The following is a 112,937-nucleotide window of genomic DNA, read 5'->3' on the forward strand; positions in this document are numbered from 1 at the left end:
CCACGCCAACGATGGCTACGCGAACCGAACCCATTCCGGTTGCTCCCTGTGTAATCGTCACGCGGGTCCCCGGCGCGTGCCGGGTCCGCCGTTTTCCTGTTGGTTGTCCTGCTCGGCATCGGCGGACGGAGCGGCCGGGGGCTGCTTGTCACGCCCTGCCCGCTCGGTCTCGATCAGCTCGTTCAGCCAGCGGACCTCTCGCTCCACCGACTCCATGCCGTGCCGCTGCAGCTCGAGCGTGTAGTCGTCGAGCCGCTCACGGGTACGCGCGAGGGACGCGCGCATCTTCTCCAGGCGCTCCTCGAGGCGGCTGCGCCGCCCCTCGAGGACACGCATCCGTACGTCCCTGGACGTCTGGCCGAAGAAGGCGAAACGAGCCGCGAAGTGCTCGTCCTCCCACGCGTCAGGGCCGGAGTGGGCGAGGAGCTCCTCGAAGTGCTCCTTGCCGGCCGCCGTCAACCGGTACACGATCTTGGCCCGTCGGCCGGCCAGCGGCGCGGCGAGCGGATCGGGGTCAGGGCCGGTCTCCTCGACCAGATAGCCCTGGGTGACCAGTGTCTTGAGGCAGGGGTAGAGGCTGCCGTAGCTGAACGCGCGGAACACACCGAGCGAGGTGTTGAGCCGCTTGCGCAGCTCGTAACCGTGCATCGGGGATTCGCGCAGCAGGCCCAGGACGGCGAACTCGAGGATGCCGGAGCGTTTGCTCATGCCCTCGTGTCCCTCCCGTCCGTGCCTTCGTCGCCTCTTATCTCGCCGTGATGTATCGACTCGATACATCGAGACGATAGAACGAGTTCCCCGGTACGGCAAGGCGGCTCACGGTGACCGGCGTCACATCACGAAATCCGTCCACCGTCAACCGCCCGGAATGTGATGAACATCTGGCTAGAACCTCTTTTGACCGTGCGTACTCTGTTCGCCATGCAGAGCACCGGGAACCGTGTGACGCCAGTGAGCGTCCTTGTCCCTGGTGCAGTGCGGTCATCGCACGCCGGGGGGACCGGAAATCAACTGCCGCTTTCAGGCGATTCCGCCTGTCCTAGGAGTAGCTGTTCATGAGCGAGCACCGTCGCAAGCCGCCGCAGTCGCCCGGCGACGGCCGGGCCGCCGCCCGGCGCGGCGCGCAGCAGCCGCCCCCGCCGCCAGGCGGCCGGCGGGCCGCTGGGCCGCCCACGCCGCAGCCGTACGGCACGCACGGAACCGGTTCGGGGCAGGGCCACGGCCCGCGCCAGGGCATGGGACAACCCCCCCGTCAGGGTGCGGGTGCTGGCGCGGGGGGCCGCGCGGGTACGGGGGGCCGGTCCCGCGGGGCCGAGCCGCCGTACCAGGGGCGGGCAGCCGCGCGCCGTGCCGCCCAGGCCACGCAGAAGGGCGGCCGCCGCCGTGGCGCCACGGACGCGCAGGGCGGCCGCGGTGGGGGCCAGCCCCCGAAGAAGCGCATCATCGATTACCCCCGTTGGGGGAAGGACGGATGGCGCCGCTGGATGCCGTCCTGGAAGCTCGCCTCCGGGCTGTGCCTGTTCTTCTTCGGCAGCCTGGTCGCGGTCGCGGGCGTGGGCTACGCGATGGTGGGCATCCCCAACGAGAACGACGCCGCCAAGTCGCAGAACAACGTCTTCTACTGGGCCAACGGCAGCCGCATGGTGGCGACCGGCACCGGTGCCAACCGGCAGAACGTGACGCTCTCCGACATCCCCAAGGCCATGCAGAACGCGGTGATCTCCGCGGAGAACAAGAGCTTCTACGAAGACTCCGGCGTGGACCCCATGGGCGTCGGCCGGGCCCTGTTCAACATGGCGAAGGGCGGTGACGCGCAGGGCGGTTCGACGATCACCCAGCAGTACGTCAAGAACACCTACCTGAGCCAGGACCAGACGGTCAGCCGCAAGTTCAAGGAGCTCTTCATCTCCATAAAGGTGGGGACGAAGCTCGAGAAGCCCGACATCCTGCAGGGCTACCTGAACACCTCGTACTACGGGCGGAGCGCCTACGGCATCCAGGCGGCCGCGCAGACCTACTACGGCGTCGACGCCGACAAGCTCACCCCGAGCCAGTGCGCCTTCCTCGCCGCGCTGCTCAAGGGTCCGACGTACTACGACCCGGCCGGTGCCACGAACATCGACAGCACCGCGACGGCGAAGGCGAACCGGGTCCGCTCCGAGGAACGCTGGAAGTGGATCCTCGGCGAGATGTACAAGGACGGCAAGCTCAACAAGGATGAGTACACCGAGGCCGTCAGCAAGTACCCGATGCCGCAGGGCCTCAAGGCGACCGCCGGCATGAGCGGTCAGATCAGCTACCTGGTCGACATCGCCAAGAGCTACGTGCTGAGTCACTCGGACATCAGCCAGAGCCAGCTGGACAAGGGCGGTTACGAGATCCACACGACCTTCGACCAGAAGAAGGTCGAGTCGCTCAAGAAGGCCGTCGACAAGGTCCGCAAGGACAACATCAACCCGAAGAAGCGCGACGCCGACAAGTACGTCCAGTTCGGCGCGGCGTCCGTGGTACCGGGTGACGGCAAGATCGTCGCCATCTACGGCGGCGAGGGCTACGAGCACGGCCAGTTCAACAACAACGCCAACACCACGGGTGTCCCCGTCGGCTCCACCTGGAAGCCGTTCGTCCTGGCCGCGGCGATGCAGTACGGCACCAACCAGACCAACGGCGTCGGGCTGTCGCCGCAGAGCAAGTACAACGGCAACGACCTGCTCAAGATCAAGGACCATGAAGGCAACTGGGTCCTGAAGAAGGACGGCAGCGTCTTCAAGCAGAAGAACGAGAGCGGGTACCCCTGGGGCTACATCACGCTGCGCAAGGCGATGGAGCAGTCCATCAACACCCCCTTCGTGCAGCTCGGCGAGGACGTCGGACTGCCCAAGGTGGCCGAGATGGCGAAGAACGCGGGTGTGCTGGATTCGAGCTTCGAGTCCCTGAACGCCTCGTTCTCGATCGGTACGTCCAAGCCGTCCGCCATCCGCATGGCCGACGCCTACGCGACGTTCGCCTCGTCGGGCACGCAGGCCGAGCCCTACTCCGTCACCAAGGTGGTCGCGGGCGGCAAGGTCCTGCCGGGCTTCGGCAAGCCGAAGATCAAGCGGGACGCGATCGACAGCAACGTCGCCAACAACGTCACCGACGTGCTGCAGAACGTGGTCAAGAACGGCACCGGTCAGAAGGCCCTGGCGGTCGGCCGCACGGTGGCGGGCAAGACGGGTACCACGGACAGCGAGAAGGGAACCAGGTCCGCCTGGTTCGTCGGGTACACCAAGCAGCTGTCGACCTCGGTGGTCCTGTTCCGGGAGAACCCCAAGAAGCCCGGTCTGATCGGCATGGCGGGCACCGCGGGGAAGGACTCCGCGCACGGTGGTGAGATGCCGGCGGAGGTCTGGGCGAAGTACATGAGCGAGGCGCTCTCGGGGAAGGACGAAGGCTTCCCGGACCCCGGGAAGGTCGGCGAGGTCAAGGACCAGGCCGGCGCCCCGTCGGCGAGCCCCTCGGTCTCGGCCAGCCCGACCGAGTCGGCGACCACGAACCCGACCCCGACCGCCACGCGGCCGCAGGGCAAGCCGACCCCGACGGACACCAGTGACTGCAAGCCCTGGCAGTGGCAGTGCCAGGACGCCGGTGGGACCACCGACGGTGGCACCACAGACGGCGGGTCGAGCGGCTCACCGACACCGACCGTGTCCTCCAGCAGTACGAGAGGCAATGGAGGCAACGGCAACGGTGGGCTACTCGGAGGCAGTGGCGGTTAACCGCCCCGGGTCCCGTCGAGAGTGAACCCGCGGCCGCGGAGGGCAGCACGCCCTCCGCGGCCGCGGGCGTTCCCGCCGGGTGGAGGGCTGCGTGGGGATCCGACGCTCCGCGCGTGGCGATGTAGGGCAGGATGTGGCCCATGACGATCGTGCGCGAAGACCCCCACCACGAGGCCTCGGAGGCCGAGGCGGTCGTGCCCCCGACCCGCGAGGACCCGGTCGCCGTGGCCGGGAGCGAGGTCATCGGCGGCCCGCTCGGCCGCTTCGCGGCCGTGGGGCGGCGGGGGTGGTGGAACCCCCTGCGCGTGGTCGTGCTGGTCGCGATCGGGATGTTCGCGCTGGGCATGGTGCAGAAGCTGCCGTGCTACGACAGCGGCTGGTTCTACGGGGCGAACGCCCAGTACAGCCACGCCTGCTACTCCGACATCCCGCACCTGTACTACGGCCGGGGCTTCGCCGACGACCTCGTCCCGTACTTCGACCGCATCCCGGACACGGTCTCCGGCGGCATGGGTTACCTGGAGTACCCGGTCCTGACGGGGCTGTTCATGGAGGTCGCCTCCTGGCTCACCCCGCACGGCGGCACGATCCAGCACCGGGAGCAGATCTACTGGCTGGTCAACGCCGGGATGCTGCTGGTCTGCACCGCCGTCATCGCGGTCTGCGTCGCCCGGACCAACCGGCGCCGCCCGTGGGACGCGCTGTTGGTCGCGCTGGCGCCCGCGTTCGCGCTGACCGCGACCATCAACTGGGACCTCTTCGCGGTCGCCCTCGCGGCGGCCGGGATGATGCTGTGGTCGCGCAACCGGCCGCTGGCCGCGGGCATCCTGATCGGGCTGGCGACGGCCGCCAAGCTCTACCCGGTGCTGCTGCTGGGGCCGTTGTTCCTGTTGTGCCTGCGGGCCGGGAAGCTGAAGGCCTGGAGCGCGGCGGTGGGCGGTGCCGCGGTGGCCTGGTTCGTGGTGAACCTTCCCGTGATGCTGCTCGCCCGGGACGGCTGGGCGAAGTTCTACACCTTCAGCCAGGAGCGGGGCGTCGACTACGGCTCGGTCTGGCTGATCATCTCCCAGCAGACCGGCAAGTCCATCGACGGCGCGAACTCCTACGCCATCGCGCTCATGCTGCTGTTCTGCGCCGGCATGGCGGGGCTGACCCTCTTCGCCCCGCGGCGCCCGCGCTTCGCGCAGCTGGCCTTCCTCGTCGTGGCCGCCTTCATCCTGACCAACAAGGTGTACTCGCCGCAGTACGTGCTGTGGCTGGTGCCCCTCGCGGCGCTCGCCCGGCCGCGCTGGCGGGACTTCCTGATCTGGCAGGCGGCCGAGGTCATGTACTTCCTCGGGATCTGGTCGTACCTGGCGTACACGACGGGCGGCAACAGCAAGGGCCTGCCCCAGGACGGCTACCACCTGGCCATCGCGGCGCACCTGATCGGGACGCTGTACCTGTGCGTGGTCGTCGTCCGCGACATCGTCTTCCCCGAGCGCGACGCGGTCCGCCAGGACGGCTCGGACGACCCCTCGGGGGGCGTGCTGGACGGGGCGGAGGACGCGTTCGTGCTGGGGCGGTCCCCGCACCAGCCCCGGCACGCGGCGCCGCTGCAGGGCGGGCCCGAGGACGGTCACGGCTACGGCGAGGCGCGCCCGGTGCAGTGGGGCGTGGACCCGGCGCCGCCGGCCCCGCCCCACTGAGCGGAGGGGACGCCCGGGGCGTTCAGCGGTCGACGACGCGGTCGAACGTGGTCGTCGTGTGCCGCAGGTGCGCCACCAGCTCGTCCCCGACCGCCGGGGGCGCCACGTCGCCCGGCAGGAAGAGGATCGACACCTGCATGTGCGGGGGCTCGGCGAACCAGCGCTGCTTGCCGGCCCACACGAAGGGCGACAGGTTGCGGTTGATGGTGGCCAGACCGGCCCTTGCGACGCCCTTGGCGCGCGGCATGACGCCGTGCATGGCCTTGGGGGCCTCCAGGCCCACCCCGTGCGACGTACCGCCCGCCACGACGACCAGGTGGCCGTCCTCGGAGGCCTTGTTCTGGCGGTAGCCGAAGCGCTCGCCCTTGGCGATGCGGGTGACGTCCAGGACGGCGCCCCGGTACTCGGTGGCCTCGTGGTCGCCGAGCCACAGCCGGGTGCCGATCCGGGCGCGGAAGCGGGTCTGCGGGAACTGGTTGCGCAGCTGGGTCAGCTCGCCGGCCTTCAGGTGGCTGACGAACATGGTGTGCAGCGGCAGCCGCGCCGCGCGCAGCCGTTCCATCCAACGGAAGACCTCCTCCACCGCGTCGGAGCCGTCGGTGCGGTCCAGCGGCAGGTGGATGGCGAAGCCCTCCAGGCGGACGTCGTCTATGGCCGAGTGCAGCTTGACCAGGTCGTCCTCGCTGACGCCGTGGCGCCGCATGCTGCTCATGACCTCGATGACCACCCGGGCGCCGACCAGGCCGCGCACGCCCTCCACGGAGGACACGGAGCGGATGGCGCGGTCCGGCAGGGGCACCGGCTCCTCGCCCAGCCGGTACGGGGTCAGCACCAGCAGGTCGCCCCCGAACCAGTCCTTGATCCGGGCGGCCTCGTACGTCGTGCCTACGGCGAGGACGTCCGAGCCGAGCCGGATCGCCTCCTCGGCCAGGCGCTCGTGCCCGAAGCCGTACCCGTTGCCCTTGCAGACGGGGACCAGCCCGGGGAACTGCTCCGCCACGGACTGCTGGTGCGCACGCCAGCGCGCGGTGTCGACGTACAGGGTGAGCGCCATGGCCGGAACGAGGACCTTTCTGCGGTGTCTGCGGTCGGTCGGGCAGGTGGGTCAGCGGCGGGACATGTAGATGTCGAGCGCCTTGTGCAGGAGCTTGTTGAGCGGGAAGTCCCACTCGCCCAAGTATTCGGCAGCCTGCCCGCCGGTGCCCACCTTGAACTGGATGAGACCGAAGAGGTGGTCGCTCTCGTCGAGCGAGTCGCTGATGCCGCGCAGGTCGTACACGCTCGCGCCGAGCGCGTAGGCATCCCGCAGCATCCGCCACTGCATGGCGTTGCTCGGCCGGACCTCGCGCTTGTGGTTGGCCGAGGCCCCGTACGAGTACCAGACGTGCCGGCCGACGACGAGCATCGTCGCGGCGGCGACCGCCTCGCCCTCGTGCTGGGCGAAGTACAGCCGCATGCGGTTGGGGTCCTCGGAGTTGAGGACCTGCCACATGCGCTGGAAGTAGGACAGGGGCCGCGGGCGGAAGTGGTCGCGCTCGGCGGTCACCTCGTACAGCTGCTGCCACACGGGGAGGTCGTCGTAGCTGCCCTGGACGACCTCGACGCCGGCCTTCTCGGCCTTCTTGATGTTGCGCCGCCACAGCTGGTTGAAGCCCTTCTGGACGTCGTCCAGGCTGCGGTTCTCCAGCGGGACCTGGAAGACGTAGCGGGGCTGCACGTCGCCGAAGCCGGCGCCGCCGTCCTCGCCCTGCTGCCAGCCCATGCGGCGCAGCCGGTCGGCCACCTCGAAGGCGCGGGGCTCGATGAAGGTGGCCTCGACGTCGCGCAGGCGCTTGACGTCCGGGTCGGCGATGCCGGACTTGATGGCGGCCGCGTCCCAGCGGCGGATGACGACCGGCGGGCCCATCTTCACGGAGAACGCGCCCTGCTGCTTCAGGTGCGCCAGCATCGGGCGCAGCCACTCCTCCAGGTTGGGCGCGTACCAGTTGATCACCGGGCCCTCGGGGAGGTACGCGAGGTAGCGCTTCACCTTGGGCAGTTGCCGGTAGAGCACCAGGCCGGCGCCGACCAGCTCACCGGTCTTGTTGTCGAACCAGCCGAGGTTCTCCGAGCGCCACTCCGTCTTGACGTCCGCCCAGGCGGGAACCTGGCAGTGGCTTGCCGAGGGCAGGCTCTGGATGTACGCCAGGTGCTGTTCCCGACTGATGGTCCTCAGGGTCAAGCTCATGCGGGGCGCTCCCCATCGCTGCGGCTACGGCATTGCTGACTGCACTACTGCGCCGAAGCCTACTGCGAACGGCGAACGCCCCCGCGAGGGCTGTGGACAACTCGGTCCGCGGCTTCGCCCGGCGGGGGCCGGGAACGGAGGGCTAGGACACCACCCCGCCGAAGAGGCCGCCGTGGGCCATGCCGATGTAGAAGCCGACCGCGGCCAGCCCCATGCCGATGATGAAGAAGAAGCGCTCGGCCGTGGTCGCGGAGCGGTACTGCCCGACGGCGCCCACGAGGATGCCGACCAGGCCGGCCCAGGAGCTGAGCAGGTGGAGCCCGCTCCAGAACGCCGCGATGGAGGAGATCAGGCCGAGCACGACGGTCGCGACGGCCAGGGTGTTCTCCACCGGGTGGGGTCGGCCGTCCGAGTTGAGGGTGCTGAGGATCCGCTGGTAGAGACGGCTGCCGGTGGTGGGTCGCACTGCCTGTGCCATAGGGCACCTCCGTGATGGAGAGGTGGCGCATCGTAGCGCCGGACACACCCGATGTGTACAGATTGCGGGCTTCCGGGGCCGGATTTCAACCGGAAGCCACGAGGCGGGTAGTGTGTACCGTCTGCACCGGTGTCTGTGCAGGTCCACACGACGGTCCCGAAGGGCCTTCGGGGAGTGATCCCCGGAACGCCGCGGGCGTTGTCGGTGGGCCGCGATACCGTTGCGACGCGATGCAAACCCTCCTGCCACGGAAACGCCGTGGCCGCTGAGTCCAAAGGAGGTGGGTTCCACATGCGTCACTACGAGGTGATGGTGATCCTCGACCCCGATCTCGAGGAGCGTGCTGTCTCCCCGCTGATCGAGAACTTCCTCGGCGTCGTCCGCAATGGCGGCGGCAAGGTCGAGAAGGTCGACACCTGGGGCCGTCGTCGTCTTTCGTACGAGATCAAGAAGAAGCCCGAGGGCATCTACTCGGTCATCGACCTCAACGCCACTCCTGAGGTCGTCAAGGAGCTCGACCGTCAGATGAACCTGAACGAGTCGGTCCTCCGGACCAAGGTCCTCCGTCCCGAGACCCACTGAGCCTGACGGCTCAGGCAGTCGGGAAACCGAGAAGCCAAGCAAAGCCGAGAGGTCACTCACCATGGCAGGCGAGACCGTCATCACGGTCGTCGGCAATCTCGTCGACGACCCCGAGCTGCGCTTCACCCCGTCCGGTGCGGCGGTCGCGAAGTTCCGTGTCGCGTCCACTCCCCGCACCTTCGACCGGCAGACCAACGAGTGGAAGGACGGCGAGAGCCTCTTCCTCACGTGCTCGGTCTGGCGGCAGGCGGCGGAGAACGTGGCCGAGTCGCTCCAGAAGGGCATGCGCGTCATCGTGCAGGGCCGTCTGAAGCAGCGCTCGTACGACGACCGCGAGGGCGTCAAGCGGACGGTCTACGAGCTGGACGTCGACGAGGTCGGCGCCAGCCTGCGCAGCGCGACCGCCAAGATCACCCGGGCCAGCGGCGGCGGCGGTGCCTCGCGCGGCGGCCAGGGCGGTTACGGCGGCGGCGGTGGCGGCCAGGGCGGCGGCTGGGGCGGTGGCCCCGGTGGCGGCCAGGGCGGTGCGCCCGACGCCGATCCGTGGGCGACCGGCGCTCCGGCCGGTGGTGGCCAGGGCGGCGGTGGCGGCGGCTGGGGCGGTGGCTCCGGCGGCGGCGGCGGTTTCTCGGACGAGCCGCCCTTCTAAGGGCGGCGGCGTACCAAACTTCTTGATCACACTGGAGAGAGACAATGGCGAAGCCGCCTGCTCGCAAGCCTAAGAAGAAGGTTTGCGTGTTCTGCAAGGACAAGATCACCTACGTCGACTACAAGGACACGAACCTGCTGCGGAAGTTCATCTCCGACCGCGGCAAGATCCGTGCCCGCCGGGTCACCGGCAACTGCACCCAGCACCAGCGCGACGTCGCCACGGCCGTGAAGAACAGCCGTGAGATGGCGCTGCTGCCCTACACCTCGACCGCTCGCTAAGGAAGGGTGACCGAGCAATGGCGAAGATCATCCTCACCAACGAGGTCAGTGGCCTCGGTGCCGCCGGCGATGTCGTCGAGGTCAAGAGCGGCTACGCCCGCAACTACCTGATCCCGCGCGGCTTCGCGATCGCGTGGACCAAGGGTGGCGAGAAGGACGTCGAGCAGATCCGCCGCGCGCGCCGGATCCGTGAGATCGCGACCGTCGAGCAGGCCAACTCCTTCAAGGCGCAGCTCGAGGGCGTCAAGGTCAAGCTGTCGACCCGCGCGGGCGACGCCGGCCGGCTGTTCGGTTCGGTGACCCCGGCCGACATCGCCGCCGCCGTCAAGGCCGCGGGCGGTCCGGACGTGGACAAGCGCCGGATCGAGATCGGTTCCCCGATCAAGACGCTGGGCTCGCACAAGGTGTCGGTGCGTCTGCACCCCGAGGTCGAGGCCGCTCTCGACGTCGAGGTCGTCGCTTCCTGACACTCGCGCACCGCGTGAACGCCGGGCCCGGAACCGCGAGGTTCCGGGCCCGGCGTCGTTCACGTACGGGAGCCGTGCGGAAGGCGTGCGGGATGACCTGCGGGTCAGGCGCGTACGGCGCCGGTGACGGCCCACTTCCCCGAGCGGGCGCGCCAGTGGAGGCCGGCCAGCCGGGTGAGCATCATCAGCCCCATCGCCCACCACAGGGCGGTGAGTCCCCCGCCCAGGGCCGGTACGGCCAGCGCCACCGGGGCGAAGACGGCGAGGGTGACGACCGTCGCCCAGGCCAGGTAGGTGCCGTCGCCGGCGCCGATGAGGACCCCGTCCAGCACGAAGACCACGCCGCAGACCGGCTGGGAGAGCGCCGCCACCAGCAGGACGGTCGTCAACTGGGAGCGCACGGCCGGGTCCGGGGTGAACAGCGGGGCGATCAGCGGCCGGGAGACGGCCAGGAGCAGGCCGATCACCATGCCGGAGGCGATGCCCCACTGCACCATGCGGCGGCACGCGGCCCGGGCCCCGGCCACGTCGTCGGCGCCGAGGTAGCGGCCGATGATGGCCTGACCCGCGATGGCGATGGAGTCCAGGGCGAAGGCCGCCAGCGACCAGAGGGTGGTGGTGATCTGGTGGGCGGCGACGGAGGCGTCCCCGAGCCGGGCCGCGACCACGGTGGCGAGCAGCAGGACGGCCCGCAGGCTCAGGGTGCGGATCAGCAGGGGCGTCCCGGCCTGGGCGCAGGCGCGGATGCCGGCGAGGTCGGGCCGGAGCGAGGCGCCGTGCCGGCGGGCGCCGCGGACCACGACGGCGAGGTAGACGGCCGCCATCGCGTTCTGGGCGATGACGGTGCCCCAGGCGGAGCCGGCGATGCCGAGGCCGGCGCCGTACACCAGCACCACGTTGAGCACGGCGTTCACGGCGAAGCCGCCGACGGCGACGTAGAGCGGGGTACGGGTGTCCTGCAGCCCGCGCAGCACACCGGTGGCCGCGAGGACGACGAGCATCGCGGGGATGCCGAGGGCGCTGATCCGCAGGTAGGTGACGGCGTAGGGCGCCGCGGTCCCCGAGGCGCCGAACAGGTCGGCGAGGGCGGGTGCCGCGGGGACGGCGACGGCGACCGCGGCGGCGCTGATGAGGAGGGCGAGCCAGATGCCGTCCATGCCCTGGCGGATCGCCGCGGGCAGGTCGCCCGCGCCGACCCGGCGGGCGACGGCGGCGGTGGTGGCGTAGGCGAGGAAGACGAAGACGCCGACGAGGGTGGTCAGCAGGGCGCCCGCGACACCGAGCCCGGCGAGCTGCGACGTGCCGAGGTGGCCCACGATCGCGCTGTCGGCCATGAGGAAGAGCGGTTCGGCGACCAGCGCGCCGAAGGCGGGCAGCGCGAGGCCTATGATCTCGCGGTCGTGGCGGCGTACGGCCTGCTGGGGGGAGTGTTCGGCGACCTGGGGCACCCGGCAAGGGTAATCATCCACATGTAAGGGACGCAAGGCAATGCAGCCTCTTACTTGTGGCTGCACAGGGTGATCTCCTCCGTGCCGTTTGTCGTGATCTTGGGCCGAGCGGGCAAGTTTTTCTTGTCCACAGTGGGTGGATGAAGAAAGCGCAGGTCAACCACGTGATCATTGCGTGATTGTGTGCTTGTCCACCGCACTGTCCCCCGCCCTGTACACAGCTGGAGCGGGCTTCTCCACAGGTAGGGGCGGTTCTTCAACAGGTCATCCCCAGCCCCTGTGGATAACCGTCTTGGCTGTGGGCCCCGCGGACCCCTACCGTGGGGCGTCGCCCGACGTGCCACAGGTGTGTCCGGGCGGCTGATTGTCAGAGCCGTGGCGTAGGAAATGGAACACGACGCAGCGGTCCGCGCCGGAGGGGAGGAGGTGGCAGGGGGGTGAGCCAGCCCGAACCCGCGGACGACCATTGGGGGAGCGAGCCGCCGTTCCCGCCGGACGGTCCCGGTGACCGCCTGCCCGTCTCCCGCTTCCGCCGGAGGGACGAGCGGGACCGCGACCGCGACCGTGACGACGACCGCGGAGCGGCCGGCTTCGAACGCGTACCCCCGCAGGACCTGGACGCCGAGATGTCGGTGCTCGGCGGCATGCTGCTGTCCAAGGACGCCATCGCCGACGTCGTCGAGGTGCTGAAGGGCGCCGACTTCTACCGGCCCGCCCACGAGACCATCTACGCCGCGATCCTCGACCTCTACGCCCGCGGTGAGCCCGCCGACCCCATCACCGTCGCCGCCGAGCTGACCAAGCGCGGTGAGCTCGTGCGCGTGGGCGGGGCCCCCTACCTGCACAGCCTCGTCAACGCGGTGCCCACCGCCGCCAACGCCGAGTACTACGCGGAGATCGTGCACGAGCGCGCGGTCCTGCGCCGGCTCGTCGAGGCGGGCACGCGCATCACGCAGATGGGGTACGCCGCCGACGGCGACGTCGACGAGATCGTCAACTCCGCGCAGGCCGAGATCTACGCCGTCACCGAGCAGCGCACCAGCGAGGACTACCTCCCGCTCTCCGAGATCATGGAGGGCGCCCTCGACGAGATCGAGGCCATCGGCTCGCGCAGCGGCCAGATGTCCGGGGTGCCCACCGGCTTCGCCGACCTGGACTCCCTCACCAACGGCCTGCACCCGGGCCAGATGATCGTCATCGCCGCCCGTCCCGCGATGGGCAAGTCCACGCTCGCGCTGGACTTCGCCCGCGCCTGCTCGGTCACCAACGGCATGCCCAGCGTCTTCTTCTCCCTCGAAATGGGCCGCAACGAGATCGCGATGCGCCTGCTGTCCGCCGAGGCCCGGGTCGCCCTGCACCACATGCGCTCCGGCAACATGACCGACGACGACTGGACGCGGCTGGCCCGCCGGATGCCGGACGTCTCCGCGGCGCCTCTCTACATCGACGACTCGCCGAACCTGTCGATGATGGAGATCCGGGCCAAGTGCCGTCGGCTCAAGCAGCGCAACGACCTCCGTCTGGTCGTCATCGACTACCTCCAGCTGATGCAGGCGGGCGGTTCGCGCCGGCCCGAGAGCCGTCAGCAGGAGGTCTCCGACATGTCCCGCAACCTCAAGCTCTTGGCGAAGGAGCTCGAGGTGCCGGTCATCGCGCTCTCCCAGCTGAACCGTGGCCCCGAACAGCGCACGGACAAGAAGCCCATGGTCAGCGACCTGCGTGAATCGGGCTCCATCGAGCAGGATGCGGACATGGTGATCCTGCTGCACCGCGAGGACGCCTACGAGAAGGAGTCCCCGCGCGCGGGCGAGGCCGACCTGATCGTCGCCAAGCACCGCAACGGCCCCACGGCCACCATCACCGTGGCCTTCCAGGGCCACTACTCGCGCTTCGTGGACATGGCCCAGACCTGAGCCGTCCGCGGGCGGGATCCGCCGTGCGACCTCCGCGCGGCAGGACGGCGGCTCAGCCCAGGGCCACCATCAGCGGTGCGTGGCGGCGGTGTTCGTCGCCGGGCAGATCACGGTCACCGAGCACCATGAGGGTGTTGGGGAAGACGGGGGCCACGCCGTGCTCCGCGGCCCAGCCGTCGAGACCGCCGGGGGTGCCGGTGCGCAGATCGAGGCGGACGGGTGTGCCCGCGTCGCGGGTGATCGCGCCGATCAGCCCCTTGGCCCCGGCCGCGCTCCCGGCGACGACGGGACCCACGACCAGGGTGTCCGCGTTCAGCCAGGCCGAGGCGTAACCGGTCAGGACACCGTCCTCCTCGGCGACCAGGACGCGTTCGGCGAACCGCGGCAGGTCGCGCAGGAGGGGTGAGCGGTCCGCGCCGAACACCTCGGCGTCGAGGGCGAGCAGGGCCGGCAGGTCGGCATCGGTGAAGGGCCGCGGCTGCGCGGCGGCGGGACCGCCGGTCCCGGCGGGCACCCGCGGGGCGAAGCGGCCGCGGTGGGTGACGACGGTGCCGACCGCCCGGAAGCCGAGCTTCTCGTAGAGGGGGCGGCCGCGGTCGGTGGCGTGCAGGGTGACGGTGTCGTCGCCCGCCTCGGCCAGGACGTGGGTCATGATCCGCCGCCCGAGGCCCTGCCCCTCGTACCGGGCCGCGACCAGGACCATGCTGACCGCCGCCAGGCCGCCCGCGTAGCGCGTCAGGACGGTGGTGGCGGCCAGGCCGTCGCCGTCGGGGGCGTCGATGCCGTAACCGGTGCCGTGGGTGAGCAGGAAGCGCCACTTGTGCTCCTCGGCGCCCCAGTCGCGGCTGACGGCCAGCGCGCTGCAGGCGGGGAGGTCGGCGGGGGTGAGGCGGCGCACGGGGGCCGTGGGGGATGTCATGCGGGCAGCGTGCCGTGGCGGCGGCGGGCGGCACCCATAGTTTTCCCCTATGGGCATCGGCCGGAGCCTGGCTATCCTCCGGGAGTGACGCTGACCTTGCCCGGCCTGCGGGCGTTCGTGGCGGTGGCGCGTACGGGCTCGTTCTCGGCGGCCGCGCGGCAACTCGACGTACGGCAGCCCACGGTGAGCGAGTCGGTGCGCCGGCTGGAGGCCGCCGCGGGGCGGCCGTTGCTGGTGCGGAACCGCGAGCGGGCCGAACTGACCGACCTGGGACGACGGATCCTGGCCCACGCGGTGGCGGCGGTCGACGCCGCGGACGAACTCGAGGGGCTGCTGGACGGGGCGTCCCGGCCGTTCACCGTGGGCTTCCTGGGGGAGGCGGCGGCCGGCCGCACCCGGGAGCTGCTGGACCTGGTCCAGGCCCGCGCCCCGGGCGACGTGCGGCTGCGGCGCTACGACTTCGACGACCCCTCCTGCGGGCTGCTGGCCGGACACTCCGACCTGGCCATCGTGTGGCCCCCGTTGGACGCCCCGGGACTGGGGATGGTGACCGTCTCCAGCGACCGGCGCTGCGTGGCGCTGCCCGCGACGGACCCGCTGGCCCGCAGGACCGAGGTCGCGCCCGCCGAACTGGGCGGCAGGACCTGGGTGGTGCCGCGGACCGGGGACGCGGCCTACGCCGGCTTCCGCCACCCGTCGGCCGTGGGCGTCGCCCACGTGGCCGGGACGGTGCCGTCGGGGTCGCTGGAGGAGACGCTCGAACTCGTGGCGGCGGGGCGGGGTTGCGCACTGGCGAGCACGGCGACCGACGAGCACTACGCGCGGTCGAACGTGGTGATCGTGCCGCTGGCCGGGGACGTGCGCTGCACGGTCGCGCTGGCCTGGCGGGCGGCGGACCGCAGGCCCGCGGTCCGCGGGGCGGCGGAGGACGCCGCCCGGTTGTTCGGAGGGACGCCGCCGGGAACCGGCCGGGCGGCGGGTGACGAGGGAGGGACCGCATGGGACGGCTGCACATCTTCGACATGGACGGGACGCTGATGCACGGCTCCTCGGCGAGCATGGAACTCGCCCGGGAGCTGGGGCTGGTGGCGGAGTTCCGCGAGCTGGAGCACGCGCTCGGGCGGGGTCTGCTGGACCCGCCGGGCTACGCGGAGCGGGCGTACGAGCTGTGGCGGGCGCTCACCCGGGCGCAGGTGGCGGCGGCGTTCGAGGGCGCCCCGTGGCTGGCCGGGATACGGGAGGTGTGGGCGGACATCGCCGCCCGCGGGGAGCACTGCGCGGTGGTGTCGCTCTCCCCGGACTTCTTCGTGCGCCGGCTGCTGGAGTGGGGGGTGCACGCGGTCCGGGCGTCGGCCTTCCCGGAGGTCCCGTTCGGCCCGGCGGCGGGCCTGGACGTGGCGGGGATCCTGCTGCCGGAGACGAAGGTGACGGCGGCGGACGAGCTGTGCGCCCGGTACGGGGTCAGCCGCGCGGAGTGCGTGGCGTACGGGGACTCGCTGTCGGACACGGCGCTCTTCGCGGCGGTGCCGGTGTCGGTCGCGGTCAACGGGGACCACCACGTGAGCGGGCTGGCCAGCCATGCGTACACGGGGCGCGATTTGCGTGAAGCGTATGCGCTGGTCGTGGGCTGAATACGTGACGGTGGAACTGTGGTGATCGTCACGGGAATTGAGTGACGGTTGTGAAAGCAGTGACTCGGGGTAGGGTCGTCAGGGTTCCGCGGCAGCGGGGCTTCACATTCGGCCGAGCTTAACGGGATCGGTAACCGCGTTTCCCGTACTTCCGGCTATTTGTCCGGACGGCGTGAAGTCCTGGCAGGCTTTCCGCGCAGGATGTGTGGCCGATGTACGGACACCGACCGGGAGAAGCTCGAGGCGAAGCTGACCATGGACGCTCTGACCACGAACGCGGCCGAACCGGGAAAGGGAGCCGGGGCTGGGTCCTCCGGATGGTTCACGCCGCACACACCCCCTGACGGGCCGAGACCCCACCACGAGGGCGGGAACGGCGGCGAGCCGAGCCGCCCGGTACGGCCCATCAGGCCGGTGGGCACGGGAGCCGGGCGGAGCACCGGCCCCGGCCCGGCGCTGCCGCGGCCCGGCCCCCCGCAGGACGCGCCGGGGCCGCGGCACCATCCGGAGCCGCCGGACCGGCAGCCCCCGCCCCGGGCGGAGGCCCGGCCTCGGTCGCGGCAGCCGAGCGCGGACGCACTGCTCATCCGGCGGACGATGGAGGAGGTCGCGCCCGTAGCCGACAAGACGACGTCGTATTTCTATGCACTTTTGTTCATACGGCATCCGGAGTTGCGCGAACTCTTTCCGGCCGCGATGGACGCGCAGCGCGACCGATTGTTGAAAGCGCTCCTCACCGCCGCGGAACACATAGACGACGCCGAGATACTCACCGAATACCTGTCCCACCTGGGCCGCGGCCACCGGAAATACGGCACCCGGCCCGAGCACTATCCGGCCGTGGGGGAATGCCTGATCGGGGCGCTGACCCGGTACGCCTCGGCGGTCTGGAACGACGAGGTCGAGGCGGCCTGGGTGCGTGCCTACACGGCGATCTCGCAGATCATGATCGACGCGGCGGCGGCCGACGAGAAGCACGCGCCGCCCTGGTGGCAGGCGGAGATCGTCAGCCACGAACCGCGCACCTCCGACATCGCGGTCCTCAGCGTCCGCCCCGACCAGCCCTACCCCTTCCTCGCGGGCCAGTACACGACGCTGGAGACGCCCTGGTGGCCGCGGGTCTGGCGGCACTACTCCTTCGCCAGCGCCCCCCGCCCGGACGGCCTGCTGGTCTTCCACGTGAAGGCCGTGCCGGCCGGCTGGGTCAGCGGGGCGCTGGTCCACCGGGCCCGACCCGGCGACGTGCTGCGGCTCGGTCCTCCGGGCGGCTCCATGGTCGTGGACCACAGCACCGACAACGGACTGCTCTGCCTGGGCGGCGGCACCGGCATCGCCCCCATCAAGGCCCTGGTCGAGGACGTCGCCGAGCACGGCCGCCGCCGTGCCATGGACGTCTTCTACGGCGCCCGCAGCGACCACGACCTGTACGACCTGGACACCTTGGTGGGGCTCGCCCGGCGCCACCCCTGGCTCTCGGTGCGCCCCGTGGTCTCCCACGGCCGCGGCGAAGTGGGGCTGCACGGCCCGCTCCCCGAGATCGTGCGGCAGTACGGCCCCTGGCCCGAGTACGACGCGTACCTCAGCGGGCCGCCCGGGATGATCCGCAGCGGCGTCGACACCCTCGTGCGCAGCGGCATGCCCTCCCAGCGCATCCGGCACGACCTGATCGAGGAACTGGTCGCGGCCGGCGACTGAATCCGCTCCGCCCACGCCCCCCGGGGCCCCCACCACCCCCCCCACGAGGAGAAACGTTGCCGCAGGAACGTCCCGGAAGTGCGGGAGAGCACCGCGTCCAGGAGGAGATGGGCACGGCCGACCGCGCGGACCGCTTCTACACCGAACAGGTGCTGGACCACCTCAACCCGCTGATGCGGGAGTTCACCGAGCGGCAGGAGATGTTCTTCCTGTCCACGGCGGACGCCCGGGGGGAGTGCGACAGCACCTTCAGGGCCGGCCCGCCCGGCTTCCTGACCGTGCTGGACGAGCGGACCCTGGTCTACCCCGAGTACCGGGGGAACGGCGTGATGGCCTCGCTGGGCAACCTGCGCGAGAACCCGCACGTGGGCATCCTGATGCTCGACTTCACCCGGGACCGGATCGGACTGCACGTCAACGGCCGCGCGCGGGTGGTCCCGGACGGCGCGATGCGCGCCCTGCACCCCTGGCTCCCGGTGGACGCGGTGCCCGGCCGCAGGCCTCAGCTGTGGGTACGGGTGAGCGTCGTGGAGGCGTACGTCCACTGCTCGAAGCACATCCCGCGGATGGCGAAGGTGCCCCTGCAGGGCGGCCGGACCTGGGACACCGACGACGTGCGGCGCAAGGGCGGCGACTACTTCCGGGCGGCCGCCGACGCCGCGCACTCCCGCACCGAGCGGCCCGGCGGCGCGGGCCCGGGTTGGTTCGGCGTCTGAGGCCGCCCCGGTCGGCCCGGGGCCGGCCGGGCCGCCCCGAGGTCAGCCGAGGTCGGCCGAGAGCAGTCCCAGCACGCCTTCGATGTTGCCGTCTAGGTAGTGCCGCAGGGTCAGCGGAACGATCTCCACGGAGGCGAGCCCGACCCGGCTGAAGGGCACGCGGACCACGTCGTACGTCCCCGAGGGCTCGTCCACCTCGGGGCCGTGCCGCCGCGAGGGGTCCATGGAGGCCAGCCGGCACACGAAGAAGTGCTGCACCTTCACGCCGTGCGAGCCGTCCTCGCCGATGTGCTCGACGGTGTCGACGAAGGCCGGAACGACGTCGGTGACCTTGGCGCCGAGCTCCTCGTCCAGCTCTCTGTGGAGCGCCTCGACGATGGTGGCGTCCTCGGCCTCGACCCCGCCGCCGGGGGTGACCCAGTACGGGTGGAGCCCGGGCTTGGTGCGCTTGATGAGCACGAGGGAGTCGCCGTCGAGCAGGATGGCACGGGCGGTGCGCTTGACCACCGGCCGGGTGGCCGGGGCGGTCGGTGCACCGCCCCTGGCAGGTGCTTCGATGTCCGGGGGCATGCCTGAGATCTGCCGCGGCGCGGGAGGCGGCAAACGCTTCCGGGACGGCGAATCGGAACGCCGCGTTCTCGCGGAGGTCACCCGCCGTACGCCGGGCGCGCGGTCACCAGGCCGCGGAGGAGCGCATCAGCTGCTCGTGCACCCGCGCGATGTGCGGCAGCGCGAGCGTCCCGGCGCGCACCGAGACGAAGTACGTGCGCAGGGGTGGCACCGGCGGCTCCAGGAGCGCCTTGGCGGCGCCCGCCGTGATGGCCTCACAGCACAGGTAGCGCGGCAGGACGGCCATGCCGACCCCGGCGACCACGCACTCCAGGACCGCCCTCAGGTCGGGCACGACCACGGCGGGGACGATGGCAGGGGTGGTGTCGAAGACCGCCGACCAGTAGTGGTCGATCAACGGCATGCCCTCGTCGTAGGAGATCACGGGGATGTCGTCGAGGACCTGTGCCCCGTGGGTGCGCACCGCGAGCGGGCCGCCGATCCGCTCCTGCCAGACGGGCGCGGCCACGAGTATCTGCTCCTCGTCCCACAGGGCGCTGGCGGTCAGCAGCCGGTCGCGCGGCCGGAGGGTGCCTATGGACAGGTCGTGGTGGCCCGCGGCGAGGCCGGCCAGGGCCTCGTCCTCGCCGGCCAGCGCGATCCGCAACTGCAGGCCCTCGGCGACCAGCGGGGCGAGGGCGGGGAGGGCGCGCAGGGAGGTGAAGGTGGGCGGCCCGGCGAGGTGCAGGGTGCGGTTGCCCGACTCCTCGTCGAGGTCCGCCTCGGTTATCTCCAGGAGGGCGTCGAGGTGCGGGGCCACCCGGTGGGCCAGGTCGTCCCCGACGGGGGTCGGGGCGACGCCGCGCGGCAGGCGCAGGAACAGGGGGCGGCCCACCTGCCGCTCCAGGCTGCGGATCTGGCTGGTGACGGCGGGCTGCGACAGTCCCAGCAGCTGGGCGGCCCTGGTGAAGGAGCCGGCCCGGTGCACGGTGACGAACGTGCGCAGCAGAGCCAGATCCATGGAACCGCTCCCTCCCGGCCACCGGTACGACCCCAACATATAAATATATCGATAGGTCTGTATCGCAACTGTGATTGGACACTGACGCAGAGTCAACTAGCCTTGTTCGAGCGGATCTCCGCGCGTAAAGCCAGGGTGGTCCGAGCCACGAGGGGGGAGGCTCGGGCCACCCATTCTGCGTAGGTCCCTCTACGTAGATATATCTGTTTGAGATGAACGGGCGGGGTCAGCGCGCGGCGGCGTCCAGGGCCTGCGTCACGTCCCGCAGGATGTCGGCCGCGTCCTCCACCCCGACCGAGAAGCGGACGAAGCCCTCGGGGACCGCGTCGCCGCCCCAGCGCGCCCTGCGTTCTGCGGTGCTGGTCACGCTCCCGAAGCTGGTGGCCTCGGTCGTCAGCAGCAGCTCGGACAGGAAGCGCTCGGCGTGCTCCTTGTCGGGCAGCGTGAAGGACACGACGCTGCCGAACCGGGTCATCTGCGCGGTCGCGACGGCGTGCGCCGGGTCGTCCAGCAGACCCGGGTGACGGACGTCGGTCACCTCGGGGCGCCGGCGCAGCGCGGCGGCGAGCTCCAGGGCGTTGGCGGCCTGCTTGTCCACCCGCAGCGCGAGCGTGGACAGCGAACGGTGGGCCAGCCAGGCCTCCATGGGACCGGGGATCGCGCCGACCGTCTTGCGCCACATCCGCACCCCGGCGGCGAGTTCGGGCCGACGGGTGGTCACGTAGCCCAGCAGCAGGTCGCCGTGGCCCGACAGCGCCTTGGTGCCGCTCGCCACCGAGAAGTCCGCGCCCAGGTCGAGCGGACGCTGGCCGAGCGGGGTGGCGAGGGTGTTGTCGACCGCCACGAGCGCGCCCGCGGCGTGCGCGGCGTCGGCCAGCCTGCGGATGTCGCACACGTCGAGGCCCGGGTTGGACGGCGTCTCGATCCACAGCAGCCGGGCGCCCTCCAGCACCTTCAGCTGGGCGTCGCCTGCGGTGGGCGCCAGGCGCACCGAGACCCCGTAGTCCTCCAGGCGGCCCTGGAGGGTGCGGGTCGCCTGGTAGCAGTCGGAGGGCAGCACCACGGTGTCGCCGGAACGCACCTGCGAGAACAGCACGGAGGAGATGGCGCCCATGCCCGAGGCGAAGGCCAGCGTCTGCGCGGGGACGTCCGGGGACTCCAGGGCGGAGATCGCCTCCTCCAGCCGGGTCCAGGTGGGGTTCTCGTCACGGCCGTAGGTGTACGGGCCGGTGACGTCGCCCGGCAGGTGGAAGTGCGCGGCGAACACCGGGCCGGGCAGGGCCGGCTCGTGCGGCCGGGCCGGCGGGCGGCCCGCGTGCACGCTGCGGGTGCTGTCCCCGGGTCTGCTCTCGTACTCCGTCATCGCCCTCTCCTCGCTCTCCCCGTCTTCGCGAACGTACAGGCGGAAGATACCGGTGTACGGGCCAACGAACACGGCCGTCCGCTAGGCGGACGCGAGGGCCTCACGGGCGGCCCGGCCCGCGGCGGCCCCGTAGCCCGCCCCGAACAGGACGGCGTGCACCAGCAAGGGGTGCAACTGGTGCAGCGGCACCCGTTCCCGGCGGCCGGGCACCGGCCGGACCTCCTCGTACGCGGCGAGCACCCGCTCCAGGTGCGGGCAGCCGAACAGCTCCAGCATCGCCAGGTCGGCCTCGGGGTGCCCGCCCTGCGCCGCCGGGTCGACGACGCGGGCGCGGCCGTCGGCGGCGTACAGGACGTTGCCGGACCACAGGTCGCCGTGGATCACCGCGGGCGGTTGCGGGGGGCCGCCGATCCGCGGCAGCAGCTCGCAGACCCGCTCGACCGCGCGGACGTCGGCCGGTGTCACGGCCCCGTCGTCGGCGGCCTGCCGCAGGAAGGGCAGCAGCCGCCGGCCGGCGTGGAAGGAGGGCCAGTCCCCGGGGGAGCCGGGCGCCTGCCCGGAGCCGGACGACGGCAGGGGGAGCGAACCGATGTAGGCGGGGTGCGCCGTCCCGTACCCCGGGGCGGGGACCCGGTGGAGGGCGGCGAGTTCACGGCCCAGGCGCTCGGCGGCGGCCGGGGTGGCGGGGCCGGGCTCGACCCACTCCAGGACGAGCGTGCGGTCGTCGGCGGCGAGCACCTCCGGTACGGCGACCGTGCCGGTCCCGCCCAGCAGCCGCAGGCCCGCGGCCTCGGCGGCGAAGAAGCCCGGCGGCGCGTCCGCGAGGGACTTGGCGAAGACCGTGCCGCCCGAGCGGCGCCGCAGCCGTACCGCCCGGCAGATGGAGCCGCCGCCCACCGGGCCGAGCTCGGTCACCGGCTCGCCCAGCAGGGCGGCGACCCGGTCCGCGGGTCCGGCCGGACGGGTCACGGCGTGGGCGCGGGCTCGCCGAGGGCGTCGCGTACGGCCTCCAGCAGGCCGTCGGCGGCGGCCTCGCACATCTCCAGGCACTCCTCGAAGCCGCCGATGTCCCCGTAGTAGGGGTCGGGCACGTCCAGGCCACGGCCGTCCGCCCCGGCGTCCGCGCCGGGGTCGTAGGAGCGCAGCAGCCGCACCTTGGCGGCGTCCTCCGCGGTCGGCGCCAGCCGGCGCAGGTCCCGCAGGTGGCCGGAGTCGAGGGCGATCACCAGGTCGAGCCCGGCGAACCACTCGGGCTGGAACTGGCGCGCGATGTGCTCGTGCCCGTACCCGGCCGCGCGGAGCACGGCCACGGTGCGGTGGTCGGCGCCGTCGCCCTCGTGCCAGGAGCCGGTCCCCGCGCTGTCCGCGACGACCAGGGCGCCGAGTCCGGCCTCCTCGACACGGGCGCGGAAGACGGACTCGGCCATCGGCGAACGGCAGATGTTGCCGGTGCACACGAAGCACACCCGCAGCGGGGTGCGGGAGGACGGAGCGCTCATGGGCTCCATGATGCAGCCCCGGGGTCAGTCCTCGTCCGGCAGGACCATGTTCAGGGCCCAGGAGACGATGCTGATGATCAGACCGCCGAGGAACGCCGCCCAGAAGCCCTCGACGCGGAAGTCCAGGTCGAGCTCGCCGGAGATCCAGGAGGTGAGCAGCAGCATCAGGGCGTTGACGATCAGCGTGAACAACCCGAGGGTGAGCACGAGCAGGGGCAGCGAGAGCAGTTTCACCAGCGGCTTCACCAGCCAGTTCACCACGCCGAAGACCAGGGCGACGAGGATGAGGGTGAGGGCCTTGTGCGCGGTGTCGTCACCGGTGAGCGTGATGTTGCCCACGAGCCAGATGGCCACCAGCAGGGCCCCGGCGTTCGCGAGCGTCTTGACGACGAAGTTCATCATGGCTGAGATCGTCGCAGAAGTGATCCCACAGGCACAGGGGCGAGAGGGAGCGGGTACGTGAAGGTGTTCCGGCTGGACGACCTGGAGGCCGAGCGGGCCGCCAACGAGGGCGCGTACCTCGGCTTCCTGCGCGAGCGGAACATGTCCGCCGGGCTCTACGCCCTGCGGGCCGGGGAGCTCGACCCGCAGAAACCGCACGCGCAGGACGAGATCTACCTGGTCGTGAGCGGCCGGGCGCTGATCACCGTGGGGGAGGAGACGACGCACGTCGCGCGCGGCAGCGTGGTCTACGTCCCGGCCGGGACGCCGCACCGCTTCCACCACGTCACCGAGGACCTGAACGTCATGGTGGTCTTCTCGCCCCCCGAGGCGTGAGGGCCTTCGCCCCCGGGTTCCCGTAGGGGGAGGGTCAGGGACGGATGGGGACCGCGAGGCCTCCGCAGGGGGCCGCCGCGGCCCTAGCCTGGGAGCGGAAGGACGACAAGGAGGAGGAAACGGTGAAGCTCTTCGAGGGCCTGCCCTGGTGGGTCAAGTGGGTCGCGGTGCCGGTGATCGCGATCGTGGTCTTCGGCGGCATGATCGCCAGCGCGATCGGGTTCCTGTTCTGGCTGCTGTTCAAGGTGCTGGTCTTCGTGGCACTGGTCGGCGGTCTGGTGTACGTGGTCAAGAAGTTCACCTCGTCCTCGTCCGACTCCCGCGACAAGTGGTGACCCCGTGGGGCCCGGTCACCGGGCCCCACGGGAGGTGCGCCGCTCAGTCCTGGAGCCGCACGCGCTCCGGGCCCCGCGGCGCCGCACCGTTCGGTGAGGCGTCGCCGCCGGCGCCGGTCACGCCGTTCATCTGGGCGAGCAGCTGACGGGCCAGGCCCAGGCCCGTACCACCCATGGTCAGCGCCTTGGCGAACATCTCCGACATCCCGTCGGCGCCGTTCAGCAGCACCATGTGGTCCACGTTGCCGAAGGCCTCGGCGCCCGCCCGGACGATCTCCGGCCAGTTCTCGGCCAGCTGCTGGGCGACGACCGCCTCCTGGTTCTCCGCCAGGGCCGCGGCCCGCGCCTTGATCGACTCGGCCTCGGCCAGGCCCTTGGCCTTCGCGGCCTCGGCCTCCGCCAGACCCCGTGCCTGGGTCGCGGCGGCCTCGGCCTCACCTGTGGCCCGGGTGGCCGCTGCGGCCGCCTCACCGCCGATCCTGGTCTGCTCCGCCTGGGCCGCCGCGGCCGTCTTGACGCGGTTCGCCTCGGCGATGGCGGCCAGTTCCGTCTCGCGGGCCTTCGCCTCGGCCGCCGAGATGCGCGCGTCGCGCTCGGCCTCGGCCAGCGTCCGCTTCTCGTACGCGGAGGCGTCCGCCGGCTTGCGGACGTCCGCCTGCAGCTGCTGTTCGCGCCGCTGCGCCTCCAGTTCGGCGACCCGGGTCTCCTGGACGACGACCTCCTGCCGGGCCGCCGCCTCCGCGAGCGGGCCCGCCTGCCGGGAGGACGCGGTGGCCTTGTCCCGCTCGGCCATGTAACCGGCCTGCAGGATCTGGCTGTCCCGGGTCGCCTCCGCCATGCGGGCCGCGGCCTGCTGCTCGGCCTCGGTGGCCAGCCGGTCCGCCTCCGCCTGCGCGATGCGCGCGTCACGCTGGACGGCCGCGGCGTGCGGAGCGGCCAGGTTGTTGATGTAACCGGTCGGGTCGACGATCTCGTGGATCTGCAGCGAGTCGATGATCAGACCGAGCTTCTCCATCTCCGAGCCCGAGGCGGCCCGGGTCTCGGCGGTGAGCCGCTCCCGGTCCCGGATCATCTGCTCCACCGTCAGCCCGCCCACGATGGAGCGCAGATGACCGGCGAAGACGTTGTGCACCCGCTCGGGCATGAACTTCTGCTGGTCCAGGAAGCGTCGTGCCGCGTTGGCGATGGAGACCATGTCGTCGCCGACCTTGAAGATGACCACGCCGTGCACCTTCAGCGGGATGCCCTGCTGGGTGACGCAGTCCACGTTCAGCTCGGCCTCGTTGAGGTCGAGCGAGAGCCTGCGCACCGCCTGCACGCCGGGCAGGACCAGGGTCCCCCGCCCCGTGACGATGCGGAACCCCATGCCCTCCCCCACACCGTCCGTACGGTGCTTGGAACCCGAGATGACCAGTGCCTCGTTGGGCTCGGCGACCCGCCACATGAGCCGGAACAGGCCGATCAGGATGATGACCGCGACGAGCGCCCCGCCCGCCGCAACGCCGATGAGCATCGGCATACGCCCCCTTACGAATGGCCCCGATCGGGGCCGCGTACGGGAGTGTGCGCCTGTGGGTGACGGTCCGGTAGGTCCTGGCGGATCCTTGTCGCTTTCTTGACGCGGAGCGGAGCGATCCGCTCAGCCGTACGCGGGCGCCACGTACACGGTGCGCGGCGGCAGGTGCTCCACCACCACCACGACCGTGCCCTTCTCGATGCGCTCCCCGGCGGTCGCCGGGTACGCCAGGAACGCCTCCGCACCGCCCCGCACGTGCACGATCACCTCGCCGACCAGCCCCGGCCCGACCGTCCCGGTCACCCGGCCCTGCAGTCCGACCACGTCCCCCGCCCCTCCAAGCTCACTTGGCGCGGCGCCGGTGCCCGCGACCGGTGCCCGTGGGAACAGTGTCGCCGCTGCCGCGGTCCGCCGACACCACCAGCGCGGCCAGTGCCGTCGTCAACGGCACCGCCACCACCAGGCCGATGCTGCCCACCAGGGTGCGCACGATCTCCTCGGCGACCAGCTCGCTGCCCGCCACCGCCAGCACCCCGCGCTCCGCGATGGAGAAGAGCAGCAGCAGCGGCAGCGCCGCACCCGCGTACGCAAGCACCAGGGTGTTGACGACCGAGGCGATGTGGTCGCGGCCGATGCGCATCGCCGCCGAGTACAACTGCCGCGGGCCGGCGGACGGGTTCGCCTCCCGCAGCTCCCACACGGCCGAGGTCTGGGTGACCGTCACGTCGTCCAGGACGCCCAGCGAACCGATGATGATGCCGGCCAGCAGCAGACCGCGGATCTCGATGTCCGGGTAGAGGGAGTGGATCAGCCCCGTCTCGTCCGAGGTGTTGCCGCTGAGCAGCGCCCAGTCGATGAAGACCGAGCCCAGGACGCCGATCAGCAGCAGCGAGCACAAGGTGCCCAGGACCGCCACCGAGGTACGGGCGTTCAGGCCGTGGCACATGTAGAGCGCGATCAGCATGATGGCGCTGCCGCCGACCACCGCCACCAGGAGCGGATTGCTGCCGTGCAGGATCGCCGGGAGGATGAACAGCGTCAGCACGGCGAAGCTGATGACCAGCGCGGCCAGCGCCAGGATCCCGCGCAGCCGCCCGACCACGACCACCACCGCGGCGAAGATCCCGGCCAGCAGCCACAGGGGGAACGCCCGGTCGAGGTCGGTCACCGAGTACTGCAGTTCGCGCGGCGCCTGGGGTGCGTACGCCAGCAGCACCTTCTGGTCCTTCGTGTAGTGCCGGGTCTGGGTCGGCTGCACGATCTCGGTGAAGGTGCGGCCCGCGTCCTTGCCCGAGGTGACCTCGATGGTCGCCCGCTGGCAGATCGCCGGGCCGGACGGCGCCGCCGAGGGCCCGGGGGAGGGAGCGGCGCCGGCGCCCGGTTCGGCGTTGACCTCCGAGCACTTGACGTCCTCGACCTTCACCACCCGTCCGGACTGCGTCTGCTGGTCGAAGCCGACGCCGGTGCGGTCGTGCTCCGGCACACCGCCCGGCCACAGCACCACCAGGCCGGCCACCACGGCCGCGACGAAGGGGACGAGGACGGCGGCGATGACCTTGCGCAGGTGCCGGGAGACCGGCGGCACCGGGCCGTGACCGTGTCCGTGACCATGGCCGTGCGCGTGCGGGTGAGTGGAGTCCACCGCCCGATCATCGCAACACCCCCTGGTGTGCGTCAGTGAGGACCCGCTAGCGTTGAGGCACCTTTGCGAACGCGGGAGCTCGGAGCACCGGGCTGAGAGGGCGCTGACCGGCCGAGGGGCCACCAGCTGCGCCGACCGCTGAACCTGTTACCGGGTAATGCCGGCGTAGGGAGTGGGTCTCATGACCATGCAGAATGCACGCGCGCGCGAAATCGGCTGGCACAAGGGGTACGTGACCGGGTCCCGCCCGGACATCGCGGTCCCCGTCCGCCGGGTGCACCTCACCAACGGCCGGGACGTGACGCTGTACGACACCTCCGGCCCGTACACCGACCCGAACGTCACCACCGACGTCCGCCGCGGCCTCCCGCCGCTGCGGGAGAACTGGATCGTCGCCCGCGGCGACACCGAGGAGTACCCCGGCCGCCCCGTCCGCCCCGAGGACGACGGCCTCAAGCACACCTCACCGCGTGGCGGCCTGCGCAACCTGGACGCCGTCTTCCCCGGCCGTCCTCGCCTCCCCCGGCGCGGCCGGCCGGGACAGCCGGCGACCCAGCTGGCGTACGCGCGGCGGGGCGAGGTCACCCCGGAGATGGAGTACGTCGCGCTCCGCGAGGGCGTCTCCCCCGAGGTCGTCCGCGAGGAGATCACGGCGGGACGCGCCGTCCTGCCGGCGAACGTCAACCACCCGGAGATCGAGCCGATGGTCATCGGCAAGCGGTTCCTGGTGAAGGTCAACGCCAACATCGGCAACTCTGCCGTCACCTCCTCCATCGAGGAGGAGGTGGACAAGATGACCTGGGCCACCCGCTGGGGCGCCGACACGGTCATGGACCTCTCCACCGGCCGCAACATCCACACCACACGCGAGTGGGTGCTGCGCAACTCCCCCGTCCCCATCGGCACGGTCCCCCTCTACCAGGCCCTGGAGAAGGTCGACGGCAAGGCCGAGGAACTGACCTGGGAGATCTACAAGGACACCGTCATCGAGCAGGCTGAGCAGGGCGTCGACTACATGACCGTCCACGCCGGCGTGCTGCTGCGGTACGTCCCGCTGACCGCGCGCCGCAAGACGGGCATCGTCTCCCGCGGCGGGTCGATCATGGCGGCCTGGTGCCTGGCGCACCACCGGGAGAGCTTCCTCTACGAGAACTTCGAGGAGCTCTGCGAGATCCTCGCCGCCTACGACGTCACCTACTCCCTGGGCGACGGCCTGCGTCCCGGCTCCATCGCGGACGCCAACGACGAGGCCCAGTTCGCGGAGCTGCGCACGCTCGGCGAACTCAACAGCGTCGCCAAGCGGCACGGCGTGCAGACGATGATCGAGGGGCCGGGGCACGTCCCCATGCACAAGATCAAGGAGAACATCGACCTCCAGCAGGAGATCTGCGAGGAGGCGCCGTTCTACACCCTCGGCCCGCTCACCACCGACATCGCGCCCGCCTACGACCACATCACCTCCGGCATCGGCGCCGCGATGATCGCCTGGTGGGGCACGGCCATGCTCTGCTACGTCACCCCCAAGGAGCACCTGGGTCTGCCCGACCGCGACGACGTCAAGACCGGCGTCATCACCTACAAGATCGCCGCCCACGCCGCCGACCTCGCCAAGGGCCACCCCGGCGCCCAGGAGTGGGACGACGCCCTGTCCGACGCCCGCTTCGAGTTCCGCTGGGAGGACCAGTTCAACCTGGCCCTCGACCCGGACACGGCGCGGGCCTTCCACGACGAGACGCTGCCGGCGGAGCCGGCCAAGACCGCGCACTTCTGCTCCATGTGCGGGCCGAAGTTCTGCTCGATGAAGATCTCCCAGGACATCCGCCGCCAACACGGCAGTACGCCCGAGGAGATCGAGGCCGGCATGGCGGAGAAGTCCCGCGAGTTCGCCGCCTCGGGCAACCGCGTCTACCTCCCGGTCGCCGACTGACCCGGTATCCGCCGGCAGCCCGTCCGCACGGGCTGCCGGCGGTGCGGTCCCGCGTCGTCGTCGAAGTCGAAGTCCCGTCAGTCCGGGGTGTGGTCCGGGCCGCCGAAGTCGGGGCTGGAGAAGTCGGGGCTGGTGAAGTCGGGGCTCGTGAAGCGGTCCCCGGGTTCGGGGGACGACTCGGGGCCGGGGCTGGAGAAGTCGGGGCGGGAGTAGCCGAGGCGTGGCATCCGGGAGGTGCCGCCGCCGGGGCTCGCGGTGGGGGCGGTCGGGGCGGCGCCGGCGGCCTTGGCGAGGGCGTCGTCGAGGAAGGGCTGCAGCCCCCGCTCCACCAGGGCCCGGCGCCACAGCTCGCGGGCGAGCGCGACGTCACGTGACTCGTCGTCGGGAGGGTCGTGGAGGGCGGTCGAGCCGTTGCGCAGCGCGGTGAGCAGCAGTCCGACCATGCCGATGACGACGCCGCAGGCGGCGACGGCCGCGAAGAGCCAGCCGGCCTGCCGCAGCGGCTGGGCGATCGCCGGTTCGGGGTGCCCGAAGCGCAGGGCGTACCCGAGCACGAGGAAGATGACGGCGGCCGTGCCCGCCAGGATCGGCGTGAGCACGGCGACGACGGCGAACAGCCCTGCCCCCGAGCCGTCGGCGGCGACCGGGGCCGCCGCGGCCGCGTAGCCGATGCCCGGCACGGCCGCGGTGCGTGCCTCGCGGCGTTGCTCCGCGAGGGCCTCGCGGACCTTGACGAACTGCTCGTACTCGGGCGCGGCGCAGGCGGAGATGGGCCCGGCCGCGTTGAGCGCCAGGGTGCGCAACTGCTCGGCGTTGAGGCGGCTGCGCGGGTCGGCGAGGGCGGCCCGCGTGCCCTCCGAGTGCAGAGCCGTGTCGAGGGCGCGCTCGAACTCCGGGCGGTCCTCGGTCAGCAGGTGTGGAGCGCTGTTCATGTGCATCCCCCGATGCTCCGTCTCCGGTGCCGCCCGGAGTTCACGAAGGACTGAGGTCCGGTCCGGCTGGGCGGAAGCGGAGGAGAAGCTGCCTACGGATATCCCGATGGTAGAGCGCGGAGGTGACGCGGTGACAGAGTGTTTCCGGAAAATGGGGGTTTCGGGGACTACAACGGCAGCTGTGCGACCAGGAGTTTGCCGTCCATGGTCACTCCGCCGTCCATGGCCACCGCCAGGTCGTCCGCGTACACGTGCGGTCCCTCGATGACGGCGGACCGGTCCGGCTGCTCGGCGCCGAGCTCCCCGCCGGGCTCGCCGAGCAGGTACGGGATGGGGCTGTGGCCGTGCACGACGCGGTGGCCGCCGTAGGTGTCGAGCAGTTCGCGGGCGGCCTCCGGTCCCGACTCGCCGCGGAAGGCGAAGCGCCGGGTGAACTTGCGGAACAGCTCCCAGCACTCGTCGGCGTCGCCGCGCTGCAGGATGCCGGTGACGGCGTCGTTCATGGCGTCGATGGTGCCGCCGTACTCCAGGTACGCGGTGGTGTCGGAGTGCAGCAGCAGGTGGCCGTCGGTGAGGGCGGCCGCGTCCAGCCGGGACATCCAGGCGACGTGGTGGTCCTGCAGCCGCTCCATGTCGGTGGTCTGGCCGCCGTTGAGGCGCCAGGCGGCGAGGAAGGAGGCGGTGCCGGCGGCGGAGTTCACCGGGGTGTCGCCGAAGCGGTGGGCACCGAGCAGCAGCAGTTCGTGGTTGCCCATGAGGGCCCTGGTGTAGCCGCCGGCCGCGGCGGCCTCCGCGGACAGCTGCATGACGAGCTCGATCACGCCGATGCCGTCGGGGCCGCGGTCGGTGAAGTCGCCGAGGAACCACAGGCGGGCGTTGCCGGCCGCCCAGTGGCCCTCGGAGTCGATCAGCCCGGTCGCGTACAGGGCCTCGCGCAGCCGGTCCAGGTAGCCGTGGACGTCGCCGACGACGTAGAGCGGGCCCAGCGCCTGGGGGTCGGTCGCGGTGACCACCGGGAGGTCGTGCTGCGTGGGCGTGTACTCCGGCGGCATCATCCGCTCGTCGATCATGGTCGGTTCGTGCCCGGCCGGGTAGCCGGGTGGGGCCCCGACGGCATCGGCGGGGTGCGCCGACGGCGTCATGGGCGCACCGTGCGCCACCACCTCCGCGGGGTCCTGAGACCAGCCGTACGAGGTACCGGGCATGGGTCCCTGACCTGCCCCCTGAGTCATCGACCCCTCCACCGTCGCGCCACCATCCGCCCATCATAGGAATGACGATGTCGTGGCGTGACACACCTGCTGATAGCGATTTCATCCGGTGCGGACAAATCCGCACGGGGTGGACCGTTCTCGCCCCGGAGGCACCGGTTCCTATCCCCCCGCGGGCCCGCGGGGCGGGCTGACGGTGGTGCGCGGCGAGCGCCGCTGGGAGGAGGTGCGGACGATCAGGTCGGTCGGCATGACCTGCTGCACCGGGCGGCCCGCGTCAACCCCCTCGATGGCGTCGATGAGCAACTGGACGACCGCGGTGCCGATCCGGCCCGGTTTGAGGGAGAGCGTGGTGATCGGGGGCTCGGTCGTCGCGTAGACCATGCTCTCGCTGCAGCAGACCAGCAGGAGGTCGTCGGGCACGCGCAGCCCGTAGCGGCGGGCGGCGGCGAGCAGGTCGGTGCCGTTGGGGTCGAAGAGGCCGTAGACCGCGTCGGGGCGGTCGGGGCGGGCGAGCAGGCGGTCGGCGGCGACGGCGCCGGCGCACGGGTCGTGGGCGGGGTAGGCCTCGACGACGGGTTCCTGGCCGATCCGCTCGCACCAGTTGAGGTAGGCGGTGGTGGACAGGCGGGTGTAGGTGTCGGTGCTGGTCCCGGTGAGCAGGCCGATCCTGCGGGCCCCGGCCTCGGCGAGGTGCTCCAGGATGCCGAGCACGGCGGCCTCGTGGTCGTTGTCGACCCAGGCCTGGACGGGCAGGCTGCCGGCCGGGCGGCCGTCGCTGACCACGGGGATGCCCTGCCGCACCAGCTCGGTGACCATCGGGTCGTGGTCGGAGGGGTCGATCACCACCGTGCCGTCCAGCGCGACGTTGCTCCACACGTCGTGCCGGGAGGAGGCGGGCAGGATGACAAGGGCGTAGCCGCGGGCGAGCGCGGCGGAGGTGGCGGCCCGGGCCATCTCGGCGAAGTAGGCGAACTCCGTGAAGGTGAAGGGTTCTTCGCCGTACGTCGTCACGGTCAGGCCGATCAGCCCCGACCTCCCGGTGCGCAGCGTGCGGGCGGCGGCGGAGGGGCGGTACCCCAGCCGGTCGGCGACCTCACGGACGTGACGGCGGGTGGCGTCGGGCAGTCGGCCCTTGCCGTTGAGCGCGTCGGAGACAGTGGTGATCGAGACGCCGGCCGCGGCGGCCACGTCCCTGATGCCGGCCCGCTCCAGCCGGCGTCCGGCGGGTCGGCTCGCCTGGTGGTTCCCTGCTGCTGTCATGGCGTGGTGATAGTAGGGGTCGGGTGGTCCTTTCGCGGGGTGCCGGAGAAGGCGTTGACAGAGACGTTTCCCCGCACACGCTGCCGGGCGTGGCCGGGAAAGCGCAGGTGGCGGCGGGTGGCTACCACGTGTCACGGGCCCGTCACGGGGTCCCGTCCGCCCCGCCCCCCGCGGTGTGGACGTGCATCAACTCACCCCTTCGAGGGATGCGCGCCACCGCGCGCGCCACCGGCGCGCAGTGCGTCGCACCGCCTGCTGCGTCCGCCGCGAGCCCCTGCCGCGCGCCCGTGGGTCGCAGGGCCTCCCCCGGCCGGGCGGCCGCTCGTATGGTGTGGGGCATGAGCCCCAAACTGCGCCGCGAACTGGACGGCATCCCCACGTACAAGCCGGGCAGACCCCCGGCCGTGGAAGAGGGAGTGACCGCTTACAAGCTGTCCTCCAACGAGAACCCCTACGCGCCGCTGCCCGGTGTCCTGGAGGCGGCCACCGCCGCCGCGGAGAACTTCAACCGCTACCCGGACATGGCGTGCACGGCCCTCCACGGCGAGCTGGCGCACCGCTTCGGCGTGCCGGTGGAGCACATCGCCACCGGCACCGGCTCGGTCGGGGTCGCGCAGCAGCTGCTGCAGTCGACCGCCGGACCGGGTGACGAGGTCATCTACGCCTGGCGGTCCTTCGAGGCCTATCCGATCATCACGCAGATCAGCGGAGCGGCCTCGGTGCCGGTTCCGCTGGACGCGGACGAGACCCACGACCTGGACGCGATGGCCGGGGCGATCACCGACCGGACGCGGCTGGTCTTCGTCTGCAACCCCAACAACCCCACCGGCACGGTGGTCCGCCGGGCCGCGCTGGAGCGCTTCCTGGACCGCGTCCCCTCGGACGTGCTGGTCGTGCTGGACGAGGCGTACAAGGAGTTCATCCGCGATCCCGAGGTCCCGGACGGCGTCGAGGTCTACCGCGACCGTCCCAACGTGGCGGTGCTGCGCACCTTCTCCAAGGCGTACGGGCTCGCCGGGCTGCGCGTGGGGTTCGCGATCGCGCACGAGCCGGTCGCGGCGGCGCTGCGCAAGACGGCCGTCCCCTTCGGGGTGAGCCAGCTCGCCCAGGACGCGGCGGTGGCCTCCCTGCGCGCGGAGGCGGCGCTGCTGGAGCGGGTCGACGCGCTGGTGACCCAGCGGGCCCGGGTCTTCGACGGGCTGACGGCGCAGGGCTGGACGGTGCCGGAGACCCACGCCAACTTCGTGTGGCTGCGGCTGGGGGAGCGCACGGCCGACTTCGCCGCGGCCTGTGAGCGGGCCGGCGTCACCGTCCGTCCGTTCGCGGGGGAGGGCGTGCGGATCACGATCGGCGAGGACGCCGCCAACGACGTCCTGCTCCGTACGGCCGAGGCCTTCCGCAAGGAGCTGTAGCCGCCCCCACGCGCCGTCCCGGGTTCCACGGGGCGTCGTGGCGCCCTTTTCGCCCCCTCCCACCCCCCGGTGTGAGGGGGCGAAAACGTGTGCGGCATACTGAGCTTGTGAATGCGTTCACTTTCACAAGCTCGGCAAGATAGGAGGCGTGGCGTGGACCTGGCACTGGACTCCGTGGCCGTCGCGCGATGGCAATTCGGCATCACGACCGTCTACCACTACCTCTTCGTCCCCCTCACGATCTCCCTCGCCGCGCTGACCGCGGGCCTCCAGACGGCCTGGGTGCGCACGGGCAAGGAGAAGTACCTGCGGGCGACCAAGTTCTGGGGCAAGCTCTTCCTGATCAACATCGCCATGGGCGTGGCCACCGGCCTGGTCCAGGAGTTCCAGTTCGGCATGAACTGGTCGGACTACTCGCGCTTCGTCGGCGACGTGTTCGGCGCCCCGCTCGCCTTCGAGTCGCTCATCGCCTTCTTCTTCGAGTCCACCTTCATCGGCCTGTGGATCTTCGGCTGGGACAAGCTGCCGCAGAAGATCCACCTGGCCTGCATCTGGCTGGTCTCGCTGGGCACGATCCTGTCCGCGTACTTCATCCTCGCCGCCAACTCCTGGATGCAGCACCCGGTCGGCTACCGCTACAACAAGGTCACCGGCCGCGCCGAGCTGACGGACTTCTGGGCCGTGCTCACCCAGAACACCACCCTCGTCGTGGTCTTCCACACGCTGACCGCGGCCTTCCTGACCGGCGCCGCCTTCATGATCGGCATCTCGGCCTACCACCTGGCCCGCCGCAGGCACGTCGCGGTCATGAGGACCTCGCTGCGCCTCGCCCTGGTCACCGCCGTCGTCGCCGGCCTGCTCACCGCGATCAGCGGCGACCGGCTGGGCAAGGTCATGTACGAGCAGCAGCCGATGAAGATGGCCGCCGCCGAGGCCCTGTGGGACGGCGAGTCCCCGGCCCCGTTCTCGATCTTCGCGTACGGCGACGTCGAGAAGGGCCACAACACCGTGGCCGTCGAGGTCCCCGGACTGCTGTCCTTCCTCGCCCACGACGACTTCAGCTCGTACGTCCCCGGCATCAACGACGTCAACAAGGCCGAGCAGGAGAAGTACGGCCCCGGCGACTACCGGCCCAACGTCCCGGTCGCCTACTGGGGCTTCCGCTGGATGATCGGCTTCGGCATGACCTCCTTCGCGGTCGGCCTGGCGGGACTCTGGCTCACCCGCCGCAGGTTCTGGCTCGCCGGGGACCGGCGCACCGCCGACGACGAGCCACCGCACCTGATGCTCACCAGGAACACCGCACTCTCCCCGGCCCTGTCCCGCTGGTACTGGCGGATCGGGCTGCTCACCATGGGCTTCCCGCTGATCGCCAACTCCTGGGGCTGGATCTTCACCGAGAACGGCCGCCAGCCGTGGGTCGTGTACGGGTTGCTGCGCACCGAGGACGCGGTCTCCCCCGGCGTCTCCACCGCCGAGATGCTGACCTCGCTGATCGTCCTCACCGCGCTCTACGCCGTCCTCGCCGTCGTCGAGGTCAAGCTCCTGGTCAAGTACGCCAAGGCCGGGCCGCCCGAGCTCACGGAGGCCGACCTCAATCCCCCCACGAAGATCGGCGGCGACGCCGACCGTCCGATGGCCTTCTCGTACTAGGGAGAGACGGCATGCACCTCCACGACGTCTGGTTCGTCATCATCGCCGTCCTGTGGACCGGCTACTTCTTCCTCGAGGGCTTCGACTTCGGCATCGGCGTCCTCACCCGGCTGCTCGCCCGCGACCGACCCGAACGGCGGGTGCTGATCAACACCATCGGCCCGGTCTGGGACGGCAACGAGGTCTGGCTGATCACCGCCGGCGGCGCCACCTTCGCCGCCTTTCCCGAGTGGTACGCCACCCTCTTCTCGGGCTTCTACCTGCCGCTGCTGGTGATCCTGCTCTGCCTGATCGTCCGGGTCGTGGCCTTCGAGTACCGGGCCAAGCGCAGCACCGAGCGCTGGCAGACCGGCTGGGAACAGGCCATCTTCTGGACCTCCCTGCTCCCCGCCTTCCTGTGGGGCGTGGCGTTCGCCAACATCGTGCACGGGGTGGACATCGACGCCTCCGGCGAGTACACCGGCGGGGTCCTGGACCTGCTCGGCCCCCACGCCCTGCTCGGCGGACTCGTCACGCTCAGCCTCTTCACCTTCCACGGCGCGGTCTTCGCGGCGCTGAAGACCCTCGGTGACATCCGCGACCGCGCCCGCCGCTTCGCCACCCGGGCCGGAGCGGTCACCGCCGTGCTCGCGGCCGCCTTCCTGGCCTGGACGCAGGGCAGCGGCGGGAACACGGCGAGCCTGGCGGCCGCGGCCGTCGCCGTGCTCGCGCTGCTCGCCGCGCTGGGCGCCAACCTGAGGGGCCGCGAGGGCTGGGCGTTCGCCTTCTCCGGGGTCACCGTCACCGCCGTGGTGGCGATGTTCTTCCTGGTGCTCTTCCCGGACGTCATGCCCTCCACGCTGGACCCGGCGTGGAGCCTGACGGTGGAGAACGCCTCCTCGACCCCGTACACGCTGAAGATCATGACCTGGTGCGCCGCGATCGCGGCCCCGCTGGTCGTGCTCTACCAGGCCTGGACGTACTGGGTGTTCCGCAGGCGGATCGGCACCCAGCACATCGCAGAAGCGCACTGAGGAGCTGTTTCACGTGAAACCCGTCGACCCCCGGCTCCTGAGGTACGCCCGCGCGACCCGTGTGTTCCTCGCCGTCTCCGTCCTGCTCGGTCTCGCCGGTGCGGGCCTGGTCATCGCGCAGGCGATGCTCCTCGCGGAGATCGTCGTCGGAGGTTTCCAGGACGGTCTCGACGCCGTAGCGCTGCGCACCCCCCTGCTGCTGCTCGCCGGCGTCGCGGCCGGCCGGGCGGCCGTCTCCTGGCTCACCGAGCTGTGCGCCCACCGCGCCTCCGCCGCGGTCAAGTCCCGGCTGCGCACACGGCTGCTGGAGCACGTCACCGCACTGGGCCCGGCGGGGCTCACCGAGCGCCGGACCGGTGAGCTCACCACGCTCGCCACCCGGGGCGTCGACGCCCTCGACGGCTACTTCGCCCGCTACCTGCCCCAACTGGGCCTGGCGGTCGTGGTGCCCGCCGCCGTCCTCGCCCGCATCGTCACCGAGGACTGGATCTCGGCGCTCACCATCGCCCTGACCCTCCCCCTCATCCCGGTCTTCATGGTCCTCATCGGCTGGGCCACCCAGGCCCGCATGGACCGTCAGTGGCAGCTGCTCGCCCGGTTGTCCGGCCACTTCCTCGACGTCGTCGCGGGCCTGCCCACCCTCAAGGTCTTCGGCCGGGCCAAGGCCCAGGCCGAGTCCATCCGCGCCATCACCGCCGACCACCGGCGCGCCACGATGCGGACGCTGCGCATCACCTTCCTCTCCTCCTTCGCCCTGGAACTGCTCTCCACCATCTCCGTCGCCCTGGTCGCCGTCGGTGTCGGCATGCGGCTGGTCCACGGTGAACTCGACCTCCGCACCGGGCTGGTCATCCTCGTCCTGGCGCCGGAGGCGTACCTGCCGCTGCGCCAGGTGGGAGCCCACTACCACGCGGCCGCCGAGGGGCTCTCCGCCGCCGACGAGGTCTTCGCCGTGCTGGAGACCGCGCCGCCCCGGCGCGGCACGGCCCCGGCCCCCGACCTGCGGGCCGCGGTCGTCGAACTGGACGGGGTCGCCGTGCAGGGCCGCCTCGGCGCCGTCTCCCTGCGGGTCTCCCCCGGCGAGACGATCGCCCTCACCGGCCCCAGCGGGATCGGCAAGAGCACCCTGCTCTCCGTGCTGCTCGGCTTCACCGAGCCGACCTCGGGACGGGTCCTGGCCGGCGGCACCGAACTCGCCGCCCACGACCCGGCCGGCTGGCACCGGCAGATCGCCTGGGTCCCCCAGCGGCCGTACCTCTTCGCCGGGACCGTCGCCGACAACGTACGGCTGGCCCGGCCGGACGCGAGCCCGGCCGGGGTCCGCGCCGCGCTCCGGGACGCGGGCGCCCCGGACCTCGACCCCGCGACGGTGGTCGGGGAGGGCGGCGCCGGGCTCTCCGCCGGACAGCGGCAACGCGTCGCCCTGGCCCGGGCGTTCCTCGCCGACCGGCCGCTGCTGCTGCTCGACGAACCCACGGCGGCGCTGGACGGGGAGACCGAGGCGGCCGTGGTCGACGCTGTACGGCGGCTCGCGGCCGGCCGCACGGTGCTGCTCGTGGTGCACCGCCCGGCGCTGCTGGCCGTGGCGGACCGCACGGTGCGGCTCGACGGCCGCCCGGAGCGTGCCGTGCCGTCCACCGCGGGGCACCCCGCCAGGGCCGAACGGCAGGCCGCGGCCACGGTCAGTGCCCCCGAACCCCTCGGCGCGGCCCTCGCCGTCGCGCCGGCCGCGCCCTCCGCCGCCGCAAGAACCTCCGCGCCGCTGACCCGGGTACGCCGGGTCACGTCGCCGCTGCGGCCGCGGTTCGCCCTCGCGTTGCTGCTCGGCGCCCTCGCGCTGCTGAGCGCCGTCGGTCTGATGGCGACCTCGGCCTGGCTGATATCCCGGGCCTCGCAGCAGCCGCCGGTCCTCTACCTGATGGTCGCGGTCACCGCGACCCGGGCCTTCGGGATCGGCCGGGCGGTGTTCCGCTACGCCGAGCGCCTGGTCTCGCACGACGCCGTCTTCCGCGCCCTGGCCGACCTCAGGGTGACCGTGTACCGCCGGCTGGAGCGGCTCGCGCCCGCCGCGCTGCGCGACACCCGGCGGGGCGACCTGCTCTCCCGCCTCGTCGCCGACGTGGACGGCCTGCAGGACTACTTCCTGCGCTGGCTGCTCCCCGCGGGCGCCGCCGCGCTCACCGGTACCGCGGCGGCCGCGTTCACGGCGTGGCTGCTGCCCGGTGCCGGAGCCGCCCTGGCGGTGGGACTGCTCACCGCCGGCGTGGCCGTGCCGGCCGTCTCCGCGGCGCTGGCCCGGCGCGCCGAACGCGCGCTCGCCCCCGCCCGCGGTGAACTCGCGGCCCAGGTCGTCGAGGTGCTCACCGGCACCGCCGAACTGACCGTCGCCGGGGCACTGCCCGGGCGCCGCGCCAAGGCGGCCGAGACGGACCGCGTGCTCACCCGGATCGCGGCGCGTTCCGCGGCCGGTGCGGCGCTCGGGGCCGGGCTCGGCGCCCTGGTCAGCGGAGTCACCGTCACGCTCTGCGCCTGGGCGGGCGTGCGGGCGGTGGCCGCCGGCGGACTGTCCGGGGTCGCGCTCGCGGTCGTCGTGCTCACCCCGCTCGCGGCCTTCGAGGCGGTGGCGGCCATGCCGCTCGCGGCGCAGTACCGGCAGCGCAGCCGGCAGGCGGCGCAGCGCGTGTACGACGTGCTCGACACCCCCGAGCCCGTACGGGAGCCGGAACGCCCTGCCCCCGTGCCCGCCGGACCGCACCCCCTGGTGCTGCGCGGTCTCACCGCCCGCCATCCGGGGCAGCCCCGGCCCGCGCTGGACGGCGTCGGCCTCGAACTGACTCCCGGTCGCCGGATCGCGGTCGTCGGCCCCTCCGGCTCGGGCAAGACGACCCTCGCCCACGTGCTGCTGCGCTTCCTGGACGTCGAGGCGGGCACCTACACCCTCGCGGGCACCGACGCCACGGCCCTCGACGGCGACGCCGTGCGCCGCATGGTCGGCCTGTGCGCCCAGGACGCGCACGCCTTCGACAGCACGGTCCGGGAGAACCTGCGCCTGGCCCGCCCCGGCGCGGACGACGCGGAGCTGCGCGGCGCGCTCGCCGCGGCCCGGCTCGACCTGGACCTCGACCTCCCGGTCGGCGAGCACGGCACCCGCCTGTCCGGCGGCCAGCGCCAGCGGCTGGCGCTGGCCCGGGCGCTGCTCGCCGACTTCCCCGTCCTGGTGCTCGACGAGCCCGCCGAACACCTCGACCTGGCCACCGCCGACGCCCTGACCGCCGATCTGCTGGCCGCGACCACGGGCCGGACGACCGTGCTGATCACCCACCGCCTCACCGGTCTGGAAGGGGTCGACGAGATCCTCGTCCTCGACCGCGGCCGGGTCGTGCAGCGCGGTACGCACCAGGAGCTGGCCGCCGCCGACGGCCCGTTCCGCCGGGGCCTGGACCGCGAGCGTGCGGCCGACGCACTGGGCGCGCCCGAGCCGGAGTCGATCACGGCGTAGGACGCGGCACCGGCCTAGGCTCGCCGTATGGCAGAACCACTGGCCAAGCTGCTGGACGCCGTCGGCTCGGTCACGGCCGCGCTGCTGGCGGACGAACAACCGGGCGAGAACGCGCTCGACGTCGTCGCCGAGCAGGCCCGCGCGCTCGTGGCGGCTGACGCGGGCCTGGTTCTGCTGCCGACGGTCGAGGGCGGTCTGGAGGTGGTCGCGGTCTCGGCCCAGCAGCCCGCGGGCCTGGTCGGCACGGTGCTCGAGGCGGACAGCCCGCCTGTGGCGCCGCTGATGGCGGGCGAGCCGGTGTTCGTGGAGGACGCCTCGACCGACGACCGGATGACCATGGCGATCGCCCCGCGCTTCGGGGCCTGCATGATCCTGCCGCTGCAGAGCAGCGGTCATGTGATGGGCGCGCTCGCGCTGCCGAGGGCCCACGGCGTGCCGGGCTTCACCGAGGACGAGCGCTTCGTCGCCGTCCAGTTCGCGGCGCAGGCGGCGCTGGCCCTGCTGCTCGCCGACGCCCAGCGCGACCGCAACCGGCTGGCCGTCTACGAGGAGCGCGACCGGATCGCCCGCGACCTGCACGACCTGGTCATCCAGCGGCTCTTCGCGACGGGCCTGATGCTGCAGGGGGCCCGGCGCAAGGCGCTGCCGCCCGAAGCGGAGGCGGGCATCGCGCACGCGGTCGAGGAACTGGACGCCACCATCCAGGAGGTGCGGACGGCGATCTTCGCGCTGCAGCAGGAGCCGGGCGACGACGCACCGGCGGGACTGCGCGCCCAGGTGCTGCGGGAGACCGGCTCCGCCGCGCGGGGCCTGGGCTTCCCGCCCTCCGTCCGCTTCGTCGGACCCGTCGACCACCGGGTCGGCGCGCTCAGCGCCCGCAACCTCGTGGCGGCGCTGCGCGAGGCGCTGTCCAACGTCCAGCGGCACGCGGGCGCCACCTGGGTCGAGGTGGTGCTCGACGCCACCGCCGTGCTCGCCGACGGCCGCGAGGGGGTGCGGCTCATCGTCTCCGACGACGGCGTCGGCATCCCGGAGACCGGGCGGCGCAGCGGGCTGCGCAACCTCGCCCGCCGCGCGGAGTCGCTGGGCGGCGAGTCGATCTTCGGGCCGGGGCCGGACGGCAAGGGCACCACGCTCGCCTGGGAGGCGCCCCTGTGAGACCGGAGGGGGTCAGCGGGCGGCGAGGATCCGCTCGATGACCAGGGCGACGCCGTCCTCCTCGTTCGCCACGGTGCGGTGCGTCGTGGCGGCCAGCACCTCGGGGTGGGCGTTGGCGACGGCGTACGAGGTGCCTGCCCACGACAGCATGGCGAGGTCGTTGGGCATGTCCCCGAAGGCCACGACCTCCTCGGCGGAGATGCCGAGGTCCGCGCAGCAGCGTGCGAGCGTCGTCGCCTTGCTGACCCCGGCACCGCTGATCTCCAGCAGCGCCGACGCGCTGGACCGGGTGATCTCGGCGTGCTCCCCGGCCACCGCGCGTGCGGTGCGCAGGAAGGCGTCCGGGTCGATGGACGGGTGCTTGGCGAGCAGCTTCAGCACGGGCTGGCCGTGCCGCCCGCCGTCCAGCAGCTCCTCCACCGGGGCGACGACCGCGTCGGGCGCGGGGGCGTACGGCGGGTACTCCGGCTCGTACGCGAAGCCGCCGGTCAGCTCGACGGCGAAGGTCGTGCCGGGGACGGCGGTGCGCAGGGAGGCGATGACCGCGAGCGCGTCCCGCGGGTCGAGGGGGTAGGCCGCCAGCAACCTCTTGTCGCGGTGCAGGTCGTAGACGGCGGCGCCGTTGGCGCAGATCGCCATGCCGTGGCCGGCGGTGTGCGCGGCGACCACGTCCATCCACCGCGCGGGCCGGCCGGTGACGAAGAAGACCTCGATGCCCGCGGCCTCCGCGTCCGCCAGGGCGGCGATCGTCCGGGCCGAAACGGTCTTGTCGTCGCGCAGGAGCGTGCCGTCCAGGTCGGTGGCGATCAGCCGCGGCGCGGGAGCCGCGAGGGTGGCGTCCGGGGTCCTGGGATGCTGGGTGGCTGAGGTCACCGACCCATGGTCCCCCATGCGGTTGCATATGACAGCAGGCGGGCGCTGAGTGCGATCACCGCCACACTCTCCGTCGCCGTTGTCAGTGCCGGGTGTCACCATCTCGCCATGGCCCTTGTGCGTTGTGAAGAGCAGCCCGACCGGGAACCGGTGCTCCTGGCCGACGCTTTGCCGACCGTCGTGGACGGCATCCGCCTGGCCGCGCGCACCGCGATACCCGTCGCCGATCCGGCGGCCGGCACCGCCACGACCTGCGGCCGGTGCGCCTGCGCCGCCTACCGCCACCGCACCGCCGGCGGCCACTGGATCCTGGTCGAGCCCGGCGAGTGGCCGTCGGCCACCGTCCCGGCCGGTCGCCGCTGGCGCGTCGCGGGTGACGGCACGGCGGTCAACCTGCGTGCCGCCGACCCCTCCGCCACCTGCCGGATCAGTCATTTCGACGTCTGTCCCGCGGGTCCGCCGCCCACGGCGTCACCCGTGCTGCTCGGCCAGTGGCGGCGCAACGCCCGCCGCCGGCTCAACTGAGCTGGGCCGGCGCCTCGGTCGCGATGCGCTCGAAGACCTTCTCGTCCGCCGCGTAGACGGAGTCCGGCACCGGCCAGTGGAGCACGATCTCGGTGATGCCGACCTCCGCGTAACGGCCGGCGAAGTCGACGAAGGCGTCGAGCGACTCCAGCGGGCGCTCGGCCGTCGACCCGGTCAGCAGGATGCGGTCGAGCTCGCCCGGATCCCGCTCGATCTCGGCGCAGGCGATCTCCAGCTGGTCGTACTGGTGCGAGACGACCTCGGGGCACTTGTCCACCGGCACCTCCGCCGGGCCCTTCGGGTCGCCGTAGGTCACCCAGGCCTGGCCGTAGCGCGCCGCCAGCCGCAGCCCGCGCGGGCCCGTCGCGGCCACCGCGAAGGGCACCCGCGGCCGCTGCACGCAGCCGGGGATGTTCCGCACCTCGTCCGCCGAGTAGAACTCGCCTTCGTGACTCACCACCGGCTCCGTCAGCAGCCGGTCCAGTACGGTGACGAACTCGCCGAAGCGGTCGGCCCGTTCCCGCGGCGTCCACGGCACCTGCCCCAGCGCGGTCGCGTCGTAGCCCACCCCGCCGGCACCGATGCCGAGCGTCAGCCGCCCGTCACTCACGTCGTCGAGGGAGATCAACTCCTTGGCGAGCGTGACCGGGTGCCGGAAGTTCGGCGAGGTCACGAGCGTGCCCAGCCGGATCCGCTCCGTCGCCACGGCCGCCGCCGTCAGCGTCGGCACCGCCCCGAACCACGGGCCGTCCCGGAAGCTCCGCCACGACAGGTGGTCGTAGGTGTAGGCGGCGTGGAAGCCGAGTTCCTCGGCCCGACGCCAGACCTTCCGGCCCTCGTTCCAGCGGTGGATCGGCAGGATCACAGTGCTCAGGCGCATGTCCTCCACCCTACGGGCCCTGGCGCCGCCCGGCCCGGAGCGGTCGGACGATCGGGGCTCCGGCCGCCGTCCGGTGGAAATCGCGGCCAACCGGGCCCCGCGCGGCCCCCGCCTGCGCATCCTGTGGACGGGGCGACGCACGCCACGCGCAACGGGACGCCGCCCTACCCCCGGACGTCAGGACCCGCAACTCGGGGTGCACTGCGCGGGAAGTTCCTCGCCGGAGCGGCCGGCCGGGGCACGGCTGGGCCACCCGGGTGGTGTTGATCGGAATATCGGCGCCCTCGGGGTGCGGCACCGAGGATTTCGTGCTCACTTCCGCATCATCGGATTAGTCGCTCCCGACTCACCGAAGGAAGTGAGAGGTCATGGCTGCCAACACCCATGTCAGGACGTTCTGGGACGTCTTCGTGACGCTCCTGCTCAAGATGGTCGCGTACTTCGGGTTCGCCGTCCCGGCGTCGCGTAGCACGGCTCCTGCCGCGCCGCGACCCGAGACCCTCCCCGGGACCCGGTTCCTGCCGACCGCCGAGGCGGTCCGCCACTGGGCACCGGCGCCGCGTACGGAGCCGGCACCACAACCGGTGGCGGTGGGCGCCGCCGCGTCCGGTCCGGGGCCGCGCGTCGAACCGGGCGGACGCACACCGGACGTCCCGTCGTGCCGCACGTCGTACCGCAGCGAACCCGTCGTGCCCGAGCCGTCCGTCCCCTTCGTCCCGGCGCCCTGCCTCACCGCCGCGGCCGACGCACGCTCCTTGCCGCCGACGATGAAGCAGCGCATCCGGGCCGAGGCCCACGGCGCCTCGCCCGTGGCCCGCGTGCGCACCCGTCCGATCGGCGACGCCGGCCTCGACCCCGCGCTGACCGACGCGACCGCGGCCCCGGCCCGCACCCCCCGCCGCCGCGAGTGGGCGCTCTGCGCATGACCGCCGCGGACGCGCGTGACCAGCCGGTACGGCGTGCCGCACGGCTCCCGTTGACGTCACGTCAGGCCGTACCCACTGCGGAGGACCGCGTCGAGCGGACCGCCCGAGGGCAAGCGCACCAGCACCACCACGGCGCCGGACACGGCGCCCGCTCCAGCGGAACCGTCCGGACTCCCCGGACGACGGGCGCACACACGGGCCCGCGCCGGAGCACGGCAGTGAGCACCACGCCGGGCACCACCCCGAGCAGGACCGCGAGCACCACCCCGAGCACCACCCCGAGCACAACTACGAGCACCACCCCGAGCACGATGACGAGGACGACGATGCCGGAGACGACCCGCACCCCCGGGGCTGTGACGGTCACCGCCGGCTCGACCCGGCCCCACACGCGGCGGGACACCCCGGTCCGCGACGGAGCCACGGACCGTCCAGTCGCCGACCCGCCCGCGCACGACGGCGGCCCGTACCGCCGCATCCGCGCGTACGGCGGAGCAGGCACGTATCGCCCACGCACGCCCCGCACACGCACGCTCCGCACTCCCACCCCCCGCACACCCCCGCACCCCTCACGCGAGCGCGACCCGCGCACTCCCACGCGCCCGCACCCCACGATTCGACGCAGCGCCACGCGGCACCACCGCGGGGTCCGGCCCGTCGGGGGCGACCGGTGGAGCCGACCGTGCTCCCGGACGACGCCCCGCCACGGCTGAACCGCGCGACCCGCAGGAGGAACCCCGGCAAGACGGACGTGCCGCAGCGCCTCCCCTACGGGGGAGTCAACCCCAAGGACTACGCACAACCGCCCCCCAGACTGACGACGGGGTGTGGCCCGCGCCACTAGGTTCGGTGGCGTGACTGTGATCGCTACCGAAAGCCTGACGAAGCGGTACCCGAGGGTGACCGCTCTGGACCGGCTCACCGTCGACATCGCTCCCGGCGTGACCGGGTTGGTCGGTGCCAACGGAGCCGGCAAGTCGACCCTGATCAAAATCCTCCTGGGGTTGGCGCCGGCCACGGAAGGCCGGGCCGCCGTCCTGGGCATGGACGTGGCGACAGAGGGCGCGGCGATCCGCGCCCATGTGGGCTACATGCCGGAGCACGACTGCCTGCCCCCGGACGTGTCGGCGACGGAGTTCGTCGTCCACATGGCCCGTATTTCGGGGCTGCCGCCGGCCGCCGCGCGTGAGCGCACCGCGGACACGCTCCGCCACGTCGGCCTGTACGAGGAGCGGTACCGCCCCATGGGCGGGTACTCCACGGGCATGAAGCAGCGGGTGAAGCTGGCCCAGGCGCTGGTCCACGACCCCCGGCTGGTGCTGCTCGACGAGCCGACGAACGGGCTGGACCCCGTCGGCCGCGACGACATGCTCGAACTGATCCGGCGCGTCCACACCGAGTTCGGCATCTCCGTGCTGGTCACCTCCCACCTGCTCGGTGAACTGGAGCGCACCAGCGACCACATCGTCGTCATCGACGGCGGCTCCCTGCTGCGCTCCTCCTCGACCAGCGACTTCACCCAGGCGACCGCCTCGCTCACCGTCGAGGTCACCGAGCACGAGGACGAGCTGGTGGCGAAGCTGACCGCCGCCGGGCTCAACGCGCACGCGGACGGCCGGCTGGTCATGGTCGACATCGACGGGGACGAGACGTACGACGCGGTCCGCGACGCGGTCGCGGAGCTCGGCACGGGCCTGGTGCGCATGGAGCAGCACCGGCACCGCATCGCCGAGATCTTCCGGGGAGGGGACGAGCATGACGCAGCTTGAGGGCAGGACGCCCGCCGCCGACGTCATCCACGACATCGGCTACCGGCACTACGACGGCCCGCGCCTCGGCCGCGGCTATGCGCGCACGTCGCTGTACGTCCAGAGCCTGCGCAGCGCGTACGGGCTCGGCCGCTCGGCGAAGTCCAAGGTGCTGCCGATGATCCTGCTGGCCGTGATGTGCGTTCCAGCCGGGATCATGGTCGCGGTGGCGATCGGCACGAAGGCGACCAAGCTGCCGATCGAGTACACCCAGTACGCGATCATCATGCAGGCGGTCATCGGCCTCTACCTGGCGGCGCAGGCCCCGCAGGCCGTCTCGCTCGACCTGCGGTTCAAGACGACCCCGCTGTACTTCTCGCGTCCGATCGAGGCGGTCGACTACGTCGCGTCGAAGTTCGCCGCGCTGACCACGGCGCTGTTCATCCTCACCGCGACGCCGCTGCTGATCATGTACATCGGGGCGCTGCTGGCCAAGTTCGACGTGAGCGACCAGAGCGCGGGCTTCGCCAAGGCGATGCTCGCCGCACTGCTGCTGTCGCTGCTGTTCGCGGGCATCGGCCTGGTCATCGCGGCGCTGACGCCGCGCCGGGGCTTCGGCGTCGCCGCGGTCATCGCGGTGTTCACGCTCTCGTACGGCGCGGTGACCAGCGTCCAGGGCGTCGCCTCGATCAACGGCAACGCCGACGTGATCGGCTGGCTCGGCCTGTTCTCGCCGATCACGCTGATCGACGGCGCGCAGACCTGGTGGCTGGGGGCGACCTCCAGCTTCCCCGAGGGCGCGGGCCCGAAGGACGCGGTCGTCGGCACGGTCTACCTCCTCGTCCTCCTCGCCGTGATCGCCGGCTCCTTCGGCCTGCTGATGCGCCGCTACCGAAAGGCCGTACTGTCGTGACCACCCTGTCCATCGACCACGTGTCCCGCTGGTTCGGCAACGTCGTCGCCGTCAACGACGTGACGATGACGATCGGCCCCGGCGTCACCGGGCTGCTCGGCCCCAACGGCGCGGGCAAGTCGACCCTGATCAACATGATGGGCGGCTTCCTGGCCCCCTCGGCCGGCACCGTCACCCTCGACGGCGCCACGGTCTGGCGCAACGAGCAGGTGTACCGGCACATCGGCATCGTCCCCGAACGGGAGGCGATGTACGACTTCCTGACGGCCCGGGAGTTCGTGGTCGCCAACGCCGAACTGCACGGGCTGGCGGACCCGGGGGCGGCGGCGCAGCGCGCCCTGGCCACGGTCGAGATGGAGTTCGCCCAGGACCGCGCGGTCTCCACGTACAGCAAGGGCATGCGGCAGCGCGCCAAGATGGCCTCCGCGCTCGTGCACGACCCGTCGGTGCTGCTGCTGGACGAGCCCTTCAACGGCATGGACCCCCGGCAGCGGCTGCACCTGATGGACCTGCTGCGGCGGATGGGCGCCGAGGGCCGCACGGTGCTGTTCTCCTCGCACATCCTGGAGGAGGTCGAGCAGCTGGCGAGCCACATCGAGGTGGTCGTCGCCGGCCGGCACGCCGCCTCGGGCGACTTCCGCAAGATCCGCCGGCTCATGACGGACCGGCCGCACCGCTACCTGGTGCGCTCCAGCGACGACCGGGCGCTCGCCGCCGCGCTGATCGCGGACGGGTCCACGGCCGCCATCGAGCTGGACTGGAAGGAGCGGGCGCTGCGCATCCAGGCGATCGACTTCGCCGGCTTCACCGAGCTGCTCCCGCGCGTCGCGCGGGAGCGGGGCATTCGGCTCTACACGGTCTCGCCGTCCGACGAGTCCCTGGAGAGCGTCTTCTCCTACCTGGTCACGGCGTAGGCACACGGCTGTAAGGAGCTCCGATGTTCAATCCCACCGTGGCCAGGCTGACCTACCGGGGGCTGCTGGGCCGCCGCCGGGCCCTGGTCCTGTTCGCCCTGCCGGCGCTGCTGATCCTGATCTCCGTGGCGGTACGGGCGCTGGTCGGCGCCGACGACTCCATCGCGAGTTCGGTGCTGGGCGGTTTCGCGTTGGCGACGATGGTGCCGCTGGTCGGCGTGATCGCCGGCACCGGCGCCATCGGGCCGGAGATCGACGACGGCTCGATCATCTACCTGCTGGCCAAGCCGGTACGGCGGCCGACGATCATCGTCACCAAGCTGCTGGTCGCCATCGCGGTGTCGGTGGTCTTCTCGGCGGTGCCGACGCTGATCGCCGGGTTCATCCTCAACGGCAACAGCCAGGGCATCGCGGTCGCGTTCACCGCGGCGGCGGCGGTCGCCTCCGTCACGTACGCGGCGATCTTCCTGCTGCTGGGCGTGGTGACCCGGCAAGCCGTGGTCTTCGGCCTGGTCTACGCGCTGATCTGGGAGTCGCTGATCGGCAGCCTGGTGCCGGGGGCGCGCACGCTGAGCGTGCAGCAGTGGGCCCTGGCGCTGGCCCAGAAGATCGCCGGCGAGGGCACGGTGACCTCCGACGTGGGGCTGCCGCTCGCGGTGGTGCTGCTGGTCGGCGTCACCCTCGCCGCGACGGCCTTCGCGGGGCAGCGGATGCGGTCGCTGACGCTGGCCGGCGAGGAGTGATCGTTCCGGCCTAGGGCCCGTCCCACCGTAAGCCGCCCGGGTGGTCTTCTTCCGCCCGGGCGGCCCTGCTCCCCCGACGTCCGCACATCGGATTGTCAGATGTGCGGCGTGACGTCCGAGACTCCGCTGCTCTTCGCCGTGGGTGTGTTCCTGGCCGCCCTCGGCCTGCTCATCGCGCTGTTCAGCCCGGAGCTGGCCCACCTCGTCGACGCGCTCGCCGCGCGTGCCGCCGCCGGGCTCCGCCGCCCGTGGTCCCGTGCCCGGGGTCGCCGGCGCTTCGTCCTCGTCCCCCGGAAGTGGGCTGGATCACAGGACTCCTTGAGAATTCAAGGGAATGTCGCTAACGTGAAGGAGGTTGAATCGTAAACCAACGCGTCCCCAAGGAGTTAGTCATGGGCCTGTTCAATCGCAAGAGCGATGCCACCGAGACCGCTGCCGTCACCACCGCGCCGTCCGCCGACCTGGCGCACCTGACCGGCGAGTACACGATCGACCCGACCCACAGCGAGGTCGGCTTCGCCGTGCGCCACGCGATGGTCACCACCGTGCGCGGCCAGTTCGCGGAGTACGAGGGCAAGCTGCAGCTGGACGGCAGCAAGCCGGCCAACTCCTCCGCCGAGGTCACCATCAAGGTCGTCAGCATCGACACCAACCAGGCCCAGCGCGACGAGCACCTGCGCACCGGCGACTTCTTCGACGCCGCCACCTACCCGGAGATCAGCTTCCGCAGCACCTCCGCCGAGCAGGTCGACGACGAGACCTACCGCATGCACGGTGACCTCACGATCAAGGACACCACCAAGCCGGTCTCCATCGACTTCACCTACAACGGCTCCGCCACCGACCCCTACGGCAACCTCCGTGTCGGTTTCGAGGGCTCGACGACCGTCAACCGCGGCGACTGGGGCCTCACCTACAACGCGGCCCTCGAGGGCGGCGGCGTCCTGATCAGCGACAAGGTCAAGCTGACCTTCGACATCTCCGCGATCAAGGCGGCCTGAACCCGCTGAAGCAGCCGTCCCCCTGCCGCACGATGGAGGGGATGGCAACGGACGAGACGGCCGGCACCGCCGGCACCGGGCGCCGCCGCACCGCACTGAGCGGCGCGGCGGCCCGGGTCGTCGTCCCCGAGGTGCGGGCCTGGGTGTGCTCCGCCCCCGGGACGCACATCTGGCTGTTGGCCCTCGCCGTGACCAGCGGCATCATGGCGGCCGCCCCGCCGGACCTGAGGTCCTTCCTGCTGCACCACAACAGCACCAACCTGGCGGAGCTCGGCTCCCAGCCGGTGCGGGCGCTGGTCGGCAGCGCGCTGTGGACCGAGTCCCCGGCGGCCTTCGGGCTGTACGCGCTCTGCTTCGAGGCCGTCCACGCCCCCGCCGAGCGCTGGCTGGGCACCCGGCGCTGGCTCGGCGTCGTGGCCCTGGCCCACGTCGGGGCGAGCGTCCTCAGCCAGCAGGCCGTGCTGCTCGGCATCCACGCGGACCGGCTGCCGGCCTCGCTCGCCCACACCGTCGACATCGGCGTCAGCTACGGGCTGGCCGGGGCCATCGGCGTGCTCACCCACCGGGTACGACCGCCCTGGCGGCTGCCCTACCTGCTCGCCGCCGCGGGCTTCTTCGCGTACCCCCTGGTCACACCGGGCCGCACCTACACCGACCTCGGGCACGTCATCGCCCTGCTGATCGGCCTCGCGTGCCGCGGGCTCACGCCCCGGGGAAGAGCCGCTCCAGGACCAGGGCGATCCCGTCCTCGCCGTTGGAGGCCGTGACCTCGTCGGCGGCCGCCTTCAGCAGCGGGTGGGCGTTGCCCATCGCGACGCCGTGGGCCGCCCACTCGAACATCGGCAGGTCGTTGGGCATGTCACCGAAGGCGACGGTCTCGGCGGCCGTCACACCCAGCCGACGGGCGGCCAGCGACAGCCCCCGGGCCTTGGACAGCCCCAGCGGCAGCAGCTCCACGATGCCCGTACCGGACATCACGGCGCTGACCAGGCCGCCGGCGGCCGTGGTCGCCGCGTGCGCGAGCTCGTCGTCGCCCAGTCGCGGATGCTGGACGTAGAGCTTGCTGACGGGCGACGCCCACAGCCCCTCCACGTCGTCCACCTCGCCGCCCACCGGCAGCTCCGAGTCGAACAGCCGGTAGCCGGGGCCGAGCACGATGTCGCCGTCGATGCCGTCGAGCGCCGCCGCCACGGCCAGCGGGCCGGTCTCCGCCTCGATCTTGGCCAGCGCCGTCCGGGCGGTCTGCCGGTCCAGCGTGACCGAGGTCAGCAGCCGTCGCTCGCCCGCGTGGTAGACCTGCGCGCCCTGCATGCAGACGGCCAGGCCCTGGTAGCCCAGGTCCTCCAGGACGTGGACCGTACGGGCCACCGGGCGGCCGGTGACGACGATGTGATCGGCACCCGCCGCGGTGGCCGCGGCGAGCGCCTCGCGCGAACGTCCGGAGACGGTGTGGTCGGGGCCGAGCAGCGTGCCGTCGAGGTCCGTCGCGATCAGACGGTAGGGGAGCGGGGCGGTCACTTGGCTACCGGCTCCAGCACCTCACGGCCGCCCAGGTACGGGCGCAGCACCTCGGGGACGCGGACCGAGCCGTCGGCCTGCTGGTGGTTCTCCAGGATGGCGACGATGGTGCGCGGGATGGCGCACAGGGTGCCGTTGAGCGTGGCCAGCGGGCGGGTGCCGTTCTCGTCCCGCAGCCGCACGGAGAGCCGGCGGGCCTGGAACTCGGTGGTGTTCGAGGTCGAGGTCAGCTCGCGGTACTTGCCCTGGGTGGGGATCCACGCCTCGCAGTCGAACTTGCGCGCCGCCGAGGAGCCGAGGTCGCCGGAGGCCAGCTCGATCACCCGGAAGGGCAGCTCGAGCGAGGTCAGCCACTGCTTCTCCCACTCCAGCAGCCGGGCGTGCTCGGCCTCGGCGTCCTCGGGGCGGGTGAAGACGAACATCTCCACCTTGTCGAACTGGTGGACGCGGATGATGCCGCGGGTGTCCTTGCCGTACGAGCCCGCCTCGCGCCGGTAGCAGGGCGAGAAGCCCGCGTAGCGCAGCGGCAGCTTCGATGCCTCGATGATCTCGTCCATGTGGTACGCGGCGAGCGGGACCTCGGAGGTGCCGACCAGGTACAGGCCGTCCTTCTCCAGGTAGTACACGTCGTCCTCGACCTGGCCGAGGTAGCCGGTGCCCGCCATGGCCTCCGGCTTGACCAGCGTCGGGGTCAGCACCGGGACGAAGCCGGCCGCGGTGGCCTGCGCGATGGCCGCGTTGACCAGGGCCAGCTCCAGAAGGGCGCCGGGGCCGGTCAGGTAGTAGAAGCGCGAGCCGGAGACCTTGGCGCCGCGGTCGACGTCGATGGCGCCGAGCAGCTCGCCGAGGTCGATGTGGTCCTTGGGCTCGAAGCCCTCGGCCGCGAAGTCGCGCGGGCTGCCGATGACCTCCTTGACGACGAAGTCCTCCTCGCCGCCGACGGGGGCGTCCGGGTGGACGATGTTGCCGAGCTGCAGCAGCAGGCGGTGCGCCTCCTCGGCGGCCTCGTGCTGCTCGGCGTCGGCGGACTTCACGGCGGCCTTGAGCTGCTCGGCCCGCTTCAGCAGCTCGGCCCGCTCCTCGCCCTGGGCCTTGCCGACCAGCTTGCCCAGCGACTTCTGCTCCGCGCGCAGCTCGTCGAAGCGGGTACTGGACGACCTGCGCCGCTCGTCTGCGGAGAGCAGGGCGTCGACGAGCGCGACGTCCTCTCCACGGGCGCGCTGGGAGGCGCGCACACGGTCGGGGTCCTCACGAAGCAGGCGAAGGTCAATCACGGGAACAGGCTACCGGTGCGCCGGGTGCCGACGCGACAAGTTAAGTGCTTTATGGGGTGTTATGTCCGCTTCGAAAGCAGGCTGCGGGAAATGCCGTACGGCCGATAATGGCGGGTCGGTTACCGTCAACCGAATTCTTCGCGTCCCTCCGGCGAGGGCATGTGCCCTGTGGACAAAGGCAGTTGGGGCAGGTCCGGAGCGGAGAGTTATCCACAGGGGGAGAGGTGTCCCCCTCACTTGTCCACAGCGGGTGTGGATGGGCTGTGGAAGATGGACCTGATCATTCCGCCGGGTGGGTGCGGGGGCATGGATTCCCGGTTCAAACCCTCCTAACACTCACTTTCGAGTGAGAACTCTTCCCTCTATCGAGTTGTTCGAAGGTGTTGGGATGACGAATGATGACCTGGGGGTCTGTGGGACCAGTTGGCGCGAGTGTGCCGATTTGTCGATCTGGCGGTTCCTTGGGCGACTTGTTCTGTCGACTTATCCCCAGCCCGCACCAAGGGCCTGTGGATAACGCGGTGGACAACCGAAGGGGCCCCCGGTTGTTCACCGAAGGCCCCCGGGAAGCGGTGCGCGAGCGCCTCAGACCCGCCCGTCCAGGGCGCGCCCCAGCCAGTCCGCCGCGGCCGTGAACTCCTCGTCCGTGGTCCCCTTGCGCTGCTGCGGCGGCACCTCGTCCGCGCGCGGGTACGAGCCGAGGAAACGCACCTGCGGACAGATCCGCTTCAGGCCCATCAGCGCCTCGCCGACCCGGCGCTCGGTGATGTGCCCCTCGCAGTCCACCGAGAAGCAGTACCGGCCGATCCCCTCGCCGGTCGGCCGCGACTCGATGCGGATCAGGTTCACCCCGCGCACCGCGTACTCCTGCAGCAGCTCCAGCAGCGCGCCGGGGTGGTCGTCGCCCAGCCAGAACACCGCCGAGGTCTTGTCGGCGCCGGTCGGCGCGACCGGCCGGGCCGGACGGCCGACCAGCACGAAACGGGTCTCGGCGTTCGCCGCGTCGTGGATCTGCGTGGCCAGCGGCTCCAGCCCGTACGTCGGCGCCGCGAACTCGCCCGCGAACGCCGCGTCGTACCGGCCCTCCGCCACCAGCCGGGCGCCGTCCGCGTTCGACGCCGCCGACTCCCACGCGGCGTCCGGCAGGTGCGCCGTCAGCCACTTGCGGACCTGCACCTGCGCTGCCGGGTGACCGGTGACCGTCTTGACGTCCCCGAGACCCGTGCCCGGGCGCACCAGCAGCGCGAACGCGATGTGCAGCAGCACCTCGCGGTAGATCATCAGCGGGGTGCCCGCCGCCAGTTCGTCCAGGGTCGCGGTGATGCCGCCCTCCATCGAGTTCTCGATGGGCACCAGGGCGGCCGCGGCCTCCCCGCTGCGCACCGCGTCGAGCGCGGCCTGCACCGAGACCATCGGTACCAGCTCGCGTGTGGCGGCCTCCGGAAGCGTCCGGAGCGCGGCCTCGGTGAAGGTGCCCTCAGGGCCGAGATAGGTGTAACGGCTCGCCGGCGACATGTCTGTCAGCCTAGGCCCTGCCGCCGAAGTCCCGCCTGTCCCGCCTGTCCCGCCTCAGGACTCCAGCAGCCGCTGGCCGACGTACTCGCCCGGTGCCGCGCCGCCCGGGACCGCGAAGAGCCCGCTGGCCTCGTGCCGCAGGAAGCGCGACAGGCCGTCGCCCCGGTCGAGTTTGCGCTGCACCGGCACGAACCCCTTGAGCGGGTCGGCCTGCCAGGCCACGAAGAGCAGCCCGGCGTCCGGTGCGCCGTCGTCACGGTAGCCGTCGTGGTACGAGTACCCGCGCCGCAGCATCGCCGCGCCGCCGTTGGAGGCCGGGGCGGCGACGCGCACGTGCGCGTCGGCGGCGATCGCGAAGGTACGGCCGTCCGGGCCGACCTTGTCGAGGTCGGGCCTGCTCGCCTCGGTGCCGCCGGACAGCGGGGCGCCGTCCGCCTTGCGCCGCCCGATCACCTTCTCCTGGCGCTCCCGGGGGAGGTTGTCCCAGGTGTCCAGCAGCATGCGGATGCGCCGGACGACCGCGTAGGAGCCGCCCGCCATCCACTGCGGGGAGCCGGAGGCGGGGACGAAGACGCGGGCGTCGAAGTCGGGGTCGGAGGGCCGGGGGTTGTTGGAGCCGTCGACCTGGCCCATCAGGTTGCGGGCGGTGCGCGGCTCGGCGGTCGTGCCCGGGGTGCGGTTGAAGCCGTTCATCTGCCAGCGCAGCGTCGCCGTGCCCGCGGCCTCCTTCTGCAGCACGCGCAGGGCGTGGAAGGCGACCAGGGCGTCGTCGGAGCCGATCTGGATCCACAGGTCGCCGTCGCTGCGCCCGCGGTCGAGCGCGTCGGAGGCGAAGTCCGGCAGCGGGGCGAGCGCCTGCGGCATCCGCCCCGTCAGCTCCGTCCCGGCGAAGAAACCGCGGCCGAAGCCGAAGGTGACGGTGAGCGAGGACGGCCCGGCGTCCAGGGCGATCTGGTTGTCGCCCGACGGGGCCCGGCCCTCGGTCATCGCCTCGGCCGCCGCGGACCAGCGGCGCAGCAGCGCCGCGGCGCCCTTGCGCCCGGCGCCCGCGGCCAGGTCGAAGGCGACCAGGTGGCCGCGGGCCTGCAGCGGGGTGGTGATGCCGGCCTGGTGGGGGCCGTGGAAGGGGACGGCCGTGGCGCCGACGGAGGTCAGCGCGGTGGCCTCGTCCCGCGTCGCGTGCGCGGTGACGGCACCCGAGGTGCCGCCCACGAGCAGTCCCGCGGCGCCCGCCGCTCCGGCGGTGCCGAGCAGACGGCGCCGCGAGAGGTCCTGAGGACGGTCGTTCATGAGCCGATCTTCACTACCTTCGTGCGGGTGACCTGGTCGATGTCCGAGGTCCGGACGGTCACGGCGACCGTCCACTCCCCGGGGACCGGGATCTGGACGTTCTCGGCACTCCAGTGACCGGTGTCGATCTTGCCCAGCGTCACCGGGATGGGGCCGATCTTCTTGGACTTCAGGGTGAAGGAGACCTGCACCTCGGGGACGTCGAAGGCCCGTCCGTCGGGGGCGGTGACCAGCAGGTGGAGCTCGTTCTCGGCGACGCCGCCCGGGTCCAGGGTCACCTCCGCCTCGCCCTTGCCGTTCGTGCCGCCCGTGTCGAACGGGATCCTCACGTCCAGCGGTTCGGGCACCTCGGACACCGGCGCGGAGGCCTGCTGCTGCGCGGCGCCCTCCTCGGCGGCCCTGCCCGGCTGGGTGCCGGTCAGCAGCGTCGTGACGGCCAGCACCACGACCGCGACGGCCACCTCCGCCAGCACCGACTTGCGCAGGCCCGTGCGCTCGGTGTCGGCGTCGCGGTCCTTGCGGGCCCGCTCCTTGGCCAGCGCCGCCTGCTGGCGGGCCAGCTGTTCGGCGCGCTCGGAGGCACCCCCGCCCCCGCCGCCCTTCCGTCCCACGGCGACCGGCTGGGCGACGGCGGTCTTGCCGCGGACGGCCGTGTCGCCGAGCCGCGCGGTCCAGCGGCGGGACAGCCAGGCCAGCTCCACCAGGAGGATGACCAGGCCGATCTTGACCAGCAGCAGCTGGCCGTAGCCGGTGGACACCAGCGCGTCCCAGGAGCCGAGCTGGCGCCAGGACTGGTACACGCCGGTGACGACCAGGGTCACCACCGCCCCGAAGGCGATCTTCGAGAAGCGCTGCACCACCGCCCGTTCCACGCGCTGCCCGCCCCACAGCGCGACCAGCAGCGCGGTGAGACCGCCGAGCCAGACGGCCATGGCCAGCAGGTGCACGATGTCGACGGGCATCGCCACCGAAGCCTGGATGCCGACCGAGGCGTGCTCGGCCATGGCCCACGTCGCGGCCAGGCCGACCGACACGACCGTGCCGCCGATGGCCAGGCCCCAGGCGAGGTCCTGGCGTTCGACCGGGTCCTCCCGCTTGGCCCAGCTGCCGAAGAGCACGGCGATGAAGACCGCGCCCGCGGCGAGCAGCAGCAGCCGGGACACCAGCGCCGCGCCGGGCCGGGTGTCCAGGACGTCCCGTACGCCGCCGAGGTCGAAGGCGTCGCCCAGCCCGCCCCCGTTGGCGTAGGGGGCGCGCAGCATCAGCAGCAGTATCGTCGCGGCGACCATCGCGGCCCAGCCGGCGGCCACCAGCCGCCGCATCGACCGCGTCCGCGCGCCGTCCGGCCAGCACACGCCGATGAAGAACGCGGCGCCGACCAGCAGCGCGAAGCCGAGGTAGGCGGCGTAGCGGGCGATGTCGTACAGGGTGCCGACGGCGCCCCCGCCCACCTCCTGGTCGGGCAGCTGGACGGAGGTCTTGGAGGGCGCGCCGATGGAGAAGGTGAAGGCGCCCGCGACCGGGTGGCTGTCGGCCGAGACCACCTTCCACGCCACGGTGTACGTGCCGTCGCCGAGCCCGGGGCGCAGGGCGACGGCCGCGGTCGTGCTCCCCCTGCCGCCGTCGTTCGCGTCGCCGGTCTCGGCGCGCTTGCCGTCCGGGCCGAGGACCCGGATGGAGTCCCTCGACAGCAGCACACCCTCGGAGAAGGACAGCCGCACCTGCGCCGGCGCGGTCTTGACGACCGAGCCCTGGGCCGGGTCGGAACCGACCAGCGCGGCGTGCGCGGACGCCGGCGCCGCGGTGCCGAGCAGCAGGCCGAGCACGGCGAGCGGTACGGCCAGCAGCCGCAGCGCGGACTTCGTCATCACCCTCATGGCGCTCTCCTCAGTCCCCCGGGTGGTAGCCCGCGGGCTTGACCGGGACCCGTACGTCGATGGTGTCGGCGTCGTCGAAGTGCAGTTGCAGCGAGACCTGCTCGCCGGCCGCGGGCTTGTGCTCCAGGTCCGTCAGCATCAGGTGGTTGCCGCCGAGCGCGAGGGTGAGCCGCCCGCCCGCCGGGACCGTGAAGGAGGTCACCCGGCGCATCCGGTCGTCCTCGGTGCTGTGCAGGGTGATGTCCCCGGACAGGTCGCTGGTGACGGAGGTCAGCCGGGCGTCCCGGTCGCCGGTGTTGCTGACGGTGAAGTAGCCGGCCGCCATGTCCCCCAGCGCGGGCTGCGGGATGTAGGCGCCGCTCACCGTCAGTTCGGGGCCGTCCGGTGACCCGGAGCAGGCCGTGGCGCCGAGCAGCACCAGGGCCGCCGCCACGGGGATCCGCCGCAGGGAGCGGGTCGGGGTCACGGCGTCCGCCCCGCGATGATCTTCGGCAGGTCGGCGGCGAACTCCTCGGAGGTCGTGCCCGACATGTACAGCGCGTGGGCCTTGTCGTCCTTCGGCGAGTACGCGATGACCTGGGCGCCGTGCGTCACGGTGATGCTGCCGTCCTTCTCCTTCACCGGCTTCTCCACGTCCACGCCGAGCGAGCGCGCGCCCGCCTGGATCGTGGCGAAGTCACCGGTGAGGCCGACGAAGGACTTGTCCTGCGCGCCCAGCCACTCGCCGAGCCGCTGCGGGGTGTCGCGTTCGGGGTCGGTGGTCACGAAGACCACGACGAGCTCGTCCTGCTCGGCCGCGGGCAGCTTCGACTTGGCGATGGCGATGTCGCTCATCGTCGTCGGGCAGACGTCCGGGCAGTGGGTGTAGCCGAAGAAGAGCAGGGTCGGCCGGCCCTTGGTCCGCTCGACGAAGTCGTACGTCGCGCCGTGCGTGTCCGTGAGGATCATGTCCGGCTTCTCGAACGGCGTGTCCAGGACGGTCGCGGCCTTCGGTGTCCCCTCGACCGAGACGACCGGTTCGGCGCCGGAGGTGTCCGTCCCGCCGTCCGGGCCGCCACAGGCGGCGAGGGTCAGGGCGAGTGCGGCGACGGCGGCGGCCGAGGCCGCCGCCCTGAGGGTGGTACGCATCAGGGGTTCCCCAGGAATTCGTTGCGGCGCCGGGGCGGCCGCGGTGCGTGCGCGGCGGCCGCCCCGGCGATGGTGCGTCAGGCGGACGGGGTGCCCGTGCCGCGACGGCGGCCGGCCACGACGCCGAAGGCGACGCCGAGCACGCCCACGACGATGCCGACGATGCCCAGCACCCGGGCCGTGGTGTCACCGGCGTCGGCGGAGGCGGTCTTCTCGTTGGCGCCGTGGCCGGACGCCGAGACGGCCTCGGCCTTGGCGTCGTCCTTCTTGTCGTCCGAGGTGGCGGCGTCGTGGCCGTGGCCGTCGTCCGCGGCGTCGGCCAGGGTCAGCACGGGCGCCGGGTGCTCCGGCTCCTCCTGGCCCTCCTGCTGCTCCTCGATCCAGCGCACGACCTCCTTGTTGTCGTACGTCTGGAGCGCCTTGAAGACCAGCTGGTCGGTGTCCTCGGGCAGCGGGCCCAGGGAGACGGGGAACTGCTGGAACTCGCCGGGCTTGATCTTCCCGCCGCTCCAGGTGATCTTCGTGACGGCCTCGGTGAGGTCGCCGTGCCCGGTCTTCAGCGGGGTCTTGAGCTTGGTCCTGGTGATCTGCACCGTCCAGCCGGGCACCGGCTGGGTGGAGACGGAGGCGATCGGGTGGTCGCCCGGCAGGTTGACCTCGACCTTGATCGTCGAGGCCTTGTCGTCCTCGTTGGGGACCTTGAACGCGACCGTGCTGTAGCCGCCCTTGGCGGCGTTGCCGGGCTGGACGCTCACGTGCGCGAAGGCGGGGACGGCGGTGGCGAGCACGGCCGCCCCGGTGACGGCGGCGAGGGCGGTGGCGCGGCGCATGACGGTGTTCATGATGCGGAGACTCCACGGTGACGGAGGGAAGGTGACAGATGGCACGCGTGCGGCGCGCGCGACTCCGCCCTCGTACGTCGGTGGAGCGGGTCGCGTTCAGGCCGCGAGGGCGTACGCCGGCGGACCGCGCCGGGCCAGGCTGTGCCGCAGCAGCACCGTGCGCGGCACGCGGGTGGAGCCGCCGGTGCGGCTCGGAGCGAGGACGGCGCGCGGCGCGGCCGGGCTGCCCGTCAGCAGGAGGCGTACGAGCGCGACGGCGTGGCGCAGGGCGCCGCCCGACAGTTCGGCCAGCCCGCGGGCCGACAGGGCGACCAGCCGCCACAGCGCGGCCTCGCCGCGGCGCAGCAGCCAGCCGGCGGTCACCGCGGCGACCACGTGCCCGAGCAGCATGGGGAGGCTGTAGGAGAGCATCGTGCTCTCGGTGGCCGCGGAGGGCATGCCGGGCATCGCGGGCATGCCCACCATGTGGCCCGTCCCGGCCGCGGAGTGCGCGTGGGAGCGGAGCGCCGCCGCCCGTTCGTCGCAGAGCAGCCGCCCGGCGATCTCGGCTATCCCGCCGGCACCGCAGACCCCGCCCACGTTGAACAGCACGTGCAGCACGAGTTGTCCGCCCGTGAGCCCGGTCGCGATGGCGGGCATCGAGCGCTCCCGCCCGGCGAGCGGGGCGACGACCGCGAAGACGACCAGCCAGCCCACCGCCAGCGTCCAGCCGGGCACCCCGTGCCCCGACGCCAGCATGTGCGCCCCCGCGGACAACACGACGCAGACCGCGGTGAACACCGCGGCCCGCAGCAGTCGCAGATCGGCGCCGGCGCGCACGGGGGTAGACATGACGGGCGTCATCCTCTCACCGCGGGCCCGCCTTGCGAACGGCGGGTCCCGGAACACGCCGGTCTGTGCTATGGCGTCCGGCACCGTTCCTACACCCGCCTGAGGAGCGACGGCATCCGCCGTATGGCTGGCATCACGTCAACGCCACGCTTACCGACCGTGTTTCGGGGCAATACGTATCGGTATGTCGAGCCGCGGCCAGGAGGCTGAGCATGAGCATCTGGTGGTCCCTCCACTTGCGGCGCGAGGCTGCGAGCGTTCCGCTCGCCCGCCGGCTCCTGCTGGGGACGATGGAGACCGCCGGGGTGGACCCCGACATCTCCTACGACCTGTCGGTCGCCCTCACCGAGGCCTGTGCCAACGCCGTTGAGCACGCCGCCCACGGCGAGTACCGGGTGACGGCCCGCATCGAGGGCGACCGCTGCCGCATCGAGGTGGCGGACTCCGGCCCGGGCTTCGCCCCGGACCTGCGCCGTACGCACCACTCCGTACGTCCGCTGGCGAAGAAGGACCAGCACGCCGAGCACGGGCGCGGGCTGTTCCTGATCGAGGCGCTGGTGGACCACGTCCACTTCCACAACCGTCCCGGGCACGGGGCGGTGGTCAGCTTCGACAAGATCCTCAAGTGGCGGGACGACTCGCTGCTCAAGGTCTCCTGACGCACGGAGGCCGGGGCCCCACGGAGGTCCGTGGGGCCCCGGCCGTCGGTCCGGGCGGCGGGGGTCAGCCCTTGAGGGCGGCCATCCAGCGCTCGACCTCGTCGGAGCGGCGCGGCAGGCCGTCGCTGAGGTTCCGGTTGCCGTCCTCGGTGACGAGGATGTCGTCCTCGATGCGGACGCCGATGCCCCGGTACTCCTCCGGCACGGTCAGGTCGTCGGCCTGGAAGTACAGGCCGGGCTCGACCGTGAGGACCACGCCCGGCTCCAGCGTGCCGTTGACGTAGGTCTCCGTGCGGGCGGCGGCGCAGTCGTGGACGTCCAGGCCCAGCATGTGGCCGGTGCCGTGGAGGGTCCAGCGGCGCTGCAGGCCGAGTTCGAGGACGCGGTCGACCGGGCCTTCGACCAGGCCCCACTCGACGAGCTTCTCGGTGAGCACGCGCTGGGCGGCATCGTGGAAGTCGCGGTAGGCGGCGCCCGGGCGGACGGCGGCGATGCCGGCCTCCTGCGCCTCGTACACGGCGTCGTAGATCTTCCGCTGGATGTCGCTGTACGTGCCGTTGACGGGCAGCGTGCGCGTGACGTCGGCGGTGTAGAGGCTGTGCGTCTCCACGCCGGCGTCGAGCAGCAGCAGGTCGCCGGAGCGGACCGGGCCGTCGTTGCGGACCCAGTGCAGGGTGGTGGCGTGCGGGCCGGACGCGCAGATGGAGCCGTAGCCGACGTCGTTGCCCTCGACGCGGGCGCGCAGGAAGAACGTTCCCTCGACGTAGCGCTCGGAGGTCGCCTCGGCCTTGTCCAGGACCCGGACGACGTCCTCGAAACCGCGCGCGGTGGAGTCGCAGGCCTTCTGCAGCTCGCCGATCTCCCACTCGTCCTTGACCAGCCGCAGCTCGGACAGGAACTCCTTCAGCTCGGCGTCGCGCTCGGCGGTGACCTTGTCGGTCAGCGCGGCCTCGATGCCGGCGTCGTAGCCGCGGACGACCCGGACCGGGCCGGTGGCGCCGCGCAGCACGTCGGCGACCTTGCGGACGTCGGCGCACGGCAGGCCCAGCAGGACCTCGCCCTCGGCCAGGCTGTGGCGGCGGCCGGTCCACAGCTCGCCCTGGCCGTCCAGCCAGAACTCGCCGTTCTCCCGGGAGGAGCGGGGGAGCAGGTAGGCGGTCGCGTCGTGAGATCCGTCACCGTTGGGCTCCAGGACCAGCACGGCGTCCTGGGTCTGGTCGCCGGTGAGGTGCACGTACTCGCTGGCGGCACGGAAGGGGTAGTCCGTGTCGTTGGCGCGGGTGCGCAGGTTGCCGGCCGGGACCACCAGCCGCTCGCCGGGGAAGCGCGCGGACAGCGCCGCGCGCCGCTTGGCGGCGTACGGTGCCTGCTCGATCGGCTGCAGGTCGCGCAGTTCGGTGTCGGCCCAGCCGGACTTCATCACCTCGGTGAGCTCGTCGGAGACGGCCGGGTACAGGCCGTTCTTCCGCTGCTTGATGGGCTCGTCGCCTTCCGGGGTCTCCGGAGCGCGGTCCTCGGCCACGTCATGCCTCCTCGCAGTAGACCACTCCATCGTAAGTGGGTGCGCGGGGAGGACCGGCGGCGGTCCAGCCGGTGGTCAGTCGAAGCGGGCGGCGAGCAGGACGACGTCCTCGGTCGGGTGGGGGTCCTCACGGTCGCCCGGGAGCATGGTGTGCAGGACGTGCTCCACCAGCTGCGCCGGGTCGTCCCGGGCGGTCCGCGGGGCGGACGCCGCGGCCGCGTGCAGGCGGGCGAAGGCACGGTCGACGGGATCGCCGGTGCGGTGCAGCAGGCCGTCGGTGTAGAGCAGCAGGGTCTCCCCGGCCAGCGCCCGGAACTCGACGCTGGGCGCCTCCCAGCAGCTGAGCATGCCCAGTGGCGCGGACAGCGAGGTCTCCACGTACTCGACCCGGTGCCCGCCGACGATCAGCGGGGGACAGTGCCCGGCCCCGGCGACCACGACCTTCCGGGAGGCCGGCTCGGCGTAGGCGAACAGGGCCGTCGCCGACCGGGCGGGCTCGGTCAGCCGCAGCAGCAGCTCGAGGTCGGACAGGACCGCGACCGGGTCCTCGCCCTCCATCACCGCGTACGCCCGCAGGGAGGCCCGCAGCCGCCCCATCGCGGCGACCGCGCTCATGCCGCCGCCGCTCACGCCGCCGACCGACAGCCCCAGCGCGCCCTCGGGCAGCGGGAGGGCGTCGTACCAGTCGCCGCCGCCCCCCGCGGCCGGGCGGTGCCGCACCGCCAGACGGACCCCGGGGACCCGGGGCAGCCGGGTCGGCAGCAGCTCCTGGCGGAGCGTGGCGACGGTGGCGCGGCTGCGGTCGAGTTCGAGCAGCCGGGCGAGGTGCTCGGTGGCGTGGCGGCAGTACAGGCCGATGAGGTGGCGCTGGCGTTCGCCGGGTTCGGCCGGCTCGTCGTAGAACCACAGGGCCGAGCCCAGCCGGCCTGCGGAGTCCGCGGACAGCCGGAGGGCGTAACTGGCGCCGAAGCCGAGCCGCAGGGCGACCTCGCGGTGGCGCGGGCCGAGTCCGGGCTCGCGGCACAGGTCGGTGTGGATCTCCTCCGCCGGCACCGCCTCGGGTGCGGCGGGCAGCGGGACGGTCTCCAGCGCGCCGAGTTCGGCCGGGCCGAGACCGAGGCCCACGACGGTGGCCGGACCGAGCCGGTCGACGGGGGAGACGGCGGCCAGACCGCGTCGCGCACCGACCAAGGTGCCGCCGGCGCGCAGCAGTTCGTGCAGCGCTTCCTGCAGGGTCGCGGTCCTGGCCAGCCGCTCGGTGAGCTCGTGCAGGGTGGTCAGGTCGGAGATCCAGGAGGCCATCCGGTCCTGGGCCGCGGTGAGTTGGTCGACCGGATCCGGCGCCCCGGAGTGTGCGTCCGGGGGGGCCGGATGGGATTGTTGTTCGACCGCGGGGGAGGAAGTGTGCGCCGGTGTCGGAATGGGTGGGTCGATTCCGGCCACTTTCGGTAGGCGCGCGGCGCTCATGGCCGCCGGCTTTCACGCTCTTCGTCGTGACGCGGCGTCGGCTCCGCAGAGCAGCGCATTTCTGTCAATAGCATCGCAAACCCCCAAGCTCGTGCTGCGCCGCTATCAATGGATTACCTTGTACCGCCTACTCGTGGGTGTGTCCAGGATTGCCCAGGTGGAAGGGCTGGTGTCGGCGCGTCCGAGGAGATGCAGGACTATGGCCGAAAAAGGGCACCGCGTGCCACAATTAGTTGTCGACTGAAGGGGTTCGACAGCGCGTCATATCCATCGCAGCGGGTACGTAAGGGATGGGAGTCGGCGGCCGCAGGAACCCGGCGCCCTGCCAGGGCGTCATAGACGGAGACGGCCGACCCTCCCCCCCCCATGGCGGGGTGTTGCACAGCCAGCGGGACCGCACACAGCAGCAATCGCAAGCACACGCAGCAGTTCCCAGCACTCCGCAGGACGAACAAGCGCCAGTGTGCGCCACCCCCCGCCACGTTCCACGCTCGGCTCGAGACGTGATGCGCTGCCTCGTAAGCGGTGTGTTCCAGATTACGTTGTGTCATGGGCAGATCCCTGAGCGCCAACGGAAAGGAACGAGCGCAGATGCGCGAGATCCTCGGAAAGCGACGCAAGAGCAGTCCGGAGCTGCTGCGTGCGGCGCTCACCTGCGCCGAGCGGTGGCAATGGCCCGTGGTGCCCGGAGCCGGTACGGACGCGCGGGGCGGATGCGCCTGTCTGCGGCCCGACTGTCCGGTGCCGGGCGCCCATCCGCACGATCCGGGCCTCCTCGCGGCGACCCGCGATCCACGGATGGTCCGCTGGTGGTGGACGCGGCGGCCGGACCAGCCGCTCGTGCTCGCCACGGGCGACCGGGTCTCGGCGGTGAGCCTGCCGGCGGTCGCGGGAGCGCGGGCGCTGGGCGTCTTCGACAAGCTGGGGGTGCGCACCGGCCCGGTCGTGGCCACCCCCACGCGCTTCGCGGTCCTGGTGGAGCCGTACTCCCTGGAGGAACTGGGCGAGTTGCTCGACCGCCACGAATGGGTGCCGACCTCGTTGCGGTACCACGGCGAGGGCGGCTACCTCGTCCTGCCGCCCTCGCCGGTCGGATCCGACGGTTCCGACGGCACCGCCGGGGCGCGCTGGGTCCGGCGGCCGGTGGTGGACCCGGGAGACCGGGCGCCGTGGCTGCCCAGCGTGCGGGTGATCGTCGACACCTTGGTGCAGGCGGGCCGCACGGCGCCGGACGGCAGCCGGCTCTCGTACTGAACGGGTCCCGGTGAAGGGTCCCGCGGGAAGTGCGTGACGGTCGCCGTCCCCGTCGGTCGTCACTCGTTCGGGTAGGAGCGGGGGCCGTTGCCCTGCGAACGGGCAACGGCCCCCGCTCCATGTCCGTTTCTCCCGCTATGTTCTGTGCATGATGCGTGCGCCGAACCTGCGGATGGCCGCCCTCGCCACGGTCGTGGCCGTCGCCGCGATGCTGCCCCTGACCGGCGCCACCGCCGGGCCCGTCCTCCCCGCGGTGCCCGTGGACGTCACGACGGCGCTCACGGACGACAAGCCCTTGTCAAGCGGTCCCGATGTCTTCGACTCCCTGCCGAAGCTGGCCGGATCCGAACGCCAGACCGCATCCTGCGGTCCCCAACTCACCTCCGCGGAAGGCCTGCGGGTGCAGACCTGCACCATCGACGAGGACGGCGACACCTGGGCGCGCACGTACTACAGCAACGCCACGGGGCGGCCCCTGGACGGGGTGCTGAGCCTCATGCGGCCCGACGGCCGGACCGTACAGGCGCGGTGCGTCATCACCGCGGACGCGGGGAGCGGGAGCTGCGAGACGCCGCGCGAGCCGACGGTGGCGGGGGCGGCGGAGCCGTACACGGCGGTGGCGGAGATCGCCGAGCGGGGCGGGGAACGCCCGTTGCTGCGCAGCGGATCCGCGTACTGACCCGAGCATGGAAACGTCCGGTCGCTGGCGACGGGGGATGCACCAGCGACCGGACTGTTTAAACGGTAACAAGACTTCGCCCGTACGCAAATCCGGGGTACGGGTTCCGGCCCGGGTTCCGGGCCCGGCCGGCAACGGCTGTGACCAGGATCACCCGGACGCGATCATGGCCTGAACTGCGGCTACCGGCACGGGAGACCGGTCAGCTCAGGGTGATCTGCCGGTTGGTGAAGCCGCTGCGCGCCCGTCGCTCCTCCGCCGTCAGCGGGGTCGTCCGCTCCAGCACCTCGGCCAGCCGCTCGCCGAAGGCCGCCGCCGGCTTCTCGACCTCGTCCGCCGAGACGCCCGTCGGCAGGTCCCACACCGGGACGACCAGCCCGTGCGCCCGGAACGAGCCCACCAGCCGCGTGCCCTCGCCCAGCGACGAGGCGCCCGCGGCGTGCAGCCGGGCCAGCGCGTCCAGCAACTGCTCCTCCGGGTGCGGCATGACCCAGCGCAGGTGGTTCTTCTCCGGGGCCTCGCACCAGTACGCCGCGTCGACACCGGTCAGCCGCACGGTCGGGATCACGGCCGCGTTCGCCCGCTCCAGCGAGGCGGCGACCTCGCCGGTGGCGGACTCCGCGTCCTCCAGCCAGAACTCGAAACCGGTGTGCACCACGGGCTCGAACGCGGCGTCCAGGTCCAACAGGTCCTGCAGCCGGGGACCCTCGGGCGCCGGGCGCTCCCCGCCCACCGGGTTGCCCGGCTCCGCCTGCAGCGCGCGCAGCAGGGTGTCGGCCAGGTCCCGGCTGATGTCCCCGGACGCGGTGTCGTTCTGCAGGCCCAGCAGCACCGTGCCGGTGTCACGGCGCAGCCCCGGCCACGCCATCGGCAGCACGGTCGCCAGCGTGACGGACGGCACACCCTCGGGCAGCGGGTCCTTGAGCGTCAACTCGGCCGTGGCGGCGGGCACCAGCTCGCGCAGCGCCACCCAGTCGCACTCGGCCGGCAGGCCCTCGAACGGCCGTCGCACCAGCTCCGTCACCGCGTGCGCCGCCTCACGGCCGTGGCACGCCTTGTAACGCCGTCCCGAGCCGCACGGGCAGGGTTCCCGGGCCCCGACGACGGGGATCTCCCCGTCGGTGATCTGCGGGCGGGCAGGGGCCTTCGTCTTCGTCGGGCGCTTCTTCGCCATGGCTCGATCTCTCCCGGTAACGGCGGTGTTCCGGCCGTGAGCCTAGCGCCACGCCGTCCGCCCTCATCGGAGGTCGCGCCCGTGGAGGCCGGGCAACTCCCCTGCGGGGGCTAGGGGAGGTCGTCGAAGGGGTCCGCGAAGTCGATCGGGATGTCGAGCTGGGGCACGAGGTCGTCGCGCCGCGCGTGCCGGCTGCGCACCGCGAGCATCGCCCACACCGTGACCTCGCCGGGGGCGTCGCGCACGCCCCAGCGCAGCGACAGGTTCCGCACGATGCCGAGCCCGCGGCCGCCGCGGGCGGTGAGCGAGGGACTGGCCGGAAGCGGGCGGGTGGGCCCGCCGCCGTCGGTGACCTCCACGGTCAGCAACCCGTCCTCGTCGATCCTCCAGGCGGCCCTGATGCCGCTGCCGCCCGAGGACGGCGCGTCCTCGCCCAGCGGCCGGGCGTGCCGGCAGGAGTTGCTGAGCAGTTCCGACAGGATGAGCACGGCGTCGTCGACGACCGGCTCCGCGACCCCGTACGCACACAGTTCCTTGCGCAGCCTGCGCCGCGCCTCGGCCACGCCCGCCGGACCATGAGGCAGGGCCATGGTCGAGGACGTCGGCACCTCCTGGGCCACCACCAACGCCACCCCCGAGACCTCCTTCACCCCACGCCACGGGATGGATGCCCTCTCGTTCTGGGCCGGAAACCGGCCAACTGCGATCTCTTGGGGCACACACAACGATCGAACAGGTTCCGAACGCGCCGGTGCACACCACCCGGGGAGGGAGGGAGTCCGTATTCCCTTCAGCAGCGCCCGAGTTGGGCCAGAACCTGCCGCGGACGGTTGGTGATGACGGCGTCGACGCCCAGTCGCACGCAGAGTTCGACGTCCTCGGGTTCGTTCACCGTCCACACGTGGACCCGGTGCCCCGCCTCGTGCAGCCGTTCCACATACCCCGGGTTGGCGCGCAGGATGCGGATGCCCGGCCCGGCGATCCCCACCCCGGCCGGCAGCCGGCCGTCGCGGTGCCTGGGCAGTACGTACTGCATCAGGAAGACGGTCGGCAGGTCGCGCGAGGCCATCCGGATCCGGCGCAGGGAACGGGAGGAGAAGCTCATGACACGGACCCGGGACGGCTCGCCCGGCTCGGGCCACAGCATCCCGAACCGGTCCAGCAGCTCCACCAGCCGTTCCTCGACCTGCCCCGCCCAGCGCGTGGGGTGCTTGGTCTCGATCGCCAGCTCCACCCGGCGGCCGGTGTCCGCGACCAGCTCCAGCAACTGCTCCAGGGTCAGGACGCGGCTGAGCTCGTCCGGGTCGCCGTCGGTGCGGTCGGGGGCCTCGGCGTCGGCGTCGAGGAGGGAACGCAGCTCCGCGGACGGGCGCCACCGCCGCGTCCCGCCGGCCCTGCCGGCCCCTCCGGCACCCGGCTGCGCCTTCCAGCTGCCGAAGTCCAGGGTCCTCAGGTCCGCGAGCTCCAGCGCGGAGACCGCGCCCCGCCCGTTGGAGGTGCGGTTCACCCGGCGGTCGTGCACACAGACCAGCGTGCCGTCGGCGGTGAGGCGTACGTCGCACTCCAGGGCGTCCGCGCCGTCCTCGATCGCCTTCCGGTAGGCGGCGAGCGTGTGCTCCGGGGCGTCCTCGGACGCTCCCCGGTGAGCCACGACCTGGATCGCGCGGAGATCAGTCACCGGGCTATCGTGCCATCCGCCGGGCCGGGAACGGCCGCTGCTTACGGCGGCCTGACACCCGGTGGGAAAAGCTGTGTCCATCACGACGGTCGTCGTACGTACCGTAGCCGTAACCGTACGCACGGCATACAACGCATATCCGAGGAGAACAGCCGTGAGCACCGAGAACGAGGCCGGCCCGGTCCCGGCGGCGCTGCCGACGCAGCCTCCCGCTGACGCTGGGTCCGCCGCTCCCGCTGCACCTCCCGTGCCCCCCGCCGCCCCGCCTGCCGCTCCCCCGGCCCAGGCGCAGGCGCAGGCGTCGGCGCCGGGCCCGGCCGCCCCCGCGGCTCCGGAGGCCCCCGCGGCCCCCGCGGCCCCCGCGGCGCCGGCGTCCGCGGAACCCGTCGCGGTGGCGCCTCCGGCAGCTCACCCCGCCGGGCCTCCCGCCGGGCCTCCCGCCGGGCCCCAGGCCGCTCCCCCGGCGGCCCCCGCGGCACCGCCCGCCGAGGTGCGCACCGCGCCCCTGCCGCCGGTCGCCCCGCCGCCCACCCAGCCGTACGGCGGTCCCGTCGGGCCCTCCGGGCCCATGGGCCCGTCCGGTCCGGTGGGCCCGGTGTGGGGCACGCCGGTGCCGGCCGCCCCCGCGCCCAAGAAGCGCGGCAACGGCGGCCTGGTCGCCGCCGTCCTGGTCGCCGCGCTCGTCGCGGGCGGCATCGGCGGCGGGGTCGGCTTCTGGGCCGCGGACCGCAACGACAGCTCCTCCTCGACCACCGTCTCCTCGGTCGGCAACCCCAAGGACCTCAGCCGTGCCGCCGACTCGGTCGCGGGCATCGCCAAGCAGGCCCTCCCCAGCGTCGTCACGATCGAGGCCACCGGCCGCCAGGAGAGCGGCACCGGCACCGGCTTCGTCTACGACAAGGAGGGCCACATCCTCACCAACAACCACGTCGTGGCCCCCGCCGCCGACGGCGGCAAGCTCACCGCCACGTTCTCCGACGGCAAGAAGTACGAGGCCGAGGTCGTCGGCCGCGCCCAGGGCTACGACGTCGCCGTCGTCAAGCTCAAGGGGGTCACCCCCGACAAGCTCACCCCGCTCGCCGTCGGCGACTCCGACAAGGTGGCCGTCGGCGACTCCACCATCGCCATCGGCGCCCCCTTCGGGCTCTCCGGCACCGTCACCACCGGCATCGTCAGCGCCCTGCACCGCCCCATCGCCTCCAGCGACGGGGAGGGGTCCAACGCCTCCTACATGAGCGCCATACAGACCGATGCCTCGATCAACCCCGGCAACTCCGGCGGCCCCCTCCTGAACTCCGAGGGCGCTGTCATCGGCATCAACTCCGCGATCCAGTCCACCGGCAGCGACGGCACCTCCCAGTCCGGCAGCGTGGGCCTGGGCTTCGCCATCCCGATCGACCAGGCCCGCCGCGTCGCCCAGGACCTGATCAAGAACGGCGAGCCCGTCTACGCCGTCATCGGCGTCCACGTCGACTCCAGCTACAGCGGCGAGGGAGCCAAGATCGCCACCGGCGCCGACGCCGTCACCTCCGGCGGCCCCGCCGACCAGGCGGGCCTGCGCTCCGGCGACGTCATCACCAAGTTCGACGACACCGTGGTCGACTCCAGCCCCACCCTCATCGGCGAGATCTGGCAGCACGAGCCCGGCGAGAAGGTCAACCTCACGTACACCCGTGACGGTCAGACCCGTACCGCCACCCTCACTCTCGGCGAACGCAAGGGTGACAGCAGCAGCTAAGCCGACCCGTTAGGCTGTCCCCGCGCCGCCCGGCCCACCAGCCGGACCTCGCGGCGCGGGGAGAGTTGCCCGAGCGGCCTAAGGGAACGGTCTTGAAAACCGTCGTGGCAGCGATGTCACCGTGGGTTCAAATCCCACACTCTCCGCACAGGCCGGCGAAGGCGCTGGACAGAAGGGGTGCCCCAAGACACGGGGGCGCCCCTTCTTCGTGCACGATGGTCGGAGACCGGACCGTGCTGAACTTCGGGTAGCGGGGTGCACGCAGGGGGCGCGGGGATGAGCGTGATGTGGGCGGCGACCGCGCCGGAATCGGAGAGGCGCTCGGACGTGGCGGCTCTGGCGGAGCGTGTCGGCGAACTGCGCACCCGTGGCCAGGGGTACGTCGAAGTCCGGCTGCCAGGCGGTGGCTTTCCCCTGCTGGCTCTGGGCTTTCGCGGTGATCAAGCGGTCATCCATCTGTGCGATGACGCGGACAGGTCGTCCCTTCTCCGCGGCGATGGCACCGCCGCGGCGGATGCCGTGGTCGAAGTCCCGGTCATGGACGACCTGGTTGTCTTCAGCGGCGATGTCGTCCTGGCTGTCGATCGCGCCTGGCTCCTGGTTCGTACCTTCATCCAGGCGGGGACGCCTGGCGAACTGGGCGAGTGATGCCAGTTGTGACCACGGCGCGAGCCCCGCGTGCCTGAACGGCACCGCCGCAACAGTCCCCGGACGAGTGCGACGGCGTGCCGGCCGGATCGCCGGAGGCCGAACCTCGGTCCTGAGCAGGGGCTTTATTGGTCGCCTACACGCTGGGGGGAAGGTCTTGAGAACCGTCCTGGCGGCGATGTCACCGTGGCTCACGCCCCACGCTCTCCGCACCGGGCCGGCGAATGCGCTGGACGGAAGGGGTGCCCCAAGACACGGGGGCGCCCCTTCTTCATGCGGCGGGGATGGGTGAACGCCTCGACGCCGCGTACGCCGGCCCTGTCGGGGTCGGCCGTCCGGCGAACCGCCGGTGTCGGTGACGGGACGGTGGGGGCGGGGGTGAGAGAATACGCTTAACGGTCAAACCGGGCATGGGATCTGCTCGCGTGCCGCGGGCGGTCACCGCGCCGGTCCCGGCCGCCGTCCCGAACGGCAAGGGCTGATCACCATGACGGGTGTCGCGCTCCTGGGTGTGCTGCTGGCCTCGGCCGGTGGCCTGGCCTATGCCCGTCGACGGTTCCCGGTGGCGTTCTGGCTGCTGTTCGGGCTGCCGCTGGCCTGGGGGCGGTTCCTGTCGACCTACGGTTCCACGATGGCGGCATGCGGGCTGGCCGTACCGCCGTCGTGGGCGCGGGCGTTGGCGGGGCGTGCGGCGGGGCGCAGGGAGGTGCGGCCGGTGCCGCCGAGGATCCGCCGGGTGGGCGGCTCGCTGACCGGCATGCGGGTGCGGCTGCGCCTGCCGGGCGGGCTGGAGCCGGCCGATGTGGCCGCGGCGTCCAACCGGTTGCGCCACGCGTGGGGCGTGCACGCGGTGCACGTGGTCGAGCTCGGCCCCGGGGTGGTCGAGTTGCGGATGACCGGCTACGACGTGCTCCGCGACGTACGGATGCCGCGCCGCCTGCCGTCCGGCCCGATGGTGGTGCCGGTGGCGCTGCGGGACGACGGGACCGCCTTCGTGCGGAACTACCGGGAGATCCCGCACGCGCTCACCCTCGGGGCGAACCAGTCGGGCAAGTCGGTGTACCAGCGCAACCTGATCATGAACCTGGCCCGGTTGCCCGTGGCCCTGGTCGGGATCGACTGCAAGGGCGGGGTGGAGCAGATCCCGTACGCGTCCCGGCTGTCGGCCCTGGCGACCGACCGGGAGCAGGCGGCGGAGCTGCTGGACGCGCTGGTGGGGGAGATGGAGCACCGGTTCGCGGTGCTCAAGGAGTGCCAGCGCACGGCGCTGGACGCCCCGGAGGAGGAGGTGGCCTCCGACATCTGGGGGCTGCCCGCGTACGTGCGGCCGGTGCCCGTCGTGGTGCTGGTCGACGAGGTCGCCGAACTGTTCCTCAGCACGACGAAGAAGGACGAGGAACGCCGGGACCGCATGGTGGCGAACCTGATCCGGCTGGCGCAGCGGGCCCGCGCGGTCGGCATCTACCTGGAGATCTGCGGGCAGCGCTTCGGGGTGGAGCTCGGCAAGGGCGCCGCGACGCTCCGGTCCCAGCTCTCCGGTCGCGTCGTGCACCGCGTCAACAAGCAGACCGCCGAGGTGGGCCTGGGCGACATCTCGTCCGAGGCGATGGCCGCCGCGACCGCCATCGCCCCGGACCGGGTGGGGGTCGCGGTGGCGGGCGACGCCTCAGGGGGCTGGTCCCACATCCGCACCCCGCTGGTGTCGATCGCCGAGACCGCGGCCGTGTGCCGTGCCCACGCCCATCTGGTGCCCGACCTGCCGGCCCTGGACCGGTACCGCCCCTCCGCCGCGGGCGAGGAGGACGGACCGGCGGAGCCCGGGCCCTTCCCCCGGCCCCGCTCGGGCCCCGAGTGAGGACCGGTAGCCTCGCGGGGTCGTTCGCCGGTGCGGAGGAGGGGATCGTGATGGCAGCAGCGGGGTTTCCGCTGATCGAGCCGTACGCGTCGGGGCTGCTCGACGTCGGGGACGGGCAGCGCGTCTACTGGGAGACCAGCGGGAACCCGGACGGCAAGCCGGTCCTGTGCGTGCACGGGGGACCGGGCTCCGGGGGGAAGCGGGGCAGCAAGAAGACCTTCGATCCCGAGGTGTACCGGATCGTGCTGTTCGACCAGCGGGGGTGCGGGCAGAGCCTGCCGCACGCCTCGGACCCGGCGGTGTCGCTCGAGCACAACACGACCGAGCACCTGATCGCCGACATGGAGCGGCTGCGCGAGCACCTGGGCGTCGAGCGGTGGATGCTGTACGGCGGTTCGTGGGGCTCGACGCTGATCCTGGCGTACGCGCAGCGGTACCCGGAGCGGGTGTCGGAGATCGTGATCGTCGGGGTCACCACGACCCGGCGGGAGGAGATCGACTGGCTCTACCGCGGCGTGGCCCGGCTGGTGCCGGGGCCGTGGGAGACGTTCCGGGACGGGGTGCCGCCCGGTGAGCGGGACGGGAACCTGCCGGCCGCGTACGACCGGCTGCTGAACGGCCCGGACGCCGCGGCGCGGGAGAAGGCCGTACGCGACTGGGTCACCTGGGAGGACGCGGTCATCGCCCATGAGACCAACGGCAAGCCGGGGGCCTACGGTGACCGGCCGGACGACGACCTGGTCGCCTTCGTGCGGATCTGCGCGCACTACTTCGCCAACGGCGCCTGGCTGGAGGAGGGGCAGTTGCTGCGGGACGCGCACCGGCTCGCCGGGATCCCGGGGGTGCTGATCCACGGGCGTCTCGACCTGGGCAGTCCGCTGACGACCGCGTGGGAGCTGGCGAAGGCGTGGCCCGACGCGGAGCTCCAGGTGATCGACGACTCCGGTCACACGGGCAGCCCCACCATGGGGGAGGCGGTCGTGGCGGCGGCGCGGCGCTTCGGCACGCGCTGACGCGGACGGTCACTCGCCGCGGGGCCGCTCACTTGCCGCGGGGACGGGGCGGGACGATGTCGAGCACGGCCATCATGCCCATGTCCTCGTGGTTGAGGATGTGGCAGTGCAGCACCGTCCGGCCGGTGAAGTCCGTGAAGGGGATGCGGATCACGACCCTGCCGCGGGCGGGCACGTTGACCGTGTCGAACCAGCGGTGGTCCGGGTCGCCGGCCTTCCCGTTGGTGCTCATCAGCTGGAACTGGTTGGTGTGGACGTGGAAGGAGTGCTCCTCGTCGCTGTCGTTGCGGACGGTCCACTCCTCGACGGTGCCGAGGACGGAGGTGAAGTCCACCCGGTCCGGCGCGTAGGTCCGGCCGTTGACGTAGAACACGTCGCCCGCCGCGTTCTCGGTGAACACCACCGTCTTGCGGTCCGCGACCGTGGCGTGCGCCAGGTCCTCGTTGGGCGCGAAGTCCGTCGGGATCCGCGCCGGGGTCACGGGGGCGCCGCCGGTCACGACGGTGGCCAGGTCGGTGCGGGGGAACCGGTTGCCGGCCTTGCCGGTGTCGTAGGCGAGGGTCTCCAGCGTCGTGGTGCCGGGCCGGCTGCCGCCCTGCACCAGGACGTCGAACCGGGCGCCGGCGGCGATGACCAGCGTGTCCGCGGCGTAGACCCTGCGGACCGGGTAGCCGTCCTGCGCGATCACGTGGAAGCGGCTGCCCTTCAGGTGCAGGCGGTAGTAGATGTTGGCGCCGATGTTGGCCAGCCGCCACAACTGGGTCTCGCCGGGCCGGAGGCCGATCACCGGGTTCTGCTGCCCGTTGACGGTGCGGTTGGTGCGCGTCCCGATCTTCAGTTTATGGGTCCTGATCGCGTCGCCGTGGATCTGGAAGTCCTTGAGCGCGACGACGTGCTCGGTGATCCCGCGCAGGGACGGGGGCAGGTACCGCCGCAGGCCGTCCACGACGATGACGCCCGACTCCCCGCCCGCGACCTGGGCGGCGGACATCATGTCGGCGTGCGAGTGGTACCAGTAGGTGCCGGGCGTGATGGTGCGCGGCAGCCGGTAGGTGTAGTGGTGGCTCCGGCCGTACGTGATGGCGATGAAGATGTCGTCCGCGGGGCTGCGCGGTGAAACGTGGAGCCCGTGCACGTGGACGTTGGTGTCCTCGCGCACCCGGTTGGTCATGGTGAGGTCGATGCGGTCGCCGGGCCGTACGCGCAGCGTCGGCGGCATGTACCTCCCGTTGTAGGTGAGGGCGTACAGCCGGTGGTCGCCGACCCGGACCTTGCGGCGCTCGACGACGATGGCCGCCTTGAGGACCCCGTCGCGGCTGACCAGTTCCGGGGGGTCCTGCAGCCGTGGGCCGGGTCCCGCCGGGGGCGCCTGCCGGTCCTGCGGGGCGGGCCGGTCCGGGGCGTGGGGGTGCCCGGACGGGGCGTGCCCCGCGCAGCCGGCGAGCCAGGCGGCGGCGAGGAGCAGTGCGGCGACCAGCCGGGTCAGCGGGGTCCGGGCGCGGGACCGGGTCACATCTCTCCCCTGGGGAAGCGGTGCGGCCGGGCGGGGACGTCCGGGCGCGGGGCGCGACGGGCAGCGGGGGTCCGTCAGCCGGAGCGTAGGAAGCGGACGGCCGCCTCCCGGCGCGCCACGCACCGGGGAGGTGCGGCATCCGCCCGAACGGCGCCGTGGTGGCCACCCGGGCGGCGGCGCCGGCGGGGAGGACCGGTCCGCCGAGGTTGGCCGAAAGTCGTGCCGTAACGATTCCGCGCCCGCCGGGCCCGGGTTGTGGTGGCCGGGACGCGGGCGGGCGGTCAGCGGCGGCGGTTGTGGAGGTTTGTCGACAGATCGTCACGCTTGCGAGCGAAAGGGATCAAGGTCCGGCTTGTCCGTCGTGGTGCTGGGCAACTCTGCTTGCGGCGACGTCGCAGAGCCGGCGGAGCGGTCGGCCGGCCGCACCGCGCACCTCGTATCCACTCCTCGGAGGGAAACACATGGCAAGCATCCGTACCGCCCGAGTCGTGTCCGCCCTGGCCGCGCTGCCGCTCGCGGCGGCGCTGTTCGCCGGCACGGCGGTGGCCGACAACGGCGCCGTGGCGGGTGGCACGTCCAACGCGACCGTGGTGAGCAACAGCGGCGGCAACGTGGGCCGCGACAACTTCGGGACGGTGACGACGACGCAGCAGGCGGCGACCGGGGCGGGGGCCTCGAACCAGAACAGCACGGCCAGTGTGGTGGGTTCGGCCTTCACCACCATCAACCAGCCGACGTTCAGCATCCACTTCGGCCCCATGGGGTGAGCGGGCCGGTCCGCCGCCGGGGCGGGCCGGGGGGCTGAAGGGTCGACTGCGCGACGGCAACCTCACTGCCGTCGCGCAGTCACGTCCGGTGTTGTCCACAGCCTGTGGACAACACCTTCCGTCCGGGCGTCTTGACAGCGGTGCCGCTTCCTCGCCAATCTGACGATCAGTCAGAAACTGGGGGCGGTGGCGGCGACGATGACGACCGACGACCTGTACGAGCGGCTGGTGACGTACGAGGGGCGCCCCGCCGCCGTCGCGGGCGAGGGCAAGGACCCCGTGAACCGGCCTATGATCAGGCACTGGTGCGAGGCGCTGGGCCATCCCGTCCCGCAGGACGGCACGGCACCCGCCCCCATGCTCCAGGTGTGGACCATGCGCGGGCTCCCCGGGCCGGGAGACGTCGCCGGGGCCGGCCGCGCCGGCGCCTACGACGAACTGCTCGCGCTGCTCGACGAGGCCGGCTGCACCGCGGTCGTCGCCACCGACTGCGAGCAGGAGTACCTGCGGCCGCTGCGCCCCGGCGAGCGGATCACCTTCGACGCGGTGATCGAATCCGTGTCGCCGCGCAAGACCACCCGCCTCGGCAGCGGCCACTTCGTCACCACGCGCATGGACGTCAGGGCGGACGGCGAACTCGCCGGCCGCCACCGCTTCCGCATCCTCAAGTACGCACCCGCGCCGGCGCCGGGCGGGCGGCCGCGACGGCCCCGCCCGGTCGTCAACCGGGACAACGCCGGGTACTGGGAGGGCGTCGGGCGGCACGAGTTGCTCATCCAACGCTGCTCCTCCTGCGGAACCCTGAGGCTGCCGTGGCTCCCCGGCTGCAACAGCTGCGGCTCCGACGCCTGGGACACGGTACCGGCCTGCGGGCGCGGCACCGTCTTCAGCCGCGTCGTCGTGCACCACCCGCCGTTCCCCGCCTTCGACCCGCCGTACGCGGTCGCCCTGGTCGAACTGGCCGAAGGGGTCCGCCTGCTCGGCGGCGTGGTCGGCGTGCCGTACGAGAAGGTGCGCATCGGCATGCCGGTGACGCTCGAATTCCGGCAGGCCGACGGGGAGCCGGCCGTGCCCGTCTTCCGCGCGGAGGTGTGAGATGACCGGACCGGGGGCGCGGGCGGGCGACGTCCTGCCGGAGCTTCGGATCCCCGTCACGCGGACGCTGGTCGTGGCCGGGGCGATCGCCACCCGCGACTTCCAGGACGTGCACCACGACCCCGACGCGGCGCGGGCCAAGGGCTCGCCGGACGTCTTCCTGAACATCCTCACCACGGGCGGGCTCGTCGGCCGGTACCTCGCCGGGCACTTCGGTCCTTCGGCGGTGCTCCGCTCACTGCGCGTACGGCTGGGCGCACCGGCGCACCCCGGCGACGAGCTGGTGCTCACCGGGAGCGTCACGGCGGTACGCGGCACGGAGGCGACGGTCGAGGTCATCGGCGCGGTCGGGCGGGGGCGGCACGTCACGGGCACCGCGGTGCTGGAGGTGGGGGGCGGATGAGCGTACGCCGGCGCGACGGCCTGGGCGGACGGGCCGCGATCGCGGGGATCGGCGCGACGGAGTTCTCCAAGGACTCCGGGCGCAGCGAACTGAAGCTCGCCGTGGAGGCCGTGCGCGCGGCGGTCGAGGACGCCGGGCTGACGCCGGACGACGTCGACGGCATGGTCACCTTCACGATGGACACCAGCCCGGAGATCACCGTCGCCCAGGCGGCCGGCATCGGTGAACTCGGCTTCTTCTCCCGGATCCACTACGGGGGCGGGGCGGCCTGCGCCACCGTGCAGCAGGCCGCGATGGCCGTCGCGACCGGCGTCGCGGACGTCGTCGTCTGCTACCGGGCCTTCAACGAGCGCTCGGGCCGCCGCTTCGGCTCCGGCGTCCAGCAGCGCGAACCCTCGGCGGAGGGCGCGGCGCTCGGCGTCAACCTGCCGTCCGGGCTGCTCACCCCCGCGTCCTGGGTCGCCATGTCGGCACAGCGCTATCTCCACACGTACGGGCTCGAACCAGAGGTTTTCGGTCATGTCGCCGTCGCCGGGCGCCGGCACGCCGCGACCAACCCGGCCGCGTACTTCCACCGCCGGCCCATCACCCTGGCCGACCACGCCGCGTCGCGGTGGATCGTCGAGCCGCTGCGCCTGCTCGACTGCTGCCAGGAGACCGACGGGGGTCAGGCCCTGGTCGTCACCTCCGCCGAGCGCGCCCGGGACCTGCGGCACCCGCCCGCGGTGATCAGGGCGGCCGCCCAGGGCGCGGGGCGCGGCCAGGAGCAGATGACCGGCTACTACCGGCCGGACCAGGACCTGTGCGGGCTCCCCGAGTCGGCGGTCGTGGCCCGCCAGTTGTGGCGGACCTCCGGCCTACGGCCGCAGGACGTCGACACCGCCGTGCTCTACGACCACTTCACCCCCTTCGTCCTGATGCAGCTGGAGGAGTACGGATTCTGCGGGCGCGGAGAGGCGGCCGCCTTCGCCGCCGACGGCGGTCTGGAACGGGGCGGGAGGCTGCCCGTCAACACCCACGGCGGGCAGCTCGGCGAGGCGTACCTGCACGGCATGAACGGCATCGCCGAGGCGGTGCGGCAGGTGCGCGGCACCAGCGTCAACCAGGTCCCCGGCGCGGCCCACGTCCTCGTCACGGCCGGTACGGGGGTGCCGACCTCGGGACTGCTGCTGGGCGCGGCGGACTGAGCCGGCCCCGGCACCGGCGGCCCATCCGGGGCCGGGCGTTGCTGCGTACGGCTGACAGCGGGGCGTGGCTGCCCCGTTCGCGGGCAGCCGCCTGCGTTCACTCGACCCATGCGCGAACACAAGCCGATCATCCGACACGGGGCGATCGTGGCGATGGTGCTGGCCTGCCTCCTGGCCGGTCCCACCGCGGCCGAGGCCGTCGTGCCGCGTCCCGCCGCGCCGGTCGCCAAGCCGGCCTCGGTGACGGCTGCCACGCCGGGCGCGGTCCGGACGTACCGGCCCGCCCGGCCCGCCCGGGCGCCCGGTGACGGCGGTGACGACGACCCGTTCGGCTTCGCCGACACGGGTCTCCTCGACGGCCTGGACCTCCCCTACGGCCTCGGCGGTGAGGAACGCGCCCCGTCCGGGGCCGGCCCGGCCCGCGTCTACCGCGGCTACGGCTTCGACACCTGCCGCACGCCGCCGCTGTCCACGATGCGGGCCTGGCTGCGCTCCAAGTACCGCGCCGTCGGCGTCTACTACGGCGGCCGCGCCCGTGCCTGCAGCACCCAGCGGCACCTCAACCGCACCTGGGTGCGCTCGGTGCACCGCATGGGCTGGCGCATCCTGCCGATCTACGTCGGCTCGCAGTCGCCCTGCGTACGCGGCAGACATCTGCGCAACCACCGGATGAGCACCGACGACCCCTGGGGCCAGGGCGCGAGCGAGGGCTGGGACGCCGTGCGCAGGGCCGCCGCCCTCGGCTTCGAGGAGGGCAGCGCGCTCTACCTCGACATGGAGGCGTACAACGTCAAGCGGTCCCGCTGCGCCGACCAGACCCTCGACTTCATCCGGGCCTGGGACCGCGAGGTCGACGACGCCGGCTACCTGCCGGGCCTCTACAGCAGTTCGGAGTCCGGCATCCGGCACGTCGAGCGGGCCCGCCGGGAGGGCTACGACGACCTGCCGCGCGCCGTCTGGTTCGCCCGCTGGCAGGGCAAGCCCGCGGTGCGCGGCGAACCCGTCCTCGGCCGGGACGCCTGGCATCCGCACGGGCGCATCCACCAGTACTCGGGCAGCGTGCGCGAGAAGCACGGCGGCCGGCGGCTGGCGATCGACCGCAACCGGCTGGACGGGCCGGTGGCCGTCGTCGGATGACGCGGCGGGCGGCCGCGAGGACGCCGCCCCTGCGGGGCGACCCGTAGGGGCGGCGGGTGCCGCCTCAGCCCTCCGGAGGTGGGGCGGGCCCCCGCCCTACGACTTCAGGGTGACCCCGCTTCGGCACCTGCGGCGGATCCCCCGCACCCGGACCGGCTCCTAGCGTGGAGCCATGACGACGCCCGTGTGCACCAGCGCCTCGCAGGCCCAGTTCACCCGCTACGTCCGGGCCAAGGGCCCGGCGCTGCTGCGGACCGCGCGCTCGCTCACCGCCAACCCCTGCGACGCCGAGGACCTGCTGCAGACCGCCCTGACCAAGACCTACCTGGCGTGGGACCGGATAGACGACCACCGGGCGCTGGACGGCTACGTGCGCCGCACGCTGGTCAACACCCGCACCTCGCAGTGGCGCAGGCGCCGCGTGGAGGAGTACGCCACCGACGAGCTCCCCGAGCCGCATGGCCACGCCGTGACCGGCCCCGACGAGGCCGAGCAGCAGGCCCAGCGCGACGCGTTGCTGCGCGCGATCGCCCGGCTGCCGGCCCGCCAGCGGGCGATGGTCGTCCTCAGGTACTACGAGGACATGAGCGAGGTGCAGACCGCCGAGGCGCTCGGGGTGTCGGTCGGCACGGTCAAGAGCGCGGTGTCGCGCGCCCTGGGCAAACTCCGCGAGGACCCCGAATTGCGCCTGGGGTAGTGACATACCGCTCGGTATGCCAGCAGAATCTCAGCACCCACCTACCCACGCGTAGCCGCTTCAACGAGGAGGCGCCCGGTGCTGAGCACAATGCAGGATGTTCCCCTGCTGGTGTCACGGATCCTGACCCACGGCTCGACCGTGCACGGCCGGTCGCAGGTCACGACCTGGACCGGCGAAGGCGAGCCGCAGCGCCGCTCGTTCGCCGAGATCGGGGCCCGCGCCGCCCGCCTCGCGCACGCGCTGCGCGACGAGCTCGGCGTCCAGCGCGACGACCGCGTAGCGACCCTGATGTGGAACAACGCGGAGCACGTCGAGGCGTACTTCGCGATCCCCTCCATGGGCGCGATCCTCCACACGCTCAACCTCCGGCTCCCCGCCGAGCAGCTGGTCTTCATCGCCAACCACGCCGCCGACCGCGTGGTCCTGGTCAACGGCACCTTGATACCGCTGCTGGCACCGCTGCTGCCGGCCATGGAGTCGGTCGAGCACGTGGTCGTCGTCGGCCCCGGCGACACCTCGCCGCTGGAGGGCTGCCGTCCCGCCCTGCACACGTACGAGTCCCTCATCGAGGGCCGCCCGGACCGCTACGACTGGCCCGAGCTGGACGAGCGTTCCGCGGCCGCCATGTGCTACACCTCCGGCACCACCGGCGACCCCAAGGGCGTGCTGTTCTCGCACCGTTCGATCTACCTGCACTCCCTGCAGGTCAACATGGCCGAGTCGATGGGCCTGACCGACGCCGACACCACCCTGGTCGTCGTGCCCCAGTTCCACGTCAACGCCTGGGGCCTGCCGCACGCCACCTTCATGACCGGCATCAACATGCTGATGCCGGACCGCTTCCTGCAGCCCGGCCCGCTCGCCGAGATGATCGAGGGCGAGCGTCCCACGCACGCCGCCGCCGTCCCCACCATCTGGCAGGGCCTGCTCGCCGAACTCGCCGCCAAGCCCCGTGACATCACCAGCATGCGGCACGTCACCATCGGCGGCTCCGCCTGCCCGCCCTCCCTGATGGAGGCGTACGACAAGCTCGGCGTCCGCCTCCTCCACGCGTGGGGGATGACCGAGACCTCCCCGCTGGGCACCATGGCCCACCCGCCGGCCGGCCTCACCGAGGAGGAGGAATGGCCGTACCGGATCACCCAGGGCCGCTTCCCCGCCTCCGTGGAGGCCCGGCTGGTCGGCCCGTCCGGCGAGGTGCTGCCCTGGGACGGCGAGTCCGCGGGCGAACTGGAGGTCCGCGGGCCGTGGATCGCCGCGGCCTACTACGGCGGCGCCGACGCCGAAGCGCTCCTCCCCGAGGACAAGTTCAGCCCCGACGGCTGGCTGCGCACCGGCGATGTCGGCACCATCACCCACGACGGCTACCTGACGCTGACCGACCGCGCCAAGGACGTCATCAAGTCGGGCGGCGAGTGGATCTCCTCGGTCGAGCTGGAGAACGCCATCATGGCCCACCCGGCCGTCGCCGAGGCCGCGGTGGTGGCCGTACCCGACGAGCGCTGGGGCGAGCGGCCGCTCGCCACGGTCGTCCTCAAGGACGGCTCCGCGGTCGGCTACGAGGAACTGCGCGCCTTCCTCGGCGAGAGCGTCGCCCGCTGGCAGCTGCCCGAGCGCTGGGCCGTCATCCCGGCGGTGCCGAAGACCTCGGTCGGCAAGTTCGACAAGAAGGTGATCCGCCGCCAGTACGCGGCGGGAGAACTGGACGTCACCAAGCTCGTCTGACGACGCGCCACGCGTGCGCCGGGCCCCGGGGGGCGCACCCCCGGGGCCCGGCGCACGTCGTGCGGTGGGCCCTCAGGAGCCGATCTTTCCCAGCATGTCGACGATGCGCCCCTGGACGTCCGTGCTGGTCGACCGCTCCGCGAGGAAGAGGACCGTCTCGCCGGACGCCAGCCGCGGCAGCTCCGCAGGGTCGATGTCGACCGCGGTGTAGACGACCATCGGCGTGCGTTCCAGCCTGCCGTTCGCCCGCAGCCAGTCGATGATGCCCTGGCGCCTGCGGCGGATGAGCATCAGGTCCATCACCACGAGGTTGGGGTGCATCTGCGCGGCGAGCGTCATCGCGTCCGCCTCCGACTGGGCGTGCGCGACGTGCATCCCGCGCCGTTCCAGCGTGGCGGTGAAGGCCTGGGCGATCGGCGTGTGGGCCTCGATCAGCAGCACCCGCGGCGGGTGCTGCTCGCTGTCGCGCGGGGCCAGCGCCTTGAGCAGCACGGCGGGATCGGCTCCGTACGCGGCCTCGCGGGTGGCCTGGCCGAGCCCGGCCGTGACGAGGACGGGCACCTCGGCCTGCGCCGCAGCCTGGCGCAGCGACTGCAGCGCCGTACGGGTGATCGGCCCGGTCAGCGGGTCCACGAAGAGCGCGGCGGGCGGATCGGAGACCTGGGCGTCGACCTCCTCGCGCGAGCGGACGATGACCGGGCGGTAGCCGCGGTCCGTCAGCGCCTGGCGGGTGGAGACGTCCGGCTCCGGCCAGACCAGCAGCCGGCGCGGCTCGTCCAGCACGGCCCCGGGCTCGGGGCCGGTCTCCTCCGTGACGTCGACGGCGCCGTTGGGGCCGTCGAGCGGCTCGGGACCCTCGGTGGCCTCCGTGGGAGCGCCTATGGCGTACGCCCGGCCGGGGGTCTCCGTGCCGTTCACGGCCGCGGGTGCCACGGCCTTGGGTGCATCGGGTTCCGCGGGGGTGGCGAGCTTGCGCCGGCGCCCGGAGCCGCTCGACGGCTGGGCGACCTGCTCGTTGATCTGCTGGGCGAAGGCGACGCCCTGGCCGAGGGTGCGCACGCTGATGGCCCGGCCCTGCGTACCGCCGTCGCTCGGCATGGACGACGGCTGGGGCTGCACCGGCGCCGGTGCCGGTGCCTGCGGCGGGACCATGGGCTGCGGCTGCGGCGGCACCACGGGCTGTGGCTCCGGAGAGCGCTGCGTCTGCTCGGGGATCATCGGCGGCTCGACGGCCGGCGGTTCCGGCAGCGGCGCCGGGGTGGGCGGGGGAAGCCGCCGCGGGTCGACGATCGCCGACGGGCGCGGGGTGCTCTCCACGATGCCGCGCGGGCGCCGGGCCGAGCCCTGGGCCTCCGGCCACTCGGTCGCCGGGGTGGCGGGGACCGAAGGGGCGGCCGGCAGCGCCGGGAGCTCCGGCGTCGCCCGGGCCTCCGCGGTGGGGGCCCGTCGCGCACGGCGGCCGTTGCCCGGCGCGTCCTGCTCCGGCGCGGGCGCCGCCGGCAGCGCGGGCACCAGGCCCGGCTGCGGTTCCTGCGGGGCGCCACGGCGGGCCCGCCGGCCGGTGGGCTGCTCCTGCGCCGGGGCGGGTGCCGGGGGGAGGGCGGCCTGCGGCTGGGGCTGCGGTTGCGGCGGGACCTGCTGCTCCTCGGGACGCCGCAGGGCACGGCGCCGCCCCGTGGGGGTCGGCGCGTCGGTGGTCGGCGCGGCGGGCAGCGCGAGCGCGGCACCGGGGGTCGCCACCGGCGCTGCGGGCCTGGGCGGCTGCGGCGCCGAGGACGGCGCCTGCGCCAGCGCGGCCGGGGCGGTACCGCGCACCGGCTCGGCCGGCACCGGCATGACGGTCGTCTCCGACTCCCGCCGGGGCTCCTTGACCGCCGTCTTCGCGCCGCCCTTGCCGACCGGCACCTCCATCACGTACGCGCTGCCCTGCCCGGGCACCTCGTGCGTCTGGAGCACGCCGCCGTGCTTCTCGACGATGCCCCGCGCGATGGGCAGGTGCACCGGGTTGTCGCCGGCGTGCGGGCCGCGCACCTCGATGCGGACGGAGTCGCCGCGCTGCGCCGCCGCCACCACGATCGTGGAGTCGACGCCGCCGACCACGACCGGCATGTTGCCGGCCGCGTCGACGCCCGCCACGTCCGCGATCAGGTGGGACAGCGCCTGGGACATCCGCTCGGCGTCCACGGTCGCCTCGATCGGCGGCGCGTGCACCGCGTACTGCGCCCGCCCGGGACCGATCAGCTCGACCGCCGCCTCGACGCCGGACGCCACGACCTTGTCCATCGAGGTCGTCTCGCGCTGCAGCTTCTCCTCGCCCCGGTCGAGCCGCTGGAAGGAGAGCACGCTGTCGATGAGCGTGGTGATCCGCGCGTAGCCCGCGGTGAGGTGGTGCAGGATCTGGTTGGCCTCCGGCCACAGCTGCCCGGCCGGGTCGTTGGCTAGCCCGGCCAGCTCGGCCCGCAGTTCGTCCAGCGGTCCGCGCAGGGCGTCGCCGAGCAGCGACTGCAGTTGCGCGTTGCGGGCGGCGAGCGCGTCGAAGCGCGTGCGGTCGGTGAAGGTCATCACCGCGCCGACCAGCTGGTCGCCCTCCCGCACCGGCGCCGTGATCAGGTCGACCGGAACCGAGCGCCCGTCCTTGCGCCACAGCACCTGGCCGCGGACCCGGTGCTTCAGCCCGGAGCGCAGCGTCTCGGAGAGCGGCGTCTCCTCGGCCGGCAGCGGGCTGCCGTCCGGACGGGAGTGGTGCACCAGCGGGTGCAGCTCCTGCCCGCCGAGGTCGGTGGCCCGGAAGCCCAGGATCTGCGCGGCCGAGGGGTTGACCAGGACGATCTTGCCGTCGGTGTCGACGCCGACCACGCCCTCGCTGGCGGCGCGCAGGATCATCTCGGTCTGGCGCTGCTGGCGGGCGAGTTCGGCCTCGGTGTCCAGCGTCCCGGTCAGGTCGCGGACGACCAGCATCAGCAGCTCGTCGCCGGTGTAGCTGTACGTCTCGGCGAAAGGTGTGCGGGCGTCGTCGAGGTTCGCGCTCGTGACCTCCACCGGAATTTCACTGCCGTCGGTCCGCCGGGCGACCATCCGGGTCGGCTTGGTGCGGCCCACGTCGTCGTCGGGGCGGCGCATCGAACCGGGGATGCGACGCGCGTCGAACGCCGGCAGGAGGTCGAGCAGCCCGCGGCCCACGAGGGCGGTGCCCGGCGACTCGAAGGTCTCCAGGGCGATGGAATTGGCGTTGACGACGGTCCCGTTGGCGTTCACCAGCAGCAGCGCGTCGGGGAGCGCGTCGAGTATTGCCGCGAGGCGAGCAGCGCCTCGGGATGGCCTGCTGCTCACGAGACGCGTCCTCCCTGAAAACCGCACTTGCTGCCGCGCCACCACCCGCGAAGGGGGCATCCACCGGTGGTGGCCATCTTGCCGCCGACCGGAGGGCATGTCACTAGAGCGAGTGTACGGGCAGAGGTTGGCGGCGAGGCTCCGGATGCCCATGTCCCGTACGCGTGAGTAGTGTTCGTGGTCGAGCCGTGCCGATGTGGTGTCGGTCACCTCCGCAGGTCACGCCCCCGGGCCACCGGACCCGTCGTGGACGGCGGGTGCGGGCAGCACCGGGGCCATCCGCCGCCAGCGGGCCGTCTCGCAGCCGTTGCTGCGGTCGTAGCGGGCGTCCACGGGCCGGCCGCGCCAGCTGCCCCGCACCGTCGCCCGCTGCGGGCCGCCGTAGATCATCGTGCACATCGTGCCCTCGGGCTCGGGCCCCACAGGCCCGCCCAGCCGCTCCAGGAGCGCGCACGCCTCCCTCGCGTCCGGGTGCGTCCCGCCCGCGGGGTCGCAGCGCAGGTCGTACTCGGACAGGTGCCCGCCCCCGTCGTCCACGGTCACCCGCAGCACGTCGGACGACTCCCCCGCCCCCGGAGGGCAGGCCAGGGCCGGTGCGGCCACCGTCAGCGGCAGGCCGAGCGCGAGCGCGGCGGTCATGGGTCCACGAGCCAATCGCATGCTCCGTCCCTACCTCCCCGGCACCGTCCGCGCCCGTCAATCCACCCGATCGTGGGCGCGCCGCCCCGGCGCCCGCCGCAACGCCTTTGCCCTGGCCGTGCACGGCCGAGTAATCTGGTCAGCGATTGGTCCCAGCCCGGTGGGCTGTGCCATCATCTGCACACACCCGCTCGCGCGGGTACGTGAGGAGGCGTCGCCTAGTCCGGTCTATGGCGCCGCACTGCTAATGCGGTTTGGGCTTTACCGTCCATCGAGGGTTCAAATCCCTCCGCCTCCGCCACACAGAAGCCCCGGCCACCCGGCCGGGGCTTCTGCCGTTCCCGGCACCCCTCCTGGACCCCGCATTCGGCGTTTCGGCAGGTCAGAGCGGGTGCGGCTAATGGATTTCACCTCACGGCGCGGGTCATGTAATGTTGTTCCCGCAACGCCGACCGGCAAGAAAACGCCGGGAAGCACAAGCACTCGTAGCTCAACGGATAGAGCATCTGACTACGGATCAGAAGGTTGCAGGTTCGAATCCTGCCGAGTGCACACAGCTCAGAAGGCCCCCGGGATCATCCCGGGGGCCTTCTGACATCAGCGGCTGACATCAACGTGGTTCGGGCCGGCGTCTCAGCCGGCCGCGAGGCTCACCGCGTCGCCGTCGTCGCCGTCCTCCTCATCCAGCCCGAGGGCGTCGTCCATGCGATCGGCCGCGGCCCTCAGGGTCGTGTGCATGACGTGCGCGTAGGTGTCGAGCGTCATCGTGATCGTGCTGTGCCCGAGCGTCTCCATGATGGTCCGAGCATCTACCCCCTGAGCCAGCAGCAGCGACGCGCACGTGTGCCGGAGGTCGTGCACCCGGACCCGGCGGATCTTGGCGTTGCGGCAGAGGACCGTGAGCATCCTGTTGAGGCTCCGGGGGTCCGTCGCGCGGCCCGTGGCGGTGGTGAAGATCAGCCCGCTCGGCTGCTGTGGGAGGGGCTGCCACTTGTCGCCGGCCACGGCCCGCTCCTTGGCCTGAGTGGTCTTGTGGGCGGTGAGTGCGGCGACACAGCGCTTCGGAAGCGAGATGGTCCGCACCGAACGCATCGTCTTCGGCGTTCCGAAGATCAGCTCACGCTTGATGCGCTGGAGATTGCGCCGGACCCGGAGCTGACCGTTGGTGAGGTCGACATCCGCCCATGTGAGGCCCAGCACCTCGCCCCGGCGCGGGCCGGTGGAGACCAGCAGTAGCCACAGCGCATAGAGCCGGTGGTCGCGTGCGGCCTTGAGCAGCATCTTGGCTTCGGCAGCATCCAACGGGCGGACTTCCTGTCGGGTGACCGTGGGGGTTTCCACGATCTTGGCGACGTTGCGGGCGATGAGTTCTTCTCGGACCGCCTGCTGGAGTGCGGAGCGCAGGACGGCGTGGACGTACTGGACCGTCCTCGCGGACGGGTGCCGCTTGCAGCACTTTCCGACCGCACAGCACGTCTGGTCGCCCTTCTCCCTGGCGGTGTCGACCCCTCGGAGGCAGCAGAGGCACCCGTTCTTGAACTCGGCCAGGAACAGGCGGACATCGGTTGGGGAGAGGCGGTTGAGCCTCTTCTTGCCGAGCGCCGGGGTGATGTAGAGCCGGCTCAGTCCCTCATAGCTGTTGAGCGTGGCGGGCTTGAGCCGAACGGACGCGATGGTGGCAAGCCAGTACGTGAGGTAGTCGCCGAACGCCATGGCGGAGGTGGCGGCCGGGATGCCCTGCCGGGTCTTCTCCTGGAGTTCGGTGAGCTTGTGGCTCACCTCCTCCCGCGTCTTGCCGTAGACAAATTTCCTCACGCGCGTACCGTCGGGGCGATAGACGTACGCAGCAGCGTGATAGCGGCCGTCCTTGCGCTTGGTGATGGTGCCTTCGCCGTTGGCGCGGCGCTTGGCCATTACGCGGCCTCCTCGATGCTCTGCTGGATGTAGTTGCGGACGGCGTCGACCGGGATGCGGCGCGAACGGCCGGCGGTGAAGCTTTGGAGCTGCCGGGAGTCAGAGGCCTGTTCCGGGGTAGCGGATGGGGTAGCCGCTGCGAGGTCGGTGAACCGGTCGCAGTCGTCCAGAAGTTCACGCCGCAGAGTCTGATGGAACCGCTCGATCTTCCCCGTGGTCGTCGGTGACTTCGGCTTGGTCAGCCGGTGCTTGATCCCGTTCTCCCGGCAGATCCGGTCGAACAGCACCTCACCAGGCTTGCCCGAGCCGAACCGGGCCGTGAACTGCTTGCCGTTGTCGGTCAGCACCTCCTCCGGGACCCCGAACCGCTGCAGGGCCTCACCGAAGGCCAGGCAGACCGCCCGCCCGGTCGCCCGCGGCACGACTTTCGCGATCACCACGAACCGCGAGTGGTCATCGATGCCGGTGACCACCTTGCACTCCGCCCCGCCGGCCAGCAGGACGCCGCCGACGATGTCCAGCTGCCACAGCTTCATCGCCTCCGACCGTTCCCACCTGCGGTAATCGGATCTGCGACGCTTCTGGACCCCCGGTTCGACCAGGCCGTTTCGGACCAGTACCCGATAGACCGTCGCCCGCGACGGCACCGGCGTGATCCGTTTGCGTTCCAGCTCGTGCACCAGCCGGCGCGGACCCCAACCCGGATGCGCCCGGCGCAGATCACACACCAACGCTTCCACCACGGACGGGATCCGGTGCGGACACGACGCCGGGCGGTGCGAACGATCCGCCAACCCCGAAAGGCCGCTCTGCTCGTACTTGCGCACCCACGCATGCACCGACTGCCGCGAGACCCCATAACGCGCCGCGACCTCGACCACCGGGGCGCCCGCGGCCACCTCCATGACCGCGTGATACCGCTGCTCGACCACGCTCAACTCCACCAGTACGGCCCCGGCCCTCCCGCGCACGCGCCGAATCAGACGCACACAGCCAAGCCGAGGCAAGCGGTGTCAAGCATCAGGTGAAGCCACACAGTCAGGCAGCGACGCTGCGCAGTAGAACTTTCCCTACTTGGTCAAGGTTCCTCGCCGCCGGGGCCCTGCGCTCCTGTCTCGCTCGCTCGGGCTGCCGTTAAGGCAATGCGGGCATATCGTCCATATATATGCGACATTCGGTCCGATGGTCCGTTGCCGGATCCGGTGGGCGTGGCCCGACGGTATTACCGACCGGCGCATCGGCAGGAGGCGGCGCAAGCGGAGGAGGCGATGGCGACGGCGGGTGTGGATCTGCTGGTGCAGGTGGCTGTTGTCGTGCACATGCAGGCGGCTGCTACCGCCAGCGGGAGTGGGTGAAAGGTGTCCACGGGCGCCGGTCCCGTCCCGGCCTCTGAGTTCGGGGCTGAGGAGCTTGATGCAGCGCTGGAGCGTGTCGTGCAGGACACAGGAGCTTCGGTGGCGCTGGTGTATCTGCTGTTGCCTAGCGAGCGGGTGCTGCACCTGGCGGTGGTGTCCGGGGCGCCGGTGCGGCTCACCGCTCCGTGGGCGCAGGTCCCGTTGGATTCTCCGGAGGCGATGGCGCAGGCCGTGCGGGAGCGGCGTTTGGTGTGGCTGGGCAGCCAGGAGGAGGTGGCGCTGCGCAATCCACGGACCGGGCTACTGCTGCCCTATGACTTCATGGTGGCTGCCGCCCCGATGGCGCACGGCACGATGGTGTGGGGTGCGCTCGTGCTGGTGTGGCCTACCCGGGACCCGCCCGAGCTGGGCCGGCCCGAACGCGATGCGATGGACGCCTTCTGCTCCCGTGCAGGGCTGTTTTTGCAGCAGGCCGCCGAGCGTGGCCTCCCGCTCCTGCCGGGCGCCCAGCCGCGGGCACTGTCCCGGCGGTCTCCCCGCATCCCCGGCCGGGCCGAGGCGCTGGCTGCGGTCGAGTTCGCCGAGGGGTTGCCCATGGGCTGCTGGGCGCTGGACCCGGACGGCCTGATCACCTTCGTCAACGCTGCCGCGGCCAAGATGGTCGGGGCCGAGGCCACTGCCTTGCTGGGCGCCCGGCCCGAAAAAGTACTGCCCTGGCTCTCCGACACCCGTTTCGGGGACGCCTACCGGGCAGCCATCGTCACCCGGCGGCCCATCTCCTTCACCGTGCCGCGTCCGCCCGACCAGTGGTTGTCCTTCCGCCTGTACCCGCACGCCTACGGCATCAGCGTCCAGACCTCCCCCGCCACGACCGGGCAGGCACCGACCGAGGCACCATGGGAGCAGTCGGCACCCGCCTCGGAGTCGGACCGGGTCATAGGCGTCTACCCCCTGACGCAGCTGGCGACCACCCTCACCGAGGCCGCCGGGGTCGACGAGGTGGTCGCGCAGGTCACCGGCCAGCTAATGCCCGCCATCGGCGCCCAGGCGCTTGCCCTGATGGCCGTGGACGAAGGCCGGCTGCGCATCATCGGCCACCGCGGCTACACAGCCGACCTCATAAACCGCCTCGACGCGATACCGCTGGCCTCCCGCTCCCCGGCAGCACATGTCGTGGCTGCCGGTGTCCCCAGTTTCTTCGCTACCTTCGACGACTTCAAACGCGCCTACCCCGCCGCCGCCCCCCATGACGGCAAGGCCGCCTGGGCCTTCCTGCCGCTGATCGTCTCCGGCCGCACCTTCGGTTCCCTCGTCCTCTCCTACGACCAGCCCCACCCCTTCCCCCCGGCAGAACGCGCCATCCTGACCTCACTGGCCGGGCTGATCACCCAGGCACTGGACCGGGCCAGCCTCTACGACGCGAAACACCAGCTCGCCCACGGTCTGCAAAACGCCCTGCTGCCGCATGTCCTGCCCACCATCCCAGGCTTTCAGGTGGTCGCGCGATACCTCCCCACCACCCGCGGCATCGATGTCGGCGGCGACTTCTACGACCTCATCCGCTGCGATGCCACCAGCGCTGCCGCGGCCATCGGCGACGTCGAAGGTCACAATGTGAACGCCGCAGCCCTCATGGGCCAGGTCCGCACCGCCGTGCACGCCCACGCCACAACAGGCGCAGCGCCCGGCGACGTCCTCGCACGGACCAACCGCCTCATGGCCGACATCGGCGCCAGTCGGTTCGCCAGCTGCCTGTACGCCCACCTCGACCTGACACACCACCGCGCCCATCTGGCCACCGCCGGCCACCCCCCACCACTGCTGCGCCACCCCGACGGCCGCACCGAAGTTCTCGACCTGCCCCCCGGCCTACTGCTCGGCATCGACCCGACCGCCCACTACACGACCACCGAGATCCCCCTGCCGCCCGGAGCCGTACTCGCCCTCTACACCGACGGACTCGTGGAAACCCCCGGCACCGACATCGACGACACCATCGCCGCCCTCGCCAACCAGCTCACACACGCCCAAGACCAGACCATGGACGCCCTCGCCGACACCCTCATCCACCACGCCACCCACACCACACTTCGCAACGACGACATCGCCCTCCTCCTCATCCAGGCAACGAACTGAACCCTCCAAAAGAGGGATCGACACACCGACTGCGGCACTGTCAGCCATGTCGCGGGTCTCAGACCCGGGCAGTGTCAGAGGGCTCGGGCCCCGTCCGGCAGGGTTGCCTGCCCATACCCACTTGGACGCACACCGTCCTGCAGCCGATGGCCGAGCAGGTCAGCAGTCTCATTCGTCGCCGCTTATAGCCGTTCAACTCCCCTGCAGGGCGCCCAGGGGCCCGACCCGCGGGCGCCCACGAACCAAGGCACACCAGCCCGTGCAGAGTTGGAAAGCGTGCGCCACCCAAGGCTGGATAGGGCGCTTCACCGACAGCCAGCTCTGTCAAGCAGTAGGTGATGCCTGACATCAGCGTCTGACATCAACGTCGGCGCACACAGGCACACGCTGGCGTACAGGTGCATCCTGGCCGACAAGCCCTGGTGGCTAAGGGGGACCAGGTGATCCGTGTGCGCCCCCGCCTACGGATCAGAAGGTTGCAGGTTCGAATCCTGCCGAGTGCACAACAAGCCAGAGGCCCCCGGGATCACCCGGGGGCCTCTCGCGTTGGGGGGTCGTTGCGGCGGCTAGGGTGTGCGCAGTCAGGACCGAGTACACACAAGGAGGGGTGGTCACGATGGCGGACATCGAGGCGGCCAAGAAGGCGTTCACGCGATTCGATGTCGACGGGGACGGGCTCATCACGGCGAGCGAGTACAAGAGCGTGATGGCGCAGCTCGGGGACTTCAACGTGACCGAGACCGTGGCGCAGAGCGTCATCAGGGCCGTCGACGCCAACGGCGACGGCAAGATCTCGTGGGACGAGTTCTGGGCGGCCCAGCAGGCCTGACGCCGGGCCGGGGGTTCAGGTCTCCTCGAGGAGGAGCTGGGGGACCTCGGTCGCGCCGCAGAGCCGCAGGGTGCGCGCGTGCAGTCGTGGGCAGCGGATGGTGACGCGGTCGGCGGGGCCGAGGGACGCCACGTGGCGGATCAGGACGGATGCGCAGCGGGCGTCGAGGAAGGCCACCCGGGTGAGGTCGACCCGGTACGGCGGGCCGGCGGGCGCCGCGAAAGCGTGACGGACGACCAGTTCGAAGTCGTTGCGGGTGGCGAGGTCCGCGTCGCCGCGCAGGGTGAGGGTGTCGCCGGAGCGCTCCGCGCGCAGTGATCCGTGGCGGGGGCGTACGCAGACCGGGTGGGCCGCCCGGACCCGGTCGAGGAGCGAGGCGGCGAAGCGCCGCTGGTCGTACTCGCAGATGGTGGTGAGGCCGAGGCCCGCGAGGATCGGGGTCATGGCGGTCTCGTGGCCGAGCAGGCGGTCGCGGTCGAGGTGGGGGCCGAGGGCCCAGGACATGTCGCCGGCGACGCGGAGGCCGGAGAAGCCATGGCAGTGGGCGGTGTTCGTCAGGGCGGTCCAGGCGGCGGCGCCGTCGTAGCCGGGGACCTCGGGGGTGATGACGAGGGCGCTGTGGCGGACCGCGTCGGCGGCGCGGACCCCGTGGGCGCCGAGGCGGGTGACGGCCTCGGCCGGGGGCGTACCGGGATCGGTGAAGAGCAGGACGCGTTCGCCGCGGGCGAGCCCGATCGCGGTGAAGGCGGCGCGGATCTCCCAGCGGTCGTCCTCGTCCTGGAAGCCGAGGCAGGCGTGGTCGCCGGACGCCATGCGGTCGACCGAGACAGTACGAGGCACGGTGCCGCTGTCCATGGGGCCGAACATACGCCCGGCCCCGTGGAGCGGCCGGGCGCTGAACGCCTTTGAGCGGAGGGTTCCGTTCCTGTCGGTGGACTGTCCCCGATTGCCTGCGGACGGACCTTCAGTGACCGGTGGGCATCAGCGCCGCGGCCAGCCGGCGCCACTGCTCGCGCGGCAGTCCGGACCGGTCCTCGCCCGAGGCCAGCACCTGGACGGCGACGTGGTCGGCGCCCGCGTCGAGGAAGGCGTCGATCCGCTGCCGGACCCGCTCCTCGTCGCCCCAGCCGAAGAGCGCGTCGACCAGGCGGTCGCTGCCCCCGTCGGCGAGGTCGTCCTCGGTGAACCCCAGGCGCAGCCAGTTGTTGGTGTAGTTGGGGAGCGTCAGGTAGAACGCCAGCATCTCCCGGGCCGTCTCGCGGGCCCGTGCCGGGTCGGTCTCCAGGACGACCGTGAACTCCGGTGCCAGCAGCGGCCCCTCGCCCAGCGTGGCCCGCGCCTGCGCGGTGTGCTCGACGGTGACCAGGTAGGGGTGGGCGCCCGCCGAGCGGTCGCGCGCGAGGTCCAGCATCCGCGGGCCGAGCGCGGCGAGCACCCGGTTCCCGGCCGGGGCCCCGGCGGCGTCCAGCTCGTCGAGGTAGCGGGTCATCGCGGCGTACGGGTGCTTGTACTGCTCGGCGAGGCGGGCGTGGCTGACGCCCAGCCCGAGCAGGAAGCGCCCGGGGTGGGCGGCCTCGAGGCCCGCCTGGCGGGCGGCGGTGTCCTCGGCCCCGTACTGCCAGATGCTGAGGATGCCGGTCGCGACGGTGATGGAGGAGGTGGCCTCGATCAGCGGTACCGCGTGCTCGACGCCGCTGCTGCCGCCGAGCCACAGGGCCCCGTAGCCCAGTTCCTCCAGTTCGCCAGCGGTCTCGGCGAGTTCGGCCGCGCGGGCCGGATCGGGGTCGCGCAGCCCGGCGTTCCACAGGCCGTAGCGCCCGATCGCCGGCGTCCGGCTGTCGCTCATGGGTCTTCTCCCGCCGTGAAGTCCGTTTGAAGTTCGACGTCCTTCGTACCAAAACGGGGTCCGCGACCCGCGCATTCCCGGCCCGGCGGCGCGTCAGGGCCTTCGCGACAGGGGATTCTCAGGGAAATCACAGGCAGCGGAAAGGGGGTTCTCAGCGGCGGTTCACAGGATGCGGGCATGACCGCGTCACCTTCCCCCGCCGCCGACCTCACGCGTCCCGGCGGCGTACCTGTCCGGGTGCTCGTCGTCGACGACGAGCACGCCCTCGCCGACCTGCTCTCCATGGCCCTGCGCTACGAGGGCTGGGACGTCCACACCGAAGGCACCGGCTCCGACGCGCTGCGCGCCGCGCGCGAGGTGCGACCGGACGCCGTGGTCCTCGACGTCATGCTGCCCGACATGGACGGCCTGGAGGTCCTGGCCCGGCTGCGCCGCGAACTGCCCGACGTGCCGGTGCTGTTCCTCACCGCCAAGGACGCCGTCGAGGACCGCATCGCGGGTCTCACCGCGGGCGGTGACGACTACGTCACCAAGCCGTTCAGCCTGGAGGAGGTCGTGGCCCGGCTGCGCGGGCTGCTCCGCCGGGCCGGGGCCGCCGCCGCCCGCCAGGAGTCGCTGCTGGTCGTGGGTGACCTCGTGCTCGACGAGGACAGCCACGAGGTCAGCCGCGGCGGCCAGGGCATCCACCTCACGGCCACCGAGTTCGAGCTGCTGCGGTACCTGATGCGCAATCCGCGCCGGGTGCTGAGCAAGGCGCAGATCCTCGACCGCGTCTGGTCCTACGACTTCGGGGGCCAGGCCAACGTCGTCGAGCTCTACATCTCCTACCTGCGCAAGAAGATCGACGTGGGCCGCCCCCCGATGATCCACACCCGGCGCGGCGCCGGCTACCTGATCAAGCCGGGCGAAGCGGCGTGAGCCGGGCCCGCCGGCGCGCGTCCCTGCGGACCCGGCTGGTGGTCTCCTCGGTCGCGCTGATCGCGGTCGTGTGCGCGGTCATCGGTACGGTCACGACGCTCGCCCTGCAGTCCTTCCTCTTCACGCAACTGGACAAGCAGGTGGTGGCGGTCGCCGGCCGGGCCCGGCTGGACCCGGGGTACGACGGCAAGCATCCGGTCGGGCCGCCGGTCCCCGGCACCGGGTCCCTGCGCTTCATCACCGGGCCCGGCATCGCCCCCGGGACCGTGGGCGCCCGGCTCGACGCGACCGGCGCGGTGACCGCCGCCGGCGTCAGCGCGCAGCCCAGCGGCACCCAGTCCCGGCTGCAGGCCCGGCCGCTCACCGCTCCGCAGCGCGAAGCGTTCGCGGCCGTCCCCCTGGACGGCCTGCCGCACACGCTCGACGTCCCAGGACTGGGGGGCTTCCGCGTGCAGTCGGCCACCGACGGCAGCGGTGGGTGGCTGCTCGTGGGACTGCCGACGACGGCCGTCCGCGACACCATCGGCACCCTCGTGGTCGTCGAGGCCTGCGTCACCGCCGCGGGGCTGGCCGCCGCCGGAATGGCCGGCTTCGTCATGATCCGGCTCAGCCTCCACCCGCTGCGCCGGGTCGCCGCCACCGCCACCCGGGTCTCCGAACTCACCCTCCACCGTGGGGAGGTCGCCCTCCACGACCGCGTGCCGGACGCCGACACCGATCCGCGCACCGAGGTCGGCCAGGTCGGCGCCGCGCTCAACCGCATGCTCGACCACGTCGGCAACGCCCTGCACGCCCGCCAGGAGAGCGAGACCCGGGTCCGCCGTTTCGTCGCCGACGCCAGCCACGAACTGCGCACCCCGCTGGCCTCCATCCGCGGGTACGCCGAGCTGACCCGGCGCGGCCGGGAGACGATCGGCCCGGACACCCGGCACGCGCTCGGCCGGATCGAGTCGGAGGCGAGCCGGATGACCACCCTGGTGGAGGACCTGCTGCTGCTCGCGCGGCTGGACGCCGGGCGTCCGCTCGGCCTGACCGGGACGGACATGTCCCCGCTGGTCGTCGACGCCGTCAGCGACGCCCGCGCGGCAGGGAACGACCACCGCTGGCTGCTGAACCTTCCGGACGAACCCGCCGTCGTGCACGGCGACCCGGAGCGCCTGCACCAGGTGCTGACCAACCTGCTCGCCAACGCCCGCACCCACACCCCGCCCGGCAGCACCGTCGTCGCGCGCGTCGTGCCGCGCGGCCGGGAGGTGCTGGTCGAGGTCGAGGACGACGGTCCCGGCATCCCGTCCGCCCTGCTGCCGCACGTCTTCGAGCGCTTCGCGCGCGGTGACGCCTCCCGCTCCCGGGCGGCGGGCAGCACGGGCCTGGGACTCGCCATCGTCCAGGCCGTGGTGGCCGCACACCGCGGCGCGGTGTCCATCGACAGCGTGCCCGGCCGTACCGTCTTCCGCGTCCACCTGCCCGCCGCGCACTCACAGCTGCCGCTCAGCGCCGCCACAACGTCATGACAGCGGGCCGGACCAAGGTCGTCGCCATGCGAACCCAACAGCTCCCACCGACCGGCCGGCCGGCCCGGGGCCCGGAGGCCCTCCCCGCCCGTGAGCACCTGGCCGTCGCGCAGACCGAACCGGTGCTCGACGTCGTGATCCCCGTGCACAACGAGGAGAAGGACCTCGAAGGCTGCGTTCGCCGGCTCCACACGCACCTGCGGCGCACCTTCCCCTACCCGTTCCGGATCACCGTCGCCGACAACGCCAGCACCGACCGCACGCCGCTGATCGCCACGGCCCTGGAGGCCGAGCTCCCCGAGGTCACCGCCTTCCGGCTGGAGCGCAAGGGCCGCGGCCACGCCCTGCGCGCGGTGTGGTCGGCCTCCGGGGCGCCGGTGCTGGCGTACATGGACGCCGACCTCTCCACCGACCTCAACGCGCTGCTGCCGCTGGTCGCCCCGCTGATCTCCGGCCACTCCGACCTGGCGGTCGGCTCCCGGCTGGCCCGCAGCTCGCGCGTCGTGCGGGGCGCCAAGCGCGAGTTCATCTCCCGCTCCTACAACGTCCTGCTGCGGACCTCGCTGGCCGCCCGCTTCTCCGACGCGCAGTGCGGCTTCAAGGCCATCCGCAAGGACGTCGCGGAGCGGCTGCTGCCCCTGGTGGAGGACACCGGCTGGTTCTTCGACACCGAGATGCTCGTGCTGGCCGAACGGGCCGGGCTGCGCATCCACGAGGTGCCGGTCGACTGGGTCGACGACCCCGACTCGAGCGTGGACGTCGTCAGGACCGCCACCGACGACCTCAAGGGCGTGTGGCGGGTGGGCAGGGCGCTGGCCACGGGCGCCCTCCCGCTCGACCGGCTGCGCCGGCCCTTCGGCGACGACCCGCGCGACCGCCTTCTCGCCGACGTGCCGGCCGGGCTCGCCCGGCAGTTGGTCGGCTTCTGCGTCGTCGGCGGGCTGAGCACGGTCGCGTACCTGCTGCTGTACACGCTCTTCCGCACCCTTTGCGGCGCCCAGGCCGCCAACGCCCTCGCCCTGCTGCTCTCGGCGGTGGGCAACACGGCCGCCAACCGGCGGCTGACCTTCGGTGTACGCGGCCGCGACAAGGCCGTGCGGCACCAGGCGCAGGGGCTGGTCGTCTTCGGCATCGGCCTGGCGCTCACCAGCGGATCGCTGGCCGCGCTGCACGTCGCCGACACCACGCCCGCGCACGGCACCGAACTCGCCGTGCTCGTCGCGGCCAACCTCGCCGCGACGGTGCTGCGTTTCCTGCTCTTCCGCACCTGGGTCTTCCCCGACCGGGCGGGCGGCACCCCGCCCGTACCGGTCGCGGATCCCACCCGGGACGCCGCCGCCCCCCTGCCGACCGCGCGTCCCGACGCGCAGGACCCGAGGAGCGACCGATGACCACGTCGCGCAGCGACGAGGCCCGGGACCGGGCCGTGCCTGCTCAGCGCCCCCTCCCCCTCCCCCCGCCCCCGGCCCCGGCCCACGCACCCGCGGTCGTGAGCCGTACGCCGGTCCCGGTGGACGCCCCGCCGCCCGGCGCCGACGGGCGCAGCCCCGTCCCGGCGGGTGCCCCGGCGCCGGTGGCGCTCCCGGTGCACCATGCGCCGCAGGGTGGCACCGGCCGCCGCGGGACCGCCGCCCGCCTGTGGCGCGGACGGCCGCAGGACCCGCGCTGGGCGCGGCCCGCCCTGCTGGCGCTGCTCGCCTTCACGACCGTGCTCTACCTGTGGGACCTGAGCAGTTCGGGCTACGCCAACAGCTTTTACTCGGCGGCCGCGCAGGCGGGTGGCGAGAGCTGGAAGGCGTTCTTCTTCGGCTCGTCCGACGCGGCGAACTCGATCACGGTCGACAAGCCCCCGGCCGCGTTGTGGCCGATGGCGCTGTCCGTGCGGCTGTTCGGCCTGGGTTCCTGGGCGATCCTGGTGCCCGAGGCGCTGATGGGGGTCGCCGCGGTCGGCGTCCTCCATGCCGCCGTGCGCCGCCGCTCCGGGCCGGCCGCCGGCCTGATCGCCGGACTGGCCCTGGCGCTCACCCCGGTCGCGGCGCTGATGTTCCGCTTCGACAACCCCGACGCGCTGCTGTGCCTGCTGATGGTGACGGCGGTGTACTGCGTCCTGCGCGCGCTGGAGGACGCCCGTACGGCGTGGCTGGTGCTCGCCGGCGTCGCGTTCGGCCTCGGCTTCCTCACCAAGACGCTGCAGGCCTGGCTGATCCTGCCGCCGCTGGCGCTGGTGTACGCCGTCTGCGCCCCGGCGACGGTGAAGCGGCGCTTCGCGCAGCTCGGTCTCGCCGCTCTGGTGACCGTCGTGTCAGGCGGCTGGTGGGTCGCGATCGTCGAGCTGTGGCCCGCGTCCTCCCGCCCCTACATCGGCGGTTCGCAGGACAACAGCTTCCTGTCGCTGACCTTCGGCTACAACGGTCTCGGCCGGATCACCGGCGACGAGACCGGTTCGGTCGGGGGCGGTGGCGGCCCGAACGGCGGCGGACGGTGGGGTGAGACCGGCTGGGGCCGGCTGTTCGGCTCGGACATGGGCGGTCAGATCGCCTGGCTGCTGCCCGCGGCCCTCGTGCTGCTGGTCGCCGGACTCTGGCTGACCCGGCGCGCCCCGCGCACGGACACCGGCCGCTCGGCCTTCCTCGCCTGGGGCGGTGCGCTGGTCTTCACCTTCCTGACCTTCAGCTTCATGTCCGGGATCTTCCACCAGTACTACAACATCGCCCTGGCGCCCTACATCGCGGCGCTGACCGGAATGGGCGCGGTGATGCTGTGGGAGCGGCGCGCGCACCCCGCGGCCGCGGCGGTCCTCGCGGGCACGGTCGTGCTCACGGCGGTCTGGTCGTACGTCCTGCTGGGGCGCTCCGCCGACTGGTACCCCTGGGTGCGGTACGCCGTGCTGGTCACCGGGATCGCGGCGGGCGGGCTGCTGCTCGGGGCCCGGCTGCTCCGGCGGCTCGCGCCGCTCGCGGCCGCGGCCGGCCTGGTGGCGGCCCTCGGCGGGCCGCTGGCGTACACCGTGCAGACCGTCGGGACGGCGCACACCGGCTCCATCGTGACGGCGGGCCCGGCGGTGCAGGGCGCCGGCATGGGCGGCGGCCCCGGCGGCATGCGCGGTGGCTTCCCGAGCGGCAACGGACGGCAGGGCCAGGGCGGGCAGGGCTTCACGGGAGGCGGCCCCGGCGGTACGGGCGGCTTCCCCGGGGGCATGCCCGGCGGCAACGGGCAGCAGGGTCAGGGCGGGCAGGGCCAGGGCGGGCAGGGCTTCCCCGGCAACGGTACGGGTGGCGGTACGGGCGGCGAGAACCGCCGCGGCGGAGCGGCGGGGGGCCTCGGCGGACTGCTGGGCGGCTCACAGGTGGCCGACGCCACCAAGGAGGCGCTGCTGGAGGGCGCCGACGCGTACACCTGGGTGGCCGCCGCCATCGGCTCCCAGAACGCCGCGGGTTACCAGCTGGCCACCGGCAAGCCGGTAATGGCGGTCGGCGGCTTCAACGGCAGCGATCCGTCCCCGACGCTGGAGCGGTTCAAGGAGTACGTGGCCGCCGGGAAGATCCACTACTTCATCGCCTCCGGCGGCATGGGCGGGGGCGGCGGCAGCGGCACTTCCTCGCAGATCAGCTCGTGGGTGGAGGAGAACTTCGGCTCCACCACCCTGGGCGGAACGGCCGTCTACGACCTGACCGACCCGAGCTGAACCCAGGTCGCGGGACGCGGAAGGGGGCGGCGGCCACCGGGCCGCCGCCCCCTTCCGGCATCCGGTACCCCAGGGCCGGGTCCTAGGCCGTGTCGTCAAATGCCCGCCTGCTCGGCGACGCCTGGTGCGGCACTCCCCCAGCCTTCGGCCGGGGGTGCCCCCACGCTGCGTTGTCGAATCGTCCGAGTAACCCACTACGAGGACGACTCTCCGCCTTGCGATGCACCGCACCAGACGCCGCCGAGCCCGCCCTCCGGGCGGCCGGCGCTCATTTGACGACACGGCCTAGTCCTTCGGGGCCAGCCGCGCCGGGAAGCCGCCCGTCGCGATCGGGCCCCAGCGTTCCGGGGTCACGCGCACCAGGGACTTGCCCTGCCTGACCATGGCGGCGCGGTACTCGTCCCAGTCCGGGTGCTCGCCCGCGATGTTGCGGTAGTACTCCACCAGCGGCTCGACCGAGTCGGGGGAGTCGATGACCTCGGCGGTGCCGTCGACCTGGACCCAGGGGCCGTCCCACTCGTCCGACAGGACGATCACGGAGGCCCGCGCGTCACGGCGGGCGTTGCGGGCCTTGGCCCGCTCGGGGTAGGTCGAGACGACCAGGCGCCCCGCGTCGTCGACCCCACAGGCGACGGGGGAGCCCTGGGGGCGGCCGTCGGCGCGGGTGGTCAGCAGCAGGGCGCGGTGGCGCGGTCGTACGAATTCCAGCAACTGGTCGAGTTGCACGCTGGTATTGGTCGCGATGTAGGCAGCCATGGACGGCAGCCTATGCTTCCCGCGGCTGGACGGCGGGGAGGGCCGTCCCCTGGACCGCCTGGATGTCGAGGGTGACCCTCAGCGTCGTCCCCATGGTGGCGATCCCGGCCCGTACGACCTGGTTCCAGTTCATCGCGAAGTCCTCGCGGCGCAGTTCGGCCGTCGCGCGGAAGGCGGCGCGCACGCCGCCCCAGGCGTCCGGCCCGGTGCCCAGGTAGGCCAGGTCGAGGTCGACCGGGCGGGTGATCCCGCGCATCGTCAGCTCCCCGTGGACGGTCCACCGGTCGCCGGCGGACGGCTCCAGCGAGGTGCTGCGGTAGCTGACGGTGGGGTGCTCCCGCACGTCGAGGAAGTCGGCGGAGCGCAGGTGCTCGTCGCGGGTGCCGTTGCCGGTGTCGATCGACGCGGCGTCGATCACGGCCTCGACGGACGACGCGAGCGGCTGCTCCGCGACGTCGATCCGGCCCGCGAAGGTCCTGAAGCGGCCGTGCACGGTGGACAGGCCAAGGTGCTGGGCGACCGCGCCGGCCTCGGAGTGCGCCGGGTCGATCGTCCACGGCCCGGGTGGCGGCAGTTCGAGGCCGCCGGCGCGGCCCAGCAGCAGGGTCCCCAGGTCCGCCGAGCCGGAGGCGGTCACCAGCGCCGTCGCGGCGGCCGGGCGGTAACCCACGGCCGTCACGATCACGGTGTACGCCCCGGGTGCCAGCGCGGCGGTGCGCACGGCACCCTCGGCGTCCGCCGCCTCCCGCGCGATCTGCTGCCCGGTCATGTCGGTGACGGTCACCACGGCGTGCGGCACCGCCCAGCCGTCCTTCGTCCGGATCCGCCCGCGCAGCCCGGCTCCTGCCGTCGTGTTCATGTACATCGCTCGCCCTTCGGTGCGTTCCCCCGGCCGGGTCCGGTCGGGACGGCCCGGTCCGTCCCCTGCCCGGCCGTCCGACCGGACCCGCTGTCCCCCGTCCACCGGCCCGTGCGTCTCCGCAGGCGCACGGACCGGCCGATGGTTCACCCCTCGGGGTGGTTGAGTTCGACGTCGAAGCCGTCCTGGTGGCCGGCCGTGGCGTCGTTGCCGACGGTGACCTGGGTGGCCACCGGCGGGTAGCCGCTGGCGACCAGCGCGTACTCGCCGGCGTCCAGGTCGCCGAAGGCGTAGGCCCCGTCGGTGCCGGTGGTGGCGGTGGCCACCACGTTCCCGGCCGCGTCGATCAGGGTGACGCGGGCCTCCGGCAGTGGTGTGCGGGCGGTGCCGCCGAGGACGGTGCCCTGCAGGCGGGCTCCGGTGCGGAGCGGGACCTCGACGTGGGTGGGGCCGTTGCCGGCGACCTCGACCGGCAGTGCGGCCGGCCGGTAGCCGGTGGCGTTGACGGCCAGGGTGAAGTCGCCCGCGGGCAGGTCCTGGAAGCCGAAGGCGCCGTCCTGACCGGTGCCGCCGGTGGCCAGGACCTCGCCGCGCACGTCGGTCACCACGACCACGGCGCCCGCGACGGGTATCCCGGTCGCCTCGGCGACCACCGTGCCGGTCAGTCCGCTGGTGCCGGCCAGGACCACGTCGTAGGGGACGGGCTCCTCGCCGACCACCACGGTGGACGCCTGCGGCTGGTGGCCGTCGGCGGCGGCGATGAGCACGTACGAGCCGGCGCCGGGCGCGGTCAGCGTGTAGCCGCCGTCGGCTCGGGTGGAGGCGCGGCCGAGCTGCCGGCCGGTGAGCGATATCAGGGTCAGGGTGGCCCGCTCGACGCCCGCGCCCTCGGCGTTGCGCACCTGGCCGTGGACCGTGGTGCCCTCGGCGGGCAGCGGGGCCGGCGGTGCGGCCACGCCGACCGCCTCGGTGGCCTCGGTCGCGGGCCCGGCGACGGCCTCGGCCTCGGGGGCCTGGGCGGGTATGACCGGGGTCTGCTCGGCGTGGCCGGCGACACCGGCCGCCTGCTGCAGACCGCTGGCGGTCTTCAGCGGCACTTCCTTGATGAACAGCACCAGCAGCAGCGCGAGGAACGCCACCGGGGCCGCGACCAGGAAGACGTCGCCGGCGCCGTGGCCGTACGCGCTCTCCACGACGTGGCGGATCGGCGCGGGCAGCGTGGCCAGGTCCGGGATCGCGCCGTCGGACTCACCGGTGGACTTCACGCCCAGGGCGGCCAGGCCGTCCTTGACGTAGTGCGTCACACGGTTGCCGAGCACCGCGCCCAGCGCGGAGACGCCGATCGCGCCACCGAGCGTGCGGAAGAAGGTGACGACGGAACTGGCCGCCCCGAGGTCGGCGGCCCCCACCTGGTTCTGCACGGCCAGCACCAGGTTCTGCATCATCATGCCGACGCCGAGGCCCAGCAGCGCCATGAAGAGCGCCAGGTGCCAGTACGTGGTGTCGGCCCGCAGGGAGCCCAGCAGGGCGAGGCCGCCGGTGAGCAGCACGCCGCCGGAGACCAGGAACGCCTTCCAGCGCCCGGTGCGGGTGATGATGAGCCCGGAGGCGGTGGAGGACACGAACAGACCGGCGATCAGCGGGATGGTCATGACGCCCGACATCGTCGGCGACTCGCCGCGCGCCAGCTGGAAGTACTGGCTGAGGAAGACCGTGGCGCCGAACATCGCGGTGCCCACGAAGAGCGAGGCGACCGAGGTCAGGCTGATCGTCTTGTTGCGGAACAGGCGCAGCGGCATGATCGGCTCGCTCGCGCGGGACTCGACCAGGACGAAGATCAGGACGAGCAGGACGGCGCCCGCGACCATGGCGTAGGTCTGCCAGGAGATCCACTCGTACTTGTCGCCGGCGAAGGTCACCCAGACGAGCAGCAGGCTGACGGCGGCGGTGACGAACGAGGCGCCCGCCCAGTCGACCTTGACCCGGCGCTTGACGACCGGCAGGTGCAGGGTCTTCTGCAGCACGATCAGCGCGACGATCGCGAAGGGCACGCCGACGTAGAAGCACCAGCGCCAGCCGAGCCACTCGGTGTCGACGATGACGCCGCCCAGCAGCGGGCCGCCGACCGTACCGAGGGCGAAGGCCGCGCCCAGGTAGCCGCTGTACCTGCCGCGCTCGCGCGGGGAGATCATCGCGGCCATGATGACCTGGGTCAGCGCGGTCAGACCGCCGGCGCCGATGCCCTGGACGACACGGCAGGCGATCAGCATCCCCGCGTTCTGCGACAGGCCCGCGACCAGCGAGCCCACCACGTAGATCACCAGCGCCAGCTGGACCAGCAGCTTCTTGCTGAACAGGTCCGACAGCTTGCCCCACAGCGGGGTGGTGGCGGTGGTGGAGAGCAGGGCGGCGGTGACGACCCAGGTGTAGGCGCTCTGCCCGCCGTTCAGATCGGAGATGATCTTCGGCAGGGCGTTGGAGACGATCGTGGACGACAGGATCGCCACGAACAAGCCGAGGATCAGCCCGGTGAGGGCCTCCATGATCTGCCGGTGCGACATGGGGGCCGCGTGTCCTGCGTGGGCATCGGTCCCCCGCACACCGGTCGGTGGTGCGGTTGTTGCCATCGTCATCCTCTTCACGTCGTGGAATGTGTACGGGGGCGGCAGTCGGCGGCGAAGTCCCTGCGCAGCCGGTCCAGCAGCCGGGAGAACTCGGTGACGTCCTCGTCCGGCCAGTCCCTCAGGTGGTGGGCCAGCGCCTCGGCGACCCCGTCCTGGGCGGCGCGCAGCATGTCCGTGCCGCCGGGGGTCAGGCGCAGCAACCGTGACCGCTTGTCGTGGGGGTCGGGCAGCCGGTCGATCCAGCCGCGCTCGGCGAGGTGGGCCACGTGTCTGCTGGTGACGGACATGTCGACCTCCAGCAGCTCGGCCAGCCGGCTCATCCGCATCTCACCGTGGCGGCTGATCACCGAGAGCACGCCGAGCGATGACGGCGGGCACTGCGGTGGACAGGCCCGGCTGAGTTCGCGGGCGACCACCGGGATCGCACGCAGCTGGCTCGCGAGCTCCGCGAACTGCTCCTGCGTCGCCATGGCGCCTCGCTTCCCACTCTTATTGGTTGCCTCAAGCAACCTTAGGAACGTTGGTTGCTGCAGGCAAATTCTTTCGGGTAAAAACCTCCAAAAGGAACGACCCGCCTCCGGTCAAGGGAGGCGGGTCTTCGGGTAAAAGGTGCAGGTCAGGCAGATGCCTCCGAGAGGCGCTCCAGCTCCGCTGCGGTCAGCTCCAGGGACGCCGAAGCCAGCAGCGCGGTCAGCTGCGCGGGCGTGCGGGCGCTGGCGATCGGCGCCACGACGGTCGGCCGGGTCCGCAGCCAGGCCAGCGCGACGCTCGCCGGCTCCACGCCGTGCGCCGCCGCGACCTCGTCCAGCGCGGCCAGCACCCGCGGACCGCGCTCCGACTCCAGGTAGGCGCCCGCGCCTTCCGCCCGGGGGCTGTCCACCGTGACGCCGGGCCGGTACTTGCCGGTGAGGAAGCCCCGCGCCAGACCGAAGTACGGCACGGAGGCGAGGCCGTGCGCCTCGACGACCTCGCGCAGCGGCCCCTCGTAACTCTCCCGCTCCACCAGGTTGTAGTGCTGCTGCAGCGCCACGTACTTCGTCAGGCCCTCGCGCTCGGCGAACTCCAGCGAGGCCGCCAGCCGCTCGGGGCTGATGTTGGAGGCCGCGACGTGGCGGACCTTGCCCTCGCGGACCAGCTCGTCCAGGGCGCCGACGATCTCCTCGACCGGGGTCGCGGGGTCGTCGTAGTGCGTGTAGTAGAGGTCGATCCGGTCGGTGCCCAGGCGGCGCAGCGACTCCTCCGCCGCGGCCTTGACGGTCGCGGCCTTCAGCCCCTTGAAGTCGGGGTGGGAGCCGACCTTGGTCGCGACGACGACGTCGTCGCGGCGGCCGCGTTTGGCGAGCCAGGAGCCGATCACGGTCTCGGACTCCCCTCCGGTGTGGCCCGGGACCCACGCCGAGTACACGTCCGCGGTGTCGACGAAGTTGCCGCCCGCCTCCGCGTAGGCGTCCAGCACCTCGAAGGAGGTCGCCTCGTCCGAGGTCCAGCCGAAGACGTTGCCACCGAGGCAGAGGGGGGAGACGTCGAGATCAGAGTTGCCGATGAGTGCCATGTGGTCTTGGACACGGCGGGGACGGGCGGTATTCCCGGGGTGTTCCCCTTCCCAACGACGGGGCGGGGGTGACCTGCGCAGCGTGACTTCGCTAGGGTCCTGCCCCATGACTACCCCTGACAACAACTACGACCCGGCCGGCAACACCCAGATGTTCCGCGCCTTCGTCGACGAGGAGCCCGCCCAGGCCCAGGCCGCGGGCGGCAACAAGACCGGGCTGATCGTCGGCATCGTCGCGGCCGTCGTCGTGATCGCCGCCGTGGTCTGGTTCGCGGTCGCCTGACGGGCGCGCCACCCCACCACGTCCACTGACACCGGACGCCGGCGGTCGCCGGCCGTCCGGCGGCCGTCGTGCGCCCGCGTCCGCGTCCGGCGGCCCGCCCCCGCTCAGCGGAACAGCGAGGCCAGCTCGACGCGCGAGCGCACCCCTAGCCGGCTGAAGACGTTCCGCAGGTGGTACTCGACCGTGCGCGTGCTGAGCAGCAGCAGATCGGCGATCTCGCGGTTGGTCGCGCCCTGCGCCACCAGCTCGGAGATCCTCGTCTGCTGCGCCGTCAGCTCCCGGCGGCCCCCGGGCTCCCGGTCCACCGGGCCCACCCGGTCCCCGGCGGCCCGCAGTTCGGCCGCGGCCCGTTCCGCCCAAGGGCGGGCGTCGAACTGCCGGAACACCGCCACCGCGTCCCGCAGCAGGCCCCGGGCCTCGCCGGGCCGGCGGGTGCGCCGCAGCCGGGAGGCGTAGAACAGCTCCGTCTTGGCCAGCTCCAGGACGGTGTCGTCGTCCTGGTGGAGCCGCAGCGCCTCGCGGAAGTGGTCCACGGCGCTCGCGTCGTCCTCCGCCAGCAGCCCGTGGCACCGGTGCGCCAGGGCCAGCCGCACGCTGCTGCGGCTCGCCGCCGCCCAGTGCTCGTACGCGCGCAGCGCCCCGGCGGCCTTCGCCCGCTGTCCGCAGCGCACCGCCGCCTCGATGAAGTGGGGGGCGGCCATCCCCCGGACCGCCAGGTTCACCTGGCCCGCGCCGCCGCGCATGCGGGCGAAGCGGGACAGCGCGTCGGCGGGCCGGTCCGCGGCGAGGTCCGCGCAGGCCGAGACCCAGCAGTTGAAGGCCCCGGGGCGGCCCAGCCCCCGTGACGCGACGGCTCCTTCGGCGGCCGCCGTCCGCAGCCCGGCGGTCACGCTGTCGCCCTGCAGGGCCGCGAGCAGCGCCAGGACCGCGAGGTGGTCGACGGCGAGGTTGCGCTGGCCGGTCGCCTCCGCGAGCCGCAGCCCCTCCTCGGCGGCCGCCCCGGCCGCGGCGTACCGGTCGAGCGCCAGCGCGCACAGCGCCTCGTAGACCAGGGCCGCGGGCACCAGCGCGCCCGCGCCCTGCCGGCGGGCCCGGTGCACGGCCGCGGTCGCCAGGGCGTGCGCCCGCCGGGCGTCCCCCAGGGTGTACGCGGCCTGGGCGGCCCAGATCGCGGACTCCGGGTCCTGAAGCGTCTCGGCGAGCCGGACCACCCGCCGCAGCGCCCACTGCGCGCGGTCGTGCCGGCCCCGGAAGGTCGCCGCGAGCCCCGCGAAGTGGTCGAAGACCAGGCGCTGTTCCGGCCGGTCGTCGCTGCGGCGCAGCGCGTCGGCACGCTCGGCGAGGCCGAAGAAGGCGTCGAAGTCGCCCGCGACGCACCCCGCTTCGCCGGCGAGCATCAGGGCCCGTACGGCCGGTGCGCGCCGGTCGGCGGGGAACCGGCCGGCCGCGGCGGTCAGGTCGCGGCAGGCCACGGCGGGCACTCCGTCGCGCAGTTCGATCTCGCCCTGGACCAGGGCGCCCGGCGCCCCGCCCGGCGCCGGGCCGCCCTGTGCGCAGGCCCGGCGCATCAGTCCGCGCGCCCGGCGGGTCTCCCCGGCGGCCTGCGCGTCGGCGGCGGCCGCGACCAGCCACCGGACCCGGGTGTGCGGACGGGCGGCGGCCTCGGCTCCCCGCTCCCACGCGGCGGCGGCCGCGGCATGACCGGCGGACCGGCGGGCGGCCCCGGCCGCGGCCTCCAGTTCCCGTTCGGTGTCCGGCGACGGGCCGGCCGACCGGCCGAGCCGGTGGAGCGCCCGGAAGAGCCGGGCGGCCGGGGGGTCCAGCACCGAGGCCAGCGTCGCGTGCGCGGCCAGCCGGTCGGCGGGGGAGAGCAGTGCGGTCAGCGAGGCGCGCAGCAGCCGTCCCGGTACGGTCGCCGCCCCGTCGCGCAGGTCGACCAGGCCGCAGGCGCGGGCCTCCTCGACACTGCCGGCGCCCAGCCCGCGGCGGCGGGCGGCGGACTCCAGCACCGGTACGGCCAGCGGCCCGCCGCAGAGCAGCAGCGCCACCACGGTGCGGGCTCCCGGCGTGAGGGCGTGGAAGCGCTGCCGGTGCCGCTCCCGCAGCCGGCTCCCCGCGGGCAGCGCGGGCGGTTCCGGCAGCCGCCCGTCCACGGCCGCCCCGGCGAGTTCGACCAGGGCCAGCGGGTTGCCCGCGGCCAGGTCGAGCACCGTGACCGCGTCCGCGCCGCGCGGTGGCAATCCGGGGAACCGGTCGGCGAGCATCCGGCGTGCGGCGTCCGGCGCCAGCGGGCGCAGGCGCAGGACGTCCAGGTCCTCCAGCGCTCCGGCGGTGGGGCAGCCCTCGTCGGCGGCGAACAGCACGGTGGCCGCGAGGCCCGTGAGGCGGCGCGCCGCCATGCCGAGCGCGCGCAGCGTCGCGGGGTCCAGCCACTGCGCGTCGTCCACGCACCACAGCAGCGGTGCCGGGCGGGCGAGTCCGGCCACCAGGCCGGACAGCGCGGCGCCCAGCGCGAGTTCGCCCCCGACGGGCACCCGCCCGGCGAGGAGTTCCGCCAGCGCCACGCCGTACGGTCCCGGCACGGCCCGCACGCGCGGGGCGACCGGCAGCAGGGTGCGGTGCAGTGCCGCGAGCGGGACCCGCGCCTCGGCCCGTACGCCGTCGGTGCGCAGCACGGTCGCACCGGCCGCCGCGGCGGTGCGCGCCGCGTCCGTGAGCAGGCAGGTGCGTCCGGTGCCCGGTCCGCCGAGCAGCAGCAGCGCCTGTCCCCCGCCCTGCCGGGCCCGGACCGACAGGGCGTCCAGGAGGGCGCGTTCGCGGTCCCGGCCGTACAGCGCCGTCGGCCACGCGGCGGGGTCGCTCCGTCCGGCCTCCATGACGCCAGTGTCTGCTGGCGTCCACCGGGAGGGAAGGGTCCTGCATCATGTTCCGTGCATGACAGGAAGACACTGGTGATTCCACCGGTCCGTCGCCCGCGTGCCGCTCGGAGACTCCTGTCGACCCCCACGACAAGGAGTTCAGATGCGACGAATATGGGCGATCCTGCTCACCGTGGCGGCCGCCGTCGGCCTCGGCACCTTCGTGATGCCGGGCACCGCGAACGCCGCGACCCACACCCCGGTGGTCTTCGTGCACGGCTACACCGGCAGCGCGAGCAACTGGGACTACGCGGAGTCGGTCTTCGTGGCCGGCGGCTACAGCCGCAGCGAGCTCTTCGCGTACGAGTACAACTGGGCCCAGTCGAACAAGACCAGCGCCGCGGGGCTGGCGAGCTACGTGCGCCAGGTGCTGACCCGCACCGGCGCGACCAAGGTCGACATCGTCAACCACTCGATGGGCGGTCTGGTCACCCAGTGGTACCTCACCCAGCTCGGCGGCACCTCCTCCGTCCGCCGGGTCGCCTCGGTGGCGGGCGCGAACCACGGCACCACCTACGCCTCGGCCTGCGTGATCTACGCGTCCTGCGTCGAGATGCTGCCGGGCTCGTCCTTCGTCCGCACCATCAGCAGCGGTGACGAGACGCCGGGCAGCACGGTCTACGCGACCTGGTACTCGCCGTGCGACGGGATCATCATCCCGTACACCAGCACCCCGCTGAGCGGCGCGAACAACCACCTGGTGGCGTGCACGACCCACATCGGGTTCCTCAGCGACACCGGCACCCTCGGCCAGATCCGCTCCTACCTGGCCGGCTGAGCGCACCACCGCTCCTCCCCGGGGAGGCGGGGGCCGGTCCCGGGACGGGCCGGCCCCCGCCTCCGCGTGCCCGGGGCGTACCGGCGTTCAGGAGTCCGCGACCGAGACGTCCCGGGTCTCGACGTGCATGCCCAGCGGCACCCGCCACGCCTCGACGCAGACCTCCCAGGTGCGCTTCGTGCTGCCGCCGCCGGGGACCGGCACCGGCGCGGCACGGCTGCTGCGCAGCGTGGCCCAGTCGACGCCCAGCAGGCCGATGACGTGCGTGCCGAAGGTGACGGTGCCCGTCGTCGCGGCTCGGTCCCCGGTGTTGGCGAAGGTGACGGTGACTTCCTCGCACCAGCGGTCGGCGGCCGCCGTGCGTTCGACCGCACTCACCACCAGGTATGCCGGCGCACCGGTCGCCGGTGGGGACGGGGCGGACGCAGAACCGCCGGGGGCCGGCCGCCCGGTGGGGCCGCCGGAGGCCGTCGCGGGCGGCGCGGTGCCGCCCTGCCGCGGCGGGGCGCTCGTGGCGCCGGGCCCGTCCGGCCCGTCCGGTACGTCCGCCGGAGGTGAGGAGCCCGCGCCGCCGCTGCCGGCCGGTGCGCCCGGCGCGGTGGGCGCCGTCCGGCCGGGCCCGGCCGGGGAGCCCGTACGGCCGTCCAGCGGCACCAGGTCCACGTCGCCGGAGGGCGGGGCGTTCACCGCGGGGCCGCCCGCCGGGCCCGGGGCGCCGACGGCCACGTAGCCCGGCCCGTTGCCCTCGCAGTCCGGGCCCAGCGCGGCGAAGGCACCCAGGCAGACGACGGCCGCCGAGGCAGCGGCCAGCGCGCCCCGGCGGCCCGGTGGTATGTGCACCATCCCGCCAGTGTACTGACGAACCGTCAGGAATGAACCGCCCGGTCCTTCCGTCGCCGGGCCCCGCCCTACTGCTCGGCGGTCAGGCCTTCGCGCAGCTGCGCCAGGGTCCGGGTCAGCAGCCGGGAGACGTGCATCTGGGAGATGCCGACCTCCTCGCCGATCTGCGACTGCGTCATGTTGGCGAAGAAGCGGAGCATGATGATCCGCCGCTCCCGCGCGGGCAGCTGGGCGAGCAGCGGCTTGAGCGACTCGCGGTACTCCACGCCCTCCAGCGCGGTGTCCTCGTAGCCCAGCCGGTCGGCCAGCGAGCCCTCGCCGCCGTCGTCCTCCGGGGGTGGCGAGTCCAGCGAGCTCGCGGTGTACGCGTTCCCGACCGCCAGGCCGTCGACCACGTCCTCCTCGGAGACGCCGAGCGCCGCCGCGAGTTCGGAGACGGTGGGCGACCGGTCCAGCCGCTGGGCGAGCTCGTCGCTGGTCTTGGTCAGCGCCAGCCGCAGCTCCTGCAGCCTGCGCGGCACCCGCACCGACCACGAGGTGTCGCGGAAGAAGCGCTTCACCTCGCCGACGATCGTGGGCATCGCGAAGGTGGGGAACTCCACCCCGCGGTTGCAGTCGAAGCGGTCGATCGCCTTGATCAGCCCGATCGTGCCGACCTGGACGATGTCCTCCATCGGCTCGTTGCGGCTGCGGAAGCGGGCCGCCGCGTACCGCACGAGCGGCAGGTTGAGCTCGATGAGCGTGTCCCGTACGTACGCCCGCTCCGGGCTGTCGTCCGGCAGCTCGGCGAGCCGCAGGAACAGCGAGCGGGAGAGCGTGCGGGTGTCGACGCTCGTGTCGATGGCCTCGATCGTGCTGTCGACGGCGGCGGTGTCGGCGACGGCGGTGCCGGCGGTGTCGATGGCCTTGTCGTCAGGAGCATCGTGCGGCGCGTCGGAGTTCAGCACCTTCGGACTGCCCACTTCTACGGACATGCCACCCCCTTGAGGTCGCGGACGGGTGTCGCGGGCGACGGTTCGTTCCCCCACTGGAATACCGGAGGCCGGACCGCGACAAACGCAGTTCCCGCAGAATGTCACATGTCGGCAACGCGCTGTAGCGCCATGTCGACTTATTTCCCGGGGGGTGGGTAGTCCTTAAGGGTTACGATTCGAGCTGGTTTGCGGATCGCAGCCGGGCGAAGCTGCGCGAGAGCAGCCGGGAGACGTGCATCTGCGAAACCCCGAGTTCGGCGCTGATCTGTGATTGCGTCAGGTTGCCGAAGTAGCGCAGCAGCAGGATCCGCCGCTCCCGCTCGGGGAGCTGCACCAGCAGGTGCCGCACCAGGTCCCGGTGCTCCACGCCGGTCAGGGCCGGGTCCTCGTAGCCGAGCCGGTCCAGCAGCCCGGGCGCCCCGTCACCGCCCTCCTGGGCCGCCTCCAGGGACGTGGCGTGGTACGCCCGCCCGGCTTCCAGGCAGGCCAGCACCTCGTCCTCGGAGAGCTTGAGCCGGTCGGCGATCTCCGCGGTGGTGGGGGTGCGCCCGTGGGCCACCGTCAGGTCCTCGATGGCGCCGCTGACCTGGACCCACAGCTCGTGCAGCCGGCGCGGGACGTGGACGGTGCGGACGTTGTCCCTGAAGTAACGTTTGATCTCGCCTACCACGGTCGGCATCGCGAACGTCGGGAACTGCACCCCGCGTTCCGGGTCGAAGCGGTCGATGGCGTTGATCAGCCCGATCGTGCCGACCTGGACGACGTCCTCCATCGGCTCGTTGCGGCTGCGGAAGCGTGCGGCCGCGTACCGCACCAGCGGCAGGTTCACCTCGATGAGGGCGGCCCTGACCCGGGAGTGCTCCGGGGTGCCGGGCTCCAGCCCCGACAGCTGGTCGAACAGCACCTGTGTCAGCGCCCGCGCCTCCACCGCGTTGCTGTTGGTGCTTCCGCCG

General features: G+C 72.7%; 99 protein-coding genes, 3 tRNA genes and 2 pseudogenes (2 of these 104 running past the window's edge). 53 read left to right on the forward strand and 51 right to left on the reverse strand.

Features of this window, described 5'->3' with window-relative positions:
* Window positions 1-34: the 5' portion of an inositol-3-phosphate synthase gene (locus ABZ312_RS00515; RefSeq protein WP_499512904.1), read on the reverse strand. The gene continues 1,049 nt to the left of window position 1, outside the view; only the first 34 of its 1,083 coding nucleotides appear in the window; the start codon lies at window positions 32-34; the stop codon falls past the left edge of the window.
* Window positions 35-57: 23 nt separating this feature from the next.
* Complete coding sequence (locus ABZ312_RS00520) at window positions 58-708, reverse strand: PadR family transcriptional regulator (RefSeq protein ID WP_500359241.1); 651 nt, start codon at window positions 706-708, stop codon at window positions 58-60.
* Window positions 709-1,055: 347 nt separating this feature from the next.
* On the opposite strand from ABZ312_RS00520, the gene ABZ312_RS00525 reads away from it, so the two are divergent.
* Together ABZ312_RS00525 and ABZ312_RS00530 are read left to right on the forward strand one after the other, a co-directional pair.
* Window positions 1,056-3,758, forward strand: coding sequence for a transglycosylase domain-containing protein (locus ABZ312_RS00525; RefSeq protein ID WP_500359242.1), 2,703 nt, complete (start codon window positions 1,056-1,058; stop codon window positions 3,756-3,758).
* A 140-nt stretch (window positions 3,759-3,898) separates the two neighbouring features.
* A complete protein-coding gene (locus tag ABZ312_RS00530) occupies window positions 3,899-5,446 on the forward strand; it encodes a glycosyltransferase family 87 protein (protein WP_500330922.1) in 1,548 nt (515 codons plus the stop codon).
* 22 nt (window positions 5,447-5,468) lie between these two features.
* Here the strand turns inward: ABZ312_RS00530 and ABZ312_RS00535 are convergent, their stop codons facing one another.
* The 3 genes from ABZ312_RS00535 to ABZ312_RS00545 form a co-directional block, all read right to left on the reverse strand.
* Window positions 5,469-6,500 carry an alanine racemase gene (locus ABZ312_RS00535; protein ID WP_499512908.1) on the reverse strand — a complete coding sequence of 344 codons (1,032 nt, stop codon included), beginning with the start codon at window positions 6,498-6,500 and terminating at the stop codon, window positions 5,469-5,471.
* Window positions 6,501-6,551: 51 nt separating this feature from the next.
* Window positions 6,552-7,673 carry a lipid II:glycine glycyltransferase FemX gene (locus tag ABZ312_RS00540; protein WP_500436030.1) on the reverse strand — a complete coding sequence of 374 codons (1,122 nt, stop codon included), beginning with the start codon at window positions 7,671-7,673 and terminating at the stop codon, window positions 6,552-6,554.
* Window positions 7,674-7,815: 142 nt separating this feature from the next.
* On the reverse strand, window positions 7,816-8,151 hold the full coding sequence (locus ABZ312_RS00545; protein WP_499512910.1) for a hypothetical protein: 336 nt from the start codon (window positions 8,149-8,151) through the stop codon (window positions 7,816-7,818).
* 291 nt (window positions 8,152-8,442) lie between these two features.
* Here ABZ312_RS00545 and rpsF point away from each other — a divergent pair, with 291 nt between their 5' ends.
* The 4 genes from rpsF to rplI all read left to right on the forward strand — a co-directional run bounded on the left by rpsF (window position 8,443) and on the right by rplI (window position 10,130).
* Entirely contained in the window at window positions 8,443-8,733 is a 291-nt protein-coding gene (gene rpsF / locus ABZ312_RS00550; protein WP_361791024.1) for a 30S ribosomal protein S6, read from the forward strand.
* Window positions 8,734-8,794: 61 nt separating this feature from the next.
* Window positions 8,795-9,382: a single-stranded DNA-binding protein gene (locus ABZ312_RS00555; protein WP_500330925.1), complete on the forward strand. Its 588-nt coding sequence runs from the start codon at window positions 8,795-8,797 to the stop codon at window positions 9,380-9,382.
* Window positions 9,383-9,426: 44 nt separating this feature from the next.
* The gene (rpsR, locus tag ABZ312_RS00560; RefSeq protein ID WP_026250812.1) at window positions 9,427-9,663 is read left to right on the forward strand and encodes a 30S ribosomal protein S18; all 237 of its coding nucleotides are present in this window, start codon (window positions 9,427-9,429) and stop codon (window positions 9,661-9,663) included.
* Window positions 9,664-9,680: 17 nt separating this feature from the next.
* Window positions 9,681-10,130 carry a 50S ribosomal protein L9 gene (gene rplI, locus ABZ312_RS00565; protein WP_089225418.1) on the forward strand — a complete coding sequence of 150 codons (450 nt, stop codon included), beginning with the start codon at window positions 9,681-9,683 and terminating at the stop codon, window positions 10,128-10,130.
* A gap of 104 nt (window positions 10,131-10,234) precedes the next feature.
* On the opposite strand, the gene ABZ312_RS00570 is transcribed toward rplI, so the two are convergent.
* Window positions 10,235-11,578: an MATE family efflux transporter gene (locus ABZ312_RS00570; protein WP_500330927.1), complete on the reverse strand. Its 1,344-nt coding sequence runs from the start codon at window positions 11,576-11,578 to the stop codon at window positions 10,235-10,237.
* Window positions 11,579-12,015: 437 nt separating this feature from the next.
* Here ABZ312_RS00570 and dnaB point away from each other — a divergent pair, with 437 nt between their 5' ends.
* A complete protein-coding gene (gene dnaB, locus ABZ312_RS00575) occupies window positions 12,016-13,491 on the forward strand; it encodes a replicative DNA helicase (protein WP_499512913.1) in 1,476 nt (491 codons plus the stop codon).
* A gap of 52 nt (window positions 13,492-13,543) precedes the next feature.
* On the opposite strand, the gene ABZ312_RS00580 is transcribed toward dnaB, so the two are convergent.
* Window positions 13,544-14,410 (reverse strand): GNAT family N-acetyltransferase, encoded by an 867-nt coding sequence (locus ABZ312_RS00580; RefSeq protein WP_500436032.1) that lies wholly within the window; start codon window positions 14,408-14,410, stop codon window positions 13,544-13,546.
* Window positions 14,411-14,494: 84 nt separating this feature from the next.
* On the opposite strand from ABZ312_RS00580, the gene ABZ312_RS00585 reads away from it, so the two are divergent.
* From ABZ312_RS00585 to ABZ312_RS00600, 4 genes are all read left to right on the forward strand, one after another.
* Window positions 14,495-15,448, forward strand: coding sequence for a LysR family transcriptional regulator (locus ABZ312_RS00585; protein WP_500436034.1), 954 nt, complete (start codon window positions 14,495-14,497; stop codon window positions 15,446-15,448).
* Entirely contained in the window at window positions 15,409-16,041 is a 633-nt protein-coding gene (locus ABZ312_RS00590; protein WP_500330932.1) for an HAD family hydrolase, read from the forward strand. The genes ABZ312_RS00585 and ABZ312_RS00590 overlap by 40 nt, the downstream gene beginning before the upstream one ends.
* Before the next feature lie 255 nt (window positions 16,042-16,296).
* Window positions 16,297-17,736, forward strand: coding sequence for a globin domain-containing protein (locus ABZ312_RS00595; RefSeq protein WP_500360907.1), 1,440 nt, complete (start codon window positions 16,297-16,299; stop codon window positions 17,734-17,736).
* A 56-nt stretch (window positions 17,737-17,792) separates the two neighbouring features.
* The gene (locus tag ABZ312_RS00600) at window positions 17,793-18,452 is read left to right on the forward strand and encodes a pyridoxamine 5'-phosphate oxidase family protein (protein ID WP_500436035.1); all 660 of its coding nucleotides are present in this window, start codon (window positions 17,793-17,795) and stop codon (window positions 18,450-18,452) included.
* 42 nt (window positions 18,453-18,494) lie between these two features.
* Here the strand turns inward: ABZ312_RS00600 and ABZ312_RS00605 are convergent, their stop codons facing one another.
* The 6 genes from ABZ312_RS00605 to ABZ312_RS00630 all read right to left on the reverse strand — a co-directional run bounded on the left by ABZ312_RS00605 (window position 18,495) and on the right by ABZ312_RS00630 (window position 23,286).
* A complete protein-coding gene (locus ABZ312_RS00605) occupies window positions 18,495-19,022 on the reverse strand; it encodes an NUDIX domain-containing protein (protein WP_500330938.1) in 528 nt (175 codons plus the stop codon).
* A gap of 103 nt (window positions 19,023-19,125) precedes the next feature.
* Window positions 19,126-20,022, reverse strand: a complete 897-nt coding sequence (locus ABZ312_RS00610) for a LysR family transcriptional regulator (protein ID WP_499512920.1) — start codon at window positions 20,020-20,022, stop codon at window positions 19,126-19,128.
* A gap of 226 nt (window positions 20,023-20,248) precedes the next feature.
* Window positions 20,249-21,385 carry a cystathionine gamma-lyase gene (locus ABZ312_RS00615; RefSeq protein ID WP_500436037.1) on the reverse strand — a complete coding sequence of 379 codons (1,137 nt, stop codon included), beginning with the start codon at window positions 21,383-21,385 and terminating at the stop codon, window positions 20,249-20,251.
* 81 nt (window positions 21,386-21,466) lie between these two features.
* Window positions 21,467-22,354, reverse strand: coding sequence for a fructosamine kinase family protein (locus ABZ312_RS00620; protein ID WP_500436039.1), 888 nt, complete (start codon window positions 22,352-22,354; stop codon window positions 21,467-21,469).
* Complete coding sequence (locus ABZ312_RS00625; RefSeq protein ID WP_500330945.1) at window positions 22,351-22,884, reverse strand: low molecular weight protein-tyrosine-phosphatase; 534 nt, start codon at window positions 22,882-22,884, stop codon at window positions 22,351-22,353. Before ABZ312_RS00625 ends, ABZ312_RS00620 begins: the two co-directional genes overlap by 4 nt.
* A gap of 24 nt (window positions 22,885-22,908) precedes the next feature.
* On the reverse strand, window positions 22,909-23,286 hold the full coding sequence (locus tag ABZ312_RS00630) for a phage holin family protein (protein WP_500436040.1): 378 nt from the start codon (window positions 23,284-23,286) through the stop codon (window positions 22,909-22,911).
* A gap of 57 nt (window positions 23,287-23,343) precedes the next feature.
* Between ABZ312_RS00630 and ABZ312_RS00635 the strand changes: the two genes are divergently transcribed.
* Window positions 23,344-23,661 carry a cupin domain-containing protein gene (locus ABZ312_RS00635; RefSeq protein WP_499512925.1) on the forward strand — a complete coding sequence of 106 codons (318 nt, stop codon included), beginning with the start codon at window positions 23,344-23,346 and terminating at the stop codon, window positions 23,659-23,661.
* Between the two features lie 122 nt (window positions 23,662-23,783).
* Window positions 23,784-23,996 (forward strand): DUF5326 family protein, encoded by a 213-nt coding sequence (locus tag ABZ312_RS00640; RefSeq protein WP_018558186.1) that lies wholly within the window; start codon window positions 23,784-23,786, stop codon window positions 23,994-23,996.
* Between the two features lie 43 nt (window positions 23,997-24,039).
* Here the strand turns inward: ABZ312_RS00640 and ABZ312_RS00645 are convergent, their stop codons facing one another.
* The 3 genes from ABZ312_RS00645 to ABZ312_RS00655 form a co-directional block, all read right to left on the reverse strand.
* Complete coding sequence (locus tag ABZ312_RS00645) at window positions 24,040-25,515, reverse strand: flotillin family protein (protein WP_500436042.1); 1,476 nt, start codon at window positions 25,513-25,515, stop codon at window positions 24,040-24,042.
* 120 nt (window positions 25,516-25,635) lie between these two features.
* Window positions 25,636-25,836 (reverse strand): NfeD C-terminal domain-containing protein, encoded by a 201-nt coding sequence (locus ABZ312_RS00650; RefSeq protein ID WP_018558188.1) that lies wholly within the window; start codon window positions 25,834-25,836, stop codon window positions 25,636-25,638.
* Window positions 25,837-25,855: 19 nt separating this feature from the next.
* Window positions 25,856-27,154 (reverse strand): YibE/F family protein, encoded by a 1,299-nt coding sequence (locus ABZ312_RS00655; protein WP_500436044.1) that lies wholly within the window; start codon window positions 27,152-27,154, stop codon window positions 25,856-25,858.
* Between the two features lie 181 nt (window positions 27,155-27,335).
* On the opposite strand from ABZ312_RS00655, the gene thiC reads away from it, so the two are divergent.
* On the forward strand, window positions 27,336-29,081 hold the full coding sequence (gene thiC / locus ABZ312_RS00660) for a phosphomethylpyrimidine synthase ThiC (RefSeq protein WP_500436046.1): 1,746 nt from the start codon (window positions 27,336-27,338) through the stop codon (window positions 29,079-29,081).
* A gap of 77 nt (window positions 29,082-29,158) precedes the next feature.
* Here the strand turns inward: thiC and ABZ312_RS00665 are convergent, their stop codons facing one another.
* The 3 genes from ABZ312_RS00665 to ABZ312_RS00675 form a co-directional block, all read right to left on the reverse strand.
* Window positions 29,159-30,019, reverse strand: coding sequence for a hypothetical protein (locus tag ABZ312_RS00665; protein WP_500330957.1), 861 nt, complete (start codon window positions 30,017-30,019; stop codon window positions 29,159-29,161).
* 161 nt (window positions 30,020-30,180) lie between these two features.
* Entirely contained in the window at window positions 30,181-31,218 is a 1,038-nt protein-coding gene (locus ABZ312_RS00670) for a metallophosphoesterase (protein ID WP_500330958.1), read from the reverse strand.
* A gap of 168 nt (window positions 31,219-31,386) precedes the next feature.
* The gene (locus ABZ312_RS00675) at window positions 31,387-32,487 is read right to left on the reverse strand and encodes a LacI family DNA-binding transcriptional regulator (RefSeq protein ID WP_500330959.1); all 1,101 of its coding nucleotides are present in this window, start codon (window positions 32,485-32,487) and stop codon (window positions 31,387-31,389) included.
* Window positions 32,488-32,825: 338 nt separating this feature from the next.
* Between ABZ312_RS00675 and hisC the strand changes: the two genes are divergently transcribed.
* From hisC to ABZ312_RS00700, 5 genes and pseudogenes are all read left to right on the forward strand, one after another.
* Complete coding sequence (hisC, locus tag ABZ312_RS00680) at window positions 32,826-33,899, forward strand: histidinol-phosphate transaminase (RefSeq protein ID WP_500330961.1); 1,074 nt, start codon at window positions 32,826-32,828, stop codon at window positions 33,897-33,899.
* A 153-nt stretch (window positions 33,900-34,052) separates the two neighbouring features.
* On the forward strand, window positions 34,053-35,552 hold the full coding sequence (locus ABZ312_RS00685; RefSeq protein WP_500330963.1) for a cytochrome ubiquinol oxidase subunit I: 1,500 nt from the start codon (window positions 34,053-34,055) through the stop codon (window positions 35,550-35,552).
* Between the two features lie 11 nt (window positions 35,553-35,563).
* Complete coding sequence (cydB, locus tag ABZ312_RS00690) at window positions 35,564-36,565, forward strand: cytochrome d ubiquinol oxidase subunit II (RefSeq protein WP_500436048.1); 1,002 nt, start codon at window positions 35,564-35,566, stop codon at window positions 36,563-36,565.
* A 13-nt stretch (window positions 36,566-36,578) separates the two neighbouring features.
* Window positions 36,579-40,064, forward strand: a complete 3,486-nt coding sequence (gene cydD, locus ABZ312_RS00695) for a thiol reductant ABC exporter subunit CydD (RefSeq protein WP_500436050.1) — start codon at window positions 36,579-36,581, stop codon at window positions 40,062-40,064.
* 51 nt (window positions 40,065-40,115) lie between these two features.
* Window positions 40,116-41,222, forward strand: a pseudogene (locus ABZ312_RS00700) (GAF domain-containing sensor histidine kinase); the annotation flags it as partial.
* Window positions 41,223-41,234: 12 nt separating this feature from the next.
* On the opposite strand, the gene ABZ312_RS00705 reads toward ABZ312_RS00700, so the two are convergent.
* The gene (locus tag ABZ312_RS00705; protein ID WP_500330968.1) at window positions 41,235-42,095 is read right to left on the reverse strand and encodes an HAD family hydrolase; all 861 of its coding nucleotides are present in this window, start codon (window positions 42,093-42,095) and stop codon (window positions 41,235-41,237) included.
* Between the two features lie 108 nt (window positions 42,096-42,203).
* Between ABZ312_RS00705 and ABZ312_RS00710 the strand changes: the two genes are divergently transcribed.
* Window positions 42,204-42,620, forward strand: a complete 417-nt coding sequence (locus ABZ312_RS00710) for a DUF6083 domain-containing protein (protein WP_500330969.1) — start codon at window positions 42,204-42,206, stop codon at window positions 42,618-42,620.
* On the opposite strand, the gene ABZ312_RS00715 is transcribed toward ABZ312_RS00710, so the two are convergent.
* Window positions 42,613-43,500, reverse strand: a complete 888-nt coding sequence (locus ABZ312_RS00715; protein ID WP_500330971.1) for an LLM class flavin-dependent oxidoreductase — start codon at window positions 43,498-43,500, stop codon at window positions 42,613-42,615. The genes ABZ312_RS00710 and ABZ312_RS00715 overlap by 8 nt on opposite strands.
* 368 nt (window positions 43,501-43,868) lie before the next feature.
* Here ABZ312_RS00715 and ABZ312_RS00720 point away from each other — a divergent pair, with 368 nt between their 5' ends.
* The 8 genes from ABZ312_RS00720 to ABZ312_RS00755 all read left to right on the forward strand — a co-directional run bounded on the left by ABZ312_RS00720 (window position 43,869) and on the right by ABZ312_RS00755 (window position 50,512).
* Window positions 43,869-44,426 (forward strand): DUF6344 domain-containing protein, encoded by a 558-nt coding sequence (locus ABZ312_RS00720; protein WP_500359024.1) that lies wholly within the window; start codon window positions 43,869-43,871, stop codon window positions 44,424-44,426.
* An 854-nt stretch (window positions 44,427-45,280) separates the two neighbouring features.
* Window positions 45,281-46,195 (forward strand): ABC transporter ATP-binding protein, encoded by a 915-nt coding sequence (locus tag ABZ312_RS00725; RefSeq protein ID WP_500330975.1) that lies wholly within the window; start codon window positions 45,281-45,283, stop codon window positions 46,193-46,195.
* The gene (locus ABZ312_RS00730; RefSeq protein ID WP_499512943.1) at window positions 46,182-47,087 is read left to right on the forward strand and encodes an ABC transporter permease; all 906 of its coding nucleotides are present in this window, start codon (window positions 46,182-46,184) and stop codon (window positions 47,085-47,087) included. The genes ABZ312_RS00725 and ABZ312_RS00730 overlap by 14 nt, the downstream gene beginning before the upstream one ends.
* Window positions 47,084-48,001, forward strand: a complete 918-nt coding sequence (locus ABZ312_RS00735; protein WP_500436052.1) for an ABC transporter ATP-binding protein — start codon at window positions 47,084-47,086, stop codon at window positions 47,999-48,001. Before ABZ312_RS00730 ends, ABZ312_RS00735 begins: the two co-directional genes overlap by 4 nt.
* Window positions 48,002-48,024: 23 nt before the next feature.
* Window positions 48,025-48,744 (forward strand): ABC transporter permease, encoded by a 720-nt coding sequence (locus ABZ312_RS00740; protein WP_499512945.1) that lies wholly within the window; start codon window positions 48,025-48,027, stop codon window positions 48,742-48,744.
* A gap of 108 nt (window positions 48,745-48,852) precedes the next feature.
* Window positions 48,853-49,110 carry a hypothetical protein gene (locus ABZ312_RS00745; protein ID WP_500330980.1) on the forward strand — a complete coding sequence of 86 codons (258 nt, stop codon included), beginning with the start codon at window positions 48,853-48,855 and terminating at the stop codon, window positions 49,108-49,110.
* 26 nt (window positions 49,111-49,136) lie between these two features.
* Window positions 49,137-49,745, forward strand: a complete 609-nt coding sequence (locus ABZ312_RS00750) for a YceI family protein (RefSeq protein ID WP_500330982.1) — start codon at window positions 49,137-49,139, stop codon at window positions 49,743-49,745.
* Between the two features lie 41 nt (window positions 49,746-49,786).
* Window positions 49,787-50,512, forward strand: a complete 726-nt coding sequence (locus ABZ312_RS00755; protein ID WP_500436054.1) for a rhomboid-like protein — start codon at window positions 49,787-49,789, stop codon at window positions 50,510-50,512.
* Here the strand turns inward: ABZ312_RS00755 and ABZ312_RS00760 are convergent.
* The 9 genes from ABZ312_RS00760 to ABZ312_RS00800 all read right to left on the reverse strand — a co-directional run bounded on the left by ABZ312_RS00760 (window position 50,448) and on the right by ABZ312_RS00800 (window position 60,020).
* The gene (locus ABZ312_RS00760) at window positions 50,448-51,263 is read right to left on the reverse strand and encodes an HAD family hydrolase (protein ID WP_500330986.1); all 816 of its coding nucleotides are present in this window, start codon (window positions 51,261-51,263) and stop codon (window positions 50,448-50,450) included. The two genes, ABZ312_RS00755 and ABZ312_RS00760, sit on opposite strands and share 65 nt — an antisense overlap.
* Window positions 51,260-52,537, reverse strand: coding sequence for a serine--tRNA ligase (gene serS / locus ABZ312_RS00765; protein ID WP_500330988.1), 1,278 nt, complete (start codon window positions 52,535-52,537; stop codon window positions 51,260-51,262). Before serS ends, ABZ312_RS00760 begins: the two co-directional genes overlap by 4 nt.
* Window positions 52,538-53,122: 585 nt before the next feature.
* Entirely contained in the window at window positions 53,123-54,052 is a 930-nt protein-coding gene (gene pheA, locus ABZ312_RS00770; protein ID WP_500330990.1) for a prephenate dehydratase, read from the reverse strand.
* Between the two features lie 54 nt (window positions 54,053-54,106).
* Window positions 54,107-55,342, reverse strand: a complete 1,236-nt coding sequence (efeB, locus tag ABZ312_RS00775) for an iron uptake transporter deferrochelatase/peroxidase subunit (RefSeq protein WP_500330992.1) — start codon at window positions 55,340-55,342, stop codon at window positions 54,107-54,109.
* Complete coding sequence (locus ABZ312_RS00780) at window positions 55,339-57,219, reverse strand: copper resistance CopC/CopD family protein (RefSeq protein WP_500330994.1); 1,881 nt, start codon at window positions 57,217-57,219, stop codon at window positions 55,339-55,341. Before ABZ312_RS00780 ends, efeB begins: the two co-directional genes overlap by 4 nt.
* A 10-nt stretch (window positions 57,220-57,229) precedes the next feature.
* The gene (locus ABZ312_RS00785; RefSeq protein WP_500436056.1) at window positions 57,230-57,685 is read right to left on the reverse strand and encodes a copper chaperone PCu(A)C; all 456 of its coding nucleotides are present in this window, start codon (window positions 57,683-57,685) and stop codon (window positions 57,230-57,232) included.
* Entirely contained in the window at window positions 57,682-58,347 is a 666-nt protein-coding gene (locus tag ABZ312_RS00790; RefSeq protein ID WP_500330997.1) for an SCO family protein, read from the reverse strand. Before ABZ312_RS00790 ends, ABZ312_RS00785 begins: the two co-directional genes overlap by 4 nt.
* 77 nt (window positions 58,348-58,424) lie before the next feature.
* Window positions 58,425-59,189, reverse strand: a complete 765-nt coding sequence (locus ABZ312_RS00795; RefSeq protein WP_500436058.1) for a YcnI family copper-binding membrane protein — start codon at window positions 59,187-59,189, stop codon at window positions 58,425-58,427.
* A gap of 96 nt (window positions 59,190-59,285) precedes the next feature.
* Window positions 59,286-60,020, reverse strand: coding sequence for a hypothetical protein (locus ABZ312_RS00800; protein ID WP_500331000.1), 735 nt, complete (start codon window positions 60,018-60,020; stop codon window positions 59,286-59,288).
* Window positions 60,021-60,232: 212 nt separating this feature from the next.
* On the opposite strand from ABZ312_RS00800, the gene ABZ312_RS00805 reads away from it, so the two are divergent.
* The gene (locus ABZ312_RS00805) at window positions 60,233-60,679 is read left to right on the forward strand and encodes an ATP-binding protein (RefSeq protein WP_018558220.1); all 447 of its coding nucleotides are present in this window, start codon (window positions 60,233-60,235) and stop codon (window positions 60,677-60,679) included.
* Window positions 60,680-60,743: 64 nt separating this feature from the next.
* On the opposite strand, the gene ABZ312_RS00810 is transcribed toward ABZ312_RS00805, so the two are convergent.
* Window positions 60,744-62,201 carry an aminopeptidase P family protein gene (locus tag ABZ312_RS00810; protein ID WP_500331002.1) on the reverse strand — a complete coding sequence of 486 codons (1,458 nt, stop codon included), beginning with the start codon at window positions 62,199-62,201 and terminating at the stop codon, window positions 60,744-60,746.
* A 75-nt stretch (window positions 62,202-62,276) separates the two neighbouring features.
* Entirely contained in the window at window positions 62,277-63,668 is a 1,392-nt protein-coding gene (locus ABZ312_RS00815; protein WP_500331003.1) for a PP2C family protein-serine/threonine phosphatase, read from the reverse strand.
* Between the two features lie 591 nt (window positions 63,669-64,259).
* On the opposite strand from ABZ312_RS00815, the gene ABZ312_RS00820 reads away from it, so the two are divergent.
* Window positions 64,260-64,922 (forward strand): bifunctional DNA primase/polymerase, encoded by a 663-nt coding sequence (locus ABZ312_RS00820; protein WP_500331005.1) that lies wholly within the window; start codon window positions 64,260-64,262, stop codon window positions 64,920-64,922.
* A gap of 148 nt (window positions 64,923-65,070) precedes the next feature.
* Window positions 65,071-65,601, forward strand: coding sequence for a hypothetical protein (locus ABZ312_RS00825; RefSeq protein ID WP_500331007.1), 531 nt, complete (start codon window positions 65,071-65,073; stop codon window positions 65,599-65,601).
* Window positions 65,602-65,803: 202 nt separating this feature from the next.
* On the opposite strand, the gene ABZ312_RS00830 is transcribed toward ABZ312_RS00825, so the two are convergent.
* From ABZ312_RS00830 to ABZ312_RS00840, 3 genes are all read right to left on the reverse strand, one after another.
* Entirely contained in the window at window positions 65,804-66,775 is a 972-nt protein-coding gene (locus ABZ312_RS00830) for a DUF5926 family protein (RefSeq protein WP_500436060.1), read from the reverse strand.
* Window positions 66,776-66,885: 110 nt separating this feature from the next.
* Window positions 66,886-67,407, reverse strand: coding sequence for an ATP-binding protein (locus ABZ312_RS00835; protein ID WP_500359325.1), 522 nt, complete (start codon window positions 67,405-67,407; stop codon window positions 66,886-66,888).
* 158 nt (window positions 67,408-67,565) lie between these two features.
* Window positions 67,566-68,453, reverse strand: coding sequence for a glycerophosphodiester phosphodiesterase (locus ABZ312_RS00840; protein ID WP_500331013.1), 888 nt, complete (start codon window positions 68,451-68,453; stop codon window positions 67,566-67,568).
* Window positions 68,454-68,607: 154 nt separating this feature from the next.
* Here ABZ312_RS00840 and ABZ312_RS00845 point away from each other — a divergent pair, with 154 nt between their 5' ends.
* The 5 genes from ABZ312_RS00845 to pip all read left to right on the forward strand — a co-directional run bounded on the left by ABZ312_RS00845 (window position 68,608) and on the right by pip (window position 73,707).
* A complete protein-coding gene (locus tag ABZ312_RS00845; RefSeq protein WP_500436062.1) occupies window positions 68,608-70,191 on the forward strand; it encodes a S1C family serine protease in 1,584 nt (527 codons plus the stop codon).
* A 59-nt stretch (window positions 70,192-70,250) separates the two neighbouring features.
* Window positions 70,251-70,337 (forward strand) — tRNA-Ser (locus ABZ312_RS00850).
* A gap of 130 nt (window positions 70,338-70,467) precedes the next feature.
* Entirely contained in the window at window positions 70,468-70,839 is a 372-nt protein-coding gene (locus ABZ312_RS00855) for a hypothetical protein (protein ID WP_500332357.1), read from the forward strand.
* A 487-nt stretch (window positions 70,840-71,326) separates the two neighbouring features.
* The gene (locus ABZ312_RS00860; RefSeq protein ID WP_500360724.1) at window positions 71,327-72,694 is read left to right on the forward strand and encodes an FtsK/SpoIIIE domain-containing protein; all 1,368 of its coding nucleotides are present in this window, start codon (window positions 71,327-71,329) and stop codon (window positions 72,692-72,694) included.
* Window positions 72,695-72,744: 50 nt separating this feature from the next.
* Window positions 72,745-73,707 (forward strand): prolyl aminopeptidase, encoded by a 963-nt coding sequence (gene pip, locus ABZ312_RS00865; protein ID WP_500360722.1) that lies wholly within the window; start codon window positions 72,745-72,747, stop codon window positions 73,705-73,707.
* 28 nt (window positions 73,708-73,735) lie between these two features.
* Here pip and ABZ312_RS00870 read toward each other — a convergent pair whose 3' ends face one another.
* On the reverse strand, window positions 73,736-75,220 hold the full coding sequence (locus tag ABZ312_RS00870) for a multicopper oxidase family protein (protein WP_500332360.1): 1,485 nt from the start codon (window positions 75,218-75,220) through the stop codon (window positions 73,736-73,738).
* Window positions 75,221-75,681: 461 nt separating this feature from the next.
* Here ABZ312_RS00870 and ABZ312_RS00875 point away from each other — a divergent pair, with 461 nt between their 5' ends.
* The 7 genes from ABZ312_RS00875 (at window position 75,682) to ABZ312_RS00905 (ending at window position 82,234) form a co-directional block, all read left to right on the forward strand.
* Window positions 75,682-75,987, forward strand: coding sequence for a hypothetical protein (locus ABZ312_RS00875; protein ID WP_500360569.1), 306 nt, complete (start codon window positions 75,682-75,684; stop codon window positions 75,985-75,987).
* Between the two features lie 198 nt (window positions 75,988-76,185).
* Window positions 76,186-77,082, forward strand: a complete 897-nt coding sequence (locus tag ABZ312_RS00880) for a bifunctional MaoC family dehydratase N-terminal/OB-fold nucleic acid binding domain-containing protein (RefSeq protein WP_500360568.1) — start codon at window positions 76,186-76,188, stop codon at window positions 77,080-77,082.
* A gap of 1 nt (window position 77,083) precedes the next feature.
* Window positions 77,084-77,485 (forward strand): MaoC/PaaZ C-terminal domain-containing protein, encoded by a 402-nt coding sequence (locus ABZ312_RS00885; protein WP_500332363.1) that lies wholly within the window; start codon window positions 77,084-77,086, stop codon window positions 77,483-77,485.
* Window positions 77,482-78,672, forward strand: a complete 1,191-nt coding sequence (locus ABZ312_RS00890) for a lipid-transfer protein (protein ID WP_499512972.1) — start codon at window positions 77,482-77,484, stop codon at window positions 78,670-78,672. Before ABZ312_RS00885 ends, ABZ312_RS00890 begins: the two co-directional genes overlap by 4 nt.
* Before the next feature lie 108 nt (window positions 78,673-78,780).
* Entirely contained in the window at window positions 78,781-79,809 is a 1,029-nt protein-coding gene (locus tag ABZ312_RS00895; protein ID WP_500436064.1) for a DUF1906 domain-containing protein, read from the forward strand.
* A 172-nt stretch (window positions 79,810-79,981) separates the two neighbouring features.
* Entirely contained in the window at window positions 79,982-80,506 is a 525-nt protein-coding gene (locus ABZ312_RS00900) for a SigE family RNA polymerase sigma factor (protein WP_500332365.1), read from the forward strand.
* A gap of 78 nt (window positions 80,507-80,584) precedes the next feature.
* The gene (locus tag ABZ312_RS00905; protein WP_500436066.1) at window positions 80,585-82,234 is read left to right on the forward strand and encodes a long-chain fatty acid--CoA ligase; all 1,650 of its coding nucleotides are present in this window, start codon (window positions 80,585-80,587) and stop codon (window positions 82,232-82,234) included.
* A 72-nt stretch (window positions 82,235-82,306) separates the two neighbouring features.
* On the opposite strand, the gene ABZ312_RS00910 is transcribed toward ABZ312_RS00905, so the two are convergent.
* Window positions 82,307-85,564 carry a hybrid sensor histidine kinase/response regulator gene (locus ABZ312_RS00910; RefSeq protein WP_500436068.1) on the reverse strand — a complete coding sequence of 1,086 codons (3,258 nt, stop codon included), beginning with the start codon at window positions 85,562-85,564 and terminating at the stop codon, window positions 82,307-82,309.
* Window positions 85,565-85,783: 219 nt separating this feature from the next.
* Window positions 85,784-86,224 (reverse strand): SSI family serine proteinase inhibitor, encoded by a 441-nt coding sequence (locus ABZ312_RS00915; RefSeq protein WP_500360114.1) that lies wholly within the window; start codon window positions 86,222-86,224, stop codon window positions 85,784-85,786.
* A gap of 186 nt (window positions 86,225-86,410) precedes the next feature.
* On the opposite strand from ABZ312_RS00915, the gene ABZ312_RS00920 reads away from it, so the two are divergent.
* Both ABZ312_RS00920 and ABZ312_RS00925 read left to right on the forward strand, forming a co-directional pair.
* Window positions 86,411-86,504 (forward strand) — tRNA-Ser (locus ABZ312_RS00920).
* Window positions 86,505-86,682: 178 nt separating this feature from the next.
* A tRNA-Arg gene (locus ABZ312_RS00925) sits at window positions 86,683-86,755 on the forward strand.
* 81 nt (window positions 86,756-86,836) lie between these two features.
* Here ABZ312_RS00925 and ABZ312_RS00930 read toward each other — a convergent pair.
* Window positions 86,837-88,117, reverse strand: coding sequence for a tyrosine-type recombinase/integrase (locus tag ABZ312_RS00930; protein ID WP_500436071.1), 1,281 nt, complete (start codon window positions 88,115-88,117; stop codon window positions 86,837-86,839).
* Window positions 88,118-88,248: 131 nt separating this feature from the next.
* Window positions 88,249-89,055: pseudogene (locus tag ABZ312_RS00935) on the reverse strand (IS481 family transposase); the annotation flags it as partial.
* 516 nt (window positions 89,056-89,571) lie between these two features.
* On the opposite strand from ABZ312_RS00935, the gene ABZ312_RS00940 reads away from it, so the two are divergent.
* Complete coding sequence (locus ABZ312_RS00940; protein WP_500360111.1) at window positions 89,572-91,608, forward strand: SpoIIE family protein phosphatase; 2,037 nt, start codon at window positions 89,572-89,574, stop codon at window positions 91,606-91,608.
* A gap of 616 nt (window positions 91,609-92,224) precedes the next feature.
* Window positions 92,225-92,437, forward strand: coding sequence for an EF-hand domain-containing protein (locus ABZ312_RS00945; RefSeq protein WP_500332270.1), 213 nt, complete (start codon window positions 92,225-92,227; stop codon window positions 92,435-92,437).
* Window positions 92,438-92,452: 15 nt separating this feature from the next.
* On the opposite strand, the gene ABZ312_RS00950 is transcribed toward ABZ312_RS00945, so the two are convergent.
* Both ABZ312_RS00950 and ABZ312_RS00955 read right to left on the reverse strand, forming a co-directional pair.
* Complete coding sequence (locus ABZ312_RS00950) at window positions 92,453-93,292, reverse strand: MEDS domain-containing protein (RefSeq protein WP_500332269.1); 840 nt, start codon at window positions 93,290-93,292, stop codon at window positions 92,453-92,455.
* A gap of 109 nt (window positions 93,293-93,401) precedes the next feature.
* Complete coding sequence (locus ABZ312_RS00955; RefSeq protein WP_500332268.1) at window positions 93,402-94,283, reverse strand: LLM class F420-dependent oxidoreductase; 882 nt, start codon at window positions 94,281-94,283, stop codon at window positions 93,402-93,404.
* Window positions 94,284-94,460: 177 nt separating this feature from the next.
* Here ABZ312_RS00955 and ABZ312_RS00960 point away from each other — a divergent pair, with 177 nt between their 5' ends.
* The 4 genes from ABZ312_RS00960 to ABZ312_RS00975 are packed head-to-tail and all read left to right on the forward strand — an operon-like array spanning window position 94,461 to window position 100,400.
* Window positions 94,461-95,201 (forward strand): response regulator transcription factor, encoded by a 741-nt coding sequence (locus ABZ312_RS00960; RefSeq protein ID WP_500332267.1) that lies wholly within the window; start codon window positions 94,461-94,463, stop codon window positions 95,199-95,201.
* Window positions 95,198-96,715 (forward strand): sensor histidine kinase, encoded by a 1,518-nt coding sequence (locus ABZ312_RS00965; RefSeq protein WP_500332266.1) that lies wholly within the window; start codon window positions 95,198-95,200, stop codon window positions 96,713-96,715. The genes ABZ312_RS00960 and ABZ312_RS00965 overlap by 4 nt, the downstream gene beginning before the upstream one ends.
* Before the next feature lie 26 nt (window positions 96,716-96,741).
* A complete protein-coding gene (locus ABZ312_RS00970; protein ID WP_500436073.1) occupies window positions 96,742-98,106 on the forward strand; it encodes a bifunctional glycosyltransferase family 2/GtrA family protein in 1,365 nt (454 codons plus the stop codon).
* Complete coding sequence (locus ABZ312_RS00975) at window positions 98,103-100,400, forward strand: ArnT family glycosyltransferase (RefSeq protein WP_500436075.1); 2,298 nt, start codon at window positions 98,103-98,105, stop codon at window positions 100,398-100,400. The genes ABZ312_RS00970 and ABZ312_RS00975 overlap by 4 nt, the downstream gene beginning before the upstream one ends.
* Before the next feature lie 285 nt (window positions 100,401-100,685).
* Here ABZ312_RS00975 and ABZ312_RS00980 read toward each other — a convergent pair whose 3' ends face one another.
* The 5 genes from ABZ312_RS00980 to ABZ312_RS01000 all read right to left on the reverse strand — a co-directional run bounded on the left by ABZ312_RS00980 (window position 100,686) and on the right by ABZ312_RS01000 (window position 106,191).
* Window positions 100,686-101,156 (reverse strand): PPOX class F420-dependent oxidoreductase, encoded by a 471-nt coding sequence (locus ABZ312_RS00980; RefSeq protein WP_499512985.1) that lies wholly within the window; start codon window positions 101,154-101,156, stop codon window positions 100,686-100,688.
* A 10-nt stretch (window positions 101,157-101,166) separates the two neighbouring features.
* The gene (locus tag ABZ312_RS00985) at window positions 101,167-102,015 is read right to left on the reverse strand and encodes a YceI family protein (RefSeq protein WP_500332262.1); all 849 of its coding nucleotides are present in this window, start codon (window positions 102,013-102,015) and stop codon (window positions 101,167-101,169) included.
* A gap of 146 nt (window positions 102,016-102,161) precedes the next feature.
* Window positions 102,162-104,576: an MFS transporter gene (locus ABZ312_RS00990; protein ID WP_500436077.1), complete on the reverse strand. Its 2,415-nt coding sequence runs from the start codon at window positions 104,574-104,576 to the stop codon at window positions 102,162-102,164.
* A gap of 77 nt (window positions 104,577-104,653) precedes the next feature.
* Window positions 104,654-105,109, reverse strand: coding sequence for a MarR family winged helix-turn-helix transcriptional regulator (locus ABZ312_RS00995; protein WP_499512988.1), 456 nt, complete (start codon window positions 105,107-105,109; stop codon window positions 104,654-104,656).
* A gap of 146 nt (window positions 105,110-105,255) precedes the next feature.
* A complete protein-coding gene (locus ABZ312_RS01000; RefSeq protein ID WP_500436079.1) occupies window positions 105,256-106,191 on the reverse strand; it encodes an aldo/keto reductase in 936 nt (311 codons plus the stop codon).
* A gap of 106 nt (window positions 106,192-106,297) precedes the next feature.
* Between ABZ312_RS01000 and ABZ312_RS01005 the strand changes: the two genes are divergently transcribed.
* The gene (locus tag ABZ312_RS01005; RefSeq protein WP_499512990.1) at window positions 106,298-106,474 is read left to right on the forward strand and encodes a hypothetical protein; all 177 of its coding nucleotides are present in this window, start codon (window positions 106,298-106,300) and stop codon (window positions 106,472-106,474) included.
* 104 nt (window positions 106,475-106,578) lie between these two features.
* On the opposite strand, the gene ABZ312_RS01010 is transcribed toward ABZ312_RS01005, so the two are convergent.
* Complete coding sequence (locus ABZ312_RS01010) at window positions 106,579-109,350, reverse strand: helix-turn-helix transcriptional regulator (RefSeq protein ID WP_500436081.1); 2,772 nt, start codon at window positions 109,348-109,350, stop codon at window positions 106,579-106,581.
* Between the two features lie 145 nt (window positions 109,351-109,495).
* Between ABZ312_RS01010 and ABZ312_RS01015 the strand changes: the two genes are divergently transcribed.
* Entirely contained in the window at window positions 109,496-110,170 is a 675-nt protein-coding gene (locus ABZ312_RS01015; RefSeq protein ID WP_500436083.1) for an esterase/lipase family protein, read from the forward strand.
* 87 nt (window positions 110,171-110,257) lie between these two features.
* Here the strand turns inward: ABZ312_RS01015 and ABZ312_RS01020 are convergent, their stop codons facing one another.
* The 3 genes from ABZ312_RS01020 to ABZ312_RS01030 form a co-directional block, all read right to left on the reverse strand.
* Complete coding sequence (locus ABZ312_RS01020) at window positions 110,258-111,013, reverse strand: hypothetical protein (protein WP_500358645.1); 756 nt, start codon at window positions 111,011-111,013, stop codon at window positions 110,258-110,260.
* Between the two features lie 65 nt (window positions 111,014-111,078).
* Window positions 111,079-111,984: an RNA polymerase sigma factor SigF gene (locus ABZ312_RS01025; protein WP_500331927.1), complete on the reverse strand. Its 906-nt coding sequence runs from the start codon at window positions 111,982-111,984 to the stop codon at window positions 111,079-111,081.
* 169 nt (window positions 111,985-112,153) lie between these two features.
* Window positions 112,154-112,937 carry the 3' portion of an RNA polymerase sigma factor SigF gene (locus tag ABZ312_RS01030; protein ID WP_499512995.1) on the reverse strand. The gene runs 83 nt beyond the window's last position, so 784 of the gene's 867 nt are visible here — the last part of the coding sequence; its start codon lies beyond the right edge, outside the window; the stop codon is at window positions 112,154-112,156.

The sequence above is a fragment of the Streptomyces sp. NPDC006207 genome (genome assembly GCF_040613835.1).
GTDB lineage: Bacteria > Actinomycetota > Actinomycetes > Streptomycetales > Streptomycetaceae > Actinacidiphila.

What these genes read in the sequence shown, in the direction of transcription:
- ABZ312_RS00610 (WP_499512920.1), bottom strand. Translation starts at nt 20,022, where the DNA reads ATGGATCTGGCTCTGCTGCGCACGTTCGTCACCGTGCACCGGGCCGGC.
- ABZ312_RS01010 (WP_500436081.1), bottom strand. Translation starts at nt 109,350, where the DNA reads ATGGAGGCCGGACGGAGCGACCCCGCCGCGTGGCCGACGGCGCTGTAC.
- rpsR (WP_026250812.1), top strand. Translation starts at nt 9,427, where the DNA reads ATGGCGAAGCCGCCTGCTCGCAAGCCTAAGAAGAAGGTTTGCGTGTTC.
- ABZ312_RS01015 (WP_500436083.1), top strand. Translation starts at nt 109,496, where the DNA reads ATGCGACGAATATGGGCGATCCTGCTCACCGTGGCGGCCGCCGTCGGC.
- ABZ312_RS00590 (WP_500330932.1), top strand. Translation starts at nt 15,409, where the DNA reads ATGGGACGGCTGCACATCTTCGACATGGACGGGACGCTGATGCACGGC.
- ABZ312_RS00720 (WP_500359024.1), top strand. Translation starts at nt 43,869, where the DNA reads ATGGCTGCCAACACCCATGTCAGGACGTTCTGGGACGTCTTCGTGACG.
- ABZ312_RS00800 (WP_500331000.1), bottom strand. Translation starts at nt 60,020, where the DNA reads ATGTCTACCCCCGTGCGCGCCGGCGCCGATCTGCGACTGCTGCGGGCC.
- ABZ312_RS00860 (WP_500360724.1), top strand. Translation starts at nt 71,327, where the DNA reads ATGACGGGTGTCGCGCTCCTGGGTGTGCTGCTGGCCTCGGCCGGTGGC.
- ABZ312_RS00580 (WP_500436032.1), bottom strand. Translation starts at nt 14,410, where the DNA reads ATGACATCCCCCACGGCCCCCGTGCGCCGCCTCACCCCCGCCGACCTC.
- ABZ312_RS00930 (WP_500436071.1), bottom strand. Translation starts at nt 88,117, where the DNA reads ATGGCCAAGCGCCGCGCCAACGGCGAAGGCACCATCACCAAGCGCAAG.
- rpsF (WP_361791024.1), top strand. Translation starts at nt 8,443, where the DNA reads ATGCGTCACTACGAGGTGATGGTGATCCTCGACCCCGATCTCGAGGAG.
- ABZ312_RS00670 (WP_500330958.1), bottom strand. Translation starts at nt 31,218, where the DNA reads ATGCCCGGTACCTCGTACGGCTGGTCTCAGGACCCCGCGGAGGTGGTG.
- ABZ312_RS00520 (WP_500359241.1), bottom strand. Translation starts at nt 708, where the DNA reads ATGAGCAAACGCTCCGGCATCCTCGAGTTCGCCGTCCTGGGCCTGCTG.
- ABZ312_RS00530 (WP_500330922.1), top strand. Translation starts at nt 3,899, where the DNA reads ATGACGATCGTGCGCGAAGACCCCCACCACGAGGCCTCGGAGGCCGAG.
- ABZ312_RS00555 (WP_500330925.1), top strand. Translation starts at nt 8,795, where the DNA reads ATGGCAGGCGAGACCGTCATCACGGTCGTCGGCAATCTCGTCGACGAC.
- ABZ312_RS00665 (WP_500330957.1), bottom strand. Translation starts at nt 30,019, where the DNA reads ATGCACATGAACAGCGCTCCACACCTGCTGACCGAGGACCGCCCGGAG.
- ABZ312_RS00710 (WP_500330969.1), top strand. Translation starts at nt 42,204, where the DNA reads ATGGCCCTTGTGCGTTGTGAAGAGCAGCCCGACCGGGAACCGGTGCTC.
- ABZ312_RS00525 (WP_500359242.1), top strand. Translation starts at nt 1,056, where the DNA reads ATGAGCGAGCACCGTCGCAAGCCGCCGCAGTCGCCCGGCGACGGCCGG.
- ABZ312_RS00645 (WP_500436042.1), bottom strand. Translation starts at nt 25,515, where the DNA reads ATGCCGATGCTCATCGGCGTTGCGGCGGGCGGGGCGCTCGTCGCGGTC.
- efeB (WP_500330992.1), bottom strand. Translation starts at nt 55,342, where the DNA reads ATGAACGACCGTCCTCAGGACCTCTCGCGGCGCCGTCTGCTCGGCACC.
- ABZ312_RS00880 (WP_500360568.1), top strand. Translation starts at nt 76,186, where the DNA reads ATGACGACCGACGACCTGTACGAGCGGCTGGTGACGTACGAGGGGCGC.
- ABZ312_RS00750 (WP_500330982.1), top strand. Translation starts at nt 49,137, where the DNA reads ATGGGCCTGTTCAATCGCAAGAGCGATGCCACCGAGACCGCTGCCGTC.
- ABZ312_RS00990 (WP_500436077.1), bottom strand. Translation starts at nt 104,576, where the DNA reads ATGTCGCACCGGCAGATCATGGAGGCCCTCACCGGGCTGATCCTCGGC.
- ABZ312_RS00535 (WP_499512908.1), bottom strand. Translation starts at nt 6,500, where the DNA reads ATGGCGCTCACCCTGTACGTCGACACCGCGCGCTGGCGTGCGCACCAG.
- ABZ312_RS01000 (WP_500436079.1), bottom strand. Translation starts at nt 106,191, where the DNA reads ATGGCACTCATCGGCAACTCTGATCTCGACGTCTCCCCCCTCTGCCTC.
- ABZ312_RS00790 (WP_500330997.1), bottom strand. Translation starts at nt 58,347, where the DNA reads ATGCGTACCACCCTCAGGGCGGCGGCCTCGGCCGCCGCCGTCGCCGCA.
- ABZ312_RS00595 (WP_500360907.1), top strand. Translation starts at nt 16,297, where the DNA reads ATGGACGCTCTGACCACGAACGCGGCCGAACCGGGAAAGGGAGCCGGG.
- ABZ312_RS00900 (WP_500332365.1), top strand. Translation starts at nt 79,982, where the DNA reads ATGACGACGCCCGTGTGCACCAGCGCCTCGCAGGCCCAGTTCACCCGC.
- rplI (WP_089225418.1), top strand. Translation starts at nt 9,681, where the DNA reads ATGGCGAAGATCATCCTCACCAACGAGGTCAGTGGCCTCGGTGCCGCC.
- ABZ312_RS00795 (WP_500436058.1), bottom strand. Translation starts at nt 59,189, where the DNA reads ATGAACACCGTCATGCGCCGCGCCACCGCCCTCGCCGCCGTCACCGGG.
- ABZ312_RS00830 (WP_500436060.1), bottom strand. Translation starts at nt 66,775, where the DNA reads ATGGCGAAGAAGCGCCCGACGAAGACGAAGGCCCCTGCCCGCCCGCAG.
- ABZ312_RS00950 (WP_500332269.1), bottom strand. Translation starts at nt 93,292, where the DNA reads ATGGACAGCGGCACCGTGCCTCGTACTGTCTCGGTCGACCGCATGGCG.
- ABZ312_RS00915 (WP_500360114.1), bottom strand. Translation starts at nt 86,224, where the DNA reads ATGCGATTGGCTCGTGGACCCATGACCGCCGCGCTCGCGCTCGGCCTG.
- ABZ312_RS00980 (WP_499512985.1), bottom strand. Translation starts at nt 101,156, where the DNA reads ATGGCTGCCTACATCGCGACCAATACCAGCGTGCAACTCGACCAGTTG.
- ABZ312_RS00615 (WP_500436037.1), bottom strand. Translation starts at nt 21,385, where the DNA reads ATGACGGAGTACGAGAGCAGACCCGGGGACAGCACCCGCAGCGTGCAC.
- ABZ312_RS00820 (WP_500331005.1), top strand. Translation starts at nt 64,260, where the DNA reads ATGCGCGAGATCCTCGGAAAGCGACGCAAGAGCAGTCCGGAGCTGCTG.
- ABZ312_RS00885 (WP_500332363.1), top strand. Translation starts at nt 77,084, where the DNA reads ATGACCGGACCGGGGGCGCGGGCGGGCGACGTCCTGCCGGAGCTTCGG.
- ABZ312_RS00630 (WP_500436040.1), bottom strand. Translation starts at nt 23,286, where the DNA reads ATGATGAACTTCGTCGTCAAGACGCTCGCGAACGCCGGGGCCCTGCTG.
- ABZ312_RS00740 (WP_499512945.1), top strand. Translation starts at nt 48,025, where the DNA reads ATGTTCAATCCCACCGTGGCCAGGCTGACCTACCGGGGGCTGCTGGGC.
- ABZ312_RS00675 (WP_500330959.1), bottom strand. Translation starts at nt 32,487, where the DNA reads ATGACAGCAGCAGGGAACCACCAGGCGAGCCGACCCGCCGGACGCCGG.
- cydB (WP_500436048.1), top strand. Translation starts at nt 35,564, where the DNA reads ATGCACCTCCACGACGTCTGGTTCGTCATCATCGCCGTCCTGTGGACC.
- ABZ312_RS00855 (WP_500332357.1), top strand. Translation starts at nt 70,468, where the DNA reads ATGAGCGTGATGTGGGCGGCGACCGCGCCGGAATCGGAGAGGCGCTCG.
- ABZ312_RS00895 (WP_500436064.1), top strand. Translation starts at nt 78,781, where the DNA reads ATGCGCGAACACAAGCCGATCATCCGACACGGGGCGATCGTGGCGATG.
- ABZ312_RS00955 (WP_500332268.1), bottom strand. Translation starts at nt 94,283, where the DNA reads ATGAGCGACAGCCGGACGCCGGCGATCGGGCGCTACGGCCTGTGGAAC.
- ABZ312_RS00825 (WP_500331007.1), top strand. Translation starts at nt 65,071, where the DNA reads ATGATGCGTGCGCCGAACCTGCGGATGGCCGCCCTCGCCACGGTCGTG.
- ABZ312_RS00995 (WP_499512988.1), bottom strand. Translation starts at nt 105,109, where the DNA reads ATGGCGACGCAGGAGCAGTTCGCGGAGCTCGCGAGCCAGCTGCGTGCG.
- ABZ312_RS00975 (WP_500436075.1), top strand. Translation starts at nt 98,103, where the DNA reads ATGACCACGTCGCGCAGCGACGAGGCCCGGGACCGGGCCGTGCCTGCT.
- ABZ312_RS00970 (WP_500436073.1), top strand. Translation starts at nt 96,742, where the DNA reads ATGCGAACCCAACAGCTCCCACCGACCGGCCGGCCGGCCCGGGGCCCG.
- ABZ312_RS00945 (WP_500332270.1), top strand. Translation starts at nt 92,225, where the DNA reads ATGGCGGACATCGAGGCGGCCAAGAAGGCGTTCACGCGATTCGATGTC.
- ABZ312_RS00985 (WP_500332262.1), bottom strand. Translation starts at nt 102,015, where the DNA reads ATGAACACGACGGCAGGAGCCGGGCTGCGCGGGCGGATCCGGACGAAG.
- ABZ312_RS00875 (WP_500360569.1), top strand. Translation starts at nt 75,682, where the DNA reads ATGGCAAGCATCCGTACCGCCCGAGTCGTGTCCGCCCTGGCCGCGCTG.
- ABZ312_RS01020 (WP_500358645.1), bottom strand. Translation starts at nt 111,013, where the DNA reads ATGGTGCACATACCACCGGGCCGCCGGGGCGCGCTGGCCGCTGCCTCG.
- ABZ312_RS01025 (WP_500331927.1), bottom strand. Translation starts at nt 111,984, where the DNA reads ATGTCCGTAGAAGTGGGCAGTCCGAAGGTGCTGAACTCCGACGCGCCG.
- ABZ312_RS01005 (WP_499512990.1), top strand. Translation starts at nt 106,298, where the DNA reads ATGACTACCCCTGACAACAACTACGACCCGGCCGGCAACACCCAGATG.
- ABZ312_RS00960 (WP_500332267.1), top strand. Translation starts at nt 94,461, where the DNA reads ATGACCGCGTCACCTTCCCCCGCCGCCGACCTCACGCGTCCCGGCGGC.
- hisC (WP_500330961.1), top strand. Translation starts at nt 32,826, where the DNA reads ATGAGCCCCAAACTGCGCCGCGAACTGGACGGCATCCCCACGTACAAG.
- ABZ312_RS00540 (WP_500436030.1), bottom strand. Translation starts at nt 7,673, where the DNA reads ATGAGCTTGACCCTGAGGACCATCAGTCGGGAACAGCACCTGGCGTAC.
- ABZ312_RS00755 (WP_500436054.1), top strand. Translation starts at nt 49,787, where the DNA reads ATGGCAACGGACGAGACGGCCGGCACCGCCGGCACCGGGCGCCGCCGC.
- ABZ312_RS00780 (WP_500330994.1), bottom strand. Translation starts at nt 57,219, where the DNA reads ATGAGGGTGATGACGAAGTCCGCGCTGCGGCTGCTGGCCGTACCGCTC.
- pip (WP_500360722.1), top strand. Translation starts at nt 72,745, where the DNA reads ATGGCAGCAGCGGGGTTTCCGCTGATCGAGCCGTACGCGTCGGGGCTG.
- thiC (WP_500436046.1), top strand. Translation starts at nt 27,336, where the DNA reads ATGACCATGCAGAATGCACGCGCGCGCGAAATCGGCTGGCACAAGGGG.
- pheA (WP_500330990.1), bottom strand. Translation starts at nt 54,052, where the DNA reads ATGTCGCCGGCGAGCCGTTACACCTATCTCGGCCCTGAGGGCACCTTC.
- ABZ312_RS00890 (WP_499512972.1), top strand. Translation starts at nt 77,482, where the DNA reads ATGAGCGTACGCCGGCGCGACGGCCTGGGCGGACGGGCCGCGATCGCG.
- ABZ312_RS00605 (WP_500330938.1), bottom strand. Translation starts at nt 19,022, where the DNA reads ATGCCCCCGGACATCGAAGCACCTGCCAGGGGCGGTGCACCGACCGCC.
- ABZ312_RS00545 (WP_499512910.1), bottom strand. Translation starts at nt 8,151, where the DNA reads ATGGCACAGGCAGTGCGACCCACCACCGGCAGCCGTCTCTACCAGCGG.
- ABZ312_RS00625 (WP_500330945.1), bottom strand. Translation starts at nt 22,884, where the DNA reads ATGAGCGCTCCGTCCTCCCGCACCCCGCTGCGGGTGTGCTTCGTGTGC.
- ABZ312_RS00730 (WP_499512943.1), top strand. Translation starts at nt 46,182, where the DNA reads ATGACGCAGCTTGAGGGCAGGACGCCCGCCGCCGACGTCATCCACGAC.
- ABZ312_RS00715 (WP_500330971.1), bottom strand. Translation starts at nt 43,500, where the DNA reads ATGCGCCTGAGCACTGTGATCCTGCCGATCCACCGCTGGAACGAGGGC.
- ABZ312_RS00805 (WP_018558220.1), top strand. Translation starts at nt 60,233, where the DNA reads ATGAGCATCTGGTGGTCCCTCCACTTGCGGCGCGAGGCTGCGAGCGTT.
- ABZ312_RS00815 (WP_500331003.1), bottom strand. Translation starts at nt 63,668, where the DNA reads ATGAGCGCCGCGCGCCTACCGAAAGTGGCCGGAATCGACCCACCCATT.